Below are 115,343 nucleotides of genomic sequence, written 5' to 3' on the forward strand. Positions count from 1 at the left end.
TCTGACGTCTTCTAATGTAAAGCCTTCGATCTCATGTCTTGGAATAAAATGAACCACTTCATTCCCTTTTAATAATGCCATAGATGGAGAGGATGGGACTTCTCCCAGATATTCTCTCATTCTTGCGGTGGCGTCCTTATCCTGACCTGCAAAGACTGTTACAAAATGATCCGGTTTAATTTCAGCATTTATCGCCTCTGCAGCAGCTGGTCTTGCCAAACCGCCAGCACATCCGCATACTGAATTTACTACTACCAGTGTGGTACCTTCTGCTTTTTCCATAAATTCATCCACTTGTTCCGGCGTTGTAAGTTCTTCAAAGCCTGCTTCTGTCAGTTCTGCTCTCATCGGCTTGACCATTTGTCTCATATATTCTTCATATGCCATAGACATTTTATATTCCCCCAATCAAAGTCTTTCATATGTTAGGATACAGTAGAAAGCTCACTGGTGCAATCAATGTATTCCCTTATATTGTATGTACGATTTCTATTTAGAATAAAACTCCAGTTCAGACAGGACTGCCTTCTTCTAATTAAAAACAATGCTGATGATTTATCCAATAAATTTTTTGATAGATAAAAAAGAGAGCTGCCGGAGCATTAGGCAGCTACTTCAAATAATCACTGTATTTAATTTTTGTTTTTTCTTGCTTCAGTCATTTGTTTCCATACAGATCCAAGCGCTTCATCGCCATTTTCAATGCGCTCAATAGCCATTTTCGCTTGCAAGGCCACTTCGAATTCTTCATCATTTTCAGCTTTACGCAATGCTGGTAAAGCCATTTCTCCTCCAACTTCATATAAGAACATTGCCGCTCTCCAGCGTACCAGCTTACTCGAATCAGCCAAAGCTTCGATCATAGCTGGTTCTGCATCAGGAAAACCTAAATCGGATAAACAGTCTCCGGCTGTTCTTCTAACCGTCACACTCTTATCCTTTAGTCCTTTATATAAATAAGGAAGTACGGAAATATCTTCAATCATTCCCAAGTAGACAACAGCAAGCCTTCTGATAGAGGCTTTTTCGTCCTGCAGTGCTTTATCAAGTAAAGGAAGATCTATTAATTCGGGATTTTCCATTTGATCCAAAGCCTGAAATCTTGCCTTCCAATCATCCTGTTCCAAATCACTTTCTGTTAACTTCCTCCGTTTAACTTTTACGGTTTCCGCTTTTTTGATCACATTCTTCGCCTCAGCAACGAGTTCAGCTAAACGTTCATCAGGATATAAGGCTATTAATTCATCCATAACCTCTTTCCCAATTTGCTCAAGCTCCCCGTACCGATTGCCGAAGTCACTCCATTTACGGATTAAAACAGCATTATCATCCTCTAGCTGTGCATCCCCAAAGGCATCAATAAAGTTTTTTGGCATGGCCCAGCGCTTTTCTTCCAGCTCACTATTTGCTTTTAGTTGAATCGGTATTCCTTTAAAAATCTGGATCTGTACTTTGACTTCTCCAAACCCTTTACCTGAATTCATGGGATTGCTTTTGGTTCCTTGCACTGACTCACCAAAAACGGTCCGAACCTGAGCCAGAATGCCAGGCCAATCATATTTGGCATTTCTCTCTACTGCCAGAAAGTCTGCTACATGATAGACACCTTTGACCCCTTCAATTGTTAAGACTTCTTTTATAAATGGAGGTGCTGTATCTAGTGTATCTTTTTTATAATTTGTACTTTTCCCTGTCGGTAATTCTTCATTTAGAATCACCTTCATTGTGTTCGGGCTTGGTGTCGGCTCAATTGAGACAATCCTCATATAAAAATCCCCCTGATCTATTAATCTAGGGGGATTGTAGCATATTCATTAAAATATTTACATTCTGACGATTTAACCTTCTTGAATTTCTGATAAATAAGACCAGCGTTCAATTAGATGCTCCAGCTCTTCATTTAATTGAATCTCTTCCTCGGCCAACTTATTCGCCAGTTCAAAGTCGCTGCCAACTGTATTTAATTCGTGTGCGACTTCTTCCAATCTTTTTTCTACAGATTCTATTTTTGCATCGATTCCTTCCCACTCACGCATCTCATGATAGGAAAGCCTCTTTTTGGTTTTAGGTTCTTCTGTACGTTTTACTTTGGAAGTCAATTCTTTTTCAGTTGCGATTACAGACTTATCCTGCTCCTGTTTCCATTCCAGATAATCACTAGCCTGCCCATAATATTTTTCTATATGGCCATTTCCGGTAAATACCCATAATTTATCACATGTTTTGTCCAAGAAGTATCGATCATGTGAAACGGTTATTACAACGCCGGGAAAATGCTGCAAGTACTCTTCTAAAACTGTTAATGTTTGAATATCCAAATCATTTGTCGGTTCATCCAATAACAAGACATTTGGTGATTCCATCAATATTTTGAGCAGATAGAGCCTTTTTCTTTCACCGCCTGAAAGCTTTCCAATAACTGTTCCATGGGTATGCGGTTCAAACAGAAAACGCTCAAGCATTTGTGCCGCTGAAATTCGCTCTCCATCCGCCAGCGTAACTGCTTCACTCGTCTCTCTAATATACTCAATCATCCGCTTATTGAGCGGTAATTCTTCATTTTCCTGAGTATAATACCCGACTAAAACGGTTGATCCCCGATCTATAGACCCAGCACTTATCGGTTCTACACCCGCGAGCAGTCTTAATATCGTCGTTTTCCCACTGCCATTAGCTCCGAGGATCCCAATCCGATCACCTTTTTGCAAGATTGCAGAGAATTGATCTATTAACAATTTATCCTCATAAGATTTTGAAAGGCCAGACAGCTCCAACACTTTTTTACCCAATCGGGTGGAGGCGACATCCAAGGTTAATTCCTCAGTGTTTTTCCCGGATTTTGCTTCTTCCTGTATGGATTCAAAACGTTGAATTCTAGCTTTTTGTTTGGTTGTTCTTGCTTTGGCACCTTTACGCATCCAGGCCAATTCCTGCTGAAAAAGCCTTGATAGTTTATGTGTGGATTTCGCTTCCATTTCGTCTCGTATCGCTTTGATTTCTATAAACTTCTCATAATTTCCATCAAATGAATGCAATTCACCCTTATCAAGCTCCCAAATCTTTTTAGTCACCGCATCGAGAAAATATCGATCATGGGTAACGAACAAAACTGAGCCTTGATATCCTTGGATGTATTCCTGCAGCCACTGAATGCTATCATAATCAAGATGGTTCGTAGGCTCATCCAGAATGAGTAAATCTGCTTTTTCCATTAATGCTTTAGCTAAAGCACAACGCTTTTTTTGGCCTCCGGATAAAGATCCCATTTTTGCATTAAGATCTTTTATTCCAAGCTTATTTAACATAATTTGCGCATTCGAATGGATTTCCCATCCTCCATTTGCATCCATTTCAGCCTGCAAATGAAACATGTTATCAAGAAGTGCCGAATCATTTGGCGACTCCTTCATACGTTCCAATAATTCCTCGTATTTTCGGACAGTCTGAAAAACAGGTGAATCATTTCTATAAATAAAGGCTAATACCTTCTCTTCTTCATTTACTTCAACATTTTGTCCAAGGTAGGAAATTCGATAATCCTTTGGTTTATCCACCATCCCGGCGTCCAATTCTTCAATACCGGCGATTATTTTTAACAAAGATGATTTCCCAGTCCCATTTAAACCGATTAAACCAATCTTTTCATTTTCACTGATGGTGAACTCAATATTCTTAAAGAGGGTTTTCTCTCCATATTCTTTTTTTACGTCTATTCCTTTTAAAACTTTCATTCAATCAATTCCTTTTTAAACTGTTCTAAGAATAACAGGATAAATTGATGACGATCCTCTGCCATCTTTTGTGCGGTGCCTGTATTCATCAAGTTCTTTAATAGTAGTAATTTATCATAAAAATGCGTGTAAGTACTAGAGGCAGAATCATCGTTTGGTATATAAATAGGTTGCCCTTTATAGCCGCCATATGTAAAAGCGCGCGCTATCCCAATCGCTCCAAGTGCATCTAATCGATCTGCGTCCTGTACAATTGCTGCTTCAGGAGATAATTCCTCTTTCAAGCCCTCCCTGAATGATATACTGGCAACATCTTTTTTTATCTTATCAATAATGGCTTTATTCTTCACATTTGATTCAAGCCAATTACTCAGAATCTCATCTCCCGCTTTTTTTGTCCCATTCAGTTTGGAATCAGAGATATCATGCAGGAGGGCAATCAATTCGATTAGTTCTGGGTCACCCGTTTGTTCTGTCTGGCAGATGAGTAATGACAGCTTCCTGACGCGATTCATATGATGCCAATCATGCCCGGTCGTATCGGTTAAGAATCTTTTTTTCACGAATCCTTCAGCTGCTTCAATCACTTTTTGCATAGCAAACTCCTTTACTTTTCCATCCATCCAATTCCAACCGTTTCCACGCCTGCATGAAGACATAGCGCAGTTCCAAGCGGATGGATCGTAACTGCTATTTCCTTATTCAGCCTATCAACCATTTGGGACCAATCATTTGTTTGGCTGATATGTTTCCCATACAGCATAAATACTTCATCAATTTGGCACAACTCAAGTGATTCTTTTAAATAGGATTGAATCCTTTCAGTTGCCTTTTTCCACGTACGAACCTTGGTCTTAATGTGCATGCTTCCGTCCTGGAAGGTCACAATTGGTTTTATATGAAGAAGGCTTCCCAAATAATAATTAGATGTGTTCAGTCTGCCGCTATTATGCAGCTGCTGAAGTGAACCAATCCATACAAATACTTTTAATTTTGATTTCATGTCATGTATAGCTTCAACTACTGCCTTGGGTTCATAAAAATTTTCCCATATTTTAATAGCTTTCTTTATTAAAAATGTCATTGGATAGGAAAGGAAATGAGTATCTACATTATAGACAGGAATATTAACCATTTCTGCCGCCTGAATACTTGCAGAATATGTACCGCTCAATTTAGCAGAAATATGAAAGGAAAATATGAAATCATACGTTTCAGCAAGCTGATTATATAGATTTTTAAAATCACCGACAGATGGCTGTGATGAGGTAAGCGCGGACCCTTTATCCATTTGCTGCACCAACTCATCCGTTGTTATATCCACACCATCCAAATATGAATGACCATCAACTACAATGTGAACCGGTAGAATATACACATCCTTATTGGCTTTAAGTTCATCGTCTAAAACAGCTGAACTGTCTGTTACCCAGGCTACTCTTTTCATAGTACTCCCCCACCATTCAGGAATATAGAACACAGATAAATGATGTTTACCCTATTATAACCAAAAGTTTTTTCAAAAAGATACAAATATAAAACCCCTCCACCCGAATGGAGAGGTCCGTCCTATAATAAATCATTAATGCTTTTCTCTACTTCAGACAGTTTTGTGGACGGGGCGAATCGTTTCACAATCGTACCCTTGCGATCAATGAGAAATTTTGTGAAATTCCATTTGATTGCTTTCGAACCCATCATACCGGGTGCCTGTTCGGTTAAGTAGGTAAATAAGGGGTGTGCTTGGTCTCCTCTGACATCCACTTTAGAAAACATGGGGAAAGTGATGCCATAATTTGTTCGACAGAACGAATGGATCTCCATGTCATCGCCTGGCTCCTGATTCATAAATTGGTTGCACGGAAATCCCAGGACAACCAAGCCCTGACTCTTGTACTTTTGATATAAATCTTCCAACTCTTTGTATTGCGGTGTAAACCCACATTTACTGGCTGTATTAACAATTAGCAAGACTTTATCCGTATATTGTTCAAAGGAGATTTCATCTCCATTAATTAAGTTTGCCTTAAAATCATATATATTCATCATCTTCACTCCCGCTGAAATTACATCACCGATTCATTATTGTTTTTATACTTGAAGAACTAGGCATCTGTTTTTAGTATATGCAGGACTTGTTTTACATAGGAATGCAGCTGATCAATTTCATCCTCGTATAACGGTTTATCCTGTTTGATTTCAATTGTTACGAAAGGATCTTCATGCTTAAATCCAATTGGTGTATGTTTAAAAACCCTATAGGTGTAGCCTTTATCCCATATTTGTTTTAAAACATGAATATTGCGGAGAGGGTGTTCAGGATCAATATACCTGAATTTAATTTTAAGATCGCATCCCGGCTCGCGTTTTGTTATAGAAGTAAGTTTTTCTGATGAAAAAGATTGTAAACCTGCACTTAAGGATAACGTGCATTCCACCGCTTTTTCTTTTGACGTTTCAAGTCTGGTGCTAATCTCAAATATTCGCGACATATAAGCCAAATCGACATAGTCATGCCTGTCAATAATGGCAAGCTCGCCCTCCAAGTCCAAGTCATAAAAAGCACCTTCTACGACTACTTTCAGGTTTTCAAAAACAGATGGATCAAACATTAGATCACCCCCGATTAATAGATTTAGTCATCCGATTAAAAAAGTCCTGCTGCATTGCCACTTTCATCAACATCCATCTTTAAGGCTGCCGGGCTTTTTGGCAATCCGGGCATAGTCATAATATCCCCGGTAAGTACCACAATAAATCCAGCTCCAATAGAAGGTTTTAGTTTTTTAATATACAATGTAAATCCCTCAGGCCTTCCTAGCAATTGAGGATTGTCAGATAAAGAGTATTGAGTTTTGGCCATACAAACAGGGAGTTCTCCCCATCCCTCTGCTTCGTATTTTTCCATTTGTTTCAGAGCATCAGGAGAATATTCGATTTTTTGGGCTCCATATACAATTTTAGCTACTTTTTCAATCTTTTGCTGAAGGGAATCCGATGGTTCATACAAACGTTTGAATGTATTGGCTTTTTTCATCATAAGTTCTTCCAATTTAGTAGCGAGATCTATACCACCCTGTCCACCTTTTTCCCATACTTCTGTTAATGAATAAGGTAAACTATACTTCTCACATAAAGAGTTAAATAACTCCACTTCTGCTTCAGTATCAGCAGAAAATTTATTTAAAGCTACAATATATGGCAAACCGAAAGCCTGAATGGTTTCACTATGCTTTATTAAATTCTGAAAACCTTTTTCTAATGCCTTTAGATTTTCTTCTTTAAGTTTATCCGAGTTTACTCCACCATGCATTTTTAAGGCTCTTAACGTAGCTACAATGACAACGGCATCCGGTCTAATATCCGCCGCTTTTGTCTTAATATTCAGGAATTTCTCCCCACCCAAATCAGCTCCAAATCCCGCTTCTGTCACACAATAATCTGCCAGTTTAAGGGCTGTTTTTGTGGCAAGCACGCTATTGCATCCATGTGCTATATTCGCAAATGGACCGCCATGAATAAGGGCCGGGGTATGTTCAATGGTCTGAACTAAATTAGGCTTTAATGCTTCTTTCAGCAATAAAGTCAATGCTCCTTCCACCCCTAAATCAGATACATAAACAGGCTTATCATGATAGGTATATCCAATCATAATTTTACCTAATTTATTTTTTAAATCGTCTAAGTCTATCGCAAGGCACAAAATGGCCATTATTTCAGAAGCAACGGTGATATCAAAGCCATCTTCACGCGGTATCCCGTGCTTGTCCCCGCCAAGACCGATGACAATATGGCGAAGGGAGCGGTCATTCATATCAAGAACCCTTTTCCAAATGATTTTACGTGGGTCAATTTGTAGTTCATTTCCCTGGTGAATATGATTATCTATCAGAGCAGCCAGTGCATTATTTGCTGTCGTAATAGCATGAAGATCTCCAGTAAAGTGCAGATTTATTTCATCCATCGGCAGCACCTGCGAATAACCGCCGCCAGTTGCTCCCCCCTTAACTCCCATAACAGGACCGAGGGAAGGTTCTCTCATCGCAATCATTGATTTCTTGCCAAGAAGCGAAAAAGCATCTCCTAAACCAACGGTTACTGTTGATTTTCCTTCCCCTGCTTTAGTAGGGTTAATAGAAGTGACAAGAATTAATTTTCCGTCCTTTTTTGTACTTCTAGTTTTTAAAACGTCCAGAGAAATCTTCCCTTTATATTTACCGTATGCTTCCCAATCGTCCTCATTTAAGCCAATGGTTTTAGCAATTTCTTTAATGGGTTTCATTTTTGCATTTAATGCAATCTCAATATCACTTTTTATAACTGTGTTTAAATTCATGTTGTCCCCCCTAAACAATAGTCATAATTAGTTTAACAAAAAATATATATCAAACGCACATTATTATTTACAACCTCATGAAAATATGAATACAATAGGTAGTATTATTCTATTATTCCAAATATTTTAAACAATTATAAACAGGGAGGTCCATATCTTGCCAATTACTATTCCAAATAATTTACCAGCCAGACACATTTTGGAAGAAGAAAATATTTTTGTAATGGATGATAAACGTGCACACCATCAGGATATACGACCTTTGACAATTCTTATTTTAAATTTAATGCCAGAAAAAGAGAAAACTGAAATACAACTATTGCGGTTACTCGGAAATACTCCTTTGCAAGTTAATATTACCTTTTTAAGGATGAAAACACATGAAAGTAAAAATACATCCCATTCACATTTAGAGCGATTTTACTCAACCTTTCATGAAATATCGGACAAGCGTTTTGATGGCTTAATCATCACAGGCGCTCCCGTTGAGAAAATGGAGTTCGAGAGAGTGAATTATTGGAGTGAACTAGTGGAAATTATGGATTGGTCAAAAAAACATGTAACATCCTCTCTCCATATATGCTGGGGAGCTCAAGCTGCTCTATATCATCATTTTGGAGTATCAAAGCAAGTATTAAACAAGAAATGCACTGGTATTTACAAGCATAAAGTCCTGCAGCCATATGAAAGCCTTGTGAGAGGGTTTGATGATGTTTTTTTCGCTCCACATTCAAGATATACAGATGTTGAAGAACAAAAAATAAAAAATCATGAAGATTTGATTGTCCTGGCAGAATCTGATGAGGCTGGTTTATTTTTGATCGCCTCTAGGGACAAACGGTTAATCATGGTAACCGGTCATCCGGAATATGAGGTTACAACACTTGCTCAGGAATATAGACGGGACTTAGCGAAGGGACCACTTGCCCCCATACCTGAAAATTATTTTCCTGATAATGACCCCGATTCGCTGCCTTTTCACACTTGGAAAAGCCACGCCAGCCTTCTATTTTCAAATTGGCTGAACTATTATGTTTACCAGACAACCCCATATCAGTGGTAATTATTTAAAATGGTTAATGTAAAAAAGACAGCGATGGGTAGTGACCCCTAAAAGTTAGTTTTTTTTATTCTAACTTTTGGGGTGCGGCACCATGTGTGCTGTCTTTTTTCGATATATGATTATTAAACTTCATTGATGATTTTAACAATTTCTATTTCCGGGAATGCCATTAGGTCAATGATCCCTCTCTCTGTCTTCACTAGAGACTTGAGTGGATTATAACGATTTAGGAGAAGGATGCACCCGCATTCACCATTGCTCAATTTTACTTTTTTCCCCACAAGAGCCTGGAGCAATCCCTCCATGAAAACCAATAAAATATGGGCGTCTAATCTTCCATATATATCATTTTGCATTTGTTCGATGATTAAATAAAACGGAGTTGCTTCATGATAAACTCTTTCTGAAGACATAGCATGATAGATATCGGCAATGGCTACAATTTTAGAGAAATAATGAATTTGATCTCCTCTCAAGCCAGAAGGATATCCCATCCCATCCTCTCTTTCATGATGCTGGAGAGCAACAATGCCGGCTGAATCTGGAATCGTATTCAATCCACTTAATAATTCATGGCCATAGACAGTATGTTTCATCATTATAGTGTATTCCTTAGATGTTAGCTTACCTGTTTTATTTATAATTTCTTCAGGAATCATGGTTTTTCCGATATCATGCAATACTGCGCCAACCATCAATTCTTCAAGCTCTCCTGAAGTCAGTCTCAGCCAATTCCCAATAATGCCGGACAGAATTCCAACACATATGGAATGCCAGTAAGTATACTCCTCTTTACTTTTATTTTGATGAAGTAACTCAAAAATTCTGGGACTGGATGAAGCATTCTTTATAACTGGGATAATCTCCTGCCTGATTCGCCTAACAGATTCTATTCCATTCCTATTTATATCATTAAAAATATTGCGAAAGTCACTGCATGCTTGATCCATACTTAAAGATACCTCTGCTATCGGCATTGATCGCACTTGCTCATCCCTTTTCTTAGCAGATAATTTTCCCTCTATATTTCCCCTTAAATCTTTTAGCAATTGGTCCGTATAGACCGTTTCCAAAAGATAATTAGATAAACCTTTTTGACGTGTATCCATCAGGTCCCCCCGAAAATATAATCCGCTTGTTTTTAACAAATTATACCATACTTATCTACCCATTCTCCAAATTCATAAAATTTTCAAAAATTTTTTAAAATCCATTTTGACACCGGATATTTGAATGTTGTATATTGAGATTATCATGGCTTATCTAAAAGTTATGATAAATAGTAATTGGCACAAAGTGGCCACAGTTTTAGGAGGAATAGTTTTATGCAAAACGGTAAAGTGAAATGGTTTAACAATGAAAAAGGTTTTGGTTTTATCGAAGTTGAAGGCGGAGAAGATGTATTTGTTCATTTTACAGCAATTCAAGGTGAAGGATACAAATCTTTAGAAGAAGGCGAAGAAGTTACTTTCGAAATCGTTGATGGAGAAAGAGGACCACAAGCAACTAACGTTCAAAAAGTTCAATAAGGAACCAAAATTAACAGCCGTCTACTGAATAGGCGGCTGTTCTGTATTTTGATTTAAATTTTCTCCAATTTGTTTCAATGATTCACCAACCGTGCACTGATTAATACAGAAGCGGTGTGCATAAGTGCGACCATTATCAAGGACATTTTGTTTGTGTAAAAAGCAACCCTCACAATACATGTTCAATAATGAATCGACTTGTTTTAGCATGGCCTTTTTCCTTTTTTTCTTTTTCATAGACCTGTCACCCCATGTTTGGTAATTCAATTTGGCTGTCTATCTTGATGTCTTCAAGTGCCTGAGTTGCCAACCGATGCGTTTCTTCATTTTCTTTTCTTGGAATCGCCATGACCTCGACATGTAATCCAAGATCTTTAAGTTTTTGTTCAATCCGATCCAACCACTTATTCAAATTTTCCTCATAACAGGGCCATTCTCCTGTTAATTGTTTCAAAACAACTTGAGAATCACCTTTAATCATAATTTTTTGATGCTTCACACCCAATTGCTCCAACTTTTGGACAGCTGCCAGCAACGCACAATATTCTGCCTCATTATTGTTTTCGATATAATCAAAACGCTCATTGTTACGCAAACGGTATTTTTTATTGTTTTGAGTGTAATAGATTGCAATACCCGCCCCTGCAATCGTTTCACCCGGTTTATGGCTTCCATCAAAATAGATAGTGACATTTTGAGGTGACCCATCAATATCTTCCGTTAACTTCTGAAATTGTTTCCTGGTCCATTCCTGACCAAGTTCATCAATAATAATGAGTTCACGCAATCTTCCGGTACTTTCTAAATCATTGGCAATTTTTAAAGCAAACTGGCTATCCAATTCTTCTGATGTAAACGTTACCGAAGGCATTTTCGATTTATGGTACACCCACTTCAATATTACTTTCATTTCTTTCTTCCTTTCCGGTCCGAAATCCTAATTACATACCTATATATAAATTATCCTGATGACATAAAAACTATTACTGTAGACAATTGATAAAAACTGATGTACCTTTTATTTTGAAAGGATGTTTTTGTATGATAGAAGTATATGTGGACGGCGCAGCAAAAGGAAATCCAGGTCCAAGCGGTGCTGGTATTTTTATAAAAGCAGATGGAGAAGTCTATCGGTATTCCATACCCCTTGGCATCAAAAATAACCATGAAGCTGAATATCTGGCTCTCATTCATGCTTTGAAAATATGCCTGGATAGAAAGTATGAAGTGATCTCTGTTCGTACAGATTCAAAGCATGTCGCTGATGCAATGGAAAAAGAGTATGTTAAAAAAGAGCCATATAGACAATTACTTAATCAGGCTCTGGAGCTTTCGTCACAATTCAGTTTATTCTTCATCAAATGGATACCTGAGTCTCAGAATAAATCAGCTGACCAGTTATCTCGTAAAGCAGTGCAAATGAATGAGGCTGAGTAAAGCACTTGATCAATGATTTTGAAAATCCAGACAAAATGAATGTACCCTGACCTCTTTATTGTGAGGTCTTTTATTTTGCAATTGTAAAACATTAGCAGACTTCCCGAACCTCAAGCATTGGTGGCAAATCTTTATAACGTTATTATTTACTCTGACTTACCCTATAACCGTTCGCCAATCATATATATGATCATCTTTAAATTAGTGGAGCTATATCTAAAATAAAAAAGACATCTTTTTAAATGTCTTTTCTCTACCCTATACTCATCCATCTACTGTTAAAACCATTATAACCAGTCCCCATTTTCTTATTAATGGGATACCTTTAAAAAGTTTAGTGCAAGAATGACATCCATTGTGATGAATTGAACCAAAGGTACTTTAAATTATTATAATCAGAATCACATAAAAGAACCTTACCCTGATATAGTAAGGTAGCTACGATACTTGTAATCCAAGTTTTTCCATTACATAATCCGCTTCTTTTCTGTTGGTGATTTTACTATTAACTAATGTTTCTAGTAAGGATATATAAAACCCGCCATCAAATCTCTTTTGAGCCTTTAATGTATATTCTAACGCTATACTTACGATCCAATCTGGTGCTGAAGTTAACTGTTTTCCAAAATAGATAAATCCTATTGCCTCTTCTCCAAGTTTAAAGCCTTTTGAAGATAACATACATATATAATCTTCTAATTTTTCCATGTATCCCCAAACACACTCCTTGTTTAAAGTACTCTATCATTGTAAAACATTTTTTATAAGTTGGATATAGCTTTTTGTCGAATTATCTGAAAGTGATGATCCCTCTCTACTCTTTTCATAAATCTAAAGGGAATCTGTTTTATTTATGCGCGACATGTTTAGATAGATATTCATCTATAATTTTTTTATGGCTTTTGACGATTTTTTGCGGTAGCTCATCAGGATAGAAGTATTCAAATTTTATCGATTCACGATCATCCACATTTAGTTCACCTGTATATTCATCTGTATAATACGCTACCGTTACGCAATAAAATTCATCACCGTTTTCAACCTTAACAAAATAATCCGATCCTGAATAAACATTTATAAAATGAAGCTTGCCTACCTTAAGGCCAGTCTCTTCCTCGACTTCTCGTCTGGCCACTTCCTCAGTCGTTTCTCCCAATTCCATTAATCCGCCAGCCAGCCCCCATGATTCCATGGGAAATTTCCTTTGTTGCAATAATAATCTGCCCTTTTCATCTATAATAACCGCAACTGAACCGACTAATATTAATGGTCGATGGCCAACAATCGTTCTCAGGTCTTCAATATACCCCACTTCACATCTCCTCCTTTGGCATTCTATGCTGCTTGCTATCAGATATAGTAAATGTTACACCGGTTATTTTGTATGTTTGAATGAATCAAAAGGATAAAAAAATACGAGCTTTAAACCCTTAGGTATAAAGCTCGATTGTTTACGGATACAGTCATCTTTTAACTGACACGAATTTTAAGTTCCAAGTCATCCAGCTCACTTGCCAATATGTCATAATCGATATCAAACATTAGATGATCATGAGTCCAATCCTCAAATACATCTATTTGGCAAATAATTTGGGCTAATTCTTTACTGATAAAGGCTGACTCCTGTCCGGCAGCCAGTTTCTTTTTACATCGATTGAATTTTGGATCTAATAATTCCAGCTGTTCATAGACACCTTCAAGTGTTTGATAATGCTGAATAAGTGGCAGAGCTGTCTTTTCACCGATACCCGGACAACCAGGAATATTATCACTTGTATCCCCCAGTAACGCTTTAACATCCACCCATTGCGCAGATTCGATTCCAAAATCCTCGCGGAAATGATCAATTGTATAAACCTTGTCACCCGTCTTACTTGCGATTATTTGGCTCGTATTCTCATTCAGCAATTGAAAGAGATCGCGATCATTACTGTATATGAAGCATTTTCCCATGTTACTTGCGCTCCACATAGTAGAGATCGTGCCTATCACATCATCTGCTTCATAGGATGGTACAGACAGTTGCGGAACACCAATCCGTTCCAGACTCGAACGCAGTGTCTCATATTGCATGATTAACGGTGCAGGCAATTCTCCGCGTGTTGCTTTATAAAAATCAAATTTCTGTCTGCGGGATGATTCCTCACGCTTCACATCCCATGCTACCCCTAAATGAGTGACTTGATGTGTTTTAATGAGGCTGAACATTTTTTGAAAAAATACCCGTAACGCATTCGTATAGACCCCGTTTTTATTTCTATATAGTTGATCTTCCGTTTTTCCGTAAGCAGTCGCAAAATAACCTCTGCTAAGTAAGTTGAAACCATCTATTAATAATAATGAATTGTTATTTTCACTCATCCTAATCCCCCTGCAATCTGACTCCATGTTATCAGATTGTAACACATCCTGGTTTCATTCTCCTCTAAAAAAATTCCCATCAAACCAATTTATTGGTCAGTTTTTATTTCACTTTCAGGATAGGATATCCAATCACTAAAACTGCCGGCATATAGTTTTACATTCATAAAACCAGCTTCCTTAAGTGCAATAAAATTTGGAGTGGCTGTAATGCCGGAACCGCAATACACAATGATTGGTTCATCCTTCTGTAAATGTTCAAAACGTTTTTCCATCTCTGCTTCAGACAAATACTTGCCATCCCTAAAATTTTCGGTCCAAACCATATTAATTGCGTCTGGTATATGCCCGGCTTTATGATCAATCGGCTCATGCTTGCCTTTATACCGTTCGGATTCTCTTGAATCAATCAAATAGCCATGCCGATTACTTTCTGTCCACTCCTTTACCTCAAGATAAGTGGCTAAGAGATTCTTGTTTGCAGATGGCATATAATCGGACGGAGTGGGTTTGGGGATATTTGGTGTTACTGGATACCCTTTCTTGAGCCAAGCTTTTAATCCTCCATTCAGGACATATACATGATCATAGCCGTAATACTGAGCTAACCAAAGGAAACGTCCTGCAAAAGCTCCTTCCCCTCCATCATAGGCAATTACGATGGAATGCTCCTCTATTCCGGCAACTTTCATTTTTTCGATAAACTCTTTTCTGCCAGGGATAGGATGTCTGCCGCCATGTTTTGAAACAGGCCCGGATAAATCCTGAGCGACATCCATAAAAAACGCACCAGGTATATGGAGCTCCCTGTACTTTTCTCTTCCCAACTTTACATTTGACAAACTGAATTGGCAATCAATCACACGCACATGATTATGATTCAAATGATCAAAGAGCCACTCAGGTTCTTTTACCAGCTGCAAGCTCATTCTCCTTTCCTGATTCCAAAATCAGCTTAATTTTCCTCTCTGACTCCAAGTACATTTCCGTATTCGCTTGCTTATTCAAAGTCATTTCCATACCCTTCAATCGTTCCATTCCTTCCATTTTCATTTCGTCAATCAAAGAAAGGCTCAAATAATGAATGGCTTTTTCAAAGTGGCTTATTAACTTAATCTGCTGTTCAGAATAGTAAACGTTGAGTTGTTCATTTAATCTACTCAAAAAGGCATCCGATAATAATTTCCTGCCATTCCTTTCAAAAAAGTGTTGTGTTCCTTTAAAAATTTTCAATTCTTCTTTAAAATGGTCTGCCGTTAGATTGGGGAGCACTCTTTCCGTTCTATATTCAGATTCAATTGCTATATTCGGTTCACTGAATGACCAATCTTTGTGGATAGATTGAATATCTTTAACCAACTCGATATAGGCATCCTGTATGCTTTTTCTCATCATGACTTCTAACCGTAACGATGTAGCCTGTATTTCATTCTCTAATTCGATTCGTATTTGATCAAGCAGTCGGTTCGTACACATTATAAGGGATTGACGATTATCCTTTAACGTACCTGGGTTAAAAATTTCTCTGAAATAATTCGAGAAGTTCAGGTTGATCCGTTGCTTACTAAAATGAATCAGCTCTTCTGTTTCCTGTTTCATTTGGGCTACTTGATGATTAAATGTTTTTTCATTTAATTTATCTAGGACTTGTTCCCAGTCTTCATGCAATTCGGCACGCCTTTTTACCTTTTGCTCCTGACTTTCACTCGACAGTTCAACCAGACGGCTCGTAAGCTGTAGCGTTTTTTTCAAATCCTTCTCGCCTGCATGAATTAATATCCCTTTTAGTTCGTGTTGAATGAATGTATAAAAAGATGATTCAAAAAAAGTAAACAGCTTGGTATATTCCTCATTCTCTTGATTGAATACGCCGGTCCTTCGTTGAAGTTCTGCCCGGCTTGAAATCGGATATATACGCGGATTATGGATGCCAGATGTCTGTAATTCACTCCGTAAGTAACCCTCAACCAACTTCCTCTCATCCAAATTCTCAGCTAAATCTGCCGCATTTAAAAGAAAGAACATCTTGTCCATACTGAATGAATCCTTTACCCGTCCAAGTTGATCAAGAAAATTACGGTCTGCTCGGGAAAATGGGTGATTATAATACGTAATAAAACAAATGGCATCCGAATGTTTTATATAATTGAATGACGTACCTGTATGTCTAGCATTAACAGAGTCCGCTCCAGGTGTGTCTACTAAAATAATCCCTTTACGAGTTAGGTCGCAATTATAATATAAATCTATGCGTTCAATAAAGCATGATTTTGACTCGTCCGTTGCAAATTCAGGAAACTCTTCAATTGACACTGTAAAATTTTTACCAAGGTTTTCTTCAAATGAATCGATCCCCTCGATAAAGGCCTCTAGGAAAGAAACCTTCAGGCCAAGTGCATAACTTTGTTTCTTCAGCATGATTTTTGCCTGTTTTTTTGCCATTGCTATATCTTGTACTTTCAAACCACTCTCAGACATCAGCTCATTTAAATCATCCAGCAGCATTGCCTCTGTTTTAGCATGAATGATCGCTGTACCGTGCTTATAAATATCGTTTGGCGGCAAAATTCGATTAATCACCGCGGTCGTAGGATTCGGCGATACTGGTAAAACATTTGCTCCGAGGAGCGCATTGGCGAATGATGATTTTCCAGCGCTGAAAGCACCAAATAGCGCTAGAGTATAGGTTTGATTCAGCAAAGAATCTGCACGATTTTTCAGTTCCTGCGCGAGCTTTTCCATACCCGGCAGCTGGATGATCGCCTGGGATGCGTTTTGCAGCTTTAGAGCCATTTGCTCCGGAGTATAGACAGATTTCGTCTGCTCAATATCCGTTGAAACCATTTTCTCATTTGGTTCGGGTTCTTTGCTCAGAAGCTCTTTATGATTCATCTCCACTATAGTCTCAGCTATCTGTTGGCCCTGGAGGAAGGTCATTACTTCTGTCATCGGATACTTGGAACGTTTCGTTAATTCAGCTTTTATTTTATCCTTATATTTCCGTTGATTAGACAATTCTACTTGCCATTCCTGCCAGATTTTTTGAAGATTAGACTGTTCGGACTTTAATTCCTCTTCAATCTGATTCATACGTTGCTCCCTTTCCTCTTCCCAAAGGTTCCCCAAGGTTTCAAAGAGAGTTAACGCTTTTTTACCTGCTTCTTTTTTTATGGAGCCTGCCAAGTCTTTTGAAAAGTTCAGCACCAAATCCCCAGTAACAGAAGCAAGCGATTCCATCTGGATAAAATCCTCGTATGGAATTGTGTAGTCATAAGATTGGATGATATCTAAACCTTCTTGTTTTTGCCCCGGATAGTCATTCATCATTCTTTGAAAATAGTCATTAAGATTCCATAAAATCGTAGATTCTGTCTGCTGTTTAATCGTTTGAATCAAATCCAGCTTACGCTTTCCTTTTTCCTGTTCTGTTTTACTTTTTCCGAATAATCTCCCAACTTTAAAGGACGAAACATTAGATTCTAGATAGGCTTTTGCCAATTCTCTTGTTTCATAAGGAGTAATATTGCTATTCTCGATAATATGGCCAATTTGTTCGTCAAATACACTTTCTTCTTGATCACGAAAATCAATTATACTTTTACTGAACACTTCAGCAGAATCAATTAATTCTATAAGGTGTTGGTTCTGATTGTCCTGCAACTGATGTTCCAGGTGATTTCTTGCTCGATTGGAATCTGTTTCTTTCCAATTTAAATGCTCGGTCATCAATTGATCAAGAAGTACCTTCACATCGTAAGCCGGTGGAAGACTAGCCAATTCAGATATTTTTTCAATTACTTGATCTACTTGATTATATGGATGTTTCTCTTCCTTCATAGTGGTAAAATAGAATTCTTCAACGGAGATATCCCATTCCTTAAAAGCTTGCTTTACACTTTGTTTGAGTGAAATAAATGAAAGTTCATCTTCATTATGTTTGTCAATTTGATTAATGATGACAAATATACGTTTCCCCATTCGCGCAAGATCCCGTGTGAACTGAAAATTTATTTCAGATTGTATATGATTGTAATCGGTCACATAAAAAACCGCATCAGCCAAATGGAATGAAGAGGCAGCCGATAGTTCATGAGCTTCATCTGTTGAGTCAATTCCTGGAGTATCCAATAACACTAACTGGTCACTGTATGGAAAATTCTGAATCCTCAGCTCAATTTTTTGTATAGATTCACCGTTTCTCGCAAATTCCTTAATCCTGTTAAAATCGATTGGCGGCTGAAAGACTAAACATTTTTCATTATTTAAGAAGACTCTTGCTTCGCCATCTCCGCTTCGTATTTTAACAATATTGGCACTCGTAGGAATTGGACTGGAAGGTAAAATTGCCTGTTTCAAAATATAATTAATGAGAGTAGATTTTCCGGCTGAAAAATGTCCGCAAAATGCTAAACTATATTCATTTTCATTTACTTTATTCATAATATCAGTGATTTTTTGTGCTCGAACCTGATCTCCATCTTGTTCAAAGTACTTATAAATTGCGTAAAGCTGACTTAGTGTTGCTCCCCTTGTATGCGCTGTCATCATTATCCCCTTACTTGAATTCATTATCTTTTTTATTTTAGCGAAAATTGAGATAATTGCCCATAATTTTGTATTAAAGTAAAAAAAATAAGCCTGGACCTATCGTCCAAGCTTATATATTTGGATTCGATTGTGAATGAGCTTCTAAAACTTTTGGATTCGCTACATTATTTAGTACATAAATCATGACTCCGCTTAAGGCTGTTACCGTTGTTCCAACAAATAACCAAACCATTAACATTCACCTTCCCTGTCACGAAGTTAATTGATAACGTCTCTCATTATAAATTCAGTGTATCATCAATGATAATCATTTTCAATCAAAATCCGATTTCATACAAATATTACCTCTCCCTCCCCGCTCCTCTATGTAAATGATCCGTATCATCACTCAGATACAAAAAATCCACCCTAACTGATCAAGGCAGATTCTTTATCAATTATATTCGGTTAATTGTCACCCTTCTTCTCATTATGCTGAATCGTAATAAAAATTTCTTTCATCTGATCCTGTCCACAAACATGACAGACTTTCAGCGTTTCTTGGATAGAATGACAATGCCCACAATAATATTTTTTCATATGTGAATCCGCCTTTTTTTACATACAGTATATGTAAAGATGGTTTGGCAGGTTCTTAATTTAAAATCTATTACCACACTTTACACCAATCGGAAATTGAATAAAGATATTTTGGATTTATTATTCGTAAATTATAATTTTGAGTTCTCATATCAACTTTTAAGTTACCATCTATAAATTAGTTAATTACTATTCTTTAATTAATTGTATTGAAGCTAAAATTTTATAGAAACCTCAGCAGGATTTCTTATATGTTCGATTTAATTACGATATGTGGGCTAGTCCCACTCAGAGGGTTTAAGTGAAACGCTGGTCGAAAAGGCACATTCTATCAACTGCAGTGTGCCTCTTTACTTTTAAACGTTCTATTTTTTTATTTTGTATGTAAATTGTACAGGAATAACAATGGGGACTTACATATCATAATCCAGATTATATTTCAATTAAAGGAGTGAAATTTGTGAGTGATGACCAAAATCAATCCCCACAGTTGATCCCTCAGCAGATTATTAATTTACTGGTAAGTGATCTTTTTCGGAAAAATGGAATTAACGTCGAGAAGGCCAAAGAAAATTTATCCGATGAACAAAAGCTAATGATAAAAGAATTAGTTAGTGATTTGACCAACCAAGTAGAATCATTTGTAAAATCATCAACTGGAGATAACAAAAACACTTAAAAATGATTATTTTGAGCGCCTGATTATCAGGCGTTTTTTATTTCAGGAAGACACGTTACATTTGAGCTTTTTGTCCAATCAAAAAGTGAAGAAGCTCATATTTTATAAGGACTAAATCACAAAGGAGTGGTAGAAAAATGTCAAAATATTTTAGCCATAAACATGATGTTAAAAGGGAAGAGGATAATCGGCGCATGGCAGAGATAGTCCAGGACGCTGATCAGTTCACTGCTCAAATCCAAGAATCAGATGAAGTAATCTTTATTAAAGATTCAGGTAACATTTTTGTTCATACTACCGAATCTCAAGCAGCTGTTTCCCTGCAATTAGCTTTACAGCTCGCAATCGCATTGGTACTCAAAATTACAATTGCAGATTCAGATGACAGCGATAGTGTTGTTCAAGACCTTCTTCAACACTTTGATTCTGAGCAAAAGAATATACAAAAAATTCATATCGAAAATTCAAAGGATGTTAGGATTACAACTACTGACACAGATATCGCTGCAAGCCTTCAAGTAATGCTGGAAGCTCTTCTAGCTATTGTTGTTAAATTAGATATCGCGTAAATTCAATAAATTAAAATAAGAGGTGAGAAGAAAAAATGAGTGAAAATAATTGGAGAGCATTAGACAATTTCCATTGTAAAGATGATGCAGAAGTCACGCAAGAAGCGGATCAAATCACATCAATCACACAGCAATCCTTCGAGTGGATCGTCGTCAAAGATTCAGAGAATGTAGAAGTGCATACAACAGATACTCAAATAGCATTATCTTTGCAAGCAGCTATTCAAGTTGCAATCGCAGTTGTTATTAGTATATCAGTTGGTGACAATGAAGTAGGAAAAGGGGTAGTTCAGGATCTAAAACAACTTTTCAAATCTAAACAACGAAATACACAGAAAACCATTATCATAGGTTCAAAGTGTGTAAACGTTACAACTACGGATACTCAAGTAGCTTTAAATATTCAAGTATTAGTCCAAATTCTTGTGGCTATAGTTGCTAGACTTGATATTGCATAAACGTGTGATTAAGAGACTATAAGTGAGCAACCTGAGAAAAAACATGTAATTATGAAGTGACACTCAAAAGTTAAAGTTTCTATTAAGCCGCTAATTGGCTGGTGTGAAGACTGTATTCAACGGGCCTCATGCTAGCTAATTTTCTTTAATACATTTGTAACTATACTAATGATATATTCTTCTCATGATTCGTATGCTTCTCTCTATCATTTTTATAGGATAATGATAGGTAGACTCAGATAGGTCTGACGTAAAACATCTATAAAAATGACATTTCTTTTCAAGCGAGCTATTTCTGACAAGAATTGAGCGAAAATTGAATTAATTAAGCTGACACCAACAACAATTTAAAATAGGTACATATAATTGAAGTGGCAAGTAACCAAACCGGCACTCCTGAGTAAATCCCCATTAATAATAAAAAGGCCCGCTAAGACCTTATTCGACTTAACGGACCCACACTTTTTTATTTACAATTCATACAGTGCTGTATATTTATCTTTTAAATACGTAATTAAATAATCTGGATTTAATCCTTCACCAGTTGCATCCTTTATAATCTCTAAAGGTAATTTCGTCTTGCCATACTGATGAACATGCTCGGTTAACCACCCAGTAATTTTTGCGAAATCTCCATTCTCAATGATTTCATCAAAATTTGGAATATCTTTTAGCATAGCAGCTTTTAATTGAGCTGCATACATATAACCAAGGGCGTAGGACGGGAAATACCCAAACATGCCACCTGCCCAATGAACATCCTGCAGAACTCCTTCACCATCATTTTCCGGTCTGATTCCCAAGTATTCCTCATACTTATCATTCCAGTGCTTTGGCAAATCCCCTACTTTCAAATCCCCGTTAAATAATCCCTTTTCTAATTCATATCGAATCATAATATGTAAAACATAAGTGAGTTCGTCTGCCTCAATCCGAATCAGGGATGGCTTCGATTCATTAATAGCCTTATAGAACGTATTGAGATCAATCTGATTAAATTGTTCAGGCGAGGCGATCTTCAATTTATCATAATTTCGTTTCCAAAAGCTAAGATTCCGACTGATAAAATTTTCAAAGAACAAGGACTGTGATTCATGAATACCCATTGAAGTTCCCGTACATAAAGGCGTGCCTTCTAATTCTTTATTGATATTCTGTTCATAAACGGCATGTCCGCATTCGTGTATCGTACCAAATACAGCAACACGGAAATCTTCCTCTACATATTTCGTAGTTATCCTCACATCATTTGCGTTTAAAGCAGTCGCAAACGGATGGACTGTTTGATCCAAGCGACCGGCTTCCAGGTCATAACCAAGTTCCTGAATCAACTCCAAGCAGAAATTCTTCTGGGCTTCTTCACTAAATGGTTTATAAATAAAATTCGTTACCAGGTTCTTATTCGAATCCCCAATCTTTTTCACAAGCGGAACAATTTCTTTTCTTAGCTTGGCGAACACATCATCCAATATTTCTACTGTCATACCAGGTTCATATAAATCGAGTAATGCATTGTATGGCTGATCTGATTTACCCCAATAGGATACAAATTTCTTATTCACTTCAATTAATTGCTCCAAATAAGGCATAAATAAAGAAAAATCAGATGCTTCCTTTGCCGTTTCCCATATACTTTCAGCTTTAGACTGCAATTCAACATATTCTTTATACTCATTTGCCGGGATTTTACTCATCTTCTCGTACTCTTTTTTACATTCCTGCACGATGGCAATTGTATTTGCAGCCAACTGCTCCAACAATTCAGGTTTTGATAACTCATTTATGTATTGTTCCATTTGTTCCCCGGTTGCCATTTCGAAATGTTCTTTTGATAAAATGGACAACACCTGGCTTCTCTTATCAATCGTTTTCTTTGGTGCGCCTGTCCGCATGTCCCATCCAATCAATGCTGAAGCCTCTCTGAATGCATCCATAGTATGTATATAGTCTAAAAACTCAGTTTCTAATTTATTTGTCATATAGAGCCCCTCCACCTTAAAAGTATACTGAATATTTTACCATATTCAGTATACTTTTAAGGTGGTTTTATTTAATTTCACTGACCGTTCATTTTAGAAAACTAGTCATGACTGCTTTTATTTTTCTGTATACCTTCAAATTACCTGATTATAGTATTTCCAAAGAAAAAAAACACCAACCCTCAGGTTAGCGTCTATGATTTCTATTAATCATTAACTTCGGAATCACTTTGCATCTTTCTTGGTGGCCTCTTTCCTCAGTACTGATCATAATCCGTATGGATGAAACAATTAACCAGCTTTCGTACTTTAGTGGATGGTTTGCTGTAACATAAGGAGTTCTTTCTAGACCACTTTCGATTATTGTTCCGGACATGTATACCTGATTACTTTTTTGCATATAGATTACAATAAACAGGCTAAAAAAAAGTGATGGGTACATAAAGCTATAGCATAAGCAGTATACACAAAATAATCCCCCCTCTTTAGGGTGGCTTATTCCCGCCCTTAAGACGAGCTCAATTACCTTTGCCTCCTTTATTGGTTCTATTTATGAAGTCACTGATTGCATCTCTCTAGGGCCTTATTTTAGCGGATAAGAAGCAGTCCTTATATTTGGATTATTGACAATAGAGGAAAAGGGATTAGAAAATGTAAATCAAACAGGCTATGATGATTAATACTACAGCGATAGTCCAAAGCATTAGAATCAACTCCTTTCAAATAGAAGAGAAGTAGTGACTATGATTTATTTGTATAACAAGATGCACCAAAATAGACCACTTAGAATTGCATCGATAATAATTTTTAATTACATACTGATTATCCCCTGGATAGACGTGGACCAGAGCACTAAAAAAGACGATTCAATAAAGAATCGTCTCGGTATAATTTAGTTCCAAAATAAGCTAACTAAAGAAACCATGTCATATCAATCGTTTCTTGGCGGTCTCTTTCCCCAGTACTGATAATAATCCGTACGGATGAAACCATTAAACAGTTTTCGTTTTTTGGTGGCTGGTTTGCCGTAAAACTGTTCAAAGTTTTCATCAGAAGTCAGCATGTACACTGACCAAGTATCAAATGGACGGAGTGCTTCTCCCATCTCTTTATACATTTTTTCAACGGTTGGACGATCACTAAGTCGTTCACCATAAGGCGGATTTCCAACAATCACACCATATTCCTTGTTCGTTGTGAAATCACGGACTTGCATTTGTTTAAAGTTAATTAAATCACCAAGCCCAGCTTCCATGGCATTCTCTTTCGCAATTTCAATCATTTTATGGTCAATATCAAACCCTGAGATATCTAATTCCTGATCATAATTGGCCTGTTCTTCCGCTTCCTCTCTGACCTTATCCCAAATAGACGAATCAATTATAGGCCAGTCTTCCGAAACAAAATCACGATTAAATCCCGGTGCAATATTTTGGCCGATTAACGCTGCTTCTATCGCAATCGTACCCGATCCGCAGAATGGATCGACAAATGGACGATCCGGAGTCCAATTCGTCAGCTTCACCAATGCAGCTGCAAGAGTTTCTTTTAATGGCGCTTCACCTTGCCCTGTTCTGTATCCACGTTTATGCAGAGCCTGAGGGCCGGTTGTATCAATCGTTAATGTGGCTTTATCTTTTAAAAGCGATACTTCTACACGATACAATGGTCCATTCTCATCTAACCATCCATCTTTTTTGTACGCTTTTTTCAAACGTTCCACTATGGCCTTCTTGGCAATCGCCTGGCAATCTGGAACACTGAATAATTTAGATTTAACCGATTTTCCTGATACAGGAAATTCAGCCGTGACATCCAAATAATTCTCCCATGGAAGCTTTTTTGTCCCTTCAAATAATTCATCAAATGTATAGGCCTTAAATTCACCCACCAGAATTTTCACCCGGTCTGCTGTTCTAAGCCACATATTGGCTCTGGCAATGGCAAGCTCGTCTCCCTGAAACAGTACTCGTCCATTCTCTACGGTACACTCATATCCAAGGTCACGTACTTCTTGAGCGACAATTGCTTCAAGACCCATTGCTGCTGTAGCTATTAATGTAATCTTCATTGTTTCACCCTATCTAATCGTATTACTTTTCCATTAAATTAAGTCGTTCGCGTCTATTATCATACAACTCATGCATGATGAATGCAAACCAAATAAGCGTTCCAGCCACATATAAACGAATCAGATGGCAGATGGTTTCATCCATAGCTTTGAAAAATCTGCATAGCCAAAATTTTTGATAGTAATATTCATAATATTATCCGAGAACAACACACTTCGTTTCGAATAATATAGCGGAATGATCAAGGCGGAATTTAGTAAAGTAAGTTCCATTTGTTTATTAAGCTCCCCCCATTGTTCAAAAGGGGTTTGGGCATACTGGCTTAAAAAACCAGCTCTATCGCTTGTCTCTTCTATTACCCGGGCAAGAGGCGAAGAGTTCATCAAAAGAAAATGAAAAAAAGACAAGCTTTGGTTCATCTCAAATACTTCTCCATGAATAAACAAATCTGAATCATGATCTGTATACCCATTTTGTAAACTTTCTTTAAATGTAAGCTCTTTTAAAACAACCGGTATCTCTGCCGCTTCCAATATTCCCTTTAGCCAGTTAGCCAGCTTTTCTGTATATCGCGTAGCCTGAAGAACAAGTGGATTGGATATCTTAGGTATTGGGACTTCATTTACTATGTAAGGGTCTGAGGGAGGGTGTAGAATACTACTATCGTTCGATATTATTTTTGGATCAAGATGTTTGATATCATTCCTATTTAGACTGATTACGTAATGAATGTAATCTCTAACATCCTTCCTTTTAATGGCTGAATTACGATAAGCATTCATTATCACAAGCCCAAATCCTGAATCGCTTTCCACCTTAAATGTTTCAATATCTTCTTCTTTTAATGAGGAACGGTAAATCGTCTCAAATCCGCTTGGCATCTGTAAGAATTCTATAACATCCAACAGAGCCCTTTCCTTATAATAGTCTTCAAAAGCACGCAGAACCGTTTTTGTTTCATTATTCTTTTCAAGATAAAAGCTGCCCGTTCCGATTAACTTCCCATTGATTTCTTTAAAGATGCTTGAGTGTATCGTGCTTAGGAGATGTAATATATAGCTGCAGTCCTGATTGAGCTCTATCTCAACTACATACGATCCAGGTGAATGAATCCTTTGAACAGGTGACCAAATATCCTTGTGATTGGGATGTTTACACAAGGATTGTAATGATTCCACGACATCCTCTGCGGCAAGGTAGGAGCCATCATGGAATTTGACACCCTTTCTTATATAAAGTCTTAACAGATGATTGGAATGTTCCCAACTATGAGCAAGTTCAGGCATTATTTCATTCTCTTCTGTAAGGTATATAAGACGATTGTATAAATTGGAAACTAAGTTGGCACTATGAGTATCAAGAGCTTCAAGTGGATGAAAAGATAAAAAAGGATGCTTTCTGGGAATGATTAACTTATCCCTGACCTCCTCATTAAATCCAAGCTTCGTTTGAAAAAGCTTAATAATACGAAGCTTGCATTCAGTTGACCAGTTGCAGGTTAGCCATTTTGCGCTTTTTTCAATCGATTCCTGATGAATGATGGATTCCATTTCTTTTTCATAGATTTCTTCTACGTTTTTACTCCACTCAATTTTAGTCGAGTGCCCCCGTCCTTTCCCCGGTTGTAAACAAAACCAGCCTTCCTCATGCCATTTTTTTAAATACCTGGATGTTTGCTTTGGACTGAGGTCAAGTAAATCAGCTAACTCCGTTTGTTTGACAGATCCAGATTGTACATGTTGCCATAAAGTCAGTAATTTAGGTTCCATTGTATACCCCGTTTCACCAATAAAGTAGACATTTATTTTTATATTGTCCATTTTCAGAATCATCAGTCTTGTTTAATATATATGATACTAAGGGGTGACACAATATGAAAGTAAAGAATTTGCCACAAAATGTAAAAGTTCGCTTAGGAACATCCTTTTTCAACCGAATGGCATCCAGTTCTGTGATGCCTTTTATGGCTTTATATTTTGCTCATGAACTGAACAAAATTTGGGCCGGCGTCTTCTTAATATTTACCGTACTCATTACATTCGCTGCTAATCTGCTGGGAGGTTACCTCTCCGATCGATTTAAAAGGAAGAAAATCTTATTAATCACCTCGACTACAAGCGCCTCCATGTTTTTCATCATGACCATCACGTTAATCCCTCAAGATGACTGGGTTTGGCTGTTCGCTATTTGCTATATTGGATTTATGATTTCGAGCAGTCTGGGAAGGCCAAGTATGAGCGCCATCATTATGGATTCCACAACAAAAGAGACCAGAAAATCTGTATATGCACTAGATTATTGGCTGGTTAATTTATCTATGGCGATTGGTGCGGCTATGGGCGGACTTTTATATAGCCATCATCAACTCGAATTATTTATCATCTTAACGTGCACATCCACCATGATTGCTTTTGCTTATAAAATTTGGCTGATTGACAGTAAGGTCCGCCAATTAAAGGCAAAACACGAAAATTTTTTCATTGATTTACTTCAGAATTATAAAATTGCCCTTCAGGATACTCGCTATGTAAAACTAGTGCTTGGGTTTATGTTTATCCTTTCTGCTGAGTTATCATTAAATAGTTATATAGGGGTGCGACTTTCAGAATCCTTTGAAACTATACATATATTCGGATATCAAATTGAGGGTGTTCAAATGTTGAGTTTGATGAATATAGAGAATATGTTATTAGTAGTCCTCCTAACGTTTACTGTTTCAAAGATCACCGACCGTTTTTTAAATAAAAATGTATTAATCACGGGATTGATCATCTATGGAATCGGCTATATTTTCCTTACTTCAGCAAACAGCTGGTATACGCTTCTATTATTCGGATTTATTGCTACAATTGGAGAATTAATGTATTCACCTATATTCAATGCTGAACAGGCAAATATGATACCTGAGGATAAAAGAGGGTCTTATTCGGCCTTTAGTAGTGTATCCTATAACGGTGCCGAATTAATCGCAAGATCAGCAATCATTATAGGGGCTTTCGCAGTCCCAATGATGATGTCCGTTTATGTCGGACTTATTATAGCTGCAGGAACTGCCTTGGTTTATTTAAGTATATTTTATAAAGAAACCTATAAAAAGAGGATACAGACCAGTATTCAACGATAGATATATGACTTTGCCTATCCTATGTCTACTATGATATGGTTCGTTATTTGTTATTATTTTAATTTTAAGGAGAAATAAATAAGGCTGCCGACAGAGTCGACAGCCTCTTATCCTTCCTTTACGGAAGAAGTTCATTCAGGTTTATTTATACATTTCCAAGATAACGTCCTGTAAGCCATGTTCTGTTCCTTCGTACTGCAATCGACTGGAAGGTCTCGTACTCCGGTGGTAATCATCTATCTTCAGACTTATAAGTCTGCCCTTTCCCCTCGTTCATTTCCTTAGGAAAGGCGCCCCTACCAAATTTGGGTTTCTCGCTCGCGGGGTTTACCTCGTTCCACCCTTTTTGTTTCCAAAAAGGCTCCGTCACTGTGGCACTTTTATAGGTACCGGTGCCATATTCCAAAAGAACTTAGGCACTTTCCCGGCCGTCAGCCTAAAAATAGGCTGCCCTAGCTTATTGGTCTAGGCACGAACACTACAGGCATCTCAGCCTGTGCGAGCATGGACTTTCCTCTACAATTTACATTGCAGCGATTACCCAGACGTTATCACATGCAAAATACATTATACCCTGATTTTAAAAATAATACAACTACAATTATTTGGAAGGTTTTTATTCGTAAAGTTTACTTCCAAATACATGCTTTTCCAGATTGGAAAGGCGTTTTAGGATATCGAAATTAGTGGTTCCTGTAGCTTGTTGTACTGGTTGTACTGGTTGAACTACCCTTTTCGGCTGTTCCTCCAATTGCTTTTTCAGTTTCATATTTTCTTGCTGAAGTGATTCAATTTCCTGATGAAAAACTTCATAATCTTTTATAACCAAATCCAGGAACTGGTCAACTTCTTCTTGTTTGTATCCTCTGACACCAGTTTTAAATTCTTTCTCTAAGATATCCTTTGCTGTCAACTTTGTTTTATCTGAGAGCATTTTTTCACCTCAAATTCATACGACTATTACTTAATATTTTTTCAAAAAAAGTGCTATTTGTCAATTTCCTCTTTATATTATTCCCACTGTGCCTCATCAATTAAACTTTGCAGGTCCCAAAATGTTATTTGAATAATAGGATAATCTTGTTTACCCTGTTTCTTTTTCCCTTCAAACCAACTGTATTTCGGGCTTCCATCCTTTTCATCATCATACAGAATCAGCATTTCATCGCTCTTACTCACAATAAATTGGTTCTTCAGCTTTAATTGCCATGGCCCTTCATAAGCTTTCTTAGAAATAGCCTCAACATAGTCAGCCTGAAGAAGTATCTCTTCATAGAGCTCTTTGACTGAATCTTTCCATTTTTCTTCCTGATTTAAGTAGGGTAATAATACCCCGAGTTTAAGATTGGGATACTCTTCCTGTAAATCAAAAACGACCTGCGCAGCCCAAAGCTCCACTCCTGGCTGCCCTGTAATAAGCACCCATTCCATTCCTTCATCAAGAAGCGTTAACAAGCGGCCCTGCAATGCTTTTTTTATGTATTTAATACCTTCGTGATTTTGATCAAAAATACCAAGCTCATGCGCCTTATATCCTGTCACAAATACCACTTTTCCCATTATGCGTTCACATCCATTTACGATCTCTTCTTATTATACATTAAATAATAAAAGAAGAGGCTTTACGCCTCTTACTTTTAAAAGCCAAATCCACTACCACTTCCTGAACAACCAGGTCTTGGTGGGTTTGGAGTTCCAAATTGCTGGGATTGATTCTGAACATTATTTGCCGTTTGGAAAGAGTGTGGGAAGTGATGTTGATGTTGATATACATGATTATTCACTTCAAGAGTTTGCACCGGATGCACATGCGGAACTACATGTGTAATGCAATTTTCCTTAACGAACTGGATAGGTTGGTGACAAACCGGCGGGCAACACTGCACTTTATGACAACCAGGGATTTGTATTGGCCCACAATGTTGATGATGACGACGACCGAACATACGCGTCTCTCCTTTCATTTTCTATATAGATTACATTAATAGACTATGAAATGTTGGATAAGACCGTACTGAGGCAGTCACCTATTTTCCCTTTATAAAAAATGTTTCAGGATAAAAACTGTTACATTAAAATTAAATAAAATTAAAAATTAGCATCGATAATCCGATCACGACAAAGAATAAATAAAAGACCACCTTATACATCCGTATTTGATCCACTTCCTTCTGCAATTCATTATTGGTGTATAACATAAATTTAAATGGGATGAGAAAACATAACAACCATTATTTAGATTTTCTTTCTTTCCAATTTATTCATATTTAATTTACGCTCCAAACGGTGTATGCGGTGATGGGTTGATTCCTCATGAATGCCGTGTTTATTAAACGAATAGTCTCTTATTGAATCCAAAGCTTTACGCGAATACTCCAATGCAGTAGCAGGATCCTTTTTCTTATGTTCATAGAATTTAGCCAGTTCAATTAAGGAGCAGCAGACGTATTCTGGTGTTTTTGAGTCAGCTACTTCTTCCCATATCTTCACTGCGGCTTCTAGATTTTTATTCTTTTTATGTTCGTTCGCTAAATGAAAGAGAACCGTCATACGCTCTTCATTCTGTTTAGATTGGGTAATTCCTTTTTCAAAAGAATCAATGGCGCGCTCTCGATCTTTTAAGGAAGAAAACCATCTCGCTAATTCAAATGAATCTTCATGCTCCACTGCATCATTATTTAATAATAGGGCAGAAAGATGAATATACAGCGTGATTAATGATAAGATATCCCATTCATTATGCTTCATAATCTTAAAGACAGCTTCTGGATCCTGCCTTTCCACATAATCAAAATAAATCATCGGTGCCAAGTACCCCGGCACGTCATCCTTTCTTTCAAAACCAAGTACTTCATTTTCAACGATAGAAAGCTTTACACGATCCAATTTATTTTTCCACAATCTTCTTGAAGCATGGTATAAATCGAAATGGCCGAAATCCGGTAATTTCGGCAAATGCTGACGCAAAAGAGTATGCTGCGTAACTACTTGCGGCCAGTCAAAGGCTTTTCCATTATAGGTTACCAATGTCTCATAATTCACTTTTTCTAAAAAGGTCTTATAAAATGGAATTTCAAAGCCTGGTCTCGGCAGGAAATGCTGTCTGACTTTAATATATCCATCCTCCAAAAAGGCATAACCAAGTAAAAAGATGGAAGTCCCTGCACCTCCGCCCAAACCTGTTGTTTCTGTATCAAAGAAAAACATTTGATTTGCTTCAAAACCAGATGATGAGAGTGGATGCTGGAGGTTACTCTCATTCCATAGGTTTACAATTTGCGGCAACATATCAAATGTATACTTTCCATGCTGATACTGCAGGGGATAGCTAACCTCCCTGATCAGGCAATATTCTTTTTCGTAAAATACGGCAGAGGCTCCAAATTCACTCCATTGCTCTAAGAAAGGAATGTCAACGTGCGAAACTATGTCTTTACGCACATCGATACTTTTCTTTTTTGCCTCTCCTTCGCCAACATTTGTATTTAGGTGTTTTTTCATCCTGTTTAGTTTATTTTTAATGGACATTTGAATAGTCACCGGCCATTTGGTCTCCAAGAATAGACAACACTTTAATGGAATCCTCCTTCAAAGACGAACCAGTGCCTTCCATTCCCACACAAGACGGGCAGCCATTTTCACATGGGCAGACTCTTATCGCCTGAATCGTTTCCTGTATTATTTGTTCACTGTTTTCATACATATGCTTACTTAGACCAATTCCGCCCGGATAATGATCATAAACAAAGATGGTCGGGAGCTCATTATGAGTTGCTTTCACTTGGGGATAAACATGAATATCGCCTGGGTCACACAATACATAAACAGGAATAATGCCGCGTAAGGCATGTGAGGCTCCCATCAGGCCTTCTTCAAGCCGCTCTTCCTTCCAATCAACGCTCCCATCCTTTAAGGAAAGCATACAGGCATTTGTATGAATTTCTTCTTCTGGTAAGTGGATAGGTCCCGATCCAATGTTTTCGTGAGAATCGAAACGGATCTTCTTAAAGATGGTAGCCATAGCCCGCACAGAAACATCTCCAAACGTCATTTCACTTTTGGGATTGACATTAGTCCGGTCAATTTCCAGTACATCGACCTGGACTGCAAGATTGGCATCCGTATAATAATCAACATTGACCTCGCGTACGTATGCCTTCTTCTCCTCCCAATCTAAATGTTCCACCTGGTACTGAACTCCCTGATGCAAATAAATAGCTTCATCATGCAAAAGAGTCATGGCTGAGAAACGATCTGTTTCTCCAATTACCTGAACTTTAGGCTTGGTTCGATCAATAATAATCACATTCTCCTGGGAGGCAGATCTCAAACTGATTTCATGTGCCGGAAAAGCATCGTTCATCCAATGCCATGTATTTTTATTTTTGTGCAATACATGTTCCTCAGCTAAATAGTCCAAAATCTCCGTAATCTCAATAGCTCCAAATTGTTCCCCTTCTTTAAACGGGATTTCATAAGCCGCACATTTAAGATGGTCTACGAGGATGACAAGATTATCAGGATTAATCCTCGCTGTTTCCGGACTTTTATTGAAAAAATAATCAGGATGCTGGATGACAAATTGATCTAATGGACTGGAGCTGGCAACCATAATGATAAGCGCCTCACCATGCCTTCTTCCGGCCCTGCCTGCTTGTTGCCAGGCGCTGGCTATGGACCCCGGATACCCAGTCATAATACATGCCTGCAGTTGCCCAATGTCCACTCCTAATTCAAGAGCGTTTGTGCTGACAACGCCATAAATAGTACCATCACGCAGTCCCTTCTCAATTTGCCGTCTTTGCGTTGGTAAATATCCACCCCGATACCCACTGATTGCTTTTGGTCCCAATTGTTTCGAGATTAGCTCCTGTAAATACGTAACTAATATTTCAACACGTACACGGCTGCGGGCAAACACAATCGTTTGGATTTTATTTCGAAGCAAGGTGCTGGCAATCTTCCTGACCTCTAAGATCGAGCTTCTGCGTATATTTAGAGGTTTATTGACAATGGGAGGATTGTAAAACACAAAGTGCTTTTTCCCTGATGGCGCACCATTTCGTTCAATCAAGACCATTTTGGACTCTGTTAATTGTTCGGCAAGTTCTTTGGGATTGGCAATGGTAGCCGAGGTACAAATGAAAATGGGATCACTCCCATAGAAACGGCATATCCTCTTTAACCTTCTGATTACATTAGCCGTATGACTGCCAAATACACCTTTATACGTATGCAACTCATCTACAACAATATATTTCAGATTTTCAAATAAACTAACCCATTTTGTATGGTGAGGCAATATCCCTGAATGGAGCATGTCCGGATTTGTAATCACTATATGACCCGCTTTCCGTATTTTTTGCCTAATACTTGTCGGGGTATCTCCATCATACGTATAGCTGTTTATGTCAGCCTCAGCAGCATGGATCAGTTCCTCTAATTCGGATTTTTGGTCATAGCTCAGTGCTTTTGTCGGAAACAAATATAGAGCTCTTGTATCTGAGTTCTCCAGGATAGATTGGAGAATGGGAAGGTTATAGCACAGCGTTTTGCCTGATGCTGTAGGGGTGACCGCTACAATGTTTTTGTTGTTTCTAATATATTTATAAGCTTCCGCCTGGTGGCTGTACAGAGCCTCTATCCCTCTTTTTTCAAGGGCAGACTTCAACTTTTCATTTAATTCAGCCGGGAAGGGGGAATAAGTAGCTTTTTTTTCATCGATGGTATGCCAAAAAGCAATATTATCCTTGTATTGTTCATCTTGAATAAAATCATTCATGAACTCCACTAAATTTTTCTTTCCAAACATCATGCACACCTCATTTCTGTCATCATTGTACCGAATGAACGTTCCCTTGAAAAGGAAAAAGTCGTATCTTCCGAGAGATACGACCTTCCAATTATTGTTTACTTTTCTCTAAAAATGAGGCAATCACTTTCGACACTTCTTCCGGGGTCTCAAAAAGGCCCATATGACCGGCTTTTTTAATCACCGCCTGTGTAATATGATCCCCACTTACTGTAAATACTTTTTCAACCGGCACTACCTCATCTTTAGCACCGGCTACGAGAAGAGCGGGAATATCCATCTTCTTCAGAACATAATTTTTATCTTCGCGATTTTTCATAGCTATTAAAGCACCAATGAGGCCTGCCGGTCTGGTTTCTACCCCAATATTTATTAATGACTTAAGCATCTCTTCTTCATTTTTACGCGTTTCTTTTGACAGCAGCTTTGGAATCAGATCATGGATGAAAAGGGATACACCCTGTTCTTCCACTGTAGAGACTCCTGCCGATCTATTTTTCTTCGCTTCCGGAGAATCTGGCAATGCAGTGGAGTGAATAAGCCCATATCCTCTGACAAGCTCGGGATGATGTTCAACGAAGTCAAGTGTAATATAGCCACCCATAGAATGGCCAAATACATAGGCATCATTTAAATCATGCTCCCTAAAGAATTCATATAAATCCTCCGCCATATCATGAATACTGTATCCAATCTTTGTCGTTTCCGTTTCTCCATGCCCTCTTACATCAATTGCTAACACACGATAGGTTTCTTTTAAATAAGGAATGACTTTTTGCCAATATTCCTTACTACCGCAAAAACCATGAATCAATACTATTGGTTCGCCTGCCCCCTCTTCCTTATATGCTAATTTCACACGGGTACTTTCCATGGCCGCTACTCCTTTATACATACATATTATCGTATTATTTACTTTTATACGTCCAATAACTTCATCTTCACTTTTTTCTAAAAAGCTGCTTTTCTACAAATAAGCACATTCCTCAAAAAATATATGGAATTCCCTTACATGCATGTTTTATTGCTCGATTTCTATCCCCTAATATCCCACTATTTCCTCTTTCCTATCTCCACTTATTAACATTTAAAAATATTACGCATATGCTAAAGATAGATCATCAGAGGGGGAGATTGTATGGCTCAAAATAATAAAAATGGTCCGCTGGAACCACTCCGTAACTTTATCTCACAAATGGATGATTTATTAACTGAGAACTCTAGGAGCGGAATATTACAGTCGATGGATGGTTTTTTTCAAAACCAAAAGCTTTTTGCTAGTTTTCCTGTTGAATGGGAAGAAACAGATACACACTATATTATACAAGCACATATTGCAGGTGTAGATAAGAAATACATTGAAATTGATATATCAGGAAACAAATTAACTATATCATATGAAAGTATGCGAAAAGTGAATAAGGATGATCAAACCATTGCTACAGAAAAGCAAAAAAAATCAAGAAGCTTCACATTCCAATATCCGATTGACGAGGAACAAATTGAAGCAAAACACGAGAATGGATTATTATCAATTAGAGTTCCCAAATCAAGAAAGAAACGGATATCTATTCAATAATAAACAAACTGCCGATTCTTAACCGGCAGTTTTTATGTGGTCACTTTAAAGATTGAACCTACACCCTTTACTATATTGGATACCTGATTCACTGAATTTAACATCATTCCCGCAGTATCAATCATTTTATTAAAATCTATACTGCCTTCTTGTGTCTTAAATTGATTAAGCACTGATGAAAAATTATTCCCCTGATTTTTCTGCATAAAGTTTTGCTTCGGGTATGGATGTGTAATAGCGGGATTCGCTTGCTGAGACGGATAAAAATCTTCATCCTGCGAATATAATGGGTTTTGGAATGGATTCACATGCTGCTTTGGGTAATGATTTAGCATTTCCTGTTGCGGGGCCCCATAATAACCTTGAACATCCGGCATACCGCCAATCACAGGCATCGTTCCTAGATTCTGTTCCATAAAATAGGGATTATGTGAAGGCTGCTGATATAGTTGGTTATGATAATAGGGTTGATAAGAAAGGGTGTCTTCAAACGGATGCATTTGTCTCTGAACTCCCTCGTTTGCCCAAATGCCATGTGGATGAAGCTGGGGTGAAACAGCTATCCCTGGCCCAGGATATACGGTTCTATATTCATAGGGGGACGTGTAAGTTCCACCCGGCATTCCATAATAGGTACGAAGATCACTTTTACGCTTTCTGGATTTCTTATCATGAAGTTTTTTAAGCATACTCTCCCTCCGCTCTTACTATAATATACAGTATGCAGCAGCAGGGATTGGGTGCCACAGACAGTCACTTATGCTCTGGGCTCTCCATTTGAATCTGTTCAAGTACAAACAAAGCTGCATTACAGTGTTTAATAAATCTCGACTTACTTGATTCAGGAAAATAACAATGGACCGATACTTGTAATACATTATTATGAGTATTCTTTATTTGCATAAGTGATATATATTTAGGGCGGTTTTCCGCCACCCATTGTTCGGCATCCACCAACCATTCATCAACGGAAAACTTGACACGGTCGGCAAACGGCTTAACCACAGTGTGGAAATCAGCATGCGAATCATTTTCGCGCGCGTTTCTATAAATTCTTTCTGCCTCTTTTACCATCTCTATTAATTCACTATTTTTTTGATAGAAGTTCGCTTTCATTAGGTTCCATCCTTGCTCTTTTTACCTTATCTAAACAGAATTTCAGAGAAAAAGAAACTATCTAGTTTTTGATTATGTTATATGAACCAGGCTCATTCTGGTGAATGGTACATCTTTTAAGTAATCCCCCTTCGTGTTATTTACTTTATGATGGATAGCCGCCATATCCATCTCCATCTTTCTTGATTCTTTTTTAATGGTATACGTATATTCCGCTATTGTATCTTTCACTTCAGTTTCTGTTTTTTTTATCATTTCTTCTTCCAGCGCCAGTATTTCCTGCTCCAGTTCCTTCAGCAATGTGATGATATTTTCTTTGGAATTCATAATCTTCACCCTTCCCTCATTCTTTATATGTAAGTTTCGATTTATCTAACCTAATCCCTTCATAGACGACAAAACTAGAAGGGTATCGGCAAAGAAAATAGAGAATTGCATAGATATCCTTCCTTCGACAACCTGTATAAACTAACAAAACATAGACAACCTAATGACAGGAGGTGTAGTTATGAAGAAAAATACATCAGCAGCACAGGAACAAAAAAAGAAAAATAACAACGAATCCAGAAAACATACGGGCAACCCAAAAGTGGATGGACCAAATAAACCGTCTACTTAAAGAATTTTACTCATCTTCCAAAGCCGGAGTACTAAACTCCGGCTTCTATACACTGATTCCTCACCGCCATTTTGATTTTAAAATGTGTAATCGGTAAGTATTCTTCGTATTCTCCTCCAAAAAGAATTCCACCAAACGATTTTTAGCTAAAAAGTTCCTTTGACGAATACGGTCTATTATTATAAACTTCGAAGTGCCTTAGTTTCGTTTAAATTCTATCAATTTAGTATTTTTAATAAGAGAAAGCCGCTTTTTTTACTATAAAATTACATAAACGCGAAGATTTGTCTGCTATAATAAACTTTCTCTAGAAGCGGTAAGGAATTTTACAAATTTGATGCTATTTTTGTTATGATAAGGATGGGTTTGGAGGGATACTATGTCTATAAAATATCCTAATGGTAAACAATACAATCCGATTAAGAATACCACCAGTAAAGTAATTAAACAGAAAAAAGTGGATTATTCTAATCGAGGAATGACATTGGAGGATGACTTAAACGAAACAAATCAATATTATATACAGAATAACATTGCAATTATCCACAAAAAACCTACACCTGTTCAGATCGTGAATGTATCTTACCCAAAAAGGAGCGCTGCTGTTATTAAGGAAGCCTATTTTAAGCAAGCCTCCACAACCGATTATAATGGTGTTTATAAAGGACGGTATATTGATTTTGAAGCGAAAGAAACCAAGCAAACAACCTCCTTCCCTTTAAAGAATTTCCATGAACATCAGATTATTCACATGCGTAATATCATCAAACATGATGGAATAGCCTTTATTATTATGCGTTTTAGTGTCACGGAGGAAATTTATTTTTTGCCGGCTGAAACACTGCTTTATTATTGGGAAGAGATGCTCTCTGGCGGCAGAAAATCAATACCAAAAAAGGATATTGAAAATGTAGGTGAAGTGATTCCGCTTGGATTTTCGCCAAGAATTGACTATATTAAGATAATTGACAAAAAATATGGTACCCAACTATTTTAATTGGTCCTTTATCCTGAAAGGAAGGTATGTAATACAATGTCTGATCAATATAAAACGAGGACAGAAAAAAGGAATCTTGCGAATTCCAAAAAGAATAATCGAAAACAAAAGCAACAATCTAAATCATTAATAAAAAGGATATTAATTGTTTTGGCAATGCTATTTATCATAGCGGGCATTTCAGTAGGCGGAGTCTTTGCTTATTGGGCTGTTACGGCACCTGAAATAGATGATAACTTGCTGATTGATCCTATATCTTCAAAAATTTACGATAAAAACGGAGATATATATACAGAAGTAGGCTCTGAGACAAGAGATTACGTCGACTATAAGGACGTCCCTAAATTAATGGAAAATGCCATCCTGGCAACAGAAGATGTGCGGTTTTATAAACATCATGGAATTGATATTATTCGTGTGGGCGGAGCTTTAATCGGTAACATAACAGGCGGCTTCGGATCTCAGGGAGGAAGTACCATTACCCAGCAGGTCGTGAAGAACTCATTCCTTAAATCAGAAAAAACGATTAAACGTAAAGTACAGGAAATGTACCTTGCTTATCAACTCGAGCAAAAATACTCGAAAGAGCAAATATTTGAAATGTATGTTAACAAAGTATATATGTCTTCCGGTGTTCATGGGTTTTCAACAGCATCCAAGCTATACTTTGGAAAAGAATTGAACGAGCTTAACTTGTCAGAAGCTGCCACCCTCGCAGGTATGCCGCAAAGTCCAAATAACTATAACCCTTTTACGAATCCTGAAAAAGCAGAAAAACGCAGAAATATTGTACTTGGGCTTATGGAAAAGGCAGGATTTATTTCTGCCGAGGAAAGCACGAAAGCGAAAGCTGAAAGTGTAGAAAAAAGCTTGGTTTCAGAAGATAAACGTGAGAATACAGCAAACACAAAATATAATGCCATTATTGACCAGGTGATTGACGAAGTTGAAGATATCGGGGATTACAACATATATACCGATGGCCTTCAAATTTATACATCTATTGATCCTGACGCACAGGACCTAATGCAGGAAATACTGGACAGTGATAAATATATCGCGTATCCAAACGATAAATTCCAAGCGGGTACTGTCTTTATGGATACGAAGACAGGAGAAATCATGGCAATGGGCGGCGGAAGAAATCAGGAAGTTGCCCGTGGCTTTAACTATGCAACAGATTTAAAAACAAGACAGCCGGGTTCTACCATTAAACCAATCCTTGATTATGGTCCAGCGATTGAACATTTAAAATGGTCGACCGCTCAAATTATAAAAGATGAACCATATAAATATAGTTCCGGACAATCGATCGGAAGCGCGACAGGTACCTATAAAGGAGATGTCACCATACGTGAGGCCCTTTATAAATCCCTTAACGTCCCTGCCGTGAAAACACTCCAAGAGGTTGGTCCAGAGCGAGCTGGTGAATTCGCCAAAAAATTAGGTGTTGACTTTGGAGATATATATGAAGCATCGGCAATCGGCGGTGTAGACAAAGCAGCGTCCCCTCTGCAAATGGCAGGCGCCTATGCAGCTTTCGGTAATGAGGGTATTTATAATAAACCGCATGTCGTGAAGAAAGTCGTTCTTAGAGACAATGATACTGTTATTGAAACGGCTCCTGAATCACAAGTAGCCATGAAGGATTATACAGCCTTTATGATTACAAACATTTTGCAGGATGTGGTGACGAAGGGTACAGGGACTGCAGCCAATATTCCAGGTCTTCATATTGCTGCAAAAACCGGAACAACAAACTACTCTGCAGAAGACCGGGCAAAATATAATATTAGTAAGAGCAGTTCACCGGATGCATGGTTTATCGGATATACTACGAATTACACCATGTCTGTTTGGACGGGATATGACCAACAATTAAAAAATCCGATGAGCAAGCAGGAAACAAAAATTGCCGCAAAAATCTTTAAAACAATGATGGGCAAAATGTCCGAGAATGTGACAACTGATAATTTCAAACAGCCTAGTTCGGTTGTGAAAGTTGCCATTGAAAAAGGAACAAACGCTAAAGCAAGTGAATATACACCGAGCGATCAAATCGTATATGAATATTATGTAAAAGGACATGAGCCTTCAAAAACATCGCAAAAATATACAAAACCGGATGCCCCTTCTGGACTTAACGCTGCTTATGATGAAGCATCCAATCGAATAAATGTCAGCTGGAATTATGGTTCTTCTAATGACGCTGAATTTAATGTTCAGGTTGCCGTGGATGGTGGAAACAAGCAAACATTAACCACTACAAAAGAAACATCATTCAGTCTTGATGCTCCTAAAGCTGGCAGTAAGTATGTCTTCTATGTAACGGCATCTGTAGGTAGCCAGGAAAGTGATGCAGCTTCTGCTTCTGTGTCAATTCCTGAAGCACCTGTTGAGGAAGTGGAGCCACAACCAGAAGAACAACCAGAACCAGAGAAGCCTGAACCGGAAGAGCCAAAACCAGGAGAGCCAGCAGATGATCCGACTACACCTGCCCCAGATAGCGGAACAGGCAATGAAGATGGTCAAACTGAAAATCCTGAGGAAACTAAACCAGAAGAAGGTACAGACCCAGGGGCAGATGAAGGAACTGGAACTGGTACCGAAGAAGGTAACAATCTGGAAAATGGTAATGATAGCCGCAATAACGACGGTAATGGTAATGATAACGGTAACGAGGAGAGCAACACTAATTCCAATAACAGTCGGAACGGTGATAACGGTAATAGAAGCGTACCGAGCAGTACGGAGGATTCTGAGCCATCAGAAACATCCCTTCTGCTACCCCCGGCTATTCAAGAGTTACCAAGAAATTTACGTAAAACCGCCTAATGCAAAAAAAGAGATCGGACAAAATGTCCGATCTCTTTTTTTGCTTTTCATTTTGAATACTTATTTAAGGCAGCCATTTTGGCCGTAATCTTAATTTGTTCCTCCATTAAACTCTTTAACTGCATAAAGCTAGGGAAAAAGTGCGGCCTTGTCATAATGAATGGTAAACGCTCTTCCACATTCACAGGTTTACCCTTTAATTCCTTCAAACATTCTGGGAACTCGCGTAAATTAACAGGCACCTGATTTGACCAATACATTAAAGATATATACAGCACAATCCCTTTTAACATATACGGTTTAATTTCATTTTTTTCTCTATTAGAAAACATCACTTCTAAGCGCTGAACGACTTCCGCCCATTCCTTCGTTATTTGTTCTCTGACATTCAAAAAATCTTCCCAGGGTCTGTAGCATTCTGCATTTTTATAATAAAAATATTCATATGGGAAACCAAAATTAAAGACAAGATGATTCCACTTTGTCAAATCAAGTTCATCAAGTTGATCAAATTCAAAGTTAAAAAGTTCATGAGTCAGTTCTGGAATATTCATTTGCTTTTTCCCGCTGCTTTCATTCTTTTTTTTCCTTCACGGCATAATAAGAGCATTGGACATTGCTCACATTTTGGTGATTGAGCTTTGCAATGGTACCGACCAAAGAATATCATCCGATGGTGTGTAAGGGACCATTCCTCTTCAGGTATTCTTCTCATTAACGTTTTTTCAACCTCTATAACAGAATCCTTCCACCGGCATATGCCAAGCCTTTTACTCACTCTCTCCACATGGGTATCCACGGCAATCGCAGGTGTACCATACGCGACTGAAACAACTACATTAGCTGTCTTTCTTCCTACCCCTGGCAGCTCAATTAATAAATCTCTATTATCAGGAACAACCCCATTGTATTTCTCCAAAATAATTTGAGATAGTTTCTGGATATTTTTTGCTTTGTTTCTATATAATCCGATTGAACGAATATCATTCTCCAATTCACTAAGTGGTACAGAAAGGAAATCCTCTGGTTTTTTATATTTTTGAAAAAGATTTTTTGTTACTTTATTAACCAATACATCCGTACATTGCGCTGATAAAACAACTGCCACTACTAATTCAAATGGATTGGAGTGATTTAATTCGCAATGGGCATCAGGAAACATTTTTCCCATTTCATCAAGACAATATCGAATTTGTGTATTTGTAAGCATCTATCTATCCCCTCCCTTTTTACACCTTTTTTAACGAATAAAAAGACCGGATAAATGGTACTATCCAGGTCTATCAATTACTGTTTATTCGAGCCAATTATATAAGGGTAACTCTTTGGCTACCGGTACGGTTTTAGCAGGACTTTTCTTCGTAAAGCTTCTGAACCGCTCACTGTGTACTTTTGCTTGTTCCAAATTCTTGATGCCGTTCTTCTTCCAATCAAACAAAATTCGATCAATATATCTAAAGCTAAGCTTCCCTGAGATGACCGCTTCTTTAAGAGCAGCTTTGACTAAATCAGTTGAATGTTGATCCTCATCTAACCACATTGCCAATGTTTCACCTTCAAAGGGCGATAATGGGCGACCAAATTCTTTTTCAAAGATGGTATATAAAGATTCACTCTTGATGACTTTCTCTTCAAAATCAGTTTGCTTAGCATCTTTTAAATAATGATAGGCTAATTTTTCAAATAATGGCTTTATTGAATAGCTTTCAAAACCTGGTTTTTCTTCCTCTGTAATATCTAAGAACCCATGCTGAACCAGTTTTCTGAGGGTGTTGGAACATTCCATTTCTGTCAGATTCATGACAGATGAGATTTCAGCAGGTGTTGGAAAATAATTTCCGTTCATCGAAAAGTTTTGAACATGCAGTAAAAGCATCATTTCTTGCTCAGTGATTCCCATCTCTTTGTAATTGGTTAACAAATAAGAAGGTATGACAACATTCGCCTGCTTAATCCAATTCGACAGATTTTTTATAGTCATAATTCGACACCTCACATTTTAGTATACCATGTATGCTGATTTTGAAGTACGGAAAAGTAAAACCTGACAATAAAATAAATTGCCAGGTTTCAATTGACTATTAAGGATACAGACGGTTTAACAAACGAGGGAATGGAATAGTTTCACGAACATGTTCCACGCCGCTTATCCAGGCAACTGTTCTTTCGAGTCCAAGCCCAAAGCCAGAATGAGGAACAGAACCATATTGTCTTAATTCATAATACCATTGGTAAGCATCCATACTTAAATTATGTTCATCAAGTCGGGCTTTCAACAGATCCATATCATGAACACGTTCAGATCCTCCAATGATTTCTCCATAGCCTTCAGGAGCAATTAAGTCCGCGCATAACACAACATCATCACGATCAGGAGCAGGTTGCATATAGAACGGCTTAATTGCTGTAGGATAATGCGTGATGAATACAGGCTTATCAAAGCTTTCTGCAATCGCTGTTTCATGAGGAGCACCGAAATCATCTCCCCACTCAATATCATCAAAGCCTTTTTCATGTAAGAATTTAATCGCATCATCATACGTAATTCTAGGGAATGGTGCTTTAATCTTCTCTAATTTAGAAGTATCTCTACCTAAAGTTTTCAGTTCAATTACGCAGTTTTCCAGTACAGCTTGTACAATATAAGAGACATATTGCTCTTGAACTTCAAGATTCTCATTGAATTCAACAAATGCCATCTCAGGCTCAATCATCCAGAATTCAATTAAATGACGTCTGGTTTTGGATTTCTCTGCGCGGAATGTAGGACCGAAGGAGAATACTTTGCCCAGAGCCATCGCTGCCGCTTCCATGTATAATTGACCACTTTGTGAAAGGTATGCATCTTCATCAAAGTATTTTGTTGCAAACAATTCTGAAGTTCCTTCCGGAGCACTTCCTGTAAGAATCGGCGGATCTACTTTTACAAAGCCCTCTTTATTAAAGAATTCATAGGTAGCACGAATAATTTCATTCCGGATTTTCATCACGGCATGCTGGCGTTTTGAACGAAGCCATAAATGTCTGTGATCCATTAGGAACTCCGTACCATGCTGTTTTGGTGTAATCGGATAATCAACCGATTCTGCAATGACTTCAAGTCCTGTTACAAGGAGTTCGTAACCAAATGGTGAACGCTCATCTTCCTGAACAACACCTGTTACCCACACGGAAGTTTCCTGTGTAATCTTTTTAGCCATATTAAATAGTTCTTCATCTACCTCTGCTTTTACCACTACACCCTGAATAAAGCCAGTTCCATCACGCAATTGCAAGAAAGCAATTTTACCGGAAGAACGTTTGTTGGCAATCCAGGCACCTATTTTAACTTCTTCATTCACATATTTATACACTTCATTAATTGTACACTTCACATTTTTTCCCTCCAAAGCTTAAACAAAACCAGGTTATGTACCCCTATTCATTATACAAGTACAAAAATAGACAAGCAAATACAAAATTTCACCTGTAAATGAAATCAATAATTCCTGTGTTTTATCTTTTATCCATCATTCTCTGCTTATTTAAAATTTATCAATATTTTCGTTTTACATCGCTCTGTTTAGACTCGTAATTCTATTTTATCTTTACTTGGAATGTCAAACCAATTTAATTATATAGCATTTTTCAATTTTATACATCTATTCCAATTATTCATAAAAACACCCCTTAAAGGCAGATTAGGCATCTTCCTTAAGGGGCCGTTACATCACTGGTTACCAATCAATCTCTATTTATTCAGCTTTAGTGGCTGCTTTATTTATAACATACTCTTTCATACGTTTAACAGCTTCAATAAGCGCTTCTAAAGATGTTGCATAGGATAGACGAATATTATCAGGTGCGCCAAAACCAGAGCCAGGAACAACCGCTACAAGAGCATTTTCCAATAAATCTTTTACAAACTCATCAACATTCTGGAAACCACACATTTCTGCTGTTTTTGAAACATTTGGGAATAGGTAGAATGCGCCCTGAGGTTTGAGACAAGTTAAACCTGGTATCTCCAGCAATTGCCCGTAAATGGCATCCAGTCTTTGCTCAAATGCGCTTCGCATGACTTCAACTTGATCCTGAGGCCCTGTGTATGCTTCTATGGCTGCAAATTGAGCTGTTGTTGTCGGGTTGGATGTACTATGGCTGGCCAGGTTCGTCATCGCTTTAATAAGCGCTTGATCACCAGCCGCATATCCAATTCTCCACCCTGTCATGGAATGAGATTTAGAAACCCCGTTAATCACGATAGTTTGTCGTTTAAGCTCCTCTGAAAGCTCGGCTATGGATACATGCTGATGGTTGTGATACACCAATTTTTCGTAAATTTCATCCGAAACTATTACTATATCATGTTTTAAACATACTTCACCAATCGCTTTTAATTCTTCGGCCGTATAGATCATCCCGGTTGGATTGCTTGGTGAATTGATAATAAGTGCTCTCGTTTTTTCAGTAATGGCCTTTTCAATTTGTAAAGGTGTCACTTTAAATTGATTCTCTTCCTTACCCTCAATGTAAACAGGCACCCCATCTGCCAATTTAACCTGTTCCGGATAACTTACCCAGTATGGAGTTGGGATGAGCACTTCGTCTTCTTCATCCAAAATTGCTTGAAAAAGAGTATACAAGGCATGTTTAGCACCGGAAGCAACAAAAATTTGGTCAGTAGTGTATGTTAACCCCTGATCCTTTAAAAGTTTATCAGCTATCACTTGTCGTAATGATTGCAAGCCGGCTGATGGAGTATATTTTGTTTGTCCATCCTGCATTGACTTTTGTGCCGCTTCGAGTATGTTGGCAGGAGTATTAAAGTCCGGCTCTCCGGCTCCCAGACCAATAATATCGAGCCCCTCTGCTTTAAGCTCTTTTGCTTTTGCTGTTATTGCAAGTGTTGTTGATGGTGTTAATGCTGATACTCTGCTTGCTAATTTCATCTTCGTTCCATCTCCATCCTACAAATTATCATAATTGCGTATTAAATCCCCTGTTTTAAAATTCAGGTAGTAATAACCATAGAGTCCTTTATCATTTTTATAGGTGACTTCCCATAAGGCTTGATTATGTTCCATTCCCAATTGGACGGATACAATTTCACTTACTTTCTTTTTCTCTTTCACTATTGCTACGGCTTCATTTTTACTGATGCCTTCTGAAAGAATTATAACCTGGCTTTTTTTCTTTTTATCATCCGGCACCCAAACGCCAATCTTTTTACCATCTGCTGTTTTGCCAGTTATGACACTCCACGTCTCATTTCCATTATATAAATAAAAATCATCCACTTCTGTCATTTTGGCTGTTTCCCTGGCAATTTCTTCAGCATTCTTTTTAGCAGCATTTTTCGGACTGTCACCGGCATAAATAGCCTGTATAAACAATGCACTGCCAATCAGGATAATAGCCACTAAGCTCCAAATTATTTTTTTCATTTCTGCATCCTTTCAAGTTATGTACGATATATTGAAAAAACGGCTGTTTGGTGGTCTTCTTTATCCAATGCTAAACCAAACATTAAATCCTCTTTTTTCAGCGTTCTATTCAGAGAATCAACGATTTTATATAAATCATTTGTGTAACTCAATTTTACACTTGATAGCAGTTCTACTTTACTTTCCACATTAAAACCTCCCGATATGTAACCTTCTATTTATTCGAATATCGTTCAATTATATCAAAATAAAATAACCGGAGTCTTATTTTAGTCAGAAAGCGAACTCTTCACCTCATACACACTACTTATTCTTGTATATTACCTTAATATAATTTAAACCATGATTAAACTGTTCCTTCTCCCGCCTAATCAATCTATTATCAAGTAAGGTCCAAATACCGCTATTATCATAATCAGGAAAAGCGTTTAACTGGCTTCTTAGATTGATGATTAACTCTGATAATAGGGCCTCATCTGCCTCATTCCTGTTCATTTGGACTGGCGCCTCAACCATTATGATTCTGGAACGTCCATCATAGGCATACCGAACCTCGTCCCAGCCTGAGTATGTCATAAATAAAATGGAATGGTTAACAGCCAGATGATTTCTCAGCATTTTAATAGAAGAGCCGGAAGATAGTCCCTGTGCCTGCAATTGTATGTGTTTAAGATCAGCCAATTCCTTTATATCATTATATATTTTTTTCATCGATTCTTGTGAATGAAATAAAAGAATCAAATGATTTTGTTGCTTTCGTATCAAATCTTTAACAGAATCAACCGATTTTTCTTTTGGTGTAGCCATTATCGTTAAATAATGTTGTTTTACAGGCGGAATCACTTTTTTAAAAATACTGTTTTCCGAAACACCTAATTTACGTGAAATGTGTTGAAAAGATTCTCCCACTGTCAGGACATCTGAAATAAATAAAGTATTGTTCTGCTGTAGGAGGTTGCACTGAATCCATTCTGATACCGATAAGGGCTTTGCATAAAATTGCAATGAATTTTTATGTCCTTTTACATTCCAGCTCATCCACACCTCGTCATTTGATTCTTGATTTTCAAAAAATCTTTTTATATTAGAGAGGATTTCATACATTTCCCCAGTTAATTTAGCTAATTCATCGATAATGTTGAGCTGGCTTCGCTTCAATTTCTCGATTGGTATTTGGTTTAACTCTGCAAGGATTTGCTGGAATTGTCCAAATAAATCACTCAGCGACGCAGACAATTCACCAGCTTCTTCTCTTAAATTATGCACGATATGTATGTGGTCGAGACTGGTAAAATCGAGTTTGCACTGAGCTCTTGGTCCATCCATATCCGTGTTGTTTTCTATTCCATAGATAAAAAGGGATTGAAAAAAACGTTCAATATTCAACCCGACCTCTTCTAAAATAACTACAACTTGTCTATCATCAAAATGATCAGTCATTTTTTCTTTTAAAAGCCTTATAACTGCACGCAATAGCTGCCGATTATCCAAAGTACCAATTTTATTTATGAGATTTCTCAGCTCTACGTAACTCATCTCTTTTGTTAATGCTCTTTGAACAGATGATGGAAAATAATTAGCTTCTTCGATTATAAAATATTGATTGCTGCTTAATAAATCACCTGTCTGTATATCTGAAACAAGGCTATTATGAGTAGTGAGAATAATCTTTGATTGCTTTGCATTCGTCATTTGTCTAGTATAAAAATCCCGTTCTGTCCAGGGTTTAAGCAAGCGTGGGTGCAGAGTGGCATGGTGGGATACTTCCTTCCAAAACTCTTTTCCCCCGGATGATAAATTCAGTTCTTCCACACAGCCTGTATTTGTCATCGTGAGCCAGACTAATAATTGCATTTTTGTGATAGTACTCTCATAATTTTGTTGCTTTTCTCGCAATGATTGCTCAAATTTCGGCAAACTTAAATACTGCTCTTTTGAATGTAAAATACTCATTTGATTATGGATTGGATTTAATGACTGTACCCTATGCGCAGAATCCATTAATTGTTTTATCGTGAATCTTGAATGAGCAGCGATTGTTACTTGAACTTTATTTTCACAGGCAAACGCAAATATGGCATTCATATGATCGGCAAAGTTTTTCGTACCATCTTCTACTAAACTGATGTTATGACTTTTAAGGGTATTTTTAAGGATAGTCTGGATACCTTGCTCATCTAGAGAATAATGGCTCTCCTCATTCTGTGGATGTAAGGGATTCGAATTTGATTTCTGTTTTGTGATTGCGATTCCACGATAAATATCTAAATCTGGCCTCCAAGGCTCACTTATCGTTGAATACTCTTCTATAATCTCAGCCAGTAATTCTTTCAGCTCACTCTTTAATAAAAAGGATAATCTATATAGTGATTTTATAGTTGGTTTCGGCAATCTCTTCAATTGACTGTAAAACTCTAAAAATAGAAGGGCTGTTACATATGCATCACTGTCAGCCTGATGTGGACGATCATGAAGAAAACCATAGGCCTTACCTAACTCCTCCAGTCTAAAACTCGACATTTCAGGATTGACGATTTTCGCTAATTCTACTGTATCAATTGTATCTCCCAGGAACCCTTCATATCCTACCCGTTTCAATTCAGCCTGTAGAAATGTCAAATCAAATAAAACATTATGAGCAACAAAGACAGCCTCATCCAACACACCAATAATGTAAGGTGCCAACTCTTTAAAGGTAGGAGCATTCTCCACATCTTCTTCAGAGATACCTGTTAATTCCTGTATGAATAAAGGTATGGATCTCCCTGGATTTATATAAGAGGAGTATTGGTTTACTATTTTTCCTTGTTCTATGACAATAGCAGCAATTTGAATAATTCGATCACCATTTTTAGGATTATTACCTGTTGTCTCCAAATCAATCACTACATATTTACTTTTCATCTTTACACACCTGCTTACTTCTTCTCTAACTTGCCTTTTTTTACAGCCGATTATCGTTAATTCATAGTAAATGGTACTGTATCTGTTATTTTTAATCATACTATTTATCTGATGGTTAGACCACTGATGGAAAGTACATGGATTATTTCTTTTAGCGTAACCCATTACCTACTGTTATATCAAAATCAATCTTATTTATCAAAGAAGATTGATACGTATTGAATAAAAATAAAAAACAAACTCTGATTCCTATAACAAAAATGGAATCAGAGTTTGTTGAAAATCAACTACATTTAAATGATGGTTGCTTCAGATTCGACTCCAAGCATTTCAACAATCTTATTCGTTTCATCTAAAAAGGCAACTTTTGGCTGGTGACTTCTCACATGGGCCTCTCCTATTAATCCGTAGGAAATAATAATCACTTTATCCCCTTCCTGAACTAAACGAGCAGCGGCTCCATTCAGGCAAATCACACCACTCCCTCGTTTTCCAGGAATGATATAGGTTTCAAAACGGGCTCCGTTGTTATTATTTACAATCTGTACTTTTTCATTTGGAAGCATATCTACTGCATCCAATAAGTCTTCATCAATCGTAATACTGCCAATATAATTTAAATTAGCCTCTGTAACTGTTGCTCTGTGAAGTTTTGCCTTCATCATGTTGCGAAACATGATTTCACCCCCTAGTATGATTAAAGATTTATGATAATGTTGTCAATTAAACGGACGGACGTGTATTGAACAGCTACTGCAAAGATTATTTTTTGATCATGCGCTGTAATCTCGCTTAACTCAGGGTAGGACAAACCTTCAAAATAATCGACTTTTCCACTGATGTAGCTTTGTAAATAGTGTTTCCCCTCTTCAAGAGCAGCCAGTGGACTTGCACCATTTTGCAATTCTTCTCTTATTTTACAAAGACTTTGATAAATAAATGGAGCTTCTTCTCTTTCTTGTTCAGTTAGATTAATATTTCTGGAGCTGAGAGCAAGACCATCTTCTTCACGCTTAATCTCTACACCTACCAGTTCAATCGGAAAATTAAAGTCATGAATAAGCCCTTCTACTACAGCAACCTGTTGCGCGTCTTTTAACCCAAAATAAGCATGGTTCGGTTGGACGATCGTGAATAATTTTGTTAAAACGGTTGCCACTCCATCAAAGTGCCCCGGTCTAGATTTACCGCACAAGACATCGGTGCGTTCATGGACGTTTACTGTCACCGTTTGCTTATCCCCATACATTTCTTGTACAGTCGGGTAAAATAGATAATCCACGCCGGCTTTTCGTGCCAGCTCTTCATCCCTCTCCATATCACGTGGATATTTATCAAAATCTTCACCAGGTCCAAATTGCAATGGATTTACAAAAATACTGATAACTACTACATCATTATTCTCTCTGGCCTTTTTTATTAGAGATACATGGCCATCATGTAAATAACCCATTGTTGGAACGAACCCAATCGAATGTTTCTGTTCCCTCTCTAAATTTAGTACTTCACGCAATTCTTTTATCCGGCTGAAAATTTTCATTTTTCCCCTCCATACAGCGAGGCAAGTTCTTCTTCTTTCATCGTAAATGAATGGTCACGATCAGGAAAAACTCCGGACTTTACTTCTTTTATATGCTCGGATAAAGCATGGCCAATCACATCATTTAAATCTGCATATGATTTAACAAATTTCGCCACTCTGCCAACGCCATATAACAGAACATCATGATAAACAAGAACCTGGCCATCTGTTCCGTTACCTGCGCCAATCCCAATAGTAGGAATCGTTAATTGATTAGATATATTTTCAGCGACCTGATAAGGCACACATTCGAGCACAACAGCTATGGCTCCGGCTTCTTCGCATTTTCGTGCATCATCCAGTAACTTATTCGCCGACACACCCGTTTTCCCCTGGACTTTGTATCCTCCAAGTATGCCAACTGATTGCGGAGTTAAGCCTAAATGCGCCACTACCGGTATACCTGCTTCTGTCATCGCTTTCATTTTAGTAATAACATTACCGGCTCCCTCCATTTTGACCGCATCCGCTCCTGCAATCTGCAACAGACTGGCAGCATTCTTTAAAGCTTCATCAATCGTTGTGTGATACGTTAAAAATGGCAGATCCGTTACGATAAATGTGTTAGGGGCACCTCTTTTTACAGCTTTCGTATGATGAATCATATCTTCCATGGTGACGGGAACCGTAGAATCATATCCCAACACAACCATCCCAAGGGAGTCACCTACGAGAATCATATCGACCCCAGCTTGCTCTGCCAATTTGGCAGATGGATAATCATACGCAGTCAGCATTGAAATTTTTTCTTGCTTCACTTTTAGTTTCAAAAAATCTGCAGCAAATTTCATCCTTTTTCTTTCCTCCTTTTCCCTTCCGAGGAGAGAAAAACCTATTTTCCCAAATAAAAAATCCTTCCTATTTCAGAAGGATGAATGGCATAATAGCTTTTATCCCTCTGTCCCGGTCCTTACATGGATACAGGCAGAATTATAAATCTATTTAAATGACTTTAATGCAAAGGTGCAGGTCGTTTCCGCTCCCGCCCTTCTATGAATTATAACATTCAGTCATTTTTATTTGCCATATATTAACTTATTATTGAACGCTTTCTCTTCAGATTAGCTAACTTCACAATTATGACTATTCCAATTTTGAAATTTACTGATGCACGGTTATATCTCCGGAGTATACCAAATGGCTTTTCTGGTCATCATCCTCTACTTTTAAAACACCATCCTGATTGATTCCTGTTGCAATGCCGGTCAAGGTCCCACGCGGATTATGAACGGTTACTTTTCTTCCAATTGTAATAGAATGCTCTTCCCAAATTTGTTTAATTGGTTCGAAACCTTTTTCTAGAAAAATCATATATAAATCTTCCAAAATCACAAATAAATCCTGTAAAAATTCAGATTGATCTATTCTTTGATTTTTCTCGATTTTTACCGAGGTGGCGATCTCTTTTAACTCATTAGGAAATGATTCATAGGTCTGATTGATGTTAATACCAATTCCGATAATCACATGATGAATTTGATCAGATTCTGCATGAAGCTCGGTCAATATGCCCGCAATCTTCCTGCCCTGAATCAATACATCATTGGGCCATTTAATACCAGCTTCGACTCCAATTTTTTTTAACGCTTGAACAACAGCTACAGCCGTTAACAAGGTAAGATGAGGAGCATGGTGAGGAGGAATATCAGGTTTCAAAATCAAACTCAGCCAAATACCTCCATTAGAAGGAGAATGCCACTTTCTTTTTAATCTTCCCGTGCCTTCGGTTTGTTCGTTACTTATCACAACCGTGCCATCTGCAACGCCACTATCTGCAAGTTCTCTGGCAATGGTTTGAGTGGATGTGACGGTCTTGTATGAATAGATGGATTGCCCTACAAATTCAGTCTGGAGGCCCATTAAGATATCAGTAGCTGTTAACGAATCCAATTTATTCAGTAATCGGTATCCCTTTTTCTTAACCGCCTCGATTTTATAGCCATCCTGGCGCAGTTGATCGATATGCTTCCAAATGGCTACTCGTGAACAACCCACTAAATCTGCCAGAACCTGGCCCGATATATACTCATCTCCAGCCTTCGCAAATGCTTTGGCAATTTCATTCTTTATAATCTGTTCCTTTGAATGAGCCATTGTTTAATTAACTCCTTTTTATTCAGAACCTTATGATCCAGGATTCCATTAATCACTTCAATCATGAGCTCCTTAATCCATGGTCCTCCCGCTTTGTCAGCCCAACTCATGAGATCATTGCCCGTGACCTCTAAAACAGAATCTTTATGGATCGGCATATGATTATGTATAGTTGTAATGGCTTCGAAATTAGGCGGGACATTATGGAATATAGACCAAACACGTTCTACACTCCGTGTATTTTCAAGGCCAAGCTGATAAATCGCGTAGGATGTGAATGGGGCGATTTCTCTTTTCTTTGTTTCACTAATAAGCAGTCCTATTTTTTTCAGCTGACTGGATGATAGTTTCCACTGTTTATACATGGATTGATCCTGATTACTAAAAAGCGCAATTAGGGCCAGGCATTCTTCAAATGATTCACATCGTTGAAAGGGGAGCGTAAGAAACTGCTCCATTTGATCAGCAAATCGGCCTAATTCCGGAAAATACATCATCAACCCTTCAGCAGCAGCTATTTCCAAGCCTTTATGTGAATACTGACCACGTATTAGTTTTTGGAATTCGGCTGTTTTCCGTTCCTGTGCGATATGGAAAAGTAAATGAGCATTCTTCCGTAATGCCAACCTTGTATCCTCATGTAAGGTAAAACCTAACTGGCTGACAAATCGAACTGCCCGAAGGATTCTTAGCGCATCCTCGCTGAATCGTTCATCAGCTTGACCAACTGTTTGGATCATTTTTGTACGTATGGCTTCTTCCCCATTAAACGGATCATACAATTTACCGTCTTGGTCCATCGCAATGGCATTCATGGTAAAATCTCTTCTTTTTAAATCTTCATATAAAGAGGTTACAAAAGTTACTGAATCAGGCCGTCTATGGTCTTTATAGGCAGCTTCCGTTCTAAATGTTGTTACCTCAAATGACTCCCCTTTATAAAGCACCAAAACGGTTCCATGATCAATACCAACGTCCACTGTATAGGTAAAGATCTCCTTTACTTGTTCCGGGGTCGCAGAGGTCGCGATATCCACATCATCAATCGCTTTGCCCATTAATGTGTCTCTAACCGCGCCTCCAACGAAATAGGCTTCATAGCCTCCTGAGGCCAACTCTTCCAGGACAGGGAGCGCCCTTCTAAATTCATCATTCATTCCTCTTTCTCCCCATTTTCCAATAATGAATAGTACAAATCTTCATATTGATTTACGATATATTCCGTTTGAAAATGATCCTTTATCATATGAACTGCCTGTTGGCCCATTTGTTCTCTCATTGAATCATTTTCAAGTAATTCTAATAACCGATTGGAAGCTGCCTTTATATCTCCCAATTCAATGATATGTCCGTTCATCCCATCTTGAATCACTTCAGGAATTCCGCCAACCATTGTTCCAAGACACGGTACGCCATAAATCATTGCCTCAAGAAGAACCAGTCCAAAGCTTTCTTTTTCTGACATAAGCACACAAACATCACTGATGGCATAAAGCTCCTGTAAATTTTCCTGTTTTCCTAACAAAATGATTTTTTTCTGCAGTCCCATTTTTTTAACTTTTTTACTGATAAACGACATCTCAGGCCCATCACCAACCAGTAAAAGTTTACATGGAATTTTGTCTGCTACAGCGGCAAATGTATCAATGATATCTGGCACACGTTTTACCTTCCGGAAATTTGATACATGAATAACGACCTTTTCATTCCCACTAATTCCAAGTTCCGCTTTCAAATTATCCATATTATCAGCATCCGGTTCAGGCGCTGGATAATCAATAAAATTATAGATCGTTTGGATTTCTTTATCTGGTTGAATTAACTCATAGGTTTCTTGAACTAGCGCATGAGAGACTGCTGTAACAGCATCTGATTTTTCAATAGCAAACTTAATCATGTCCTGCAGGGAAGCATCATACCCCAGAATAGTGATATCCGTTCCATGGAGAGTCGTAACTACTTTTAAGCCCTGAGCTGTCATTTGTTTGGCCAAAATTCCACAGACCGCATGTGGCATGGCATAATGGGCATGGATGATGTCCAGCCCCTCCATTTTGACAACCTCTGCAATCTTACTGGCTAAGGACAGTGTATAAGGAGGGTATTGAAAAACGGCATACTGATTAACTTCAACCTGGTGAAAGTAAATATTTGAGTATCGTTTTTTTAAGCGGAACGGTACACTGGATGTAATAAAATGAATCTCATGACCTCTCTCCGCAAGCTTGATACCTAATTCTGTCGCAACAATTCCTGACCCGCCTACCGTCGGATAACAAACAATTCCAATCTTTAACTGTTTCATATCTTTCCACCTAACAAATCTTGATCTAGTAAGAGTGTATGTTTCGTCTTAAAGCCTTCTGCAAATAACACGCCTACCTCTCTTCCATATGCCCGTTCTCTGCCTTCAATTGCTTCGAGGTAGCCTTCTGTCAAAGGCGTTATTACCCCATCATCAGACTTAATAAATTGTGAAGAATAACATTTTAAACTGGATAACTTACATTGAAAATAGCTACTGATATCCACACAAAAATCTGGTGGATGGAAGCTATTAATCATGTAATAAAAGACGTGTTTTGGTTTATGCGCCTCAAGCTTACATTCATCCTCATATTTCCGAATACCGGCGGAGAAGACAGCCTCTTCTACCAGAGATGCGCAATGTCCATGATCCGGATGGCGATCGGGAACGGCAGGGATAAAGATAATTTCAGGCTTGTACATTCTTATGGTTGAAACAATTCTTGAGATGTTTTCAGGCGTGGGATATAATTGCCGATCCCCCATCTTCAAATTGATTCGTTCCTTTACTCCTAAGATAGCAGCTGCTTGATTCGCCTCTTTCATTCTATTTGCAGGGATACCATTTGACGAGAGTTCAGCTTCCGTCAAATCACAAATCACAACAGTATGACCTAATTCTGTATATTTAGCGATTGTGCCGCCCATTCCGATTTCAACATCATCGGAATGAGCGCCAAAACATAGTATATCTGTTTTCATTCTGAATAAATTACTCCTTTTCCCTAACGATATTTCTCCATTTAAGGTCACCGCGTTCTAACCCGTGAATTAATATTTCAGCCGTACCCATATTAGTTGCCAAGGGGATTGAATACACATCTGCCAATCGCATCAATGCGGAAACATCAGGTTCATGTGGCTGCGCTGTCAATGGATCTCTGAAAAAGATAATTATATCAATATCATTCTGTGCAACCATCGCCCCAATTTGTTGGTCTCCCCCCAATGGTCCTGATTGATAACGATGCACAGACAGACCTGTCTCATCCTGTATTCGTTTCCCTGTAGTACCGGTCGCAAAAAGTTGATGTTCTGCCAGTGTGTTCTTATAGGCAATCGCAAATCGAATCATGTCGTCTTTCTTCTTATCATGTGCAATCAAAGCAATCTTCATAGATCAACCGCTCCCTTAATCGATAATATTTTCAAGACCATACACTAATTCATCAATGTTCATAACCGTATCCACCGACAATTTAACTCCGCTCATAAAAGAGTTTCGATCATACGAATCATGTCGAAGCGTAAATGTCTGGCCTTCTCCACCAAACATAACCTGTTGATGGGCAACAAGTCCTGGTAATCGTACACTATGTATTCTCATTCCGTCATAATCGGCACCGCGTGCTCCTTCTAACGTTTCTTTTTCGTTCAGATGTCCCTGTTTTTTTACTTGTCTTTCTTCAGCTATTAATTGCGCTGTCTTAATGGCTGTTCCTGACGGAGCATCAAGCTTTTGATCATGATGCAATTCAATTATTTCTACATCCGGAAAATATTTTGCTGCCTGTTTGGCAAATTTCATCATTAAAACAGCACCAACGGCAAAATTCGGCGCTATAATACAGCCAATTCCATATTCTTTCGATATTCTTTTGATTTCAGCCAAATCGGCATCTGAAAAACCAGTCGTACCTACTACAGGGCGTATACGATGCTTTAGGGCAGACAATGTATGAACTCTTCCTGCCTCAGGCGTTGTTAAATCGATGAGCACATCAGCCTTTGTTTCAGAAAAACACAATTCGTGATCGGTGTAAATCGGCACATCTATGTCGCTGTATCCATCAATCTGGCTTAACATCATTCCTTCATTCTTATGATCCAAAACGGCCACCAAATGGAAATGATCTGTATTCAACACTAAATTAACTGCCGCTCTTCCCATTTTCCCTCGTGGCCCTGCAATAATAACATTTATCATTAGTTACTCTTCCTTTCTTGTCCAGCGGTTTTTATCTCTTGAATTGAATTTTTCCATAACCATGTCATGTGCCTCTTGAAGATCAATATTGAGGGAATTAGCCATACAAATGAGCACAAATAATACATCTCCCATTTCCTCTTCAATGGCTTTTTCTTTTTCTGACGCTTTTTTTGGTTTTTCGCCATAATAATGATTAATCTCTCTTGCCAGTTCTCCCAGTTCTTCTGTAAGTCTCGCTGTCATGGCAAGTGGACTGAAATATCCTTCTTTAAATTGCCCTATGTACTGATCTACTTCCTTTTGTAAATCAGCCATTGATTTCTTCATTTCCATAAAAGAATCACCTTCTTATCTTCATGTTAGCGTATTTCTTAGGTTTCGAACAATAATATGATAGAATGCAAAAGGATGTCATTCATTAATTTTACACAATTGTACACCCTAATAATAATTGAGTTAGCAAGGAAGTGGTATTATTAACATGATTTTTAACTTAAAGCTCAAAAATATCCTATTAATATTGATAGGAGCTGCGATTATGTCTTTCGGTCTTGTTCATTTTAATATGCAAAATGGACTGGGTGAAGGCGGATTTACCGGTATTACGCTTTTAATTTATAACTTAACAGGCTTGAGCCCATCGATATCCAATATCGTATTAAATTTACCGCTCTTTTTTATAGGCTATAAACTGTTAGGCAAAAAAACTTTTTTATACACTGTTATCGGTACGATTGCGGTATCTGTATTTATCGCGATTTTTGAAAAATTTCAAATCGATATTCCTTTAAAAGATGACCTTATGCTCGCCGCCTTATTTGCTGGTGTGTGTATCGGTGCCGGTTTGGGTATTATCTTCCGTTATGGAGGAACGACTGGCGGAGTCGATATCATCGCACGGCTCATGTTTAAATATAAGGGCTGGAGCATGGGGAAAACCATGTTTATGTTTGACTTCTGTGTTATTGTGTTATCGCTCGTAGCATACCTGGAATATAAACAAGCCATGTACACGCTGGTCCTGGTCTATATTGGCAGCCGAGTGATTGACTTTATCCAAGAGGGCGCTTATGCAGCCCGCGGTGTTATGATCATAAGCAATTCCAATTCTGAAATTGCGGAAAAAATCAATCAGCAAATGGAACGCGGTGTAACATTGCTCAAAGGTGTCGGTTCGTATACAAAGCAGGAACGCGATGTGATTTATTGCGTTGTTGGCAGTAACGAAATTGTACGTCTAAAGGGTATTATCACATCCATTGATCCACATGCGTTTGTTTCTGTATCTATTGTCCATGATGTCCTTGGAGAAGGATTTACGTTAGATGAAAATAAGAATCCACTTGATCATTAAAGGACATAGAGAAACCCCCTTCAAATACGAAGGGGGTTCCTTTTATTAATCTTCACTATTCATACCCGTTAGCATAAATACAAATCGTAACAATTCAAGTACAGCAACCGCTGCAGCTGCTACATAGGTTAACGCTGCTGCATCTAAAACTTTTTTCGTTTCTTTTTCTTCATCAGCATCAATTACACCCAATGCCACGACTTGTTTCATCGCACGGTTCGAAGCGTTGAATTCAACTGGCAGTGTGACAAATTGGAATAACACGGCTGCTCCCATAAACAAAATTCCAAGCCAAGCCAAATTATAAATCCCGAGCAACATACCGGCTATAATTAAAATCCAGGAAAAGTTTGAGCCAATATTGGCAACCGGTACTAACTTATGACGGATTCTCATAAAGGTATAGCCTTCTTTATCCTGAATGGCATGCCCGACTTCGTGTGCGGCAACAGCCGTACCAGCCAAAGAATGTCCATGATAGTTACTTGAAGATAATCTTACCACTTTACTTGTTGGATCATAATGGTCACTTAAAACCCCATGTGTTTCTTCTATACGTACATTGTACAGTCCATTTTCATCCAATATCTTACGGGCAACTTCGGCACCAGTATACCCATTCGATGCATGGACTTGAGAATATTTTTTGTAAGCCCTTTGTACTTTCATTTGTGCATAAATCGGGATGATTAATAGCAATATAAAATAAATTAGAAAGCTCATTTATATCCTCCATTTCATTTCTGTTATCATAATTGTAATAATGTCCTTACCATTCTGTCAATGGATAGATAATATTCTAAAATTTATCAAAAATTCTGTTTCTTCTCCTTGGTATGAAACTCATCATCTGTAGCATTATATTTTTTCCATCCGACATAAGATAAAGTCATAATAATAATGCTTCCTGTCGAGATGATTACCCACCACAAAGAAGGATCTGCATCATCTTTTTCTGCCTCCTCGAACATAACACGTAACTGCTCCTCCAGAGAAATCAAGTCGCTTTGCGATTGATCTGAAAAAACTTGCGGACGATATTGATCAATGAATTTTATATGAGAATCTACTTGCTGAAAGCGCTCAGGTGTAACATCTATTTTTAACGATGGATATAAAATATGGTAGATGGATAATAAATGATTTAATTTTTCCTGAAATTCAACAGAGTCCTGCTTTTGGATAGATACCTTCGTATCACTTGCAGCCGAGATAATACTATCCTTTAAACTTGTCCATAACGGTGCTCCTTCACTGTTGACTGCATCGAGCGCTAAGCGAAATTTTGTTATTTCATCAATAACCTCTTCATTCGTTTTTTCTTTATCTTGCAAGGTTTGTAACGCTTCCTCATAAGCAATTGTGATAATATTGATCTCATCCATCGAATAGTTTGCCCCATCAACTGCCAAATCATAAAATTTATCTGAAAATGCCTGTAATAATTGCTCCGATTCCTCACGCCTATCCACTTTTGCAAATTGAAGGGATTGATCAGCAAGTGTCTCTAATGATTCACTTTTATATGATCCATTAGCATAAGTTGTGATCAAGCCTGATGAAATAATAATTAATATAGAAAAAAATAAAGATTTAATCTTCATAAAAATACCCCTCCTCATACTACTTAATCGTATGTAGGAGGGGACAAGGCTAGAACTAATTATTGCCTGGATTGGAAGGAGAATACCTCCCTGCCTTTACGTAGAGTAAACCAGTATCCCACACCAATTGAAAGGACACTCAGCCAAAAGGTAAAATAGGCTATTTGAGGGATATAATGATGAAGAACACTGTAGATCGGCATCATCCCGTATACATAATCAATGATTTCATTATGTAAAGCTACAATGCCCGCCACAATTAAATGCCACGGTTTAACTCGATAAAAAGGAGCATAGAGTATTCCTTCAATCGCCATGGCTGCATGGGACAGGATTAGCATAATCGCCATGATGGATATAGATCCCTCCACAAAAAAGGTCAGAATATTCATCACAACTGCCCAAATTCCATACTTGAATAAAGATACAATTGCCAAGGCCTCAAATAAACCATAGTTACGCCCTATAAGCCATCCAATTATAGCAAGACAAAAAAACAAACTTGCTGTTGGGCTGTCAGGAACAAATGGAATAAAGGCAATAGGTGTAATTTCAAGCTGCCCTTCATACCAATAATATCCGTATATGGTCCCAAACATATTAACAATCAATAAAATCCATAAAAAAGTCCGATTTCCTAATAAAACATACAGCCAGCTTTTCATTATTTCCTCCATCTAAATTCTTGTACATATTAGTCACTCAAATAACCTGGTTTACGTCAAAACAGGATTTCCCCCTGATTTTTACTGCCATTATGACAAAGGTAAAATCATATCTGCAGGATTAACTTGCGCTCATTCCACTCTTTATAATACAAACAACTGCACCTCATTTGTCAACTTGGGTACAAGCTCAGGGAGAGGGATTTGAATGACTTATTTAAAAAGATAAAAAAGAGTACTCAACTGAGTACCCCCTTTATTTAAAAACATTATTCCCCTTTTGAATCCCCGTCTCCATTTGCTCCCTTAATAAATTCTGCCAGTGTTTTTAATTCTTTTTCAGATCCTTTAAAAACTGGAGGCATTTTTTTATTTTCGGAACCATTTACAGCGATATGACCAATTTCATCAACCTCTAGTTTTGTACCAAGTAATTTAGGTCCATTACCACCCTGCAAGGAGTCGCCATGACAACTTACACAGCCTTGACCTTGATATAATTTATATCCTTCTGATTCTTTATCGATTGCTACATCTTCTACAATTTGTCCTTGCAGTTTCGCAGCTGCCCAGTCATGTTGAGAAACAGTTTCCCATGTCAGGTAAAATACAGCTGCAATTGCAAGCAACATAAAACTTACAGAAAAAATCCGTTTGGTTGGTTTGCGTTCCGGTCCGCGATCCAGAAACGGTGCAAGCATTAATGCTCCAAAGGCCAACCCTGGAATAACCAGAGCCCCGATTAAATTATAAGGCCCGGAAGCATATGAATATTTAAGCAATTGATATAAAAACATAAAGTACCAGTCAGGTAAAGGTGCATATCCCGTATCTGTTGGGTCAGCAATCCTCTCGAGCGGTGATGGATGGGCTACTGTAAGACATAAAAAGCCGACTAAAAATACAGCACCTACCATCCATTCTTTCAGTAAGAAATTGGGCCAAAAGGCTTCCGTTTTTCCTGGGTACTCTGAATAATCTTTTGGAATATTCGGTTTTCTATCCGCACTAATCCTTGAATCCCCTACAAATCTCATTCCTTTACCACGATGCATAAGGATATCCCCTCCTTCGTAACATTTCCATTTTCAACTGAATCTTATAGCGGTCCAGAAATTCCCTGTTTGCGTATCATTAAGAAGTGAGCTGCAATTAGTCCAATAAGCGCCGCCGGAAGGAAGAATACATGAATCGCAAAGAAACGCGTTAAGGTTTGCGCTCCAACAATAGTAGGATCACCCGCAAGTAACGTTTTTAGATACGGACCGATAAATGGTACCGAATCGATAATCGTTAAGGTTACTTTTGTGGCAAATAACGCTTTCATATCCCAAGGAAGCAGATATCCAGTTAATCCTAATGCCAGCATGATAAAGAATATTAAAACTCCGACAATCCAGTTTAATTCACGAGGCTTTTTATAGGCACCCTGGAAGAAAACACGAAGAGTATGTAAAAACATCATAACAATGACGACACTTGCTCCCCAGTGATGCATTCCCCGAACTATTTGACCAAAAGCAACTTCATTTTGTAAATAATAAACAGATTCCCATGCATTTTTAATATCCGGCACATAATACATGGTTAAAAACATTCCGGATAAAATTTGAATGACTACAATGAAAAACGTTAATCCCCCAAAACAATAAACAAATGCCGAAAAATGATGGGCAGGGTTTACATGCTCAGGGACTTCATGATCAGCGATGTCGCGCCATAAGGGCGTGATATCTAATCGCTCATCAATCCAATCGTACATTTTATTAAGCATTGATTATGCCTCCCTACACTTCATTTTCTTTTGCACTGCCTAGGTATAATACCCCATCTTTTTCCTGCTTGTCGTAAACATCGAGCGGTTTGATTGGAGGTGTTTTCGGAATATTTTTCCCACTCTTTTCGTATCGACCCCCGTGACATGGGCAATAAAACTCATTTTTATGATCCTCTGACCCTTCCCAGTTCACCGTACATCCCAGATGTTTACACTCCGGAGAAAGGGCAATTATCTTGCCGTTCTCATCCTTGTAAACCCATGCTGTTCTTGTCTCTTCAGCTTCGTACCATCCATCTTTAACCTCAGTTTTATAATCGACACGAGTTGGTTTTTCAGTAATCTCGGATATTTTTAATCCAGTATTAATGAACTCCCCAGATGCATTTGCTTTTAAAGCTGGATCGACTGCAAAACGCAGCATAGGCATAAGCATTGCCGCACCCATGAATCCCCCAACGCCGGTAAGCGTATAATTCAGGAATTGGCGTCTTGACACTTTTTGGCTGCTCATAAAATTTCTCCCCCCCTTATATCGAAAAAGTCATACAAAATAGAAGATTGCACAAACTTCCATAAAACTAGGACATTACAATAATATCCTAATATTTTTAATAGGTCAATAAACTCCCATTTAAGGAAATAGATGTTTTATTTTTCTTTTTTATACCATTTTATAATATTAACATACTTTAAACTTATTTAACCCAGAATTCGGCCAGTTTGCCTGCAAGCTGTTTTGTTTGTTCGCTTATGACTGATTTAATAGCTTCGAGAGGCATTTTTTCTATAGGAATAGCTGGAATCCATACAACATTTCCACCCTCATCCAGGCTCGTCCATTTACTATCTGTCGTGAGAAACTGTATATATTTAAATCCCTCACCTTTATAGTATTCCACCCAGGCTGACAAGAGATTTATTTTATCCTCTGCTGTACTGTTTTTAATATAGGAGAGAGGCTGGGATAAGAATAAGCGGCCTTTTAATTCTTTTTCTAGTTCGTATGTCAGCAACGTCATAAATTCATAGGAAGAGACTGTTTGACTAAATGAATCACCAAAGGCTACCGGATTTAAAGGAATGACGACAGTATCTATATATTCTCTGGAATCGATAAACTTTTCTACATCAATTGACTGATATTTCATAATTTTCCTCCTTAACTTCTTTTCCATTGTAAAACAAAATAAGTAAAATATATACAAATAAGCTTGTGATTCAGACAAAATCTATAGTACTTCATTCTCGAAAAATCCAGAACATATGGACACTTAAAGAGACGATACAAAAAAAAGGCCACACCTATTCTCTTGGGCTTTAAGAAAAATAGGTGTGGTCATTTTTTTAATTATAGGATTTTTGAGATCGGATTTTATTAAGCTGACTGCTCAATTTATTAAATAGTTCTATATCACGATTATCAATAGCCTCATCAATTAACTGTGTCAATCGTTCCTCTTCAAATCTAGATAAACTAAATTTCAATATATTCTCTGCAACATATTGATCCTGTTCATTACCAGGTAGATTTTTTGGCAGAAAAGAATTTTCCTCAAGTACTGCTGCATATTGATAGGAAGAGTAGGCTGTCCTGAAATTCAATTGTATGAAGATATCTTCTTCCTTATTAAGCCTGATATCATGAAAGGATTTCTCAGCATCCGTTGTCATGATATTACTCTTATAAAATCTAAAAGGGACATCTTCAACACAATGAGTAGACATAACCATCCCTTTTGGACAATATTTAGCCCCTTCCACGAAATGAACATTCGTCATCAGTTGATCATGGCTCATCAAGTAATTTAATATCCATACACATTCTCTGCGTTTTAATTGATAATGGTTTAAAAACCAGCGTATAAATTCCTTCTTCTCATCGACAGAAACAGGGGTTTTCAAGGTGGAGCCCTCCTCTGTACAAATTAGTTAAATTCTTTCTAATATATCGATATACTCATCATTACTCGGGTCTTCTGCAAGCAATTTTTTAAATATCGACTTAGCCTCTTCAAATTTACTATCTTCCAGCAAGAAATAGCCGTATTCATGTAAAAAATCTTTATTCTCTGCAAAAGAATCATGCGCCTCTTTGTAGCATGCAAGTGCCTCAGAATACTGTTCAAGTTCAGAGTAAGCCGTTGCCAGGAGCCAATTGAATTGAGGATCATCTTCTCCCATTGATCGGACAGAAGATACGAGATCAATGACATTGTCGAACATTTCTTCGTGTAAGTAAAGCTTGCCTAAAGTAAGGATGGCTTCGAGGTAACCTGGATCTATCGCAATAGCTTCTGAGAGCCATTTAATGGCTTTGTCAGTGTTACCTACCTTACTTGCGAGTTCAGCTCCATAAAGGAATATTTCCTTATTGAACGGATCTTCCTTAATACCTTCTTCAGCAATTTCTAACGCCTTCTCCAGATTGTGGTTTTCTTCATAAGCCATTGCTAAATACATATAGAGCGAATGGTAAGCTGGATCTATTTCTTTCAGCTCAGTGAATTTGGCTATAGCTATTGTGTATTCCCCTGCGTGATAAGCAGCAAAGCCATGCTCAAACAATAAATTTACGTCATCATCTTTGCCAGCTTTTTGGAAATATTGAAGCGATTCTTCAAATTCGCCCAATGAGACCAGTGACAAGGCCAATCTCTTATTTATCGAGATACCATTTATAACTGTCTCATTCTTTAAGATACAGGTATATAATTCTACAGCCGAACGGAAATGTCCTTGTTGATAATAAAGTTCTGCAAGAGCAAATTTTACAATGGGTTCATCCGGTAGAATGCGATTGGCTTCTTTTAGTTTTTGGACACTGACTTCCTCCATACCCATGCCTTGATATAAATCACCTAATAATAACAGGGCACCTGGGTACATAGGATCTTCCTCATCAATTTTTTCCAAATACAGCAATGCTTCTTCTTCCTGCCCTAATTCTGTTGAAACTTCAGCCAAGGAAAATAAAATTTCTCCTTCATCAGGATAACGCTTCAGCAATTCTTCAAAAAGCTCCTTTGCCTCTTCCATAAATCCCAGGGATGCAATTTCTTCTGCCAGGGTATATACATCGTCATCGTTATTTGATTGCTTAATCTGATTTATATGTTTTTTAGCTTCTTCAAATTCACCTTGCATCAGTTTTTTTATAATTGAATCAATATTCATGCGTGGCAGTCCTTTCCATTTCCATAAATCTTTAACAACTCTGCTGTTCATTCTGCAGAACCATGTTTGTTTAATCCAGTATTCCGGATTTTCATTATTACCTCTATTATACTCACTTTTTGTAATCTATATAAAGCGCTCTGTGGAGTAGGCAGAAAATAATTTTTCAAATTGAAGTTTTACATATCTGTAAAATAGACTTTTTGAGGTAGTAGAGCTTGGAGTCCTTAACATGTAAGGTTAGATAAGTATACTGTATCATTAAGCAAAAAGCGACCGAATCAGCTTTTTTCGTTTTCTTCCATCTTTAAATACCGGTATAGATCGTTCACCACCAATCTACTATATAGTGGAGTATTGGCCCAGACTAAAATAACTTTCTTTAAGACAAGCTATGAAACCATCACTAAATTTAGTACCAAATAAAGAGAGGCATAATCCTCTCTTTATTCCTGAACCGATATAAGTTTATTTAAATCTTCAAAAAAGCCAGGATAGGATACGGAAATGGCTTCTGCATTTCGTAATTCTACTGGTTCATTGGATAGCAATGACGCAATTACCAATGTCATACCGATTCGGTGGTCTCCAAGGCTGTCCACAACACCGCCGTGCAGTGTTTGTCCACCCTCTATGATTAATCCGTCATCTGTTGGCGTGATAGCTACTCCAAGTGCCCCCAGTTGGGTGGCAATGGCATCAATTCGATTTGTTTCTTTAACCTTTAGCTCAGCAGCGTCTTTAATAACTGTTTTACCCTCGGCCTGTGAGGCTAACAAGGCAATCACAGGAAGTTCATCAATCAATCTTGGAATGATGTCTCCGGCAATGGTCATCCCCTTCAAAGAAGACGTCATAACCGTAACAGTCCCTGTTTCTTCCGCCAATTCGCCTTGAGAATCAGGCTGAATCTCTATATTAGCACCCATTTCTTTTAAGACATCTATAATACCAGTTCTTGTTTGATTTAAGCCAACATTCCTTAACGTAACCTGACTGTTGGGCACAATCGCACTGGCCACCATCCAAAACGCTGCAGAGGATATGTCTCCAGGTACATGGATATCCCTGCCCTGTAACACTTGCCCGCCTGTAACCATCCTTTTTCTTCCATCAATATAAATTTTCCCTCCGAATGATTCAATCATTCGTTCGGTATGATCCCGGGTAGATGCTTTTTCAATGACCGTTGTAATACCTTTTGCATTTAACCCTGCTAAAAGAATGGCTGATTTCACTTGTGCGCTCGCTACCGGAAGCTCATATTCAATTCCTGACAGCTCACTTCCTATCATTTCAAGCGGAATATAATTACCATCATCCTTACCAACTATAGTTGCTCCCATTTTCCGAAGAGGATCTACCACTCTTCTCATGGGCCGCTTGGCGATAGAGTCATCGCCTGTGAACGTAACAGAAAATGGCTGGCTGGCGAGCAATCCTAAAAGAAGCCTAATGCTTGTCCCCGAATTGCCGACATCCAATAATTCAACCGGCTCCTTTAAACCAGCCCATCCATTTCCATGAATGGTGACAGTATCACCATCTCTTTCAATATCCACCCCCATTTTCTGAAAACAATCAATGGTACTCAAACAATCCTGCCCTTCCAAAAAATGATGAATGGTGGTTTTTCCTTCCGCTACTGCCCCGAACATGACTGCTCTATGTGATATAGACTTGTCTCCCGGGACCGTTATCGTACCTGCCAACCCATTTGGTTTATATGAAAGGATTTTATCCAATACCTCTCCTCCTTTTATGTCAGTCATAATAAGTATCATAATTTGTTGCTTCTCGTAAACATTCAACAGCAAGAGAACGATCCTCATCCGTTTGAAAAGAAATCACTAATACACCATAAAGTTCTTCTCGTGTCTCAATGATTCGAATATTTGTAATACTAATGGTTGATTTAGCCAGATAACCGGTTATCTCAGAAATGATGCCTGGGTAATCCGGGACATCCACATATAAATCGTAAAAGGAAGGAATAGCTCCTTTTTTATGAGCTGGCAACTCATCGCGGAAAGCTTTTGCACTTAAGAAAAAGGAATATAGTTTTTCCTCATCTTTTTTGACTATCCAGTCTCTGATCTCCATTATTTCATCTATCCAGGTGTTCAAGAGGTGGATTAACACTTGATCATTTTGAATCAGAATATCTTTCCACATTTGGGGATTGGATGAAGCAATCCGAGTGATATCTCTGAATCCCCCGGCAGCAAGCCTTGCAATTAATGCATGTTTCTCTTCTGCATGTTCAGCTTGCTTAACGATGGAAGCAGCCATAATATGCGGCAGGTGACTGATGACACCAGTCATTAAATCATGTTCAATTGCGTCCACTTCTATAAATTTGGCTTTTGTGCCTTTCAGCCACATTTTTAACTCAGCCACTTCTTTCACATCAGTATGAGAAGCTGGCGTCAGCATATAAAATGCATTTTCAAAAAGATGCACTTTTGCTGCTGCGACTCCACTTTTATGGGAACCAGCCATGGGATGACCGCCTATAAAGGTATATCTTGAGCCAAAGTATTTGTCTGCCTCTTCCATAATCTTTGCTTTCGTACTTCCGACATCCGTGATTAGAACTCTCTTTTTAAGCGAACAAGAGGACAGGTTCTTCATTACTGCTGATGTGACTTGCACAGGAACACCTATAATGATGACATCTGCTATTCGAGCAGCCTCTTTATAATCTGTAATCTCTTCATCTATCACTTTTAAAACTTTTGCTAATTGCACCTGTTTCCAGTCCAAATCATACCCTTGTATAACGGCTTCAGGATGTTCTTTTTTAATAGATAGAGCAATGGATCCTCCAATTAGCCCAAGACCTATCATCAATACATTCCCACGCATGGAGGCACCTCACCTGACATCTATTTAGTTTCTTTAGCCTTCTTTTCCAAAATAAAATACTCCAGTTCCTTCAAAACTGCTTTATTCTGTGCATGTGAACCAACTGTGATCCGTATGGATGTTGGGAAACCCAAAGCCTGACCGGAACGAACAATATACCCTTTTCTCATTAAGTAATGAAAGACCTCGTTACCATCATATCCCGTATCGATTAAAATAAAATTAGCTTGAGATGGATAATAGTCCAGCCTATGTATCTTACAAAATTCATAATACTGTTCAAGACCTTCTCTATTTTTTTGCCTGCATTCCTGAATGAAGTCCTGATCTCCAATGGCGGCGATAGCTGCCTTTTGGGCTATTGAATTCACGTTAAATGGTTCTCTGACAGGTTCAAGCATACGAATAATATGGGGATTAGCCACTCCATAACCAATACGCAAAGCCGCCATTCCATAAATTTTTGAGAAAGTATGCAAAACAATCAAATTATCAAACCGGTCAATTAACGGCAGTATGTCCGGATAATCCTCAGCCGTCACGTATTCATAATAAGCAGCATCAAACACAACTAATACATCTGCAGGTACTTGATTAAGAAAAGAAAGAAGCTCATCCTCAGGAATATATTCTCCTGTAGGATTATTAGGGGAACATATCCAGACAATGCCGGTATCAGCATCAATCACTTTAAGCATGCCCTCCAGGTCGTGTCTGCCATTCACATGTGGTACTTCCCTGACTTCTGCCTGTTCGAGTATTGCATTATGACTGTATTGACTGAAGGTACCCGTTGCCATTACCGTGTTAACCCCGGGACTAAGAATCGCTTTAGCAATCATTTGTATTAAATTATCCGAGCCATTTCCAAATATCAACTGATTTTCTTTAACCCCTAAATATGTGGCTAAGACTTTACGCAATTGAACTGCACCGCCATCCGGATACATGGGAAGGGTCCAATCCGTTTCTTTCAAAATTTTCGAAACTGCGGATGAATAACCATACGGGTTTTCATTCGATGCCAGTTTGATAATTTTCTCCAAACCAAACTCCCTTTTTACGTCCTCAATCGGTCTGCCTGGTTGATAGGGTTCCAATGTATATAAATGATTCTTCCATTTCAAGATGAGCTCCCCCTTTTTTGCTTATTTCTCTGTTAAATCAGGTCTAAGGATCGTGGCTCCCTCCAGATAAATATGTTTGATATCCTTTTGAGCGGTATCCACATTGGCGTGAATCATAATCCGAATTGCCATAGGCAAAGAACCCGAAACAGGAATTTCACGCATACACATCACAGGAACATATGTAAATCCAGCCAATTTCCTTACTGCGGCAGCCGGAAATCCTGCATCTATGTCATCCGTTACCGAGATAAAGATTGAAGCAATGGACTCAGCCAGCAGATTATTCTGGTGAATCATCTCTCGAAGAAGTATCTCCGTTCTGCTTTCAATATGATCTTTATGATTTTCTTCTATGGTAATGGCCCCTCTGATGCCTCTTATCATCATGAATTCCCTACTCCTTTTCACCTAATTTGTTTAAGAAATATGTTTAATTCGGTCTGTATTTCCCTATCAGTATAGGACTGTAAAGTTGGATTGCCAAAATCGTTTAATAGGACCATCGTGATTGAACCTTGTTTATTTTTCTTATCAAGTTTCATAAACGGGATCAATAATTCTGTTGAAAGAATCTCTCTTGGTATTTGAAGGTATCCCAAATTCCTTAACCAATTCTCAAATGATTGCAGATCAAATTGAAAATTCGTATACTTTATGCTCAAATACAAATCAAATAACATGCCAAAAGCTACAGCCTCACCATGGGTGACCACACCATAGCCTGCTGCTCCTTCAATGGCATGTGCCAATGTGTGCCCTAAATTAAGAAAAGCGCGTGAACCTTTTTCTTTCTCATCCTCTGACACAATATCAGCTTTAACAGAAATCCCTCTTTTTATATACGGAGCTAATGATTTATTCCGTAAATCAGAAATAACAGTATAACGGTCCCGTAATTCATCATAAAAAGATTTACTGTAAAGGAAAGCATGCTTAATTAACTCTGCAAAGCCTGACCGCCACTCCTTTTCCGGTAAAGTCGATAAAAAGGAACTGTCATAGAATACGGCTTCCGGCTGATAAAAGCAGCCAACTAAATTCTTTCCTAATGGATGATTAATGGCCACCTTTCCTCCGACAGCACTATCATGGGCAAGTAAAGTCGTTGGCAGCTGGATATAGGGAATCCCCCTCATATAAGTGGCAGCCACAAATCCGGCTAAATCACCGACAACTCCCCCACCGAGCGCTAATATAAGACTATCGCGATCAAGCTTATTTTCTAATCCAACGGTCAGGCATTCTTCATAAACAGGAAATGATTTTGCCTTTTCTCCGGTCGGTACGGCGTGGACTATTACGGCGAACCCAAGATCAGTCAAGGATGATTGAATCACCTCGGAATAAAGAGAGGAAACCACTTCATCCGTTATAATATAAACTTTTGGCTTTCTCTTAAAATTCTTCTCTATAAATAATGGAAGTTGCTCAATAATCCCATCACCTATAAAAATTGGATACTCCTTTGAAGAAGTCTTAATTTGTATAGATTCCATTTAAAATTCCCTCGCATATGCTCTTTGCTGATTGACGGATTCCAACAATGAATCCATTCGATCTGAATAAAATTGTTCAATGATGGCGTTGGCAAGTTCCCATGCTACCGCATGCTCGGCAACGACCGCTGCTGCAGGGACAGCACATGCGTCAGATCGTTCAATCGAAGCAGTAAATGATTCTTTCGTGTCAATATCCACACTTTTGAGCGGCTTGTATAACGTTGGGATTGGTTTCATCACTCCACGTACCACCACAGGCATTCCGGTAGTCATTCCACCTTCAAATCCGCCTAAACGATTCGTCTTACGACTGTAACCCTGACCACTCTCCCAAACAATTTCGTCATGAACTTGACTGCCTGGGATTCTCGCTGCTTCAAAACCGATGCCAAACTCGACACCCTTAAATGCGTTTATACTTAGAATGGCTCCCGCAATTTTCGCATCTAATTTCCGATCATAATGAACATAACTTCCTACACCTGCAGGCATTCCGGTTGCCACCACTTCTACGACGCCACCTAGCGTATCCCCATTCTTTTTAGCTACATCAATGGCTTCCATCATTTGAACAGCTGCCTTTTCATCAAGGCAGCGAACTGGAGAATCCTCTGCCAGCTGTTGAATCTTTTTTATATCCTTCATCTCTGTTTCAGCAGCTTTAATGCCGCCGATTTCCACGACATGCGAAACAATTTCTACGCCAAGCAGACTAAGCAGTTTCACTGCAATAGCCCCGGCTGCTACTCGGACAGTTGTTTCCCTTGCAGACGAACGTTCCAATACATTACGCAAATCTCTATGTCCATATTTCATTCCGCCATTCAAGTCAGCATGCCCTGGGCGTGGTCTTGTTATTTTACGTTTAATTTCTTCTTCAGCCTTTTCATCAATCGGTTCAATTCCCATCACATGAGTCCAGTGTGTCCAATCACGATTTTTTACTTGTAAGGATACAGGTGAACCCAATGTCCGGCCATGACGGATGCCAGCAGTGATTTCTACTGTATCTTTTTCAATTTGCATTCTTCTACCGCGGCCATATCCCTTTTGTCTCCTAGCAAGATGCTTGTTGATATCTTCCTCAGACAACGGCATTCCTGCTGGCAGTCCTTCTATTATCGTTGTTAATTGGGGACCATGTGATTCCCCCGCAGTTATGTATCTCATAAGCATCCTCCTTCATCACTTTAAAGCATTTGTGTAATAATATCATATACCGTTATATCTTTGGTAATAATTTTGCTTTTCATTGTACATCAGAAACTCTATAGATCCATTGCCTATACTGCTTTTATTGTCCATGATTTTTATCTTCTCGGACAGAGTTATGGCAATGACACAGTATCTTTCTTTTTATAGAAAAACGTATTTGTACTGACAAATTCATATGCATTTGGGTGGAAGATTTGCTCAGTGCTCCCAACAAACAGAACTCCACCAGGCCGAAGTGATTGGGAGAATTTCTTATATAAAGAATCCTTCGCTACATCCGTAAAATAAATCAGTACATTACGACAAATAATTAAATCATAGGATTGACCAAATGGATCACCAAGCAAATTATGTTTATCGAATGTTATCGCCTTCTTAATTTTTGGATTCAGATGATAATACCCATCCGCCAATTTGAAATATGTATTTTTTAATTCCTCTGGTACCTCTTCCAAGGATTTTTCCGAATAGATGCCTCTCTTACAAATTTCCAGAACATTCTGGTCTATATCTGTAGCCAGGATGACGGCACGGTTTAAGGCATTTAAGCGCGATAGTACTATGGCCAGTGAATAAGGTTCATCGCCAGTTGAACAAGCTGCACTCCAAACTTTTATAGTCTGTTTTTCAGATAATAATCTAGGCAGGATCTCCCGTTCTAAAACCTCCCACCTTTTATAATTCCGAAAGAAATTCGTTACATTAATCGTCATACGATCCAGAAATTCATTTAATAGATATTTATCTTTACTAAGATGACTATAATAGTCCCGGAACCCATTAAAACCCTTTTTTTCATATAAGGATGTGATGCGCCTTTTCATTTGAACTTCCTTATATAAGGATAGATCGATATTCGTTAGATAATTGATTCCTTTAATAAACCCTTGATAATCATCGTTTATTGTGATCATAATCCGCTTTGTCCCCACCCGATTTTCTTTTACTATTAGTATACAAAATATGAAGATTTAAAGATATAACCAGTCATTTCCCCAACGTTAAAGACTAACTAATGAAATCATCTTCCTACCTATTCTTTGTCAAGGTTAATAAAAAAGGCTGCCAACCCTGTTGACAGCCATCATTCACTATAGTGTTAAAAAATCATATCCATTCAATAAATCCACTGATTTGCCAATTTTGTATATTCATTTAATTCATCTTCTTTAAAGAAAATACCAAGTTCTCTCTCAGCGCTTGCCGGTGAATCAGATCCATGGATAATATTTTTACCTACTGTCACACCGTAATCACCACGGATAGTACCAGGAGATGCATCTTTAGGATTAGTAGATCCCATCATTTGACGCGCCGTCGCAATCACATTTTCTCCTTGCCATGCCATTGCAAAAACCGGCCCGGACGTAATAAAATCAACTAATTCACCAAAAAATGGGCGTTCTTTATGTTCCTCATAATGTTTTTCTGCCATTTCGGCAGGAATGAGCATTAATTTTGCCCCAACAAGTTGAAAGCCCTTTCTTTCAAAACGTGATACAATTTCCCCGATTAAATTTCTCTGTACACCATCTGGTTTAACCATTAAAAATGTTTTTTCCATTTTTACACCTCTGCTCGTATGTATGGGTTTTCAGAAAGAATAATACCATTATTTACATGCATAAAGCAAACAAAAAAAGGAAATAGTCTCAATATTTCCTTTTTCCGATAAATTTTGCTATTTCAACTAAATAATCTTTGTTCTTAGAATTAGGCATCGATTCAAGAATAGCGAATGCTTTATCTAAATAAGCATTACTGAATTCGATTGATTGATCAATTGCCCCGGATTTTTTGATTGATTCCAGGATAGGACTCAATTCTTCTAAACTCATTCTTTCATTAACTGTTCGAATGGTTTCAGCTAACTTGGGATCTTGCATCGCAAATAAAACAGGCAGGGTGATATTTCCTTGCCATAAATCGCTTCCCGCAGGTTTGCCCAGGTCTTTTTCAGTTGCCGTAAAATCAAGAATGTCATCCATAATTTGATAAGACATACCTACATAGTAACCATATAGGAATAATTTTTTGTGAATGTCTTCTGAAACTCCTGCACTGATTGCTCCCAGTTGACAGCTTGCTGCAATTAATACTGCCGTTTTTCTTTTAATTCGCTTTAAATAATCACGCAAATTTTGATCAAAATTATATTTATCTCGTATTTGTTCTATCTCACCAATGCTGACTTCCATAATTGTTTTGGCCAGAACCTGATGTGCCAGAGGTTCTTTAATATGGGTCATAAGTTCCTGAGCTCGTGCAAATATATAATCTCCGGTATAGGTGGCCATTTTATTATCCCATTTGGAACGAACCGTTAAAGATCCCCTTCGCAATCGAGCTTCATCAATAATATCATCGTGTACCAGTGAAGCAGAATGAATAAGTTCAAGAGCAATAGCTGCATGCTTAATTTTATTGATATCATAATCTCCAAATTTCGCTGTAAGCAGGACAAACACAGGGCGTATCCGTTTCCCTCCTGCTTTCAGAGTATGTACTGATGCGTCGTGGAGTTGTCCACTATCTGGATGAATGGATGAACGCAGCTCTTTTTCGATTAATTGGATATCTTGTCTGAAGATTGAATATAATTTTGGTAATTTCATAGTTCCACTTCCCGCTTAAACTAATACGCGTCCCTTCATTTAGATTGTTTGTATCCAAAATGAGACGCAGCTGCCCCACCGGAATAAGGTTTATATTTCACCTTATCAAAACCGGCTTCCTCAAAAAGCTTTTTCAATTCTGGTCCGCCTGGAAAATCTTCTGCAGATTCCTGCAGCCAGGAATACTCCTTATAACTTTTAGCCAATAATTTACCCATCATTGGCATGATATGCTTAAAATAAAAATAATACAGCTGTCTATAACCCGGTAATGTTGGCTGAGACGTATCCAAACAAACTGCCATACCTCCAGGCTTAAGAACACGGTTCATTTCTTTCAATACAGCTAAGTAATCAGGAACGTTTCGCAGACCAAATCCTATAGTTACATAGTCAAATGTGTCATCTTCAAATGGAAGCTCCATGGCATTCCCATGTAGCAGCTCTACATTCTTCAATTTTTCCTTTTTAACCTTTTGTTCCCCGATTTTCAGCATATTTTGACTGAAGTCCAAACCAATTACCTTGCCAGAATCACCAACCTGATGCGCTAATGCAATCGTCCAATCAGCAGTTCCACAACATACATCGAGCGCCTGGTTCCCCTGTTTAACATTCATTTTTTTCATCGTATCGGCACGCCAACGTTTGTGTAATTGAAAACTGATTACTGAATTCATTGAATCATAATTTTCAGAGATATTCTCAAAAACATGATGGACACGTTCTTCTTTTGTTTGTTGTTTCATTATGAATCCCCTTTTTCATACCAACATATTTATATATTGTGATTATCTCAAAATTTCCTTAACCCTTATAGCCAAATCATCGCTGCTATTATATTTCAACAAGGTATACGATAATCTTTCTTTCACTTTTTTAATTTCCTGGTTAAGCAAATATGATATTTTATCATCCGTTTCATCATTTACACTATGTATGGATTGTAAAGCTCTTACAAAATTGGAATTGTGATTATTTTTATATCCATCCAATTCAGCCATCAATCTGTTCAATAACAGAAAATCGATATACAAATCCTTTTGTTCAGTATCATTAAAATACTCAGCTGTTTTTTCAACTAAAATGGTTTCAATTTTACAAAGGTACGTTACCAGCTTATCCATATCAGCGTCTTTGTCCATATATAGTCTAACCTTTGCTTCGTTTACTTCCTGTATTCCCTGAGACATTAGATAAATAAACTCAATATCTTCTGTCTTAGCCAACATGTGATAGTACATGCTGCTGTAATAATCACCGGCTAAGATCGATAATTGGCGTTGTCTCAATTTAGTCTGGCTTTCGCCTTCCTCTGTGTTTGAAACTTTTTCATGGGTATCCAGGGCAATTTGCATGAGCATGACTGATACTATGTAAAAGGGCATTGATTTTGGGTCCACATTGGCATCTTGCATAATTTTAACCATAACAGCTATCATATCGTCATTAATGGTTGGCTGATTTATATACTTCCTTACAAAAGAATGATTGATGATATTCTTTATTTCACTATTTAGTTGTATGACTTCGTTACTGATGCTTTCCAATCGTAATCACCCATGCTTCCGCTTCTAATTCAATGCCGGTACCGGCATACTCTAACATTCATTATTTTTATCTTACTATCCTTTTAAAATGCTGTCGAATGGTTTAAAAGGAGAGAACAGATAAACGGTTATTCTTTCTCACTTTCTATTTCACCATAGGGTGTGTGCATAACCGCTTTTCCTCTGATTTTGATGGCTGATGTATGTTCGGTAAACTGTACAAATAGCACTTCACCTTTATCAAGCTTTTCTGAATGATGGAATTTGGTATCTTCACCTCTGGTTAATCCAATGACATTTACCCCATCTTCTAACGCTTTTATGACTACAAAATCAGTCGATTGGAGGTTCTCCATTCTCTCACTCCTTTCCCATTATCTATTTCATTTATTTATTAATTAAGCTTAAAACTTCCTGGCGGGAGCGTGAGTCTGTTGCCAAAGTGCCTCTTACTGCAGATGTGATTGTTTTAGAACCAGGTTTTTTGACGCCTCTCATGGTCATACACATATGTTCAGCTTCGACAACCACCATAACGCCGTGTGGCTTGAGTGTTTCCATAATGGACTCGGCAACAGTTGATGTGATTCTCTCTTGTAATTGAGGTCTTCTGCTCACAGCCTCGACCGCTCTGGCTAATTTACTTAAACCTGTAACCCGTCCACCTTTAGGAATATATGCTACATGGGCCACACCAAAGAAGGGTACGAGATGGTGCTCACACATAGAATAAAAAGGAATATCCTTTACAAGTACTAATTCTTCATGATCTTCTCCAAAGACCGTTTCAAAATACTCTTTAGGGTCCTGATTCAATCCGGAGAATACTTCTTCATACATTTTAGCTACCCGTTTTGGCGTGTCCAGGAGTCCTTCCCTTGTCGGATCTTCTCCAAGAGCTTCCAAAATCATCGTAACTGCTTCCTCTATTTTACCGCGGTTGATTTCACTCATTTCTGTCTTCCTCCCATTGCTATACCTAAATTCAACTATATCCATAGTAGCACATTTTAATCGCTGAGCCATGTATTATGGACTTTATAATAGAAAAAGAGTCATTACCACTGTTGATGGTAATGACTCTCTATGTGCGTATAGCGCTCATTTAAGTAATAAGCGTATGTACGGATTACTTAACAGCGTCTTTAAGTGCTTTCCCTGGTTTGAATGCAGGTACTTTGCTAGCAGCGATTTCAATTTCCTCACCAGTTTGTGGGTTGCGTCCTTTACGGGCTGCACGTTCACGAACTTCAAAGTTACCGAAACCAATTAATTGTACTTTATCACCATTTTTAAGAGCTTCTAAAATGGATTCGAACACTGCGTCAACTGCTTTAGTTGCGTCCTTTTTGGAAAGTTCGCTAGCTTCAGCAACAGCGTTGATTAATTCTGTTTTGTTCATGCCATTCACCTCCTCCCAAAGTATGCTTCCATTCTACTTCATTTACTTTTATAAGTCGTAATGAAATATGTTTCCATCAGTCAAAACAAAAACTTGCAATATTTTGTCATTAATCATATTTAACATAAAAAACCTTTGATAAACATTGATATATAAGGGTTTTTGCTTTGAACTTGATTTCTGATAAAAGATTATCATAATCCCTAGACCATATCAAGTAAATTAGCGAATTTACAGGCATTTATTCGAATAATGTAGGTTATTTTCCTGTTTTTATTGCCATATCTTCATAATTGAGGTGTTTTTTGAAAGTTAAGACAACATAAAATATAGCTCATTTGTCGATATTTTAACAAAAAAAAAACAGAGGATTACTTATCCATAATGGACCGTAAACCTCTGCTGCACCGTTTAAAGAATAATGGCGATCAAACCGCCGGATCCTTCATTAATGATCCTTTCAAGTGTTTCCTTTAATTTATATCGAGCATTTTCCGGCATCAAAGTTAATTTTGCCTGAATTCCCTCACGAACCAACGAAGATAAGCTGCGCCCAAAAATTTCTGAATTCCAAATGCTCAATGGATTCTCCTCAAAATCCTGCATTAAATAACGCACCAATTCTTCACTTTGTTTTTCTGTTCCAATAATCGGGGCAAACTCAGATTCAACATCTACCTTAATCATATGAATGGATGGCGCCACTGCTTTCAGCCTGACTCCAAACCTGGATCCCTGACGGATGATTTCCGGTTCATCCAGACTCATATCTGCAAGAGATGGTGCAGCTACTCCATAACCAGTTTGCTTAACCATTTTAAGGGCATCGGATACCTGGTCATATTCTGCTTTAGCGTAGGCAAAATCCTGCATTAATTCCAGCAAATGATCCTTTCCTCGAATTTCTACACCCACAATCTCTTTCAGGACCTGGTCATATAATTCATCAGGAGCTGATAAATCAATTTCTGCTACCCCCTGACCCATTTCAATTCCAGCCAGTGAGGCATGAGCGACAAACTCATACTCTTCAAACAGATGAACGAGGCGATCAACATCTCTGAGCCTCTTAATATCCTGGACTGTTTCTCTGATTGCATCCTGATAGGAGGCTCTGAGCCAATGAGTTTCATTAAGAACCATTACCCATCTTGGTAAATTTACATTCACTTCTAAAACCGGGAATTCGAACAATGCTTCACGAAGGACATTTAATACATCCCCCTCCCGCATGCTCTCAACGCTTATCGCCAGCACAGGTATGTCATATTTTTCCTGAAGTTTGGAGCGTAAAACCTCTGTATCTGGATGATTTGGATTCACCGTATTTATAACCATAATAAACGGTTTCCCAACTTCTTTAAGCTCTTCCACCACCCTTTCCTCAGCTTCTACATAGTCAAAACGCGGTATCTCACCAATCGACCCATCTGTCGTAACCACTACACCAATTGTAGAATGGTCCTGTATGACCTTACGCGTGCCAATTTCAGCAGCTTCATGGAATGGTATGGGCTCTTCATACCAAGGCGTATGAATCATCCTGGGACCATTCTCATCCTCATATCCTTTTGCCCCAGGAACGGTGTACCCTACACAGTCAACCATCCGAATATTGACTTCTAACCCTTCATCTACTTGTACCTGAGCTGCCTGATTCGGTACAAATTTAGGTTCAGTTGTCATAATTGTCCTTCCTGCTGCACTTTGAGGCAATTCATCAATCGTACGTGCTTTTTCAGCCTCACTTTGCATTCCAGGAAGCACGACCAACTCCATAAATTTCTTTATAAATGTAGATTTACCCGTCCGAACGGCTCCGACAACTCCCAAATATATATCGCCGCCGGTTCTCTCGGCTATATCCTTAAATATATCGACCCTTTCCAAGAGATCCCCTCCCGCTTCCTCATATATGAGTACATATACGCAATTATGGATATTCTTATAAACTTGGACACTATATATTTATGCGATGTTCTATTAGATTTATGACTAATTTTTTCTCTCCTCTCCATTTATGTAAAAGCCCGACAGCTCATTTATCTCCATCAAACGATAATCACCAATACGGATGTCCACAAAAAAGCTTGAATTAAGATTAATTACTGGGATTAAAAAAAACCTTACTTATACAAATATATTTTGTATAAGCAAGGTTATTCCTCAATTGCCATAAAGACAGGTTTATTTGCTTTTTGATCCCATGTATAAGGCTGTGAATATGCAGGCACAAAGAGATTATTTTTCACTAACTCATCCCTTATATCTTCACCCTCTGTTAAATCCGCCGAACGATCAATAAGTAAATCATATAAATCCGGAGTATAATCAATATATAATTCTCCATCTTCACCTAAAACAAAATGTAAGGCATTTCCCGTGAACGGACTTTTGACGGTAGGTTCCTTTTCAAATCCCATATTTTCATAATTTAGAGTATAGACATTCGGACCGATTTTTTCATCAAAAGCTGGATATCCCTGAGATTGTATTTGTAATTTTGTTTCTCGCAAAGTCTCCGCCAATCTTAAATCAATTAGCCTGACAGTCGGATTGGTTTCTTCATTAATTAGGGTATATTGAAAAATCCCGCCATTTTCATACGCATTCCCAGGTATTTCAGCCATATACTTAGGGACTAATTTTTTAAAATCAATTATGTATTTCATATAATAAGGCGTATCCTGATCTTTGGTCTTAATCGGCAACAGACGGCCACTGTTATCTTCCCGATATTCTAATACTGCTTTTTGGACAGATTCGACCTGTTCTTCATAAGGGACTTGGTTTTGTTGTTTATTTTCCTCCGGATATAAACATCCGGATAGAAGGATAACCGTACAAAGTATCAATAAAAGGCCGGACATCTTTTGTATTTTCTTCCTCATCCTGTTACCCATTTGTAGGACCACTCACAACAATAATAATCATAATAAGGGCAGCAATAAACATAGATACATAGGCAACAGTGGCCAACAGATATTTCAATACTCCCTTAAATTTATACCTGCTTAAATAGATGGCAAATACCGCGATTGCCATTAACCCCATTCCCGCAATCGAAACCCACATTTTTTGCATTGCTAAACTCAAAATTTGGCCCCCCTCTTCCGACAATTATGATACCATCTTTTTATAAATAATGGTATTTTTTCAACCTTTGCTATTATAACCCATAATATACCGGAAAGAAAACAAAAACGGAAGCTTAGGTATCCTGTACCCAAACTTCCATCTTGGACTAAATATATGGACTTAAGACTGGTTATTTGCTGGTTCAGTCATTTAATATACTATGTTTAACTGTACATCTCAGCAAGTAACAAATGCCTATTTTTATAACAATTTAACGGATTATTGATTGTTAACCATCATATCCGTTAAGTCTTCCATTTCGTGTTTCTTGCTTCTTGTCATTAGTTCATCTACCTCGGTTTTAATATCCTTGCCATTAAACAGGACACCGTACAAAGCAGATGCGATTGGCATCTTAACTTGGTATTTTTCTGATAATTGATATGCCGCCTTCGTCGTTCTAACGCCTTCAACAACCATTCCCATACTTTCAAGAACCTCATCCAGATTTTTGCCTTTCCCAAGCAAGTTACCAGCACGCCAGTTTCTTGAATGGACGCTTGTACATGTAACAATGAGATCGCCAATACCTGTTAATCCCAGGAACGTTAATGGATTTGCACCCATCTTTACACCAAGTCGCGTAATTTCTGCAAGGCCGCGAGTCATTAAAGCTGCCTTGGCATTATCTCCATAACCAAGGCCATCCGTAATCCCAGCCGCCAAGGCAATAATATTTTTCAAAGCCCCGCCAATCTCTACACCAACTAAATCCTGGTTTGTATAAACACGGAAATTTTGGTTCATAAATAAATCCTGTATACGCACTGCTGCCTCCATATTTTTAGAAGCTACCGTTACAGTCGTAGGAATCCTTCTGCTAACTTCTTCAGCATGGCTAGGTCCGGAAAGAACAATAATATCTCTTGTGATATCAGAGATTTCTTCTTCAAGCATCTCGGAAATACGCATTAGGCTATCTGGTTCTATTCCTTTACTAACATGCACCATTGTCACTTTATCATTGACAATAGCCTTAACCTTGCGGGCTACTTCACGAATTGCTTTAGTCGGTATAGCAAAAACAATAACTTCCGAGCCAGACAGGGCCTCTTCCAAATCATGATAAGCCTTAATAGCAGAAGGCAGTTTCACATCAGGTAAATATCGAATATTCGCCTGTTCACGATTGATTTCATTGACATGAGCTACCTCATGTCCCCATATTTTCACGGTGTGTCCGTTATCCGCAAGGACAATTCCAAGTGCCGTTCCCCATGAACCTGCTCCTAAAATGGTGACTGTTTGTTGCATAAACTCCACTCCCTAAAAAAATTATTTACGTAATCTGGAAAATATTTTTATAGGTGTTCCTTCAAATCCAAATGCATCTCTAATTTTATTTTCTAAGAAACGCTCATACGAGAAATGCATTAATTCCGGATCATTAACAAAGACAACAAAGGATGGCGGTTTGACTGCTACTTGTGTAGCATAGTATACTTTTAGCCTTTTACCATTATGGGTCGGCGTTGGATTCATCGCTATTGCATCCATTATAACATCATTCAGCACATTCGTTTGAACACGCTGTGCGTGGTTTTCGCTGGTCATATTAATCATTGGGAGCAAGGTATGAATACGTTGCTTCGTTTTCGCAGATAAGAAGACAATCGGAGCATAGTCTAGGAACTGGAATTCAGCTCTGATTTTCTCTTCAAATTTCTTCATAGTTTTATCATCTTTCTCAACTGCATCCCATTTGTTCACAACAATGACAATAGCTCGTCCTGCCTGATGGGCATATCCGGCAATTTTTTTATCCTGCTCAATAATTCCTTCTTCACCATCGAGAACGACGAGGACAACATCCGAGCGTTCAATAGCCCGTAAAGCACGTAATACACTGTATTTCTCTGTGCTCTCGTACACCTTTCCTTTTTTCCGCATTCCTGCGGTATCAATAATGACATAATCGTCGCCATTATATTTATAAGGGGAATCGACAGCGTCCCTAGTGGTACCTGCTATATTACTTACAATAACGCGCTCTTCACCTAAAATAGCATTAACTAGTGAAGACTTCCCTACATTTGGTCTACCAATCAAGCTGAATTTAATAACATCTTCATCATAATCAGGTGCTTGATGATCAGGGAAACTCTGTACAACGGCATCTAACAAATCTCCGATTCCTATTCCATGAGAACCTGAAATAGGAATGGGTTCCCCAAATCCCAATGCATAAAAATCATAAATTAGATTACGCATTTCAAAGTTATCCACTTTATTTACAGCTACTACCACCGGTTTTTTTGAGCGATAGAGGATTTTTGCTACTTCCTCATCAGCTGAAGTTAATCCTTCTCTGCCACTCGTCATAAAGATAATGACATCTGCTTCATCAATCGCAATCTCTGCCTGTTGACGAATTTGTTCCAGAAAAGGTTCGTCCCCTATATCAATACCACCTGTATCAATAATATTAAATTCATGATTTAACCAATCACCGGAACTATAAATTCTATCTCTGGTTACTCCGGCTACATCTTCTACGATCGATATTCTTTCCCCTACAATTCGATTGAAAATTGTAGATTTACCTACGTTCGGCCTGCCCACTATGGCTACAACTGGTTTTGGCATGGTCGTTCACCCTTTCATCTATCCTAGCTACATTCCTGTTTTATGTTTCACTGAATTGTTAGCATGTTTAATGTATTTATATACTATGAAAAAAGAACCCTTCTTAATCATAAAGAAGGGTCTAACTATATTATGATAGCAAACGTTTGGCAAAGTAACAACTCTTCCGTAATATTTATCTCCAATATTAGCTTAAAATTTGAACATAGATGGGATATTTCTCTTTTTTGCCGTTTTCATTACTTGTATTAGAAGATTAATTCTAATACCTTTTCTTCATAAAATCAGCTTAATAAAAAAATTATTACCTTTATTACCTGATTCCCTTTCCTTTTATCCCTATCTGTTGCTGATGAAAAATCTTCCTCTTTGACATTCTCCCTGCATAATGTAATTGAGCTCTATCAAAAAAGAAAGTAATCGTAAGCGTAAGCAACAAAAGGTCGAGTGATTCAAAGGATACGATATCCTTGATAGGGAATCCTTGCATATATATAATAACTGAAAACATCGCTTCTCCAAAAATAATCCCACTATTTAAAATACTGACTCGTTTGGTGGCGTGAATTAAGCTTATACTGAGGCTAACCAACAATGGAGCAGCAATAAAAATCCAGTTTACTATAAACCATACCGGATAGAGAATCGCAAAAATTCTTATACAAATAAGAGCGATCGTTATACAAATACTCGCTGCAGCACCTTTGAGTAGTTCTTTATTAGTCCAATTACTCCATTGATAGACAGACCAAAGGAGACCTGCAAAGATAAATAAATTAACATCCATTAAAAACACATGGATTGAAAGTCCGGCAAAGCAAATACCCCCTAATTGCCTAATCAACCCTCTGCGTCTTACTTCAATCGTTTCATCTGAAATAAAAACAAAGTACCAACAACCAAGCCACATCAATCCAAAAAATAAATAACCTTCATGCATAAAAACCTCCCTTAGCCAGTATGCCAACTTTCTATTTTTTTAAACAAATCTAATTTCGGGAAATTTTTACTCGTACGACTGCTCTGAAGCCTTATTGAGGTCAGAAAGAATGGGTGGATACTTACCTTGAGGGAGGGTAGCCATGACAAGGAGAGAAATTCAAACGATAGTATGTAAACTACAGAAAGAGCTAATTCAGGGTGTAGATCGATTTATTTACTACATAATCAGTCATTTACATAGGTTGCCTAATCCCTTCCATGAATACAAGATGATCTCAAAGGTTGATTTTTCAATCAATTTATGTAAAAACAAAAGAGGCTGGCACATAACTTATAAACGACCCTGAAAAGACGAATGATATCTAATTTATCGGCTTTGTTACTTATTAAAGAGTGAAGTTGGAAGAAAAGTTCGTTCCATTGCGCGCTTACTCCACTCGCTTTCCGCGGGGAGGAAGCTGAGCCTCCTCGACTACGCCTTGCTCAGGTCTCAGCCTTTCCTCTACTTCCCGCAGGAGTCGGTGGCTGCAGCGAAATTCCACTAAGCTTAATAATGGTATACAGTAGTAACCAACCTATTGAAAACAAATAAAATCCGAGCTATTATGCGAAATATTTATTAAAATATCAACTAATAGTTCAGATTTATCATTGACTGAAATACTTATGTCCTAGCCTCGCAGATTGTAGACAAAAGGAATTCAGAATGGCTCTATAGGAGCCCAGTTCTGAATTCCTTCTTTATTTTTTTTACTTTTTCACGAAGGGATAGACCGATCCTTCTCTATTCCATTTTTGTACTTTACCACGTCCAATTGGCCTTCTTCTTCAAGTTCATGGCGGCGAAAGTAAGCATCGCCTGCATGGACAATTTTTTAAGTCCCCTTAAAGTCGTCGATCGCATTCCATGCTTTTCTTTCGCATCCGCAAAGACACGTTCAATCGTTTTTTGCGTTTGGCATATATCATTTTATTCTCATCAGTGTGACGAGGATGTTCGGCCTCTTCCATATCGTCTCCCCACACATGACGGTGAATGAATTTCTAATGATTTTGACTTTGTGTACACTGAGAAAGAAGTGGACTGTCCTCGCACTGGCTTTTACATGAGTCGAATCAACAAATACATGTTCACTACTGATTAATTTCTTGTCAGCTGCCTGTTTTAAAATCTGATAGAAAATCTGTTCAAATAAATCCGTATCTTAAAATCGGCGTTCATAGTTTTTACCGAAGGGAGAGAAGTGAGGAACCTTATCATGGAATCCAAATCCAAGAAACTAACGATAGGCCAGGTTGGTTTCAATCTCCTCAATGGTTTTACGCATAGACCGAATGCCGAACATATATTGAATGAACGTCATTTTAATTAATACGACCGGATCGATACTTGGGCGACCACGTTCCGCAGAATATTTATCCTCGACAAGTGGATAGATGAACGAAAAATCGATGGCGGCTTCCACTTTACGAACCAAGTGGTTTTCCGGTCCAAGGTGTTCTAACGTGATCATCTCTACCTGTTCACGATTCATTTGCGTATGTTTGGTTAACATTCTCATCATCACCTTGGTAAATAATAGTTACCTATAGTATACAAAAAAACACAGAGAATTTCTGTCTTATACCGTGGAAACTCATATATACAGTATCCTATTTTCTGCAGAATGGGAGAGACTCCTGCGGGAAAAACAAGCATATCGAGACCCCGCAGCGCAGAGCGCGAGGAGGCTTGATGCTTGCCCGCGGAAAGCGAGCCCATTCTGTAGAAAATAGCGTTAACCGAATAGGAAAGAATATCCAAAACAAAAAAACTGTAGACAAGGCCCCTAAAAAATTAAGGGATTTGTCTACAGTCTGAGGCGGACCTTATTGGTCCGCCTCAACATTATTTTTTCAAATTCTTTAATTGTTCACCAATCATTTCACCCAATTGGAAACCCTTCGATTCTTCAGGCATTACGTAGTTTTCCATTTCGGCAGCCGCGTTTTCCTCCAGTTCCTTGATGCTGAGAGATAATCTGTGTTCATCCTCATTCACATCAAGTACTTTAACATTAATAACATCCCCTTCGGATAAAACCTCATGCGGAGTGCCAATGTGTTTATGGGAAATTTGAGAGATATGCACCAAACCTTCTACACCTGGATACACCTCAACAAACGCACCATAAGATACGAGCCGTTTAACTGTTCCTTCAAGAACACTGCCTTTTTTAGCTTTGTCAGTAATATCTGACCATGGTCCAGGCAATGTTTCTTTAATCGATAAGGATACTCTTTCACTGTCACGGTCAATGGATAAAATCTTCACTTTGACAGTATCTCCTTCTGAGATGACATCAGATGGCTTGTCCACATGTTCATGAGAAAGTTGGGAAACATGGACCAAGCCGTCAATACCGCCAATATCTACAAATGCACCGAAATCTGTAAGTCGTTGAACTGTTCCTTCAAGAACTTGACCAGCTTGTAAAGTTTCGAGCACTCCCATTTTTTTCTTTTCTTTTTCATCACGAACAACATCTCTGTGTGAAAGGATTAACCGATTTTTCTCCTGTTCGAGTTCTACAATCTTAAACGCTAACGTTTTGCCTTTATAATCAGAAAAATCCTCTACGAAATAATCTTCGACAAGTGAAGCTGGCACAAATCCGCGCACTCCCAAGTCAACCACAAGTCCGCCTTTAACGACGTCTTTAACCTCGGTTTCAATTATTTCACCTTTTTCAAATGAAATAATCAAATCTCCCCAAGCATTTTCCGCATCCACTTTTCTTTTTGATAGAATCAGAGCTTCATCTTCGACTTTAATAATCTCAAACTCAAGCTCATCTCCTTCTTTCACTACATCTGATGCCTTTTCGACGTGTAAACTGGAGAGTTCACTGATTGGGACAATACCGTCATGTTTGCTATCTTTAACTTCAATGACAACTTGTTTTTCTTCAACCTTAGATACAACCCCTTGCACTCGTTGGCCAACATTAAATTCAGTAACATCAATATTTTTCATATCCTCTGTCATATGTACTCCTCCTAACAATCACGGCTTCAAATAGTTTTCAATTTATATTCAATACCACTTTTGAACGATTATTAAACAATATTCAAAATAATTCCTTTTTTCTAACTTCTTATACTTTCCACTATTTGTCAAGCAGGAAATTTATCGGTTTTGATCAATTAGCTCTTTTATCTTTGCCATTATGACTTTTGTCACTTCTTCAGGGGAGGCTTTCTTACTGCGAAATTCCTCCATTGATATCGGCGGTCCAAAAACCACTCTTGTTTTAGAAAATGGCTTATAAGTACCAATTACTGCACATGGGATCACTTGGGCATCCGTTCTCAATGCAAAAAAACCAGCACCTGCCAGACCCTCGCCTAATTCTCCTGTTCTGCTGCGAGTACCTTCCGGGAATAAACCCAGCACATGTCCATCTTTTAGGGTACCCAACCCCTTTCGCAATGCATTACGATCACTCATACCTCTTTTAATCGGTATTGCATGAACATGCGGCAAAATTTTATTAAGAACAGGCAAATTAAACAGCTCTTCTTTTGCAATAAAATGTACATCCCGTGGGCAAGACATCCCTACAACAGGGGGATCTAATTCACTTATATGATTAGAGCATAATAAAACACCACCTGTTTCTGGTATATGTTCTTTCCCTGATACTGTAACACGGTACAATGGAGTTAGAGCGACCTTAACAACGCCCCTGGCGAATCTATAAAATGTCATTCATATACTCCTTTCTCTTCCGCTATTTTCATAATAGCATCTACAACATCATCAATTGAAAGGCTTGTTGTATCAAGTTCAATTGCATCTGCTGCCTTTTTCAAAGGAGATACTTCTCTTTCGGAATCAAATTTATCTCTGGCTGCAATATCAAGTTTTAATTGCTCTATATCAGATTCAAACCCTTTTGATAGATTTTCATCATGTCTTCTCTTAGCCCGCTCATCCACGCTTGCAAGCAAAAATATTTTGACCTCGGCATTTGGCATAACCTGAGTACCAATGTCACGTCCATCCATGACAACGCCGCCTTGTTCAGACAGGTCCTGCTGGCGTCGAACCATTTCTTCTCGAACCAATTTATGTTGAGAAACAGCAGAAACATTTCTAGTCACATTCGGTGTTCTGATATCATCAGTTACGATCACTCCATCGACCAATACATCCTGGCCATGTTCATTATTCTGTAGTTGGATATCAGTCGACATTAATAAATCAAAAAGAGCTGACCCATCATTGGGGTCTATTTCATTTTTTAATGCCTTATAGGTAAGAGCTCTGTACATTGCACCGGTATCTATATATATGTATGTTAACCTTCTTGCAATGATTTTCGCTACTGTGCTTTTACCTGCAGCAGCAGGGCCATCAATAGCAATAGATAATTTTTTATTCATTGGTTCCTCCTTGTTGTATACAAAAGTTTTCATGACTATTTTAACACAGCTTTCCTTTATATAAAGAATTAATAAACGTAAAAAAAACGAGACAAAGCAGTCATGACTTTGTCTTAAGAATACTGCCTATTTATTTATTTGAAATAGTTTCCACTATCTCAGTATAATTATTTTCGAGAACTCCTTCATATCTCACGAGTGATTTCCATTGCGTAAAGGTATGTTCACGGTGAAAAACAAGCTGAAAAAATAATAAAAATAAAAGTTGTATGAGGACCATTTTCTTAATAAATCGTTCAATCGTCTTCACCTGGAACAACCTCCTCTTACATAAGAGTTTGCCCCTGTAATATATTTTTAATCCACCATAACCCGGTTTCTTTTCTCCAACTGTCTCTCAAAACAATAACGCAGCAAAATTTGTCTATCTGTTTCTGTAACATCTACGAATTCAACAGATACTTTTTTTCTATTATTATAGACATCGACTATTCTTTTCACTTTTACCTGGATCGGCAATTCATGTACGTCTCTATTTTTCATTTCAAAAATAAAATGCAATAATAAGTTTGTTTGAGTATTTATCTTGATATTCTGAGGAACTGTGATTGCCGCTCCGCCCGCACTTATATCCGTGGTAAGTGCCGTAAATGGCTCAAATTCATCATTTATAGGTTCGACATTTACATTTGCAGATAAACTAACGCGCACGTATTCTCTGCGCTGGATTTTCTGTAAAGATTCATCGCCCGGATAATTTAAAAGGAGCAGTGGGATATTTTCCCTGACTCTCCCCTCAATTTTAGTAGTAAACATGTAGGTATTTTGATCTTTTCCTACGAATGTTCCTTTTAGATGCGTTCCATTTATTAAATAATCTATTCTATTCGTATGTATATTAACAGGGTAGTCAATATAAAGAACCCCTTCTCTTATATCCATCAATCTGCATCTATATGTTTCCGGTTGATCAGATTCGCTTTTTTCAAGAATTATGGTCATTCCGATTGTAAGCATAATAAAAATGTTTCCCCTCCGCCGTGTGTAAGAATATTCCAAACAAGGACTTATGTACCATTATGACAGAGAATACAAAAAAGGAAAAGGCTGTTTTCTGCCTTTTCCCATATTATTTTTATTAGGATACCTTATCGTATACTTTACTGGCTTCATGCATTTTTTCGACTTTTTCTTCATGACCGTTCTCTGCGTTAATAAAGATTCGGAACGTATCATTTCCAACCGTTCCCATAAACTCATAGCACAAGACATCTTCATATAAATTATTTGTGATAACAGCAAGCCTTTTCTCCATGATTTTTACTTTTCCACTGAGTTTCTCCTCAGCTTCTTTTTCTGTTATAGTTGGTTTGCTCACTTTTCTTTCTTTATTAAGATTTTGAAGATAATCCTCAGATCCCAAACCGATAATATCCCCATTATCCAGTGCTACTTTAATACGGACCGCTTCAGGATAAATTCTCACTTGATTTTTAACTGTCACAAATGTATAAACACCAACATCACTGTATTGCGTGCTCTCAAATAATTCCATATTCTCAAAACCCATCTTATTCAAATATTGAAGGGCTTTCTTATAACCATCGTTTAAGCTTAGTTTAGCATCAGATACCTGGCGGTCATTAATAATATAGATTGGATAACCACCTTTCTTGGTAAGATCAATTCCAATCGTATCACCCGAAGACGCTTCTTTAAGATTAACATGGTAAAAATCATATTTTGAACCATCCTTGTTTTCAGTTACATTTGCCGTTTTCACATTGGAAACACCCGTATATTTCTTTGCCCGTTCAATCGCTTCCTTACGGGTTATTTCTTTTCCAGGTAAATTTTTATAATTGATATCTTTTTCTTGTAGAGATGTGAATGTGGGGCCATATTCACTCTTTTGTCCAAAGGACTTAACATTTTTCTCCATGGTTTTAAGCCCATCAATGACTTGGTTATCCTTTTGACTGTCATCGTTAGTATCCGCCAAAGCTGTTTCCACGTCCATCCACCGTAAATCATTATTAATGATTTTGCTTTGTACACCTCTTAGTTCATCTCTTATATTTGTTGCATCGCTATATAAAGATTTTAGCGTATTATATTCCTCATCAGATAAAGGGCTTTTATCCAAATCCCGCACAGCTGTCTTATAGGCAAAATCACCGATATTTGTTAAAAATTTTTCAGTTTCATGAAATGGCATTAAAGTTAAGGGCAATTGGCCCACATTATTATGCGCTTCATTTGTTAATCTCCAAACCTCAGCCAATGCAGGTGACAAAGAATCTTTTGTATCCATAGCCAATGTGGTCCCGATTTTATCATTTAAAACATCTATTTGATAGTTTAGGTCATTAAAGGCACGTTGATAATTATTTTCGTGTTGATTCATGATAGCTATTTTCTCTTGATGATCCTGGTATGCCCAGTATGCTGTTCCGGCTAAACCGATTACCAATACAGCAATCACGATATTTTTTAACATTACGTTCACCTCAGTTGCAGAATATATGCTTGCCGATTTTTTTTATTTGTGGACGTCCCCAAATCCATGAACTCGTAGCTGTTTCCGGGTTAAAATAATATTCAGCTTCTCCAGTCGGATCCCATCCATTCATCGCATCTATAACAGCGTTTCTTGCTTTATCATTAGGCTCAAGCCAGATTTGTCCATCAGCAACCGCCGTAAATGCCCCCGCCTGAAATATTACCCCAGAAACCGTATTTGGGAACGACGAACTTTGAACTCTATTTAAGATAACGGCTGCAACCGCTACCTGGCCCTCATATGGTTCACCTCTTGCCTCTCCATAAACCGCGTTCGCCATTAACTTGATATCACTTTCTGAAAATCCCGCCGGTATATTGGTGGCTGTCCCACTTGTCTTATTTGTCGCCGTATTTTTTTCATTCGCTGTACCAGTTGATTTTTTACTAGATGTTGATTGTTTAACTTGGTTTTCAATAGGCGTACCCTGATAGTAGGTAAACTCTTTTCCTGAATTAATTTGCTGCTTGACCCAGGAAGCATTGTAATTCGATGCACTGACGAGTTTACTTTTTGTTTTTGCCCCTCCTAAACCATCAACAGGGAGTCCAAATTTCTCCTGGAAATTACGTAATGCCCAGTAAGTTCCCCACCCAAAAACTCCATCAATTTTCCCATGATAATAGCCAATATTTTGAAGACGAGCTTGTAATTCAATGACATCATCCCCAATGGCTCCCCTTTGAATCACCTGGTTGGTAAATGCTTCAGTCTTTATAGTAAACATTGGTGAGAAGACTAAAAAACAGCCAATTACTAAAAAGGATACTAACTTTCTTGCTAATCCCTTCATTTCATGCCCTCCTGTAGAATTAATGACAGTAAGGGTAGTTTTTGCAAACACCTGCAAAATATTCAGTTCACCTTAAAACTAGCTATCATAGGATTCAGACAATAATTGTTCCATCTATTTTTAAGGTCAATCTGAAAACAAAAGGAATCAGGCATTTTAATAAATAGCAGTAGGTTGGATATACATATTGAACGCCGAGGAATTAAACTTCATCTTTGAACTGGGGAGACGAATCGGTAGATGGCATAACATAAAACGGAGGTGTTAAAATCATTTCTTTCAGGAATCATATCAAAAGAATGGGAACAATCGTGAGTAATTTCAAGAACTTTATTTATATGGACAAAATAAAAAAAACAAACCCGGATAAAATCAGCTGACCTTTCAAAAGGCAGTAGATTTAGTTTCTCTGAGTTTGTTTTCTTGATTAACAATATCAAACTGATTCAAAGGATTGTTTAAAAGCTTTCTCTGTTAATATTCTGGCCTTTTTCACTTTCCATAGGCCGAGCCCCCAAAGACCAAACATAAATGGAATTAAATAGATATACCATTTTTCCTGCTCCATCAAAATATAGTTAAAGGAACCATGTAAGGCGATTGGAATGAATAACGCTGTCAGTATATAAGTAATCTTTAGACGGGGATGTGTTTGGAATTTGGCTTTCCCAAAATAGAAGCCCATGATGACACCAAACAATCCATGGCTTGAAACAGGAAACATTGCTCTTCCCCATGCATATTCAAGCCCGTTCGAAAATAAGTAGAGGATATTTTCCAATGTTGCAAAACCCAGTGAAATGGAAACCCCATAAACAATTCCATCATATGGTTCATCAAAATCAATATGACCATAAATCAAGAACATAAACAAGGCCCATTTTATCAGTTCCTCGACCATACCCTTTTCAAAAAACGCATCCGCCCACACAGAAAGAAACACTCCTTCTGCCTGAATAACATATTGAATAAACATAACAGGGATGACGAATAAGGCACCGTAGATAAAGGCTTTTAATACAACAGATACAGGTTCAGTATTATATTGATCTTTCAAGTAAAAATAAATTAGCAGGGCTAAACCCGGTGCGACACCTGCCGTTAATATATTTAACATGGATTACCCTCTCTTTTTTACTCTTTCTTCCTTCAATCGTAACATGGACGAAAAAAAAAGAAAATCAAGAATTCTCGTCATTTTAAGAGGTTCTTGTAAGAAAGTTAACCGATTCCTAAAGTTTAAATGCATCCTCTACACTGACCGTACCATTGGAAAGTAAAATAGCCAATTTCAACCTTGCTTTTTTACTGTCATAATCCTCACCAAGAATAACACCTCTGTTTTGCAAATCATGCGCACTGCCATTATAGCCATAGGCTGGATAGACTTTTCCTTCCTCAGCACTTGTACTAATCACGATTGTGATTCCTTTATCCAAAGCTGACTGAATAGAATCGACCATAAATGGTGTTACTTGTCCTCGTCCGACACCTTCCAATACGATACCACGCGCCCCGGCGTTTACAGCAGCATCGATCATCACCCCATCTGCCCCTGAATAACACTTTATAATATCCACACGCGGGATTTCCGGCCCAATCTGATAGGATTCATTATAAATGGGTTTTTGATAGACACTGACTACATCATTATCAATGATTCCTAAATATCCATAACCGAATGATTCAAAACCCTGAAGATTGGAAGCATGAACTTTCTTCACGTATCTAGCTGAGTAAATACGCTCATTAAATACAACTAAAACACCGCTATGCTTTAAGTGTTGATTGGCAGCTACATAGATTGAATTCCGTAAATTAGAATAGACATCTGTTCCTACATCCTGAGGAGAGCGCTGGGAACCCGTTACAACAATAGGCCTCGGGTCTTTAGTTGTCAAATCAAGAAAATAGGCAGTTTCCTCTAATGAATCCGTTCCATGGGTTACAACCACCCCACAAACTTCATCATCTTCCAACTCTTTTTCAATCGCTTTTTTAATTAATACCATTTCGTTAAAATCAATATGCATGGACGGTTTTTGCATAAGATTAATAATTTTTATATCGAATCCCTCCGGCAGCTGACAGAGTGCCGCCAATTCTTCGCCACTCATAGCACCTGAATTCAATAGTCCTTTTGATATCTCTTTACTGGCAATCGTACCACCAGTTGTAATCAGGGAAATTTTCTTCATATTACACCTCGCGACAAGTATCAAGCACACTTTATGCTATTCTAAACCTTCTTTTTCCTTTACTGCATTTGCTATTTGCCCACCATGAAATCTTCCATTTTCTATAAATATTTCATTGGCATTATTACCGGCCACGATCACACCGGCCACAAATAAGTTTTCGACGTTCGTTTCCATTGTTTCTTCGTTAATACATGGTTTGCCGGTGTCACAATCAAGCTCAACTCCAACATTCGTTAAGAGACTATAATCTGGATGGTAACCTGTCATGGCAAATACATAATCATTTTGAATTTCTATACTTTGACCCTCTTTTTCGTAAATCACGGTTTGTTCATGAATCTCTTTTAGCACTGATTGAAACTCCATTTTTATTGTTCCATTACGAACATAGGATTCAAACTCCGGCAGTATCCAAGGCTTGATACTTTTGGAATAAGCATCTCCTCGGTAAATCACTGTCACTCTTGCTCCCGCTTTAACAAGTTCAAGTGCTGCGTCCACGCTTGAATTTTTCCCACCGATTACGGCCACATCCATATCATAAAAAGGATGCCCTTCTTTAAAGTAGTGATATACCTTATCCAAATTTTCTCCTGGTATATTCATCATATTAGGTTGATCGTAATAACCGGTCGCAATAATACAATAAGGCGTTTCATATTCATCCTTGCTTGTTTTTATTCTAAATAATCCGTTCTCCTGCTTTTCAATTGATAACACACACTCGTATGTATGGACTCTAAGGTTCTTCCTTTTGGCTACTTCTCTATAATAAGTTAAGGCCTGAAGTCGAACAGGCTTACGATTTTCTGTGATAAAAGCTACATCTCCAATTTCCAACTTCTCGCTTGTTGAAAAAAAAGTTTGATGTGTCGGGTAATGATAGATCGAATTAACAATATTCCCTTTTTCAATAATTAATGGGTTTTTGCCGATTTCCTTTAAACTAATGGAAGCAGCCATTCCGCATGGTCCCCCACCAATCACAATTGCTTCTTCATAATGCATATATGTTTCCTCCAAATAACCGTAAACTCTAATATGCGTATATATTCGTGGTTTTTATACGCTTTTTCTTCTCAATCTATGTGTAAAATGTCCTTTTAATATACCACTTTTAAAAAATTAACTCATCAATCCCATGCAAAAAAGTTCTCTATCTCTCCAGGACAGAAAACTTTTATTTTTGCGCTTGCTCTATTAATTAAATCCAGCCTCTGAATCTTGATGCTTCTGCCATTTTTCTTACTCCAACCATGTATGCAGCCAACCTCATATCAACTCGACGGGATTGAGCTGTATCATAGATTGTATTAAATGATTTAACCATCACTTTTTTTAATTTTTCTTCCACTTCTTCTTCAGACCAATAGTATCCCTGATTATTCTGTACCCACTCAAAATAGGATACTGTTACACCACCGGCAGATGCTAATACATCCGGCACCAATAGAATACCACGATCTGTCAATATTTGTGTACCTTCCAAAGTGGTTGGACCGTTTGCAGCTTCAACAACTATTTTAGCACGAATTTTGTGGGCGTTTTCATCCGTAATTTGATTTTCAATTGCAGCTGGCACCAAAACATCACAATCAAGCTCTAGTAATTCTTGGTTCGAGATTGTATTGGTAAAAAGGTTAGTTACTGTACCAAAGCTATCGCGGCGATCCAATAAATAATCAATATCCAAACCATCCGGATCATGTAAAGCGCCATTTGCATCTGATATACCAATGACCTTGGCACCGGCATCATGCATGAATTTAGCCAAGAAACTTCCAGCATTTCCGAAGCCCTGTACAACAACTCTGGCTCCCTTTAACTCTATGCCGCATTTTTTAACGGCCTCATATATACAAATGGTTACCCCTTTGGCTGTAGCTGATTCCCTGCCGTGTGAACCACCAAGAACAAGTGGTTTTCCGGTAATAAATCCCGGAGAGTTAAATTCATCAATACGGCTGTATTCATCCATCATCCAGGCCATAATCTGTGAATTTGTGAAGACATCCGGAGCCGGTATATCTTTTGTTGGACCAACCACTTGGCTGATTGCCCTTACATATCCACGGCTAAGTCTTTCCAATTCCCGAAAAGACATCGTGCGCGGATCACAAATAATACCGCCTTTCGCACCTCCGTATGGTAAATCAACAATGCCGCATTTCAAGCTCATCCATATGGATAAAGCTTTCATCTCTCTCTCCGTAACATTAGGATGAAAACGAATACCACCCTTTGTCGGTCCAATCGCGTCATTATGCTGAGCACGATAACCAGTAAAGATTTTTACAGAACCATCGTCTAATTTAACTGGTATTTTCACTGTTAACATACGAAGCGGCTCCTTCAATAATTCATAAACCTCTTCTGGATATCCAAGCTTATTTAAAGCCTTATGGATGACAGTCTGAGTAGATTTTAAAACATCTAATTTATCCTCAGTGGATTGATGGTCGGCTGTCATTATAGTACCTCCTACTGATGTATAATAATTAATAACTAATAATTTCCTTCCAGCATAAGTATACAACTTTGGAAATAGTCTGGAAAGTGAAATAAGTATAATAATAGAAAGATGATTCAATATGAGTGCTTGGTACTAAATTTTCTCATTTATTATTCATTTTTATAAATTCAGTATACTTAATAAAGATCATGTAGTGCAAGAAAGCTGTTCAAAACCCGCGAATACCTGTAGATTACCAAAAAAACCACATCACTTAGATGCGATTCTTTATGAAAAATATTTTTTTATAATAGTAATTAGATTATCCTTACAAATCCTATTTCCGTATTCATTCAGATAATCTTTGCTTAAAGTCGAGAACTCCCCAAACTCTAGTAGTATGGCCATTATGGTTGTCTGATTGAAGACTGAATCTCCCTTAATCTCTAAATAATAGTTTGATTGCCAATAATAAAGTGTTCCTTCCAGGTTCCATTTCTCCTGAATTATTTTACAAGCTTGTACAACATCATCAAATTCAGCAAATTCATAAATCATTTGAGCACGCTCTTGTATATTTATTGATAGGGAATTTTCTATGTCTACCTCCACATTTTCATTTGAATTGCATTCCTCTATTTTTAAAATTATATATATACCATCGTTTGGATACGTATATACATCTATTCTAAAAGTACCGTTAACAGAATTTCCATTCACCAAAAGTGCTTCATGAACAATTTTATAAAAAAAGAAGTGTGTATCCAGTGAGTGCATGGTTAACGTTTGCCATCTGACACCTGTTTCTTCCAACTCATCACAGGTAATAAATAGTTTGAACAAAGTCGGGCTGATCTGTTTAAGCTTCATGACAAAATCCTCCTGTAGCTAACTCTTCATTGCATTGTATGAATCGGGCTACAGTCGGTACCTTGTATTAAAATTAAGAAGTTAGCCTCTTAGCCACTCGAATTAGATGGGTTTCGGGTTTTGCTTTTAGACGAAACGGAAGTAAACTGGTTCCATATCCATTACTAGTGAAAATGGTCGTATCCTCCTTCTTACTGATTCCGCCCAATTTATATTTGCCCATTCCAAAAATCCTAATTTGCCCGCCATGAGTATGGCCGCTCAATACCAAATCAATCCCATACGAACTCTCCATAGCCTTTTCAATTTCAGGTGTGTGACTAGCCAATATTTTAAAACTGTCCTCTTCGACCTCTTCCATTGCTAAATCAAGCCTGCCCGTTTGTTCTTTTTCATCATAAAAGTCAATTCCAAGAAGTCGTATTTTACCGCCATCATTCGTTTCAAAAAGTACACTTGTATCCAATAATTCATGTACTCCCACCTCCAAAAATAAGGCATCCAATTCATGTCTATCCACTTCATAATCGTTATTCCCCCATATAAAATAGACAGGTCCCACACTTTTTAGTCTTGTTAAATTTTCTTTAATCCTTTCCATTGAAACTCGTTTCTCCGCAAGATCCCCACCAATTAAAACCAAATCGGCCTTTCCTTTCACCTTACGGATAATCTCCTCACTGATCGTCCGTCTGTGTATATCCGATATAAAAAAGATGGTTAGGGGTTCGCTGCTCGGGAAATTTTTAAAGTCTAATGTGTGTTCAATTACTTGATTTAGATTTGCAAGCCTGTACATATAAACCATGAACATGCATAATCCTATGACAATGATTAACATTAAAATGAGTAGTACTGCCATACAAGTATCTCCTTCCAATCAGTCATCTTTCTTAAAATAAAAGAAGCCAGCCTTATATATATGACCAGCTCCAATCTATTCATTTCCTTATTCTTCAATATGTAAAATTCTAAAGCCTGATTCCTCTAATTTGCTTAAAAATTTATCTATATTTGGCGCCTTCGCTACTTTAATGACAATACGCCTTAAAAGTTTATCTGTTTCATCAAACGTAACAAGCGAAATGATTTGTTGCTGATACTGCCCTGTAATCTCAGTTAATTTGGCAATTCGCCCCTTCGTTTCCACTGTTGTCAATGCAATCCTGACACCAGGCACATGAACACCAAATGTACTTTGGAACTGTTCGATGATATCGTAACGCGTAACTATACCAAGGAAATGATTTTGATCATCTACTACTGCTAATAAGGGAGTTTCTTTTAAATCAATAAATATATTCTCGTATATTTCATGTCCTTTTAATGTTTTATTTATCTCCGCAATCGACTCTGCTTTTGTTTCTTTCAAAAAAATATCTCTAGGCAGTTCAGACAAAAATGCCGCCTTATAGATTCGATACCTTGTAATTGTACCTACATACTGATCTCCTTTTAATACCGGCACTCCCTCAATGCGATGTTTATCCAATACTGCAAAAACCTCTTGAAGAGTATCATTGTAAGAAACCGTATGACAATGATATTTTGAAATCATTATATTCTTTACAAACATTAAAGCACCTCCGACTGCAATATAAGTGTACAAACACTCCTTATACTACTTTTCGACAAATCTTTAACTTCTCCTGCCTTATTGTGAAGGATTATTTATTTTCGTGAAAAAGATTAATATCATACAGATCTTTGAATTTATTAAATAAGATATGTCTATTCTTCCATGCTATTTCATTTTTCCAAAGATCCTTACTCCGGTCAATAATCTCACATCTTAATGCATGGAATTCCTTCTCAGCCTTTTCCATTTTCTTTTTATAATAAAGCATCCCACCATATAAAAAAGCCAGTAATAGAATACATAAAACGATAAATTTGTTTTCAAAAAATTGAACATACATGGCTGTGAAAGAATACGCATAGAGGGGAATAATCTTTTTATATATATAAACACCTAAAGTAGCTATTAAACCTAATGTTAAGTAAATAAATAAAAAATGACGGGATTTATAATGATCAAATTTCTGTTTTCTTTTTACCACATTCCCAAGCATTATTTTTGTAGCTTCATCTGTATGTTCGTCCAAATCATGAATTTGCGCTTCCATAAATCACCTCTCCTTTACATACTAATGTTTATGAAAGAGATGGATCATTTATGTAGTTCTTGTCCACTATTTCTTTCCCCTAAAAAGATTCACATAAATTCACCCTTATTAAGGATTCGTTTTGGACTTGCTGGCTTTCTTATTTATGACAAATCCGAGGATTAAATCAATGGTGAAATGCATAGCTATGGTCACAAACAAATTATCTGTCCATCCATAGATCAACCCAATCAAGAAACTTAACAACAGGATATTGAAAAACAGGTATACATTATATAAATACCTAATATGGATCAGTGCAAAAATTAGGCTGGCAGCCCCTAAACCAAATGTCGTTTGAATGATACCTCTGAATAATAGTTCTTCACATATGGCTACAAATAAGGTAACAAAAAAAATTTGCCGGCCATTCAAAGAACGGAAAATGCGTTGGTTAATACCGCCGTCATCAAAATATCTGTCAGGAAGATACTTCATAGACAGTAAGTCGTAGCCAACCACTAGCAGTCCAGCAGGAACCCCTACTAGGAGAATAGACCAATCTCGATATTCAAACAGCAGAAAGAAATCCTTTAGATCATCAAATATAAATAGACCCAAAACCGACGAAATCAAAAGCAGAAGCACTTGTGTTAGAATCAAGGCCCTGTATAGCTCTGCGTCCTTAAGCTGAGCCAACTGCTCTGCCTGCTTATTTTTCATGATTTCAATTCTTTCCCTTCTGTAAATAATTGTTTCAGTTCCATACGCCAATTTTGATCATTCTTCTGATAATCATTCGATTGTTTCGGGAGGACCTTAACGAGTTCATCCAGTGTGGTTCCACACCGATCACAGCAAAATTCCGTGTTTTTCTGAAGCTCCTGATTAAAATAGGCAGCAATCATCTGCTTTCGGCACTCAGTAGAGGTCATCCAATTTTTTAGTTGATAAAGTTTCACAAGCTTTTCTTTTCTTCTTTTTTCAAGATCGGCATCAATACGGTCAAGGCGGTCTCGTGGATCATGTATATTTTCCATTAGCAGTGCACGGTTCAGTTCCTTTATCCGTTCAAAATGATCGTCACCAATCCAGTCTTCCGTTTTACGACCAGACACCTCACCTTGATTAATGACCCATTCGATTTCAGAACGCGTTGGAAAATCTTTTTCAACAAGATGAGCAGCTTGCCGCTCATCCCCCACTGCGTATAATAGAATGGCTACAGATGGCAATCCATCTCTTCCTGCCCTGCCAATTTCCTGAACATATGCTTCTACACTTAACGGCATGTTTACATGAAAAATAAACCGTATATCATTTTTGTTAATCCCCATTCCAAAAGCATTTGTAGCAACAATGATTCGTAACTGGCCTGATAAAAATTGCTGCTGGATCAGGATTCGATCACTTGTTTCCATACCACCGTGGTAATAGGCAACACCCTCAAACCCTTTTTCTATTAAGTAATCGCTCAATTGCTCAGCCAGCTTCCGGCTGGATACATATATAATTCCTGCACCTTTTATTCTTTTTAACGAATCAATCAACAACTGAAGCTTTTGCTGATAATCGGTTGTTTCTTCTACCAAAATACTGATATTCTCCCTATTCACATTATGAATAATCCTCGTCGCATCCTGAATAGATAAATTTCTCAATATATCCTCTTGAACTTCAGGAGTAGCAGTAGCCGTTAAAGCTAATGTTAACGGATTATTCAACTCTCTTCTGATTTGACCGAGCTGTAAATAGCTTGGCCTAAAATCATAGCCCCATTGCGATATGCAATGGGCTTCATCTACAACGAATAAGGCAATCTTAAGCTTTTTCAACTTATCCAGGATGAATCGTGATTGCAGCATTTCAGGTGAAATATATAAAAATTTGAGTAATGGGAAAGACCTAAGTACCCTATCTCGTTCCGGCTTTGTAAGAAATGAATTTAATGATGCAACTCTCTTTTCACCTTTTGCCTTCATTTGCTCAACCTGATCTTGCATAAGAGCCAATAATGGTGAAATGATAATAACTAATCCATTCATCAGGTACCCAGGCATTTGAAAACTCAAGGTTTTCCCTGTCCCGGTTGGCAGCATAGCAAGTGTATGCCTGCCTTCCATAATGGATTCAATAACTTCCTTCTGTCCGGTCCTGAACGTTTGGAATCCAAACATTTTTTGCAATTGAACTTCAAGTGGCTGCATACTTACACTTCCTTCCTATTGGCCATAACCAGCCTGATTTTAAAATAAGTTATCTCAGCTGGAAGTATCATTTTTAAGTTTCTTAATTGTTTTGTTTTATTGGCAGCTATCGCCTGATCGATTTGTTCTTTTTCCGATTCACTCACGTATACATCAATCGGATAATCAGGCATATTGGAGACAATTTCAACAATATGATCCTCAATCGTATTAACTTTTAAATTTCTTACGGTTGCCACTTCTTCTTTGGACATACCTGATTGAAGCATCTTCAATGTTGTCTGAGTGGAATCGGTTAAGATAACTCGTGCTGATTTTCCCAGTATAACTAATTCTCTCAATACTATATAAGGCGGCTGATTACAGACTTCAAGCATATAATGTATAGTATCCCAAAAGAGAAGTCTTGCATAAAATACGTCTATGTTTAGCTTTCGAGCAGCCTGTTCAATCGTCAGTCCAGCACGCTGGTGACCCGAGAATAAACATACAAGTAACTCTGCACGTACTTCGTTTACGTTACTTAGCAATTCTTCAAGCTCTTTATATAACAAACTGCCCAGTTCTTTTGGAGAGAGAGCAATCTGTTTAAATAGCTTTTTTACGACAATTTGATCCTCTTGGTTACGGGTTACCGGGATAAACGAATGATTGCCATTAAGTAAACAAGAGGTTGTTTGAACCAATAATTGCAACCTCATCCAAAAAGCATGAGCTGCATCTTGATAGGTACGTCCATTTAAATGAGGATAGGGAGGATAATTTCCTTTCCAATATCTAAGTGCATCTTCTCCATGCATAGTACAGCTGTAGATATTGGTGCCTATATTTTTTATATATCCTTGCCTGGCTAGTTCTGAAATCTTTTGATCCCAATAATCTCTTTGTAACTTCGGAAGAACACCAAAGAATTCAGATATATGAAATAACCTGGCATCTTGTATGGGTTGTGAGGATTTTTTTCCATTCAATATATGTAAAGGTGAATAAACAGTCCTCTGCCCCTTTAGTGCATCTATCAAATACAGTATTAATCCGTCAATATATGATATAATCATGTTTTAACTCCTTTACCCGAACGAGTTTGACACTTATATCTTACCAAATAGATGGACACTCATGCTTACATTTCAATATTCTATGTTGTATCCATGTTCTAAAAACACGCGAAATATTGGCTATTGAAAAGTTATACCATCAGTTTTACAATAGGGTGAGGGGTTTGATATCTAGTACGGTATCAAAATATATATATCTTTACGGGAGGTATTTAGCATGGCTAAATTTACTATTGTTGACAAAGAAACTTGCATTGCTTGTGGTGCTTGCGGGGCAGCTGCTCCAGATATTTATGATTATGATGATGAAGGTATTGCATTTGTTACTTTAGATGAGAACCAAGGTATTGTCGAAATTCCAGATGTTCTTCTTGATGACATGATGGACGCTTTTGAAGGATGCCCAACAGATTCTATAAAAGTTGCTGATGAGTCATTTGATGGAGACGCTTTGAAATTTGAATAGTATCGCATTAATAAAGCCTCTGCGTTTGCAGAGGCTTTTTGCATTCTATTTATACATTTCGTAATACAGATTGTTTCGAGAACCATCCTTGCATTTTAGTAAATAAAAGCATAAATACAATGGCGATTATAGTACCTTTTATTATATTAAAAGGTATGATTGCTGTTGTAATCATTGCCCGAATCTCTGTACCAGACATGTTCCAATTCATTAATACACTATAAGTTGGGAGCAAAACGAAGTAGTTGACAAGACTCATAAATAAAGCTAATACAATTGTACCGCCGACAAGTCCGTATACCATCCCTCTTTTTGTACCCAGTTTTTTGTAAAAGTAGTAGACAGGCATGATAAAAGCAACGCCTCCGATAAAGTTAGCAAAATGCCCCACTGGAATCCCTGTATCGCTTCCTGTCATGATATAATCTAAAATGTTTTTTAATAATTCTACCAGGATCCCTGCAACCGGTCCTAAAATGATGGTTGCAATCAAAGCTGGAATATCACTGAAATCGATTTGCAGAAATGTTGGAAAACCCGGAAACGGGAAGTTCATAATCATCAGAACATATCCGATTGCACCCAACATCCCAATCGTAACCATTTTTTGAATCTTACTTACACTGTTTTTCATGATTCCTCTCTCCTTTAGGTGTGGTTCTACCTCTTCTAGAAGAAAGGCTCTGCCTGCAGTAACGTATATCGTGAAACCATGCCATAAAAAATCCCCTTATCTGTTACTAGATAAAGGGAGAATAAGGCAATCTGAAACAAACGTTCACGAATACTCGTTTTTTGAACGTTAACAGAGACCTCCATCTTCTCCCATCCAGACTATACTGTCGGCTTTGGAATCTCACCAAATCCTGCCTTTACAGGCTCGCGGGCTTAGATTGTACATCATCACCGCCGGTAGGGAATCGCACCCTGCCCCGAAGATAGACCGTATTTAATTAGTAAATGGCTCTGTAAATTGAGTAGGCTTAATCGTTCGCCATTGAATTTACGTAGACCATCTCTAATTTGATTTTATCTCAATAAATCAAATAAAACAAGAGATTGTATTCAGACTATCTCAGTATGAATATATATTATTCTATTTTTTAGTTGATTAGCCAATAAGTTTCTATATATTTAAAACATGCACCGAAGTAAAATGAGTCATTATGGTTATGTAACCGATAAGTATTTAGAAATATCAAAATAGTAAGCGTTTACATTATTAATCTTGATTGACACACAGATTATAAGTCTTGTAGAGTGAAACATAATAAATACTTCTGCAGGAAGGTGACAAGATTGTTTAAAGTGCTCATAGCGGATTCAATCAAGCCCGATGGTTTAACGCCATTCGTTGGCAGGGATGACATAGAGGTTGTCCAAAAGAAGATAGATGAAGTAAGCGGAGAATTGCATCTGTTTGATGCACTTTTAGTCAGAAGCTCTACAAAAGTAACAGAAGATTTGCTTCAGAAAATGACAAATCTAAAAATCATAGCGCGCGCTGGCGTAGGAATCGACAACATAGATGTACCTTCCTGTACAAATCGCGGAATCATTGTGGTCAATGCACCTGATGGCAATACCATCTCGACCGCTGAGCACACGTTTGCCATGATGGCATCTCTTGCTCGAAATATCCCCCAAGCTCACCAATCATTAAAAAATCGCGCCTGGGAACGAAACCGTTATGCAGGCACGGAATTAAAGGGTAAAACTTTAGGTATTGTCGGAATGGGGAGAATCGGTACTGAAATATCTAAACGAGCGAAGGCCTTTCAAATGAACATATTTGCATACGATCCTTTTATTACCTCTGACCGCGCTAAAGAATTGGGTGTAACTGTTGGTTCACTGGAGAATTTGATTGAGGTATCTGATTTTATTACTGTTCATACTCCATTAAACAAGGATACCAAAGGCTTATTTAATAATGAAACGATACATAAGTGTAAAGATGGCGTTTATCTAATTAATTGTGCCAGAGGCGGTATTATTGATGAAGATGCTTTATATGAAGCCGTTATTGAAGGGAAAGTGGCTGGAGCAGCCTTGGATGTATTTGTCGAAGAACCTCCGCTAAATAATAAATTGCTATCCTTGGATCAAATTATTGTAACTCCCCATTTAGGTGCTTCGACAAGGGAAGCCCAATTAAATGTGGCTAAACAGGTTGCAAAAGAAGTCGTATCCTATGTGGATGGAATTCCCGTTTCAAACTCCATCAATTTACCAGCCATACCTGCTGAATTGTTTAATAAAATACAGCCCTATTATCAATTGGTTAAAAAACTGGGTTCCTTCTTATCACAGTATATAAATGAAGGTATCAACGAACTTTCTATCACATACGGCGGTGATACGTTTGATTTTGATTCTTCCCTTCTAACAAAATCACTTGTTTCAGGCTTTTTTAAAGAACGTGCTGACGTTACAATCAATGAAGTAAATGCACTTATATATGCAAAAGAACGTTCTGTCACAATTGGCGAGAAAATTTCAAATGAAACACATGGTTATTCCAATAGTATTACAGTAAGAATCAAAGGCGAAACCAAACAAATTGAACTAAAGGCTACCTATATAAAGGAATATGGACCTAGAATCGTTGCCATCAATGACTTTAAAATCGACTTTTATCCAGATGGCCATATCCTCTATATTCAGCACTACGACAGACCAGGTGTGATTGGTATTGTCGGTAAAAAACTTGGCGATCTTAACCTTAATATCGCCACCATGCAGGTCGGACGTAAAGAAGCCGGCGGCGAAGCCATCATGGTTCTTACATTTGATGAAAAAATTCCTCAATCCGTTATAACTGAACTGGCCGTCAATGCTGAAATATCTGTGGTCAAAGCAATCAATTTGTACGAGGCATAAAATAAAAAAGGAATTCAGAATTGCCCTCTTTAGAGCATTCTGAATTCTTTTTGTCTGCAACCTGAGGGATCCATCAATGTGATGGATCCCTCTCTTATAGCTTAAGATTATCTTAGCTATGTTTTTGTTTAGCTACTTTTGTATAGGATGTTTGTATTTCCGGTTCTTGTTTTATCCAAGTTTCTTCCATTTGTTCAAGCGTTTTCCCCTTTGTTTCCGGTACGAATTTCCACACAAAGATGGCAGACAGAATACTCATTAATCCGTAGAATCCATACGTAAAACCTCCGCTAAATTCCATCATCATTGGATAAGTGGAAGAGATGAAATAGTTGGCTGCCCATTGAGCAGCTACCGCAATTGCAACAGCCTGTCCACGAATTTTATTAGGAAATATTTCAGATATCAGAACCCAACAAATTGGCCCCCAGGACATCATAAAGGATGCTGTATAAATAATAATGAAAACCAAGGTCCATATGCCAATGATATTTGCATAGGCTAATCCGGATACCCCGATCATTCCGACAGCCATCCCGATAGAACCAATAATTAGTAAAGGCTTACGTCCCCATTTATCAACAGTCATAATTGCGACTATTGTAAAAACGACATTAACTAAGCCCATCACAATCGTCTGCAACATGGACGCATCCTTAGCTGCCCCCATACTTTCAAATATACGCGGTGCATAATAGAGCGCGACATTGATACCGACAAACTGTTGGAACATCGAGAGCAGAATTCCAACAACAATAACTAATTTGCCATATTCAAACAATTTGCCGGAAGAGGCTGTTGTATGGATATTCGACTTAATATCTCGCATAATTTTTTGTGCCATTTGTTGACCATTTATCTTTGTAAGTACTTCCAATGCCTTTTTATTTTGATTTTTCAAGGCCAAATATCTGGGTGTCTCTGGGACTAACAATAATAATAGCCCAAAGAGCACTGCAGGAATTGCACCTGAAGCAAACATATATCGCCACCCAATATCATTAATCCAGGAGATTGACTGTCCATCTGCAATTTTCCAATTGACAAAGTAGACAACCAGCATACCAAAAATGATGGCAAACTGATTAAAGGATACAAGCTTACCTCGAATATCAGCCGGTGCAATCTCCCCTATGTATATAGGTACAACTGCAGAAGCTAAACCTACACCAATGCCTCCAATGATTCGATAAAGATTAAATGTAAGCAACAAAGCGATCGTTGGTTCTCCCATAGTGAAAAATAAAAATTCTGGATAAGCTGAACCTAAGGCTGAAAGAGTAAACAATACAGATGCAATAATCAACGAATTTTTCCGCCCAAATTTTGAAGCAAAATATCCTGATATAATCCCACCAATAATACAGCCAATCAATGCGCTTGAGATAGTTGCCCCATGCACAAAGGAACTTAAGCCAAGGCTATCGATAAAATAGACTTCCAGTGATTTTTCCGCTCCAGAGATCACGGCTGTATCATAGCCAAAAAGTAGACCTCCGATGGCGGCAATTAGCGTTAAAAATACAATGTAAAATGAATTTCTTCCCGATTTACTCATAGATGCCTTCCCCTTTTAAATATGTTTATCTTACTGTAATTTTGTAAACCTTTACATTTTATAAAGGATATTAGCACATAAAGCAGCTAATATCCTCATAATTCTTATAAATTTCTATATTGTATAGAATAATTTATCCGCGGTAGGCATCCAATATATATTGATTTAATATCGCTTTTAATTGTTCCTGTCTGCCGGATTTATTTTTAATTTCACCAAGTCCAAGAGCGTATTTTTCCAATTGCTTCAAATCCGTATTACCCTTCACAATATCTAGACCAATTCCGTCTGTGAAGCTGCTATAACGGTCTGCAACAAATTGATCCAATACCTTGTCATCAATTAATTTTTGAGCGACTTTTGCTCCGACAGCAAAGCTATCCATTCCAGCAATATGAGCGAAGAACAGATCTTCCGATTCAAATGAACCACGTCTAACCTTGGCATCAAAGTTTAAACCACCTGAACCAAGCCCATCATTTTTAAGAATTTCATACATGGCTAACGTAGTAGAGTACATGTCTGTCGGGAATTCATCTGTATCCCAGCCAAGTAAAGGGTCACCTTGGTTCGCATCTACAGAACCAAGCATATCGTTTATACGTGCTAAACGTAATTCATGTTCAAATGTATGGCCAGCAAGAGTAGCATGGTTGGCTTCAATATTAAATTTAAAGTGATCCTTTAAATCATAAGCTTGTAAGAATGATAAAGAAGTAGCTACATCAAAATCGTATTGATGTTTGGTAGGTTCCTTAGGTTTTGGTTCAATTAAGAATTGGGCATCGAAGCCGATCTCTTTCGCATAATCCACAGCCATATGGAAGAAACGGGCCAAATTATCCTGTTCCAATTTCATGTCTGTATTCAGTAAAGTTTCATATCCTTCACGTCCACCCCAGAATACATAATTTTCTGAACCTAATTCTTTTCCGACTTCAAGTCCCTTTTTCACCTTGGCAGCTGCATAAGCAAATACATCTGCATTAGGAGCTGTTGCTGCACCGTGCATCCAGCGTGGATGGGAGAACATATTGGCCGTATTCCAAAGTAATTTTGTTTTGCTATCTTTTAAGTAATCCTTCATCATCGCTACGATACTATCAAGATTTTTGTTTGTTTCACTTAAAGTTGCCCCTTCTGGAGCAATATCAACATCATGGAAACAAAAGAATGGCACATTCATTTTTTCAAAAAATTCAAAGGAAGCCTCTACCCTTGCTTTTGCTAAATCCATACCAGAATAATTATTATACGGACGAATCATGGTAGCTTGTCCGAATGGATCTGTCCCATCAGCAGTGAATGTATGCCAATAAGAAACAGCAAAACGCATAAGATCCTCCATTTTCTTTCCATTAATTACTTCTTCAGGATTATAATATTTAAATGCATATGGATTGGATGAAGCGGGTCCTTCATAGTTTACTTGTTTACAAAAGTCAAAATAATTCATTGATTATTCCTCCTGTTTTGAAATCGTTTTCATATGTTTACATTCAAATTATAACAGGAAAAACTTAGTTTGTCTAATGGATAAACTAAGTTTTTATCTATTTAAAACTATAGTTCTATCATAATGGTTAGATATGATACTTTCTGCCTAACTTTTAACAGCTTAATAGTATCCAAAACAGATCCTTTTCTCCTCATCTACTGCAGAAAAGATCCCATTTCCCGATTAAAAGAAGAACTTAGAAAGAAAATGCCTATTCGGAAAGGAACCTAAAATTAAAAAAGCGACAGACTCCCATAAAAATATCTATCACTTTTTATTAAGATATCTGCCATCCTTAAATGCAGGTTAATGAGTCACTTTACTATCATTTTTCTGGATTTGCTCATGTAATGTCTTTCTAACTGCACCAGGTCTCAGAATCAGTTGCTTGAAAAAAACTTCAATACTATTTCCCAAACCTACTTCATATAAATCTACTCCAAATATTCTTTTATTTGATAGAATGGGCCGTAAATACCAACAACCTTTTTTCAGATCGCTTATAAGAAAACCCATAGTCAAAATGCAAAAAAGCACATCACTCATGTGATATGCTTTGATCTAACCGTTCCTTGTGTAACAAGATTTATCTGCTTAATTCTTCTTTTTCGTTGGCAGGAAAAACGTAAATGTCGTACCCTGTCCAACCTTGCTATACACATCGATTTTACCGCCATGGCCTTTAATAATATTCTTGGCTATTGCCAGACCAAGGCCTGTGCCTGATCTTCCTCTTGTCCTCGCTTTATCAACCTTAAAAAATCTTTCGAAAACAAATGGTAATTCTTCCTCAGATATCCCTACACCAGAATCCTTCACGTCAAATAAAGTACCATTATCCATCGTTCTTTGGATTATTTGTACTTCGCCTCCCTCTGGTGTATGGCGCAATGCGTTATCAATTAAGTTGGTAAATACCTGTTCAATCCGATCAGGATCTATTCGAATAAATGCTTCTGGCTGGTCAAGTGTAGTAAAGACTGCTACATGTTTATCCTGAGCTGTCCTTTGGAACTTCTTTGAAATTCTTGTGAGGAAACTGCCAACTTCTACTTCTTCAATGGTTAAAGTTTGATGTCCTGCTTCCATCCTTGCCAAGTCCAAGAGTTCATTGACCAACCGGCCCATTCTCAAAGATTCATCATATATGACCTGTGCCATTTCTTTTTTCTCTTCTGCCGTTTCCGCAATATCATCTATGATTGCTTCACTGTATCCCTGGAGCATGGCAATCGGTGTCCGGAGCTCATGTGATACATTGGCTATAAAGTCTTTACGCATTTTATCAAGCCGACGTTCCTCCGTCATATCCCGCAAAACTGCAACTGCTCCACGGACATCATTATGACGGTAGAGCGGATTCATGAGAATAACCCAGTCATGTCCCTGTGTGGATATCTCAGCTACTTTGCCTTTTTCTGTTTCTTTAACTTCAAGGAATAAATCCCTCAAAGTAACAGGAACTTCTAGCCCATGCTGTTTTTCTTGATTGGCTTCATCAAAATAGCTATACCTTAAAAAGTCCTCAGCCGGAGGATTTGTTACCAAGATCTCTCCTTCTCGGTTGAAAGTGATCACTCCATCGGCCATACTAATTAAAATATTCGATAAATTTTCTTTCTGCTGCTGTAATGCCGTCATATTATATTTCAGCTGCCGTGCCATTTGATTGAAAGCAGTCGCCAATTCACCAATTTCGTCATTTGTTAAAATGGGGACTTTCATATCAAATTTTCCTCTGGCTAATTCGAAGGCTGCTTCCCGCATTTTCCTTAGCGGAGCCGTTATTCTCGATAACAAGAAAAAAGCAAAGATGGTTGTTAAAACAATACCAACTCCAACAGCAATCAAAATAAAGATGGTCGTTTGTGCGCTTGTACTCTCGCTGGAATCGACTGATTGAAAGGCATAGATAGCTCCATCCATTCCCTGGACAACGAGAGGAATTCCAACAATAGTCCCTTGGGTAACATCATCTCCACCCAGAACAGATGAAAGATAGGTAGTTTCTGAAACTTGCTTATCATCCAATAATGCTTTTTTTAAGGTCTCATCCTGAGAGAAAAGTTGATAGACTTCATTCTTATTCACATTATTCAAACTACTGTATATGGCGTTTTTATCCAAAACTATCACAATATCTTTATTCGCATCAATGACTTGCCATATAATTTGTGTTGATTTGCCTATGTCTGAATCTTCCTCTAAAACGGCTTCCACTTGTTTTGCTGTTTGATATAAAGAAGATTTAGCTTCCTCCATACTTTGGTTATGAAAAAATTCAAGGAGCAATACAGTTAAGATGAATAGAACGAAAGTGAATAGCAAGATAATAGTGAGCCATAGTTTTCCGACAACACTTTTCCAGAACATTAGTCGTTGACTACCTCGAATTTATATCCAACGCCCCATACTGTAACAATCATACTAGCTGCAGCCTCAGATACCTTATTTAATTTTTCTCTTAATCTCTTTATATGGGTATCAACTGTACGTAAATCACCAAAGAATTCGTAATGCCAAACTTCTTTTAACAATTGTTCTCTGTCATAGACTTTATCCGGCGTTTTTGCCAAAAAGTATAATAGTTCATATTCTTTAGGAGTTAACGCAACTTCAACACCATCAGCCAGAACTCTGTGAGCATCATTATCAATCGTCAAATGTTTAAAGACCACCAGATCTTTAGACGATGTCTCTGATTGAATATAAGAGCTTTTAGATGATCTTCTTAGCAAAGCTTTAACCCGTAAAACGACTTCCCTTGGGCTGAACGGCTTTACGATATAATCATCTGTTCCTGCTTCAAATCCCTGCACTCGGTTAACTTCTTCCCCTTTTGCAGTCAGTATAATAACAGGCGTTGCCTTTTTTTCACGTAACTCTTTGCAAACCTCAATCCCATCTTTACCAGGCATCATCAAATCCAGAAGGATTAAATCATAATCATTCGTCAACGCGAGTTCCAATGCGTCTTCCCCATTATCTGCCTCATCAATTATATATTCTTCACGCTCTAAATACATTTTCAATAGTCTTCTAATGCGGTCCTCATCATCTACTATAAGCAATCGTATGTTGTTTTCTTCCATCAACCGGACCTCCTCTATGTATAAACTCATAACTATACAAATATATCCACGATACTTGTTTTATTATACATGGATACCAAAAATTTAGGAATAGAAAAGTGAATATTTACATAAATACAGCTTTTTAAAAAGATGAATTTATCTAATAATCATATTACCTCTAACAGATACCCGCTCGGAAGCAGTTTTTTAGCATGGTAGTGTGTGGTTATCTCGGGAAATCCTATTTTTTTCACCATAAGAAAGCTCCATATAAAAATAATAGGAAATCACCTCATATGGAACATTCACACTTAGGTTTCTATCAGGTCTGCAACTAAACTGGCATGAGATTATGATACCTAAACTTTAACCTTCTGCAACAATAAAAGGCTTCCTCATCAGGAAGCCCTCTTTTTCTTACATACTTGCATATGAATGCAATCCAGCTATAACCAGATTAACAGCTACCAGATTAAACATAATGATAACAAAGCCTATTACGGCAAGCCATGCAGACTTTTCACCATGCCAGCCTTTCGATATTCGCAGATGTAAAAAGGCTGCGTAGAATAGCCAGGTTATTAAAGCCCACACTTCCTTAGGATCCCATCCCCAGAATCTGGACCAAGCCATCTGCGCCCAAATCATGGCAAAGATTAGGGCTCCCAACGTAAATACAGGGAATCCGATCAGAACAGATCTATACCCAATTTCATCCAGAAGATCTAAATTGACTGATTTAACTAAAGGCTTCAAAGCTGCTCCTATACGTTTACGTACAATTAAACGAATCAATCCATACAGTACTGTGCCAATAAGAAGAGACCAAACTACTGTATTGAGTTTTTTCGCATTAATAATTAATGGAAGTTCAACTAATGGATCCATGCCTGAATCAGAAACCAGCTTCGCTTCATTCGGGACAAAAAACGCTGGCATAGTATAATCCGCTGTTTCTTCTACTCCATCCTTATTCGTCCAACTATAGCTAGCTTCATAATCAGTTAACGAAAAAACAGTGGTCGAGGCAACAAATCCTACCGTACAAAGCAATCCAAATAAAACAGCTTCAAGCCAAAATGTACTTTTTGTAGCTTTTGATTGATTAACAGACCGTATCAGATATATCAGCCCGACAGCAAAGCTAATGGCCAAAATAGCTTCTCCTGCAGCTGCAGTTGTAACATGGATATACAGCCAGTCACTTTTTAATGCCGGAATTAAAGGGGAGATATCCCTTGGAAACATGCTGGCATACGCTATTATTAATAGCGAGATTGGTAGAGCGAACACTCCCAGAATAGCAGTTTTATAGATAAAATAAATGATAATAAAGGCACCAACAAGCATCATTCCAAAAAATGTCGTAAACTCAAACAAATTACTGACTGGAGCATGTCCTCCAGCAATCCATCGAGTGATAAAATAACCCAGCTGTGAAACAAACCCGATCATCGTTATGATAATACCAGCTTTAGCCCAATTATCATAACTACGCTTATCATTCTTACCTTTTATTGTTCCTGCAAATACAAATGTAGCGATTAAGTACAAAATAAAAGCAATATATAATAGATTACTGCTCAATGTTGCCACTCTTTATTCCCCCTCTTTCTTGCTCTCTTCTCCTACGGTTTGATCATACGGTAACGGAATAGAAGTCCCCTCTACTATTTCATTAATCTCCCGCTTGATGCCAAACCAGTTTTTGTTCGTATGAGCTGCCACAAAAATTTTATTTCCTTTTTTCTGTATCCAAATTCTTCTATGATTCCAGTAAGCTCCCTGAATAACCCCGATCATAAAGATGAGTCCTCCAAGACCCAACACCCATAAGGTTAGATCCTTACGCACAGTCAAAACAGTTGCAAACCCTGTTTCTACATTCACAAACTTCAGCTTATATTCGGTTTCACCCAATGGTTCAAGGGTTTGTTTAATCGCAACAAAACTAACTTCGCCATCAGGATGCTCCGGTGATATGAGTTTAAAGATAAAG

At 37.8% G+C, this 115,343-nt stretch carries 115 protein-coding genes, 1 other RNA gene, 1 pseudogene and 1 riboswitch (2 of these 118 only partly in view); of the genes and pseudogenes, 13 read left to right on the forward strand and 104 right to left on the reverse strand.

What is annotated here, in order from left to right; all coding sequences use genetic code 11:
• The 8 genes from AC4G3K_RS01030 to AC4G3K_RS01065 all read right to left on the reverse strand — a co-directional run.
• Nucleotides 1–393, reverse strand: the 5' portion of a protein-coding gene (locus AC4G3K_RS01030) for a BrxA/BrxB family bacilliredoxin (RefSeq protein WP_491132167.1). Its footprint begins 39 nt before the window's first position; only the first 393 of its 432 coding nucleotides appear in the window; the start codon lies at nucleotides 391–393; its stop codon lies beyond the left edge, outside the window.
• A gap of 239 nt (nucleotides 394–632) precedes the next feature.
• A complete protein-coding gene (locus AC4G3K_RS01035) occupies nucleotides 633–1,766 on the reverse strand; it encodes a conserved virulence factor C family protein (RefSeq protein WP_491132168.1) in 1,134 nt (377 codons plus the stop codon).
• A 72-nt stretch (nucleotides 1,767–1,838) separates the two neighbouring features.
• Nucleotides 1,839–3,731 carry an ABC-F family ATP-binding cassette domain-containing protein gene (locus AC4G3K_RS01040; RefSeq protein ID WP_491132169.1) on the reverse strand — a complete coding sequence of 631 codons (1,893 nt, stop codon included), beginning with the start codon at nucleotides 3,729–3,731 and terminating at the stop codon, nucleotides 1,839–1,841.
• On the reverse strand, nucleotides 3,728–4,354 hold the full coding sequence (locus AC4G3K_RS01045) for an HD domain-containing protein (RefSeq protein WP_491132170.1): 627 nt from the start codon (nucleotides 4,352–4,354) through the stop codon (nucleotides 3,728–3,730). The genes AC4G3K_RS01040 and AC4G3K_RS01045 overlap by 4 nt, the downstream gene beginning before the upstream one ends.
• Nucleotides 4,339–5,178 (reverse strand): DegV family protein, encoded by an 840-nt coding sequence (locus AC4G3K_RS01050; RefSeq protein ID WP_491075429.1) that lies wholly within the window; start codon nucleotides 5,176–5,178, stop codon nucleotides 4,339–4,341. The genes AC4G3K_RS01045 and AC4G3K_RS01050 overlap by 16 nt, the downstream gene beginning before the upstream one ends.
• A 122-nt stretch (nucleotides 5,179–5,300) precedes the next feature.
• Nucleotides 5,301–5,777, reverse strand: coding sequence for a glutathione peroxidase (locus AC4G3K_RS01055; RefSeq protein ID WP_491076223.1), 477 nt, complete (start codon nucleotides 5,775–5,777; stop codon nucleotides 5,301–5,303).
• A 59-nt stretch (nucleotides 5,778–5,836) separates the two neighbouring features.
• Entirely contained in the window at nucleotides 5,837–6,343 is a 507-nt protein-coding gene (locus AC4G3K_RS01060; protein ID WP_491075430.1) for a hypothetical protein, read from the reverse strand.
• 35 nt (nucleotides 6,344–6,378) lie between these two features.
• Nucleotides 6,379–8,067 (reverse strand): formate--tetrahydrofolate ligase, encoded by a 1,689-nt coding sequence (locus AC4G3K_RS01065; RefSeq protein WP_491132171.1) that lies wholly within the window; start codon nucleotides 8,065–8,067, stop codon nucleotides 6,379–6,381.
• A 157-nt stretch (nucleotides 8,068–8,224) separates the two neighbouring features.
• Between AC4G3K_RS01065 and metA the strand changes: the two genes are divergently transcribed.
• Nucleotides 8,225–9,130, forward strand: a complete 906-nt coding sequence (metA, locus tag AC4G3K_RS01070) for a homoserine O-acetyltransferase MetA (protein ID WP_491132172.1) — start codon at nucleotides 8,225–8,227, stop codon at nucleotides 9,128–9,130.
• A gap of 122 nt (nucleotides 9,131–9,252) precedes the next feature.
• Here the strand turns inward: metA and AC4G3K_RS01075 are convergent, their stop codons facing one another.
• Entirely contained in the window at nucleotides 9,253–10,239 is a 987-nt protein-coding gene (locus AC4G3K_RS01075; RefSeq protein ID WP_491132173.1) for an HD-GYP domain-containing protein, read from the reverse strand.
• Between the two features lie 216 nt (nucleotides 10,240–10,455).
• On the opposite strand from AC4G3K_RS01075, the gene cspD reads away from it, so the two are divergent.
• Nucleotides 10,456–10,659 carry a cold-shock protein CspD gene (cspD, locus tag AC4G3K_RS01080; RefSeq protein WP_491075434.1) on the forward strand — a complete coding sequence of 68 codons (204 nt, stop codon included), beginning with the start codon at nucleotides 10,456–10,458 and terminating at the stop codon, nucleotides 10,657–10,659.
• 21 nt (nucleotides 10,660–10,680) lie between these two features.
• On the opposite strand, the gene AC4G3K_RS01085 is transcribed toward cspD, so the two are convergent.
• Both AC4G3K_RS01085 and AC4G3K_RS01090 read right to left on the reverse strand, forming a co-directional pair.
• Complete coding sequence (locus AC4G3K_RS01085) at nucleotides 10,681–10,896, reverse strand: zinc-finger domain-containing protein (protein WP_491132174.1); 216 nt, start codon at nucleotides 10,894–10,896, stop codon at nucleotides 10,681–10,683.
• A gap of 7 nt (nucleotides 10,897–10,903) precedes the next feature.
• On the reverse strand, nucleotides 10,904–11,569 hold the full coding sequence (locus AC4G3K_RS01090; protein WP_491075436.1) for a reverse transcriptase-like protein: 666 nt from the start codon (nucleotides 11,567–11,569) through the stop codon (nucleotides 10,904–10,906).
• A 131-nt stretch (nucleotides 11,570–11,700) separates the two neighbouring features.
• Here AC4G3K_RS01090 and AC4G3K_RS01095 point away from each other — a divergent pair, with 131 nt between their 5' ends.
• Nucleotides 11,701–12,096, forward strand: a complete 396-nt coding sequence (locus AC4G3K_RS01095; protein WP_491075437.1) for a reverse transcriptase-like protein — start codon at nucleotides 11,701–11,703, stop codon at nucleotides 12,094–12,096.
• Between the two features lie 438 nt (nucleotides 12,097–12,534).
• Here the strand turns inward: AC4G3K_RS01095 and AC4G3K_RS01100 are convergent, their stop codons facing one another.
• The 6 genes from AC4G3K_RS01100 to AC4G3K_RS01125 all read right to left on the reverse strand — a co-directional run bounded on the left by AC4G3K_RS01100 (nucleotide 12,535) and on the right by AC4G3K_RS01125 (nucleotide 19,237).
• Complete coding sequence (locus AC4G3K_RS01100; RefSeq protein WP_491132175.1) at nucleotides 12,535–12,804, reverse strand: DUF6123 family protein; 270 nt, start codon at nucleotides 12,802–12,804, stop codon at nucleotides 12,535–12,537.
• Between the two features lie 139 nt (nucleotides 12,805–12,943).
• Nucleotides 12,944–13,408, reverse strand: a complete 465-nt coding sequence (locus AC4G3K_RS01105; RefSeq protein WP_491132176.1) for an NUDIX hydrolase — start codon at nucleotides 13,406–13,408, stop codon at nucleotides 12,944–12,946.
• Nucleotides 13,409–13,566: 158 nt separating this feature from the next.
• Complete coding sequence (locus AC4G3K_RS01110) at nucleotides 13,567–14,457, reverse strand: 5'-3' exonuclease (RefSeq protein WP_491075440.1); 891 nt, start codon at nucleotides 14,455–14,457, stop codon at nucleotides 13,567–13,569.
• Between the two features lie 89 nt (nucleotides 14,458–14,546).
• Nucleotides 14,547–15,380, reverse strand: coding sequence for a sulfurtransferase (locus AC4G3K_RS01115; RefSeq protein WP_491075441.1), 834 nt, complete (start codon nucleotides 15,378–15,380; stop codon nucleotides 14,547–14,549).
• Nucleotides 15,358–19,002, reverse strand: coding sequence for a dynamin family protein (locus AC4G3K_RS01120; RefSeq protein ID WP_491132177.1), 3,645 nt, complete (start codon nucleotides 19,000–19,002; stop codon nucleotides 15,358–15,360). The genes AC4G3K_RS01115 and AC4G3K_RS01120 overlap by 23 nt, the downstream gene beginning before the upstream one ends.
• A gap of 112 nt (nucleotides 19,003–19,114) precedes the next feature.
• A complete protein-coding gene (locus tag AC4G3K_RS01125; RefSeq protein ID WP_491075443.1) occupies nucleotides 19,115–19,237 on the reverse strand; it encodes a hypothetical protein in 123 nt (40 codons plus the stop codon).
• Nucleotides 19,238–20,044: 807 nt separating this feature from the next.
• Here AC4G3K_RS01125 and AC4G3K_RS01130 point away from each other — a divergent pair.
• From AC4G3K_RS01130 to AC4G3K_RS01140, 3 genes are all read left to right on the forward strand, one after another.
• Nucleotides 20,045–20,263 (forward strand): spore coat protein, encoded by a 219-nt coding sequence (locus AC4G3K_RS01130; RefSeq protein ID WP_491075444.1) that lies wholly within the window; start codon nucleotides 20,045–20,047, stop codon nucleotides 20,261–20,263.
• Nucleotides 20,264–20,457: 194 nt separating this feature from the next.
• Nucleotides 20,458–20,832, forward strand: coding sequence for a spore coat protein (locus tag AC4G3K_RS01135; RefSeq protein ID WP_491075445.1), 375 nt, complete (start codon nucleotides 20,458–20,460; stop codon nucleotides 20,830–20,832).
• Nucleotides 20,833–20,867: 35 nt separating this feature from the next.
• Nucleotides 20,868–21,290, forward strand: a complete 423-nt coding sequence (locus AC4G3K_RS01140; RefSeq protein WP_491075446.1) for a spore coat protein — start codon at nucleotides 20,868–20,870, stop codon at nucleotides 21,288–21,290.
• A gap of 470 nt (nucleotides 21,291–21,760) precedes the next feature.
• Here AC4G3K_RS01140 and AC4G3K_RS01145 read toward each other — a convergent pair whose 3' ends face one another.
• The 3 genes from AC4G3K_RS01145 to AC4G3K_RS01155 form a co-directional block, all read right to left on the reverse strand.
• Nucleotides 21,761–23,269, reverse strand: a complete 1,509-nt coding sequence (locus AC4G3K_RS01145; protein WP_491132178.1) for a carboxypeptidase M32 — start codon at nucleotides 23,267–23,269, stop codon at nucleotides 21,761–21,763.
• Nucleotides 23,270–24,200: 931 nt separating this feature from the next.
• Nucleotides 24,201–25,340, reverse strand: coding sequence for a THUMP domain-containing class I SAM-dependent RNA methyltransferase (locus AC4G3K_RS01150; protein ID WP_491075453.1), 1,140 nt, complete (start codon nucleotides 25,338–25,340; stop codon nucleotides 24,201–24,203).
• A gap of 120 nt (nucleotides 25,341–25,460) precedes the next feature.
• Nucleotides 25,461–27,110, reverse strand: a complete 1,650-nt coding sequence (locus AC4G3K_RS01155; protein ID WP_491132179.1) for an ABC transporter substrate-binding protein — start codon at nucleotides 27,108–27,110, stop codon at nucleotides 25,461–25,463.
• Nucleotides 27,111–27,214: 104 nt separating this feature from the next.
• Between AC4G3K_RS01155 and AC4G3K_RS01160 the strand changes: the two genes are divergently transcribed.
• Nucleotides 27,215–28,465 carry an MDR family MFS transporter gene (locus tag AC4G3K_RS01160; protein WP_491132181.1) on the forward strand — a complete coding sequence of 417 codons (1,251 nt, stop codon included), beginning with the start codon at nucleotides 27,215–27,217 and terminating at the stop codon, nucleotides 28,463–28,465.
• Nucleotides 28,466–28,631: 166 nt separating this feature from the next.
• Here AC4G3K_RS01160 and rnpB read toward each other — a convergent pair.
• The 7 genes from rnpB to AC4G3K_RS01195 form a co-directional block, all read right to left on the reverse strand.
• Nucleotides 28,632–29,014: RNase P RNA component class B (rnpB, locus tag AC4G3K_RS01165), an RNA gene on the reverse strand.
• Nucleotides 29,015–29,081: 67 nt separating this feature from the next.
• Nucleotides 29,082–29,399 (reverse strand): cell division regulator GpsB, encoded by a 318-nt coding sequence (gpsB, locus tag AC4G3K_RS01170; protein WP_491075456.1) that lies wholly within the window; start codon nucleotides 29,397–29,399, stop codon nucleotides 29,082–29,084.
• Nucleotides 29,400–29,476: 77 nt separating this feature from the next.
• A complete protein-coding gene (locus tag AC4G3K_RS01175) occupies nucleotides 29,477–30,025 on the reverse strand; it encodes an SLOG family protein (RefSeq protein WP_491075457.1) in 549 nt (182 codons plus the stop codon).
• Nucleotides 30,026–30,102: 77 nt separating this feature from the next.
• The gene (locus tag AC4G3K_RS01180) at nucleotides 30,103–30,429 is read right to left on the reverse strand and encodes a CotD family spore coat protein (protein WP_491075458.1); all 327 of its coding nucleotides are present in this window, start codon (nucleotides 30,427–30,429) and stop codon (nucleotides 30,103–30,105) included.
• Between the two features lie 271 nt (nucleotides 30,430–30,700).
• On the reverse strand, nucleotides 30,701–32,005 hold the full coding sequence (locus AC4G3K_RS01185; protein WP_491132182.1) for a ribonuclease H-like domain-containing protein: 1,305 nt from the start codon (nucleotides 32,003–32,005) through the stop codon (nucleotides 30,701–30,703).
• Entirely contained in the window at nucleotides 31,983–34,277 is a 2,295-nt protein-coding gene (locus AC4G3K_RS01190) for a DEAD/DEAH box helicase (RefSeq protein WP_491132183.1), read from the reverse strand. The genes AC4G3K_RS01185 and AC4G3K_RS01190 overlap by 23 nt, the downstream gene beginning before the upstream one ends.
• Before the next feature lie 91 nt (nucleotides 34,278–34,368).
• Nucleotides 34,369–35,151, reverse strand: a complete 783-nt coding sequence (locus AC4G3K_RS01195; RefSeq protein WP_491075461.1) for an alpha/beta fold hydrolase — start codon at nucleotides 35,149–35,151, stop codon at nucleotides 34,369–34,371.
• 264 nt (nucleotides 35,152–35,415) lie between these two features.
• On the opposite strand from AC4G3K_RS01195, the gene AC4G3K_RS01200 reads away from it, so the two are divergent.
• Complete coding sequence (locus AC4G3K_RS01200) at nucleotides 35,416–35,856, forward strand: Hsp20/alpha crystallin family protein (RefSeq protein WP_491075462.1); 441 nt, start codon at nucleotides 35,416–35,418, stop codon at nucleotides 35,854–35,856.
• Nucleotides 35,857–35,888: 32 nt separating this feature from the next.
• Here the strand turns inward: AC4G3K_RS01200 and AC4G3K_RS01205 are convergent, their stop codons facing one another.
• From AC4G3K_RS01205 to AC4G3K_RS01215, 3 genes are all read right to left on the reverse strand, one after another.
• Nucleotides 35,889–36,545: a YppG family protein gene (locus AC4G3K_RS01205; protein ID WP_491132185.1), complete on the reverse strand. Its 657-nt coding sequence runs from the start codon at nucleotides 36,543–36,545 to the stop codon at nucleotides 35,889–35,891.
• A gap of 64 nt (nucleotides 36,546–36,609) precedes the next feature.
• Nucleotides 36,610–36,972, reverse strand: a complete 363-nt coding sequence (locus tag AC4G3K_RS01210) for a YppE family protein (protein WP_491075464.1) — start codon at nucleotides 36,970–36,972, stop codon at nucleotides 36,610–36,612.
• A gap of 72 nt (nucleotides 36,973–37,044) precedes the next feature.
• Nucleotides 37,045–37,299, reverse strand: a complete 255-nt coding sequence (locus tag AC4G3K_RS01215) for a hypothetical protein (protein WP_491075465.1) — start codon at nucleotides 37,297–37,299, stop codon at nucleotides 37,045–37,047.
• Nucleotides 37,300–37,970: 671 nt separating this feature from the next.
• Between AC4G3K_RS01215 and recU the strand changes: the two genes are divergently transcribed.
• Nucleotides 37,971–38,588, forward strand: a complete 618-nt coding sequence (recU, locus tag AC4G3K_RS01220; protein ID WP_491075466.1) for a Holliday junction resolvase RecU — start codon at nucleotides 37,971–37,973, stop codon at nucleotides 38,586–38,588.
• Between the two features lie 36 nt (nucleotides 38,589–38,624).
• Nucleotides 38,625–41,423, forward strand: coding sequence for a transglycosylase domain-containing protein (locus AC4G3K_RS01225; RefSeq protein ID WP_491132186.1), 2,799 nt, complete (start codon nucleotides 38,625–38,627; stop codon nucleotides 41,421–41,423).
• A 47-nt stretch (nucleotides 41,424–41,470) separates the two neighbouring features.
• Here AC4G3K_RS01225 and AC4G3K_RS01230 read toward each other — a convergent pair whose 3' ends face one another.
• The 18 genes from AC4G3K_RS01230 to AC4G3K_RS01315 all read right to left on the reverse strand — a co-directional run bounded on the left by AC4G3K_RS01230 (nucleotide 41,471) and on the right by AC4G3K_RS01315 (nucleotide 57,993).
• Nucleotides 41,471–41,977 (reverse strand): YpoC family protein, encoded by a 507-nt coding sequence (locus AC4G3K_RS01230; protein WP_491132187.1) that lies wholly within the window; start codon nucleotides 41,975–41,977, stop codon nucleotides 41,471–41,473.
• Nucleotides 41,974–42,633: an endonuclease III gene (nth, locus tag AC4G3K_RS01235; protein WP_491075469.1), complete on the reverse strand. Its 660-nt coding sequence runs from the start codon at nucleotides 42,631–42,633 to the stop codon at nucleotides 41,974–41,976. The genes AC4G3K_RS01230 and nth overlap by 4 nt, the downstream gene beginning before the upstream one ends.
• Nucleotides 42,634–42,717: 84 nt before the next feature.
• On the reverse strand, nucleotides 42,718–43,404 hold the full coding sequence (locus tag AC4G3K_RS01240) for a DnaD domain protein (protein WP_491075470.1): 687 nt from the start codon (nucleotides 43,402–43,404) through the stop codon (nucleotides 42,718–42,720).
• 100 nt (nucleotides 43,405–43,504) lie between these two features.
• Nucleotides 43,505–44,797 carry an asparagine--tRNA ligase gene (gene asnS, locus AC4G3K_RS01245; protein WP_491075471.1) on the reverse strand — a complete coding sequence of 431 codons (1,293 nt, stop codon included), beginning with the start codon at nucleotides 44,795–44,797 and terminating at the stop codon, nucleotides 43,505–43,507.
• A gap of 360 nt (nucleotides 44,798–45,157) precedes the next feature.
• A complete protein-coding gene (locus tag AC4G3K_RS01250) occupies nucleotides 45,158–46,354 on the reverse strand; it encodes a pyridoxal phosphate-dependent aminotransferase (RefSeq protein ID WP_491075472.1) in 1,197 nt (398 codons plus the stop codon).
• An 18-nt stretch (nucleotides 46,355–46,372) separates the two neighbouring features.
• A complete protein-coding gene (locus tag AC4G3K_RS01255) occupies nucleotides 46,373–46,849 on the reverse strand; it encodes a cell wall elongation regulator TseB-like domain-containing protein (RefSeq protein ID WP_491075473.1) in 477 nt (158 codons plus the stop codon).
• A gap of 17 nt (nucleotides 46,850–46,866) precedes the next feature.
• Complete coding sequence (locus tag AC4G3K_RS01260) at nucleotides 46,867–47,037, reverse strand: YpmA family protein (protein WP_491132188.1); 171 nt, start codon at nucleotides 47,035–47,037, stop codon at nucleotides 46,867–46,869.
• 115 nt (nucleotides 47,038–47,152) lie between these two features.
• Entirely contained in the window at nucleotides 47,153–49,753 is a 2,601-nt protein-coding gene (locus tag AC4G3K_RS01265; protein ID WP_491132189.1) for an exonuclease domain-containing protein, read from the reverse strand.
• A 293-nt stretch (nucleotides 49,754–50,046) separates the two neighbouring features.
• Nucleotides 50,047–50,430: an aspartate 1-decarboxylase gene (panD, locus tag AC4G3K_RS01270; RefSeq protein ID WP_491075476.1), complete on the reverse strand. Its 384-nt coding sequence runs from the start codon at nucleotides 50,428–50,430 to the stop codon at nucleotides 50,047–50,049.
• A gap of 20 nt (nucleotides 50,431–50,450) precedes the next feature.
• Nucleotides 50,451–51,293 carry a pantoate--beta-alanine ligase gene (gene panC, locus AC4G3K_RS01275; RefSeq protein ID WP_491132191.1) on the reverse strand — a complete coding sequence of 281 codons (843 nt, stop codon included), beginning with the start codon at nucleotides 51,291–51,293 and terminating at the stop codon, nucleotides 50,451–50,453.
• Nucleotides 51,290–52,126 (reverse strand): 3-methyl-2-oxobutanoate hydroxymethyltransferase, encoded by an 837-nt coding sequence (gene panB, locus AC4G3K_RS01280; protein WP_491132192.1) that lies wholly within the window; start codon nucleotides 52,124–52,126, stop codon nucleotides 51,290–51,292. The genes panC and panB overlap by 4 nt, the downstream gene beginning before the upstream one ends.
• Nucleotides 52,127–52,436: 310 nt before the next feature.
• A complete protein-coding gene (locus tag AC4G3K_RS01285) occupies nucleotides 52,437–53,429 on the reverse strand; it encodes a biotin--[acetyl-CoA-carboxylase] ligase (protein WP_491132193.1) in 993 nt (330 codons plus the stop codon).
• Nucleotides 53,402–54,586, reverse strand: a complete 1,185-nt coding sequence (locus AC4G3K_RS01290) for a CCA tRNA nucleotidyltransferase (RefSeq protein ID WP_491132195.1) — start codon at nucleotides 54,584–54,586, stop codon at nucleotides 53,402–53,404. Before AC4G3K_RS01290 ends, AC4G3K_RS01285 begins: the two co-directional genes overlap by 28 nt.
• Complete coding sequence (gene bshA, locus AC4G3K_RS01295; RefSeq protein WP_491132196.1) at nucleotides 54,583–55,734, reverse strand: N-acetyl-alpha-D-glucosaminyl L-malate synthase BshA; 1,152 nt, start codon at nucleotides 55,732–55,734, stop codon at nucleotides 54,583–54,585. Before bshA ends, AC4G3K_RS01290 begins: the two co-directional genes overlap by 4 nt.
• On the reverse strand, nucleotides 55,731–56,438 hold the full coding sequence (gene bshB1, locus AC4G3K_RS01300; protein WP_491132197.1) for a bacillithiol biosynthesis deacetylase BshB1: 708 nt from the start codon (nucleotides 56,436–56,438) through the stop codon (nucleotides 55,731–55,733). Before bshB1 ends, bshA begins: the two co-directional genes overlap by 4 nt.
• A gap of 10 nt (nucleotides 56,439–56,448) precedes the next feature.
• Nucleotides 56,449–56,853 carry a methylglyoxal synthase gene (mgsA, locus tag AC4G3K_RS01305; RefSeq protein ID WP_491075483.1) on the reverse strand — a complete coding sequence of 135 codons (405 nt, stop codon included), beginning with the start codon at nucleotides 56,851–56,853 and terminating at the stop codon, nucleotides 56,449–56,451.
• A 15-nt stretch (nucleotides 56,854–56,868) separates the two neighbouring features.
• Complete coding sequence (dapB, locus tag AC4G3K_RS01310; RefSeq protein ID WP_491132198.1) at nucleotides 56,869–57,663, reverse strand: 4-hydroxy-tetrahydrodipicolinate reductase; 795 nt, start codon at nucleotides 57,661–57,663, stop codon at nucleotides 56,869–56,871.
• Between the two features lie 3 nt (nucleotides 57,664–57,666).
• The gene (locus AC4G3K_RS01315) at nucleotides 57,667–57,993 is read right to left on the reverse strand and encodes a nucleotide pyrophosphohydrolase (protein WP_491132646.1); all 327 of its coding nucleotides are present in this window, start codon (nucleotides 57,991–57,993) and stop codon (nucleotides 57,667–57,669) included.
• A 154-nt stretch (nucleotides 57,994–58,147) separates the two neighbouring features.
• Here AC4G3K_RS01315 and AC4G3K_RS01320 point away from each other — a divergent pair, with 154 nt between their 5' ends.
• Complete coding sequence (locus AC4G3K_RS01320) at nucleotides 58,148–59,020, forward strand: YitT family protein (protein ID WP_491132200.1); 873 nt, start codon at nucleotides 58,148–58,150, stop codon at nucleotides 59,018–59,020.
• 45 nt (nucleotides 59,021–59,065) lie between these two features.
• Here AC4G3K_RS01320 and AC4G3K_RS01325 read toward each other — a convergent pair whose 3' ends face one another.
• The 48 genes and pseudogenes from AC4G3K_RS01325 to AC4G3K_RS01560 all read right to left on the reverse strand — a co-directional run bounded on the left by AC4G3K_RS01325 (nucleotide 59,066) and on the right by AC4G3K_RS01560 (nucleotide 103,865).
• Nucleotides 59,066–59,743, reverse strand: a complete 678-nt coding sequence (locus AC4G3K_RS01325; protein WP_491075486.1) for a zinc metallopeptidase — start codon at nucleotides 59,741–59,743, stop codon at nucleotides 59,066–59,068.
• An 86-nt stretch (nucleotides 59,744–59,829) separates the two neighbouring features.
• Nucleotides 59,830–60,624, reverse strand: a complete 795-nt coding sequence (locus AC4G3K_RS01330; protein ID WP_491075487.1) for a sporulation protein YpjB — start codon at nucleotides 60,622–60,624, stop codon at nucleotides 59,830–59,832.
• Between the two features lie 59 nt (nucleotides 60,625–60,683).
• Nucleotides 60,684–61,289, reverse strand: a complete 606-nt coding sequence (gene lhaT / locus AC4G3K_RS01335; RefSeq protein ID WP_491132202.1) for a lipoprotein heptaprenylglyceryl N-acetyltransferase LhaT — start codon at nucleotides 61,287–61,289, stop codon at nucleotides 60,684–60,686.
• Nucleotides 61,290–61,558: 269 nt separating this feature from the next.
• A complete protein-coding gene (locus AC4G3K_RS01340) occupies nucleotides 61,559–62,344 on the reverse strand; it encodes a c-type cytochrome (RefSeq protein WP_491132203.1) in 786 nt (261 codons plus the stop codon).
• A gap of 44 nt (nucleotides 62,345–62,388) precedes the next feature.
• On the reverse strand, nucleotides 62,389–63,063 hold the full coding sequence (gene qcrB, locus AC4G3K_RS01345; protein ID WP_066107427.1) for a menaquinol-cytochrome c reductase cytochrome b subunit: 675 nt from the start codon (nucleotides 63,061–63,063) through the stop codon (nucleotides 62,389–62,391).
• A 13-nt stretch (nucleotides 63,064–63,076) separates the two neighbouring features.
• A complete protein-coding gene (locus AC4G3K_RS01350; protein WP_491075490.1) occupies nucleotides 63,077–63,580 on the reverse strand; it encodes a QcrA and Rieske domain-containing protein in 504 nt (167 codons plus the stop codon).
• 184 nt (nucleotides 63,581–63,764) lie between these two features.
• On the reverse strand, nucleotides 63,765–64,217 hold the full coding sequence (locus tag AC4G3K_RS01355; protein ID WP_491075491.1) for a DUF2487 family protein: 453 nt from the start codon (nucleotides 64,215–64,217) through the stop codon (nucleotides 63,765–63,767).
• Nucleotides 64,218–64,413: 196 nt separating this feature from the next.
• Nucleotides 64,414–64,971, reverse strand: coding sequence for a ReoY family proteolytic degradation factor (locus tag AC4G3K_RS01360; protein ID WP_491075492.1), 558 nt, complete (start codon nucleotides 64,969–64,971; stop codon nucleotides 64,414–64,416).
• A gap of 27 nt (nucleotides 64,972–64,998) precedes the next feature.
• Nucleotides 64,999–66,294 carry a tetratricopeptide repeat protein gene (locus AC4G3K_RS01365; RefSeq protein ID WP_491132205.1) on the reverse strand — a complete coding sequence of 432 codons (1,296 nt, stop codon included), beginning with the start codon at nucleotides 66,292–66,294 and terminating at the stop codon, nucleotides 64,999–65,001.
• A gap of 395 nt (nucleotides 66,295–66,689) precedes the next feature.
• Nucleotides 66,690–67,988 (reverse strand): 3-phosphoshikimate 1-carboxyvinyltransferase, encoded by a 1,299-nt coding sequence (gene aroA / locus AC4G3K_RS01370; RefSeq protein ID WP_491132206.1) that lies wholly within the window; start codon nucleotides 67,986–67,988, stop codon nucleotides 66,690–66,692.
• 19 nt (nucleotides 67,989–68,007) lie between these two features.
• The gene (locus AC4G3K_RS01375) at nucleotides 68,008–69,111 is read right to left on the reverse strand and encodes a prephenate dehydrogenase (protein WP_491132207.1); all 1,104 of its coding nucleotides are present in this window, start codon (nucleotides 69,109–69,111) and stop codon (nucleotides 68,008–68,010) included.
• Nucleotides 69,112–69,131: 20 nt separating this feature from the next.
• Nucleotides 69,132–70,238: a histidinol-phosphate transaminase gene (gene hisC, locus AC4G3K_RS01380; protein ID WP_491132208.1), complete on the reverse strand. Its 1,107-nt coding sequence runs from the start codon at nucleotides 70,236–70,238 to the stop codon at nucleotides 69,132–69,134.
• A 21-nt stretch (nucleotides 70,239–70,259) separates the two neighbouring features.
• On the reverse strand, nucleotides 70,260–70,625 hold the full coding sequence (aroH, locus tag AC4G3K_RS01385) for a chorismate mutase (RefSeq protein ID WP_491132647.1): 366 nt from the start codon (nucleotides 70,623–70,625) through the stop codon (nucleotides 70,260–70,262).
• Between the two features lie 20 nt (nucleotides 70,626–70,645).
• Nucleotides 70,646–71,737, reverse strand: coding sequence for a 3-dehydroquinate synthase (gene aroB / locus AC4G3K_RS01390; protein ID WP_491132210.1), 1,092 nt, complete (start codon nucleotides 71,735–71,737; stop codon nucleotides 70,646–70,648).
• Nucleotides 71,738–72,910, reverse strand: a complete 1,173-nt coding sequence (gene aroC / locus AC4G3K_RS01395; RefSeq protein ID WP_491075498.1) for a chorismate synthase — start codon at nucleotides 72,908–72,910, stop codon at nucleotides 71,738–71,740.
• Nucleotides 72,911–73,068: 158 nt separating this feature from the next.
• Nucleotides 73,069–73,869 carry a CheR family methyltransferase gene (locus AC4G3K_RS01400; protein WP_491132212.1) on the reverse strand — a complete coding sequence of 267 codons (801 nt, stop codon included), beginning with the start codon at nucleotides 73,867–73,869 and terminating at the stop codon, nucleotides 73,069–73,071.
• A gap of 203 nt (nucleotides 73,870–74,072) precedes the next feature.
• Nucleotides 74,073–74,519 carry a nucleoside-diphosphate kinase gene (ndk, locus tag AC4G3K_RS01405; RefSeq protein ID WP_491132214.1) on the reverse strand — a complete coding sequence of 149 codons (447 nt, stop codon included), beginning with the start codon at nucleotides 74,517–74,519 and terminating at the stop codon, nucleotides 74,073–74,075.
• Nucleotides 74,520–74,607: 88 nt separating this feature from the next.
• Nucleotides 74,608–75,570, reverse strand: coding sequence for a heptaprenyl diphosphate synthase component II (gene hepT, locus AC4G3K_RS01410; RefSeq protein WP_491075501.1), 963 nt, complete (start codon nucleotides 75,568–75,570; stop codon nucleotides 74,608–74,610).
• Between the two features lie 35 nt (nucleotides 75,571–75,605).
• On the reverse strand, nucleotides 75,606–76,319 hold the full coding sequence (locus tag AC4G3K_RS01415) for a demethylmenaquinone methyltransferase (RefSeq protein ID WP_491075502.1): 714 nt from the start codon (nucleotides 76,317–76,319) through the stop codon (nucleotides 75,606–75,608).
• A 42-nt stretch (nucleotides 76,320–76,361) separates the two neighbouring features.
• On the reverse strand, nucleotides 76,362–77,120 hold the full coding sequence (locus tag AC4G3K_RS01420) for a heptaprenyl diphosphate synthase component 1 (RefSeq protein ID WP_491075503.1): 759 nt from the start codon (nucleotides 77,118–77,120) through the stop codon (nucleotides 76,362–76,364).
• A 128-nt stretch (nucleotides 77,121–77,248) separates the two neighbouring features.
• A complete protein-coding gene (gene mtrB / locus AC4G3K_RS01425) occupies nucleotides 77,249–77,476 on the reverse strand; it encodes a trp RNA-binding attenuation protein MtrB (RefSeq protein ID WP_491075504.1) in 228 nt (75 codons plus the stop codon).
• A gap of 31 nt (nucleotides 77,477–77,507) precedes the next feature.
• Complete coding sequence (gene folE / locus AC4G3K_RS01430) at nucleotides 77,508–78,074, reverse strand: GTP cyclohydrolase I FolE (RefSeq protein ID WP_491075505.1); 567 nt, start codon at nucleotides 78,072–78,074, stop codon at nucleotides 77,508–77,510.
• Between the two features lie 175 nt (nucleotides 78,075–78,249).
• The gene (locus AC4G3K_RS01435; RefSeq protein WP_491076226.1) at nucleotides 78,250–78,522 is read right to left on the reverse strand and encodes an HU family DNA-binding protein; all 273 of its coding nucleotides are present in this window, start codon (nucleotides 78,520–78,522) and stop codon (nucleotides 78,250–78,252) included.
• A gap of 411 nt (nucleotides 78,523–78,933) precedes the next feature.
• Nucleotides 78,934–80,412, reverse strand: a complete 1,479-nt coding sequence (gene spoIVA, locus AC4G3K_RS01440; protein WP_491075506.1) for a stage IV sporulation protein A — start codon at nucleotides 80,410–80,412, stop codon at nucleotides 78,934–78,936.
• A 269-nt stretch (nucleotides 80,413–80,681) separates the two neighbouring features.
• Entirely contained in the window at nucleotides 80,682–81,413 is a 732-nt protein-coding gene (locus tag AC4G3K_RS01445; RefSeq protein WP_491075507.1) for a YphF family lipoprotein, read from the reverse strand.
• Nucleotides 81,414–81,417: 4 nt separating this feature from the next.
• Nucleotides 81,418–81,618: a DUF2768 domain-containing protein gene (locus tag AC4G3K_RS01450; RefSeq protein ID WP_491132216.1), complete on the reverse strand. Its 201-nt coding sequence runs from the start codon at nucleotides 81,616–81,618 to the stop codon at nucleotides 81,418–81,420.
• A 261-nt stretch (nucleotides 81,619–81,879) separates the two neighbouring features.
• Nucleotides 81,880–82,914, reverse strand: coding sequence for an NAD(P)H-dependent glycerol-3-phosphate dehydrogenase (locus AC4G3K_RS01455; protein WP_491075509.1), 1,035 nt, complete (start codon nucleotides 82,912–82,914; stop codon nucleotides 81,880–81,882).
• Nucleotides 82,915–82,935: 21 nt separating this feature from the next.
• Nucleotides 82,936–84,246 carry a ribosome biogenesis GTPase Der gene (gene der / locus AC4G3K_RS01460; protein ID WP_491075510.1) on the reverse strand — a complete coding sequence of 437 codons (1,311 nt, stop codon included), beginning with the start codon at nucleotides 84,244–84,246 and terminating at the stop codon, nucleotides 82,936–82,938.
• A 313-nt stretch (nucleotides 84,247–84,559) separates the two neighbouring features.
• On the reverse strand, nucleotides 84,560–85,186 hold the full coding sequence (locus tag AC4G3K_RS01465) for a YphA family membrane protein (RefSeq protein ID WP_491132217.1): 627 nt from the start codon (nucleotides 85,184–85,186) through the stop codon (nucleotides 84,560–84,562).
• A gap of 804 nt (nucleotides 85,187–85,990) precedes the next feature.
• A pseudogene (locus tag AC4G3K_RS01470) lies at nucleotides 85,991–86,744 on the reverse strand (transposase).
• A gap of 332 nt (nucleotides 86,745–87,076) precedes the next feature.
• The gene (gene rpsA, locus AC4G3K_RS01475; RefSeq protein WP_491132219.1) at nucleotides 87,077–88,216 is read right to left on the reverse strand and encodes a 30S ribosomal protein S1; all 1,140 of its coding nucleotides are present in this window, start codon (nucleotides 88,214–88,216) and stop codon (nucleotides 87,077–87,079) included.
• 141 nt (nucleotides 88,217–88,357) lie between these two features.
• Nucleotides 88,358–88,939: a lysophospholipid acyltransferase family protein gene (locus AC4G3K_RS01480; protein ID WP_491132220.1), complete on the reverse strand. Its 582-nt coding sequence runs from the start codon at nucleotides 88,937–88,939 to the stop codon at nucleotides 88,358–88,360.
• Complete coding sequence (gene cmk, locus AC4G3K_RS01485) at nucleotides 88,936–89,616, reverse strand: (d)CMP kinase (protein WP_491075514.1); 681 nt, start codon at nucleotides 89,614–89,616, stop codon at nucleotides 88,936–88,938. Before cmk ends, AC4G3K_RS01480 begins: the two co-directional genes overlap by 4 nt.
• 130 nt (nucleotides 89,617–89,746) lie before the next feature.
• Entirely contained in the window at nucleotides 89,747–89,926 is a 180-nt protein-coding gene (locus tag AC4G3K_RS01490) for a DUF5359 family protein (RefSeq protein WP_491075515.1), read from the reverse strand.
• 47 nt (nucleotides 89,927–89,973) lie between these two features.
• Nucleotides 89,974–90,633 carry a flagellar brake protein gene (locus AC4G3K_RS01495; protein WP_491075516.1) on the reverse strand — a complete coding sequence of 220 codons (660 nt, stop codon included), beginning with the start codon at nucleotides 90,631–90,633 and terminating at the stop codon, nucleotides 89,974–89,976.
• 121 nt (nucleotides 90,634–90,754) lie between these two features.
• Nucleotides 90,755–92,116, reverse strand: a complete 1,362-nt coding sequence (ypeB, locus tag AC4G3K_RS01500) for a germination protein YpeB (protein WP_491132221.1) — start codon at nucleotides 92,114–92,116, stop codon at nucleotides 90,755–90,757.
• A gap of 10 nt (nucleotides 92,117–92,126) precedes the next feature.
• A complete protein-coding gene (gene sleB / locus AC4G3K_RS01505; protein ID WP_491075518.1) occupies nucleotides 92,127–92,972 on the reverse strand; it encodes a spore cortex-lytic enzyme in 846 nt (281 codons plus the stop codon).
• A gap of 436 nt (nucleotides 92,973–93,408) precedes the next feature.
• Nucleotides 93,409–94,089, reverse strand: a complete 681-nt coding sequence (gene prsW, locus AC4G3K_RS01510; RefSeq protein WP_491075519.1) for a glutamic-type intramembrane protease PrsW — start codon at nucleotides 94,087–94,089, stop codon at nucleotides 93,409–93,411.
• Nucleotides 94,090–94,204: 115 nt separating this feature from the next.
• Nucleotides 94,205–95,170, reverse strand: a complete 966-nt coding sequence (locus tag AC4G3K_RS01515; RefSeq protein WP_491075520.1) for an asparaginase — start codon at nucleotides 95,168–95,170, stop codon at nucleotides 94,205–94,207.
• A 36-nt stretch (nucleotides 95,171–95,206) separates the two neighbouring features.
• On the reverse strand, nucleotides 95,207–96,181 hold the full coding sequence (locus AC4G3K_RS01520; RefSeq protein WP_491132222.1) for a YpdA family putative bacillithiol disulfide reductase: 975 nt from the start codon (nucleotides 96,179–96,181) through the stop codon (nucleotides 95,207–95,209).
• A 196-nt stretch (nucleotides 96,182–96,377) separates the two neighbouring features.
• Nucleotides 96,378–97,643 (reverse strand): Glu/Leu/Phe/Val family dehydrogenase, encoded by a 1,266-nt coding sequence (locus tag AC4G3K_RS01525; RefSeq protein WP_491075522.1) that lies wholly within the window; start codon nucleotides 97,641–97,643, stop codon nucleotides 96,378–96,380.
• 270 nt (nucleotides 97,644–97,913) lie between these two features.
• On the reverse strand, nucleotides 97,914–98,495 hold the full coding sequence (locus AC4G3K_RS01530) for an adaptor protein MecA (protein ID WP_491132223.1): 582 nt from the start codon (nucleotides 98,493–98,495) through the stop codon (nucleotides 97,914–97,916).
• Between the two features lie 73 nt (nucleotides 98,496–98,568).
• Nucleotides 98,569–99,357 (reverse strand): metallophosphoesterase, encoded by a 789-nt coding sequence (locus AC4G3K_RS01535; protein ID WP_491075524.1) that lies wholly within the window; start codon nucleotides 99,355–99,357, stop codon nucleotides 98,569–98,571.
• Between the two features lie 87 nt (nucleotides 99,358–99,444).
• Nucleotides 99,445–100,071 carry a CBS domain-containing protein gene (locus AC4G3K_RS01540; protein WP_491075525.1) on the reverse strand — a complete coding sequence of 209 codons (627 nt, stop codon included), beginning with the start codon at nucleotides 100,069–100,071 and terminating at the stop codon, nucleotides 99,445–99,447.
• Nucleotides 100,072–100,162: 91 nt separating this feature from the next.
• Nucleotides 100,163–100,621, reverse strand: a complete 459-nt coding sequence (locus AC4G3K_RS01545; protein ID WP_491075526.1) for a DUF2663 family protein — start codon at nucleotides 100,619–100,621, stop codon at nucleotides 100,163–100,165.
• A gap of 108 nt (nucleotides 100,622–100,729) precedes the next feature.
• A complete protein-coding gene (locus AC4G3K_RS01550) occupies nucleotides 100,730–101,323 on the reverse strand; it encodes a CPBP family intramembrane glutamic endopeptidase (protein WP_491132224.1) in 594 nt (197 codons plus the stop codon).
• On the reverse strand, nucleotides 101,320–102,807 hold the full coding sequence (locus tag AC4G3K_RS01555; RefSeq protein ID WP_491132225.1) for a RecQ family ATP-dependent DNA helicase: 1,488 nt from the start codon (nucleotides 102,805–102,807) through the stop codon (nucleotides 101,320–101,322). Before AC4G3K_RS01555 ends, AC4G3K_RS01550 begins: the two co-directional genes overlap by 4 nt.
• A gap of 2 nt (nucleotides 102,808–102,809) precedes the next feature.
• Nucleotides 102,810–103,865, reverse strand: a complete 1,056-nt coding sequence (locus AC4G3K_RS01560) for a YpbB family protein (RefSeq protein WP_491132226.1) — start codon at nucleotides 103,863–103,865, stop codon at nucleotides 102,810–102,812.
• Nucleotides 103,866–104,082: 217 nt separating this feature from the next.
• Here AC4G3K_RS01560 and AC4G3K_RS01565 point away from each other — a divergent pair, with 217 nt between their 5' ends.
• Nucleotides 104,083–104,331, forward strand: a complete 249-nt coding sequence (locus AC4G3K_RS01565; RefSeq protein ID WP_491075530.1) for a ferredoxin — start codon at nucleotides 104,083–104,085, stop codon at nucleotides 104,329–104,331.
• Between the two features lie 49 nt (nucleotides 104,332–104,380).
• On the opposite strand, the gene AC4G3K_RS01570 is transcribed toward AC4G3K_RS01565, so the two are convergent.
• Both AC4G3K_RS01570 and AC4G3K_RS01575 read right to left on the reverse strand, forming a co-directional pair.
• A complete protein-coding gene (locus AC4G3K_RS01570) occupies nucleotides 104,381–104,965 on the reverse strand; it encodes an ECF transporter S component (protein ID WP_491132227.1) in 585 nt (194 codons plus the stop codon).
• Between the two features lie 35 nt (nucleotides 104,966–105,000).
• Entirely contained in the window at nucleotides 105,001–105,150 is a 150-nt protein-coding gene (locus AC4G3K_RS01575; protein ID WP_491075532.1) for a hypothetical protein, read from the reverse strand.
• Nucleotides 105,145–105,275, reverse strand: a riboswitch (FMN riboswitch). (Overlaps the previous gene by 6 nt.)
• A gap of 355 nt (nucleotides 105,276–105,630) precedes the next feature.
• On the opposite strand from AC4G3K_RS01575, the gene serA reads away from it, so the two are divergent.
• Nucleotides 105,631–107,214 carry a phosphoglycerate dehydrogenase gene (gene serA / locus AC4G3K_RS01580; protein ID WP_491075533.1) on the forward strand — a complete coding sequence of 528 codons (1,584 nt, stop codon included), beginning with the start codon at nucleotides 105,631–105,633 and terminating at the stop codon, nucleotides 107,212–107,214.
• A gap of 112 nt (nucleotides 107,215–107,326) precedes the next feature.
• Here the strand turns inward: serA and xylE are convergent, their stop codons facing one another.
• The 6 genes from xylE to resB all read right to left on the reverse strand — a co-directional run.
• Entirely contained in the window at nucleotides 107,327–108,772 is a 1,446-nt protein-coding gene (gene xylE / locus AC4G3K_RS01585; RefSeq protein ID WP_491075534.1) for a D-xylose transporter XylE, read from the reverse strand.
• A gap of 133 nt (nucleotides 108,773–108,905) precedes the next feature.
• Nucleotides 108,906–110,228 (reverse strand): xylose isomerase, encoded by a 1,323-nt coding sequence (xylA, locus tag AC4G3K_RS01590; protein WP_491132228.1) that lies wholly within the window; start codon nucleotides 110,226–110,228, stop codon nucleotides 108,906–108,908.
• Nucleotides 110,229–110,864: 636 nt separating this feature from the next.
• Nucleotides 110,865–112,643 carry an ATP-binding protein gene (locus AC4G3K_RS01595; RefSeq protein WP_491132229.1) on the reverse strand — a complete coding sequence of 593 codons (1,779 nt, stop codon included), beginning with the start codon at nucleotides 112,641–112,643 and terminating at the stop codon, nucleotides 110,865–110,867.
• Complete coding sequence (locus tag AC4G3K_RS01600; RefSeq protein ID WP_491075537.1) at nucleotides 112,643–113,362, reverse strand: response regulator transcription factor; 720 nt, start codon at nucleotides 113,360–113,362, stop codon at nucleotides 112,643–112,645. The genes AC4G3K_RS01595 and AC4G3K_RS01600 overlap by 1 nt, the downstream gene beginning before the upstream one ends.
• Nucleotides 113,363–113,761: 399 nt before the next feature.
• The gene (gene ccsB / locus AC4G3K_RS01605; RefSeq protein WP_491132230.1) at nucleotides 113,762–114,940 is read right to left on the reverse strand and encodes a c-type cytochrome biogenesis protein CcsB; all 1,179 of its coding nucleotides are present in this window, start codon (nucleotides 114,938–114,940) and stop codon (nucleotides 113,762–113,764) included.
• A gap of 3 nt (nucleotides 114,941–114,943) precedes the next feature.
• A protein-coding gene (gene resB, locus AC4G3K_RS01610; RefSeq protein ID WP_491132231.1) for a cytochrome c biogenesis protein ResB crosses the window boundary here: on the reverse strand, nucleotides 114,944–115,343 show its end. It continues 1,235 nt past the right edge of the window; only the last 400 of its 1,635 coding nucleotides appear in the window; the start codon falls outside the window, past its right edge; its stop codon occupies nucleotides 114,944–114,946.

The sequence above is a fragment of the Bacillus sp. z26 genome, assembly GCF_058313635.1.

Bases quoted from the DNA above. Each gene is read 5' to 3' on its own strand.
- AC4G3K_RS01495 (WP_491075516.1), bottom strand. From the start codon at position 90,633: ATGCTTACAATCGGAATGACCATAATTCTTGAAAAAAGCGAATCTGAT.
- gpsB (WP_491075456.1), bottom strand. From the start codon at position 29,399: ATGCTCTCAGATAAAACAAAGTTGACAGCAAAGGATATCTTAGAGAAA.
- AC4G3K_RS01600 (WP_491075537.1), bottom strand. From the start codon at position 113,362: ATGGAAGAAAACAACATACGATTGCTTATAGTAGATGATGAGGACCGC.
- aroH (WP_491132647.1), bottom strand. From the start codon at position 70,625: ATGATAAGAGGCATCAGAGGGGCCATTACCATAGAAGAAAATCATAAA.
- AC4G3K_RS01455 (WP_491075509.1), bottom strand. From the start codon at position 82,914: ATGCAACAAACAGTCACCATTTTAGGAGCAGGTTCATGGGGAACGGCA.
- cmk (WP_491075514.1), bottom strand. From the start codon at position 89,616: ATGAATAAAAAATTATCTATTGCTATTGATGGCCCTGCTGCTGCAGGT.
- AC4G3K_RS01200 (WP_491075462.1), top strand. From the start codon at position 35,416: ATGGCTCAAAATAATAAAAATGGTCCGCTGGAACCACTCCGTAACTTT.
- AC4G3K_RS01035 (WP_491132168.1), bottom strand. From the start codon at position 1,766: ATGAGGATTGTCTCAATTGAGCCGACACCAAGCCCGAACACAATGAAG.
- AC4G3K_RS01375 (WP_491132207.1), bottom strand. From the start codon at position 69,111: ATGCGTGGGAATGTATTGATGATAGGTCTTGGGCTAATTGGAGGATCC.
- recU (WP_491075466.1), top strand. From the start codon at position 37,971: ATGTCTATAAAATATCCTAATGGTAAACAATACAATCCGATTAAGAAT.
- AC4G3K_RS01570 (WP_491132227.1), bottom strand. From the start codon at position 104,965: ATGAAAAACAGTGTAAGTAAGATTCAAAAAATGGTTACGATTGGGATG.
- panC (WP_491132191.1), bottom strand. From the start codon at position 51,293: ATGAAAATTTTCAGCCGGATAAAAGAATTGCGTGAAGTACTAAATTTA.
- AC4G3K_RS01050 (WP_491075429.1), bottom strand. From the start codon at position 5,178: ATGAAAAGAGTAGCCTGGGTAACAGACAGTTCAGCTGTTTTAGACGAT.
- AC4G3K_RS01540 (WP_491075525.1), bottom strand. From the start codon at position 100,071: ATGTTTGTAAAGAATATAATGATTTCAAAATATCATTGTCATACGGTT.
- AC4G3K_RS01520 (WP_491132222.1), bottom strand. From the start codon at position 96,181: ATGCATTATGAAGAAGCAATTGTGATTGGTGGGGGACCATGCGGAATG.
- mtrB (WP_491075504.1), bottom strand. From the start codon at position 77,476: ATGGAGAACCTCCAATCGACTGATTTTGTAGTCATAAAAGCGTTAGAA.
- AC4G3K_RS01400 (WP_491132212.1), bottom strand. From the start codon at position 73,869: ATGATCACAATAAACGATGATTATCAAGGGTTTATTAAAGGAATCAAT.
- bshA (WP_491132196.1), bottom strand. From the start codon at position 55,734: ATGAAACAGTTAAAGATTGGAATTGTTTGTTATCCGACGGTAGGCGGG.
- AC4G3K_RS01060 (WP_491075430.1), bottom strand. From the start codon at position 6,343: ATGTTTGATCCATCTGTTTTTGAAAACCTGAAAGTAGTCGTAGAAGGT.
- AC4G3K_RS01265 (WP_491132189.1), bottom strand. From the start codon at position 49,753: ATGAAAAGTAAATATGTAGTGATTGATTTGGAGACAACAGGTAATAAT.
- AC4G3K_RS01350 (WP_491075490.1), bottom strand. From the start codon at position 63,580: ATGAGCAGCCAAAAAGTGTCAAGACGCCAATTCCTGAATTATACGCTT.
- lhaT (WP_491132202.1), bottom strand. From the start codon at position 61,289: ATGAAAAGCTGGCTGTATGTTTTATTAGGAAATCGGACTTTTTTATGG.
- AC4G3K_RS01315 (WP_491132646.1), bottom strand. From the start codon at position 57,993: ATGAAGAAATCAATGGCTGATTTACAAAAGGAAGTAGATCAGTACATA.
- AC4G3K_RS01320 (WP_491132200.1), top strand. From the start codon at position 58,148: ATGATTTTTAACTTAAAGCTCAAAAATATCCTATTAATATTGATAGGA.
- AC4G3K_RS01120 (WP_491132177.1), bottom strand. From the start codon at position 19,002: ATGACAGCGCATACAAGGGGAGCAACACTAAGTCAGCTTTACGCAATT.
- nth (WP_491075469.1), bottom strand. From the start codon at position 42,633: ATGCTTACAAATACACAAATTCGATATTGTCTTGATGAAATGGGAAAA.
- AC4G3K_RS01180 (WP_491075458.1), bottom strand. From the start codon at position 30,429: ATGAAAGGAGAGACGCGTATGTTCGGTCGTCGTCATCATCAACATTGT.
- AC4G3K_RS01225 (WP_491132186.1), top strand. From the start codon at position 38,625: ATGTCTGATCAATATAAAACGAGGACAGAAAAAAGGAATCTTGCGAAT.
- dapB (WP_491132198.1), bottom strand. From the start codon at position 57,663: ATGATAAATGTTATTATTGCAGGGCCACGAGGGAAAATGGGAAGAGCG.
- hepT (WP_491075501.1), bottom strand. From the start codon at position 75,570: ATGAAATTACCAAAATTATATTCAATCTTCAGACAAGATATCCAATTA.
- AC4G3K_RS01545 (WP_491075526.1), bottom strand. From the start codon at position 100,621: ATGGAAGCGCAAATTCATGATTTGGACGAACATACAGATGAAGCTACA.
- AC4G3K_RS01145 (WP_491132178.1), bottom strand. From the start codon at position 23,269: ATGACAAATAAATTAGAAACTGAGTTTTTAGACTATATACATACTATG.
- aroB (WP_491132210.1), bottom strand. From the start codon at position 71,737: ATGGAATCTATACAAATTAAGACTTCTTCAAAGGAGTATCCAATTTTT.
- AC4G3K_RS01530 (WP_491132223.1), bottom strand. From the start codon at position 98,495: ATGAAGCTTAAACAGATCAGCCCGACTTTGTTCAAACTATTTATTACC.
- AC4G3K_RS01355 (WP_491075491.1), bottom strand. From the start codon at position 64,217: ATGAAATATCAGTCAATTGATGTAGAAAAGTTTATCGATTCCAGAGAA.
- AC4G3K_RS01040 (WP_491132169.1), bottom strand. From the start codon at position 3,731: ATGAAAGTTTTAAAAGGAATAGACGTAAAAAAAGAATATGGAGAGAAA.
- AC4G3K_RS01340 (WP_491132203.1), bottom strand. From the start codon at position 62,344: ATGCATCGTGGTAAAGGAATGAGATTTGTAGGGGATTCAAGGATTAGT.
- AC4G3K_RS01140 (WP_491075446.1), top strand. From the start codon at position 20,868: ATGAGTGAAAATAATTGGAGAGCATTAGACAATTTCCATTGTAAAGAT.
- AC4G3K_RS01435 (WP_491076226.1), bottom strand. From the start codon at position 78,522: ATGAACAAAACAGAATTAATCAACGCTGTTGCTGAAGCTAGCGAACTT.
- AC4G3K_RS01250 (WP_491075472.1), bottom strand. From the start codon at position 46,354: ATGAAATTAGCAAGCAGAGTATCAGCATTAACACCATCAACAACACTT.
- ypeB (WP_491132221.1), bottom strand. From the start codon at position 92,116: ATGTTAAAAAATATCGTGATTGCTGTATTGGTAATCGGTTTAGCCGGA.
- AC4G3K_RS01555 (WP_491132225.1), bottom strand. From the start codon at position 102,807: ATGCAGCCACTTGAAGTTCAATTGCAAAAAATGTTTGGATTCCAAACG.
- xylA (WP_491132228.1), bottom strand. From the start codon at position 110,228: ATGAATTATTTTGACTTTTGTAAACAAGTAAACTATGAAGGACCCGCT.
- AC4G3K_RS01045 (WP_491132170.1), bottom strand. From the start codon at position 4,354: ATGGATGGAAAAGTAAAGGAGTTTGCTATGCAAAAAGTGATTGAAGCA.
- AC4G3K_RS01210 (WP_491075464.1), bottom strand. From the start codon at position 36,972: ATGAAAGCGAACTTCTATCAAAAAAATAGTGAATTAATAGAGATGGTA.
- AC4G3K_RS01160 (WP_491132181.1), top strand. From the start codon at position 27,215: ATGAAAGTAAAGAATTTGCCACAAAATGTAAAAGTTCGCTTAGGAACA.
- AC4G3K_RS01065 (WP_491132171.1), bottom strand. From the start codon at position 8,067: ATGAATTTAAACACAGTTATAAAAAGTGATATTGAGATTGCATTAAAT.
- AC4G3K_RS01445 (WP_491075507.1), bottom strand. From the start codon at position 81,413: ATGAGGAAGAAAATACAAAAGATGTCCGGCCTTTTATTGATACTTTGT.
- AC4G3K_RS01255 (WP_491075473.1), bottom strand. From the start codon at position 46,849: ATGAAAAAAATAATTTGGAGCTTAGTGGCTATTATCCTGATTGGCAGT.
- AC4G3K_RS01325 (WP_491075486.1), bottom strand. From the start codon at position 59,743: ATGAGCTTTCTAATTTATTTTATATTGCTATTAATCATCCCGATTTAT.
- mgsA (WP_491075483.1), bottom strand. From the start codon at position 56,853: ATGAAGATTGCTTTGATTGCACATGATAAGAAGAAAGACGACATGATT.
- AC4G3K_RS01100 (WP_491132175.1), bottom strand. From the start codon at position 12,804: ATGGAAAAATTAGAAGATTATATATGTATGTTATCTTCAAAAGGCTTT.
- ndk (WP_491132214.1), bottom strand. From the start codon at position 74,519: ATGGAAAAAACATTTTTAATGGTTAAACCAGATGGTGTACAGAGAAAT.
- AC4G3K_RS01465 (WP_491132217.1), bottom strand. From the start codon at position 85,186: ATGCATGAAGGTTATTTATTTTTTGGATTGATGTGGCTTGGTTGTTGG.
- AC4G3K_RS01155 (WP_491132179.1), bottom strand. From the start codon at position 27,110: ATGGAACCTAAATTACTGACTTTATGGCAACATGTACAATCTGGATCT.
- prsW (WP_491075519.1), bottom strand. From the start codon at position 94,089: ATGTTAAATATATTAACGGCAGGTGTCGCACCGGGTTTAGCCCTGCTA.
- AC4G3K_RS01595 (WP_491132229.1), bottom strand. From the start codon at position 112,643: ATGTTCTGGAAAAGTGTTGTCGGAAAACTATGGCTCACTATTATCTTG.
- xylE (WP_491075534.1), bottom strand. From the start codon at position 108,772: ATGAGTAAATCGGGAAGAAATTCATTTTACATTGTATTTTTAACGCTA.
- bshB1 (WP_491132197.1), bottom strand. From the start codon at position 56,438: ATGAAAACAGATATACTATGTTTTGGCGCTCATTCCGATGATGTTGAA.
- AC4G3K_RS01085 (WP_491132174.1), bottom strand. From the start codon at position 10,896: ATGAAAAAGAAAAAAAGGAAAAAGGCCATGCTAAAACAAGTCGATTCA.
- AC4G3K_RS01575 (WP_491075532.1), bottom strand. From the start codon at position 105,150: ATGGAGGTCTCTGTTAACGTTCAAAAAACGAGTATTCGTGAACGTTTG.
- AC4G3K_RS01055 (WP_491076223.1), bottom strand. From the start codon at position 5,777: ATGAATATATATGATTTTAAGGCAAACTTAATTAATGGAGATGAAATC.
- AC4G3K_RS01290 (WP_491132195.1), bottom strand. From the start codon at position 54,586: ATGAATGATGAATTTAGAAGGGCGCTCCCTGTCCTGGAAGAGTTGGCC.
- cspD (WP_491075434.1), top strand. From the start codon at position 10,456: ATGCAAAACGGTAAAGTGAAATGGTTTAACAATGAAAAAGGTTTTGGT.
- panD (WP_491075476.1), bottom strand. From the start codon at position 50,430: ATGTTTCGCAACATGATGAAGGCAAAACTTCACAGAGCAACAGTTACA.
- AC4G3K_RS01535 (WP_491075524.1), bottom strand. From the start codon at position 99,357: ATGGCAGTACTACTCATTTTAATGTTAATCATTGTCATAGGATTATGC.
- AC4G3K_RS01515 (WP_491075520.1), bottom strand. From the start codon at position 95,170: ATGAAGAAAATTTCCCTGATTACAACTGGTGGTACGATTGCCAGTAAA.
- folE (WP_491075505.1), bottom strand. From the start codon at position 78,074: ATGAGTGAAATCAACCGCGGTAAAATAGAGGAAGCAGTTACGATGATT.
- AC4G3K_RS01215 (WP_491075465.1), bottom strand. From the start codon at position 37,299: ATGAATTCCAAAGAAAATATCATCACATTGCTGAAGGAACTGGAGCAG.
- AC4G3K_RS01480 (WP_491132220.1), bottom strand. From the start codon at position 88,939: ATGACATTTTATAGATTCGCCAGGGGCGTTGTTAAGGTCGCTCTAACT.
- panB (WP_491132192.1), bottom strand. From the start codon at position 52,126: ATGAAATTTGCTGCAGATTTTTTGAAACTAAAAGTGAAGCAAGAAAAA.
- sleB (WP_491075518.1), bottom strand. From the start codon at position 92,972: ATGAAGGGATTAGCAAGAAAGTTAGTATCCTTTTTAGTAATTGGCTGT.
- AC4G3K_RS01560 (WP_491132226.1), bottom strand. From the start codon at position 103,865: ATGATTATATCATATATTGACGGATTAATACTGTATTTGATAGATGCA.
- AC4G3K_RS01135 (WP_491075445.1), top strand. From the start codon at position 20,458: ATGGCAGAGATAGTCCAGGACGCTGATCAGTTCACTGCTCAAATCCAA.
- AC4G3K_RS01230 (WP_491132187.1), bottom strand. From the start codon at position 41,977: ATGAATATTCCAGAACTGACTCATGAACTTTTTAACTTTGAATTTGAT.
- AC4G3K_RS01205 (WP_491132185.1), bottom strand. From the start codon at position 36,545: ATGCTTAAAAAACTTCATGATAAGAAATCCAGAAAGCGTAAAAGTGAT.
- AC4G3K_RS01330 (WP_491075487.1), bottom strand. From the start codon at position 60,624: ATGAAGATTAAATCTTTATTTTTTTCTATATTAATTATTATTTCATCA.
- AC4G3K_RS01415 (WP_491075502.1), bottom strand. From the start codon at position 76,319: ATGAAACAACAAACAAAAGAAGAACGTGTCCATCATGTTTTTGAGAAT.
- aroC (WP_491075498.1), bottom strand. From the start codon at position 72,910: ATGAGATACATAACTGCGGGGGAATCACATGGTCCCCAATTAACAACG.
- AC4G3K_RS01125 (WP_491075443.1), bottom strand. From the start codon at position 19,237: ATGGTTTGGTTATTTGTTGGAACAACGGTAACAGCCTTAAGCGGAGTC.
- AC4G3K_RS01195 (WP_491075461.1), bottom strand. From the start codon at position 35,151: ATGGAAAGTACCCGTGTGAAATTAGCATATAAGGAAGAGGGGGCAGGC.
- der (WP_491075510.1), bottom strand. From the start codon at position 84,246: ATGCCAAAACCAGTTGTAGCCATAGTGGGCAGGCCGAACGTAGGTAAA.
- AC4G3K_RS01565 (WP_491075530.1), top strand. From the start codon at position 104,083: ATGGCTAAATTTACTATTGTTGACAAAGAAACTTGCATTGCTTGTGGT.
- AC4G3K_RS01365 (WP_491132205.1), bottom strand. From the start codon at position 66,294: ATGAACAGCAGAGTTGTTAAAGATTTATGGAAATGGAAAGGACTGCCA.
- qcrB (WP_066107427.1), bottom strand. From the start codon at position 63,063: ATGCTTAATAAAATGTACGATTGGATTGATGAGCGATTAGATATCACG.
- AC4G3K_RS01240 (WP_491075470.1), bottom strand. From the start codon at position 43,404: ATGACTATAAAAAATCTGTCGAATTGGATTAAGCAGGCGAATGTTGTC.
- AC4G3K_RS01090 (WP_491075436.1), bottom strand. From the start codon at position 11,569: ATGAAAGTAATATTGAAGTGGGTGTACCATAAATCGAAAATGCCTTCG.
- AC4G3K_RS01075 (WP_491132173.1), bottom strand. From the start codon at position 10,239: ATGGATACACGTCAAAAAGGTTTATCTAATTATCTTTTGGAAACGGTC.
- AC4G3K_RS01150 (WP_491075453.1), bottom strand. From the start codon at position 25,340: ATGAAGATTACATTAATAGCTACAGCAGCAATGGGTCTTGAAGCAATT.
- AC4G3K_RS01285 (WP_491132193.1), bottom strand. From the start codon at position 53,429: ATGGCTCATTCAAAGGAACAGATTATAAAGAATGAAATTGCCAAAGCA.
- AC4G3K_RS01110 (WP_491075440.1), bottom strand. From the start codon at position 14,457: ATGAGTGAAAATAACAATTCATTATTATTAATAGATGGTTTCAACTTA.
- AC4G3K_RS01175 (WP_491075457.1), bottom strand. From the start codon at position 30,025: ATGGGAAAAGTGGTATTTGTGACAGGATATAAGGCGCATGAGCTTGGT.
- AC4G3K_RS01095 (WP_491075437.1), top strand. From the start codon at position 11,701: ATGATAGAAGTATATGTGGACGGCGCAGCAAAAGGAAATCCAGGTCCA.
- AC4G3K_RS01190 (WP_491132183.1), bottom strand. From the start codon at position 34,277: ATGTTTGGAAAGAAAAATTTAGTGGAGTTCATGAATGATTTTATTCAA.
- AC4G3K_RS01550 (WP_491132224.1), bottom strand. From the start codon at position 101,323: ATGAAAAATAAGCAGGCAGAGCAGTTGGCTCAGCTTAAGGACGCAGAG.
- AC4G3K_RS01525 (WP_491075522.1), bottom strand. From the start codon at position 97,643: ATGACAGCCGACCATCAATCCACTGAGGATAAATTAGATGTTTTAAAA.
- rpsA (WP_491132219.1), bottom strand. From the start codon at position 88,216: ATGACAGAGGATATGAAAAATATTGATGTTACTGAATTTAATGTTGGC.